This is a genomic window from Pseudomonas atagonensis (assembly GCF_011369485.1).
GTDB lineage: Bacteria > Pseudomonadota > Gammaproteobacteria > Pseudomonadales > Pseudomonadaceae > Aquipseudomonas > Aquipseudomonas atagonensis.
The window spans coordinates 1-111,023 of sequence record NZ_VXCA01000014.1 but is presented as its reverse complement, the minus strand read 5'-3'; the positions used below and the strand labels follow the sequence as shown (position 1 = coordinate 111,023).

The following is a 111,023-nucleotide window of genomic DNA, read 5'->3' as shown; positions in this document are numbered from 1 at the left end:
TCACCTTTTAGCGGCATGAGTTGTTGTTGAGTGCACATACGGGGCCGCGTGTGGGCGAACAGCTGGCCGTGCGAGTTTCCAGCCTGAGTCGCGGCGGATACCGCGGCATCGAGTGCGGCCAGCTGGGGCGGGAGAGGATGCGGGTGGCGCTGGATGAGCAGCACGGGGTCCGGATTGTCGAGTCTGATGGGGTGCTCAAGTTGGGAAAATACCCGCATGCCTCGGTGGCGCGGCGATTTAGCGAAACGTCCCACCGCGCCGTTGGAGTGGGTCGTTTCGCTAAATCCCCTCGCCACAAGGGTTACACACCAAAAAATTCATCACCCCGAATTCAGTGTGCACCGGTCAATCAAAGGAGCCTCACCATGAACACCCCATTCAACGCGCCAACCCCGAACACCAAAATCCCGGTGACCATCCTCACCGGCTTCCTCGGTGCCGGCAAAACCACCCTGCTCAACTACATCCTCAAGGAAAACCACGGCCGCAAAATCGCTGTGATCGAAAACGAGTTCGGCGAGGTCGGCATCGACGGCGATCTGGTGCTCAGTTCCGAGACCGAAGAGATCTACGAAATGGTCAACGGCTGCGTGTGCTGCACCGCCGAAGTTCGCGAGGATCTGGTGCGCATCGTTCGCGAGCTGGTGGCGCGGCCGGTGCGCCTCGATCACATCCTCATCGAGACCAGCGGTCTGGCCGATCCTTACCCGGTGGCGCAGAGCTTTTTCATCAATGACCCGATTGCCGAAGAGGTTGAACTCGACGCCATCGTCACCATGATCGACGCCAAGCACATCGCCCAGCATCTGGAAGACCTGCAACTGGACGGCGTCGACAATCAGGCCGTCGATCAAATCGTCTGCGCCGACCGCATTGTCATCAACAAGGTCGATCTGGTCAGCCCTGAAGAGGTGGAAACTCTGCGCGGCAAGATCCGTGGCTTGAACGCCACGGCGGATCTGGTGACCTCAACACATGCGCAAATCGACCTGACGAAAATCCTTGGCATCGGCGCGTTTGAAAGCACACAGAAGCTCATGGAAATCGGTGCGGATCAGCACGATCACGATCACCACGACCATGAGCATCACGCTGAGCACTCTATTGAAGAGCAGGATCACCAACACGATCCGAGCGTGTCCTCGGTGGGCATCGCCGTGGACGGCGCGGTCAACCTGATGGCGTTTCACCGCTGGATCAGCGAACTGCGTTCCTCCCAGGCCGACAACCTGTACCGCATGAAAGGCGTGCTGGCGGTGGCCAACGAAGACCAGCGCTACGTGCTGCAAGGCGTGCACAGCCTGGTGGAGTTTCGCGCCTCGACCGCGTGGGGCACGGAGCCTCGCTCAAGCAAGATCGTGTTCATCGGCCGCGACCTGGATCGCGCGGCCCTGAACCAGGGCTTCGCCGCCTGCCTTGCAGGCTGAAAAAGGCGTCGAAGCCGGTGGATGGCGGCTTCGCAGCACGAATGACTGATGTCACAACGAACCAGCAACTGTGGAGTGAACTCTGTGGCGAGGGGATTCAGCGAAACGTCGCACCGCCCCGTTGGGGTGCGAAGCGCCCCCAAAACCGGAACTCGCGGTCTACCAGACAAACCGCATTCGCTGGATTTGCGACTGCTGCGCAGCCGAACGGGGATCAATCCCCTCGCCACAAAAGCTCACTCCTACAGGGATCTGCAGGAGGCATCAGACGAATACCCCTCTCTACCGCATAAAAACAGCCAGAGGTGTTTCCCCATGTCGTCAGCCACATCCCCATCGCAAACCGCTTCCACCGTGCATCCCGTCGACCGCATTCTGCCGGTGCGACAGATGCTCACCCTCGGCCTGCAGCACATGGCCGTCTCGTACATCGGCGCCATCGCCGTACCGTTGATTGTCGCCAGTGCCCTGAAAATGTCCCACGCCGACACCGTGGTGCTGATCAGTACCACGCTGTTCTGCTCCGGCATCGCCACCCTTCTGCAAACCGTCGGCTTCTGGAAATTCGGCGTGCGCCTGCCGATTCTGCAAGGTGTGGCGTTCAGCAGCGTCGGCCCGGTGATCGCCATTGGCAGCAACCCCGACGTAGGCTTCGCCGGCGTCTGCGGAGCGGTGATCGGCGCCGGTATTTTCACCATGTTGATGGCGCCGTTCGTGGGTCGATTGCGGCGGTTTTTCCCGCCCGTGGTGACCGGTTGCATCGTCACCGTAATCGGTTTGCAACTGTTCCCGATTGCTTATGAATGGGTCGGTGGCGGGCGCAATGCGAGCAACTTCGGCGCGCCGGCGTTTCTCGGTGTGGCGGTGGTGGTGTTGCTGACCATTCTGCTGGTCAACCGCTACGGCAGTCCGCTGCTGCGCAACATGGCGGTGCTGATCGGCATGCTGATCGGCGCGGGTCTGGCTTACGGTCTGGGCATGGGCAGTTTTCACAGCGTCGAAGACGCGCCGTGGCTGACCGTGCCCTACCCGTTCTACTTCGGTTTGCCGACCTTCAGCCTGATCCCCATCGCGACCATGGTGGTGGTGATGATCGTGCAAATGGTCGAGTCGATGGGGCTGTTCGTGGCCATCGGCGACATCGTCGAAAAACCGGTGGAAGACAAACAGGTGATCAATGGCCTGCGCGCCAACGGCCTGGCCAGCACCATCGCCGGGATGTTCGCCGCGTTTCCCTTTATCGCCTTCATGGAAAACGTCGGCCTGGTGATTTTGACCGGCGTGCGCAGTCGCTGGGTGGTCGCGGTCAGCGGTTTGCTGATGTGCTCGATTGCCTTGGTGCCGAAGGCCGGAGCGATCATCGCCTCGATGCCGACTGCCGCGCTGGGTGGCGCCGGGATCGCCATGTTCGGCGTGGTCGCGGCGGCGGGGATTCAGACCCTCGCCAAAGTCGATTACGAGCGCAATCGCTACAACGTCTTGATCGTCGGTTTCACCATCGCCGCCGCGCTGGTGCCGGTGCTCGCGCCGACCCTGTTCAAACAATTACCCGAGTGGTCGCAGCCGTTCCTGCACAGCAGCGTGGTCATCGCCTGCCTGGTGTCGGTGTTGCTCAACGCCGCGCTGAATGGCGTCAGCGTGCCCGAAACCACCGCCAGCAAATCTGCCTCGCACACCCTTTAGTTTGGAGCTGCCCATGACTCAACTTCAGAACATCCTGATCAAACATCCGCTCGCGGTGATGACCGGCCTGCGCGGTCCTCGCGCACGGGCCGGCGCCGTGGACATCCGCGTGGTCGACGGTCGCATCGCCGAAATGGCCGCGAACCTTGAGGCACAGCCCGGTGAGCGGGTGATCGACGCGCGCCATTGCGTGGTCTACCCGGGCTGGATCAACACTCACCATCACCTGTTCCAGAACCTGCTCAAAGCCGTGCCCGAAGGATTGAATCAGGATCTGCAGGGCTGGCTGGCCAGCGTGCCCTACCCGCGCCTGAACCGCTTCACCCCGCAACTGGCGCGGATTGCCGCACGGCTGGGCATGGTCGAATTGCTGTTGTCCGGCGTGACCACATGCGCCGATCACCACTACCTCTACCACGCCCACGGCAGCACCGAGACCGGCGATCTGTTGTTCGACCTGGCCGATGACTTTGGCCTGCGTTTCGTCCTGTGCCGAGGTGGCGCACTGGAGTCAGCCAGCGCGCACCCGGGCTTTTCGAAAACCGCGCTGCAACCGGAAACCCTCGATCAGATGGTCGGCGATATCGAGCGCCTGAAATCGCTGTATCACCAGGACACTCCGGACGCGATGCGCCGCGTGGTCGTCGCGCCAACCACGCCGACCTTCTCGCTGCCGCCAACCCTGCTGCGCGAACTCGCCCACACCGCGCGCGGCCTCGGTTTGCGCTTGCACACCCATTTGTCGGAAACGCAGAACTACGTGAATTTCTGCCGCGACAAATACAACTGCCTGCCCGTGGAATTCGTCGCCGAACACGAATGGCTCGGCCCCGACGTCTGGTTCGCCCACGCCGTGCACCTGCAACCCGGCGAGATCCGTATGCTCGCGCAAACCGGCACCGGTATTTCGCACTGCCCGGTGAGCAACGCCCGGCTGGGCAGCGGCGTCGCCCCGGTGCCGCAAATGTACGAGGCCGGCGTGCCGGTTTCCCTTGGCGTTGACGGCGTAGCGTCCAACGAATCCGGGAGCATGGTCGGCGAAGCCAACACCGCCTGGCTGATCCACCGCGCCGAACAAGGCGCCTCGGCGACCACCGCCGAAGACGTCATCTACTGGGGCACGGCGGGTGGCGCGCAAGTGCTCGGGCTCGGCGCGGTCGGCACACTGGAAATCGGCCAGGCAGCGGATCTGGTGATCTACAGCCTCGACCATCCTCGCTTCTACGGCTTCCACGACAGCGCGGTTGCGCCGGTGGTGGCGGGTGAACCGATCACGGTGAAATACAGCCTGGTGGGTGGGCGAATCGTCGTCGATAACGGGGTGATTCCGGGACTGGATATCGAACGGATGCGGGCGGAGGCGTGGGAAGGTGTGCAGCAATTAATGAACGTTGACGACTAACCTGAACCCACCACAAAACCCATGTGGGAGCGGGCTTGCTCGCGAATGCGGTATGTCATTCAGCAATTGTGCCGACTGAACCACCGCTTTCGCGAGCGAGCCCGCTCCTACACAAAAGCCTGCCATTCGCGCGTCTCGGGTTTGTCGTCTAACGTTACTCCCTCATCGGATTGAGCCCCTGCCAGCTTCACCGGGCTCTTGATCAAGGAGAGACTGATGACGTCGCGTCGCAACATCGAACAGACCTATCGCACCTGGTCCAGCCCCATCCTGCTGGAGCTGAAAAAGCGCGAACACCAAATGGCGCCGGTCGAGCGTCAGGCGCTGGAGAATGTCTTGGTGGAAAGGCGATTGCTGGACATTGGCGGGCCGGAGGGCGTGGAGCGGCGCCAGTCCGCTGCGAGCAAGAATGAGCGTCCGGGCTGATCACAGCATCAGGGGGTGGGGTTCAATCCCAGCTTCAGCAGTTCCTTGCGCAGCATCGAGGGTTTCAGAACCGCCAGCTCTGCCTGCCACGCAAGTGGCAACAAACGATTCAACTTCTGCTGGCTGACCATCGGCTCAGCCAGCAAACAACTCAGGCGATCACGGATGCTGATGACATTCAGCAGCCAGTCTTCGCCCTGCCCGTTCATCCAGTGACTGATCGCTGCGCGGTGCGAGCGGATCAGTGCGACGGCGTCCCAAACGGTCAGTTGCGCGAAAACCTGCGGCAGATTGCTTTGCGGCTTCATGCGTTTCAGGTCGGCGGCCAGTGCTGCGGCGAGGTCGGCTTCGATGGCGGTCTGACATTCGCGAAAGTATTGCCCGGGCCAGTCCGCCGTCAGTTTTGCCTGCGATGCGAGCCGGGCGTAGGCGTCGATATCCGCCGTCGTGGTCATCTGCCCGATGAAATTCAGCGTGTTGTCCAGGATGGCCGTGGCCAGCAGCGCGGCGCTTTGCTCGCTGATGTTGTGCAGCAAACCTGCGGTATCCCAGCGCTGAAAAACCTGTGTCGCCGCCGCGCCGATCGGGCGAATGTCAGCGGCAGATCCGAGAGTCTGCGCCCAATGGCTTTCGAAACCGGGATGATGATCGATGACTTCCACCACCCGTTCGAGCACGACCAAAGGGTCGAAGTGGTGGTAATCAGAGACGTCGACCAACACGAACTCATCGTTGGAGGTCGGGCGGTAATCGTCCAGAACAGCGCCCCAACCGAGTACGGTTTTCGACACGCTGGCGTTGGTTTTTGCGCTGCTGACGGCACGGGCGGGAATGCCCTGAAGGTTGAGCAATTCGGCGTAGGCGATGCAGCAGGCGAAGGCGTCGATGTCCAGATAGGCCGAGCCTGAGGTGATCACTTTGATGGGCGACATTGCGCGTCCCTGGCTGCCATTTCAGGGGCGGCAACGTCGCATATCTTCATGAAGCATTGATGACCGTCAGGCCGCGCGCTGCCCGGCAGCCACCATCGCCGAAGCTGCGAGCATCGCCCGCAACAACACCGCACAGCCGGCCGCCAGATCATCGGGCGCGGCGTTTTCGATTTCGTTGTGGCTGATACCGCCTTCGCAGGGCACGAAGATCATCCCGGCCGGGCCGAGCTCGGCGAGGAAGATCGCGTCGTGGCCGGCGCCGCTGACGATGTCCATGTGCGACAGGCCCAGCCCTTTCGCGGCGTCGCGCACGGCTTCCACGCAGCCCTTCTCGAAGTACAGCGGTGGAAAATCGGCAGTCGGGGTCAGTTCATAGGTCAGACCGTGCTCTTCGCATGTAGCGTCGATGACTTGCTTCACCTCGGCGATCATCGAGTCCAGCCGCGCCGGTTCCAGATGCCGGAAGTCGAGGGTCATGCGCACTTCGCCCGGGATAACGTTGCGTGAACCGGGATAGGCTTGCAGGCAACCGACCGTGCCGCAGGCGTGGGGTTGGTGGCCGAGGGCGGCGCGGTTGACGGCGCCGACGACGATCGAGGCGCCGACCAGCGCATCCTTACGCAGGTGCATGGGAGTCGGGCCGGCATGCGCTTCGACGCCGCGCAGCTTCAGGTCGAACCATTTTTGCCCGAGTGCGCCGAGAACCACGCCGATGGTTTTCTGTTCGTCTTCGAGGATCGGGCCTTGTTCGATGTGCGCTTCGAAATAGGCGCCCACCTTGTGCCCGCTGACCTTGCGCGGGCCGGCGTAGCCAATCGCGTTGAGCGCTTCGCCAACGGTGACGCCGTCGGCATCGACTTTGGCGAGGGTTTCTTCGAGGGTGAATTTCTCGGCGAATACACCGGAGCCCATCATGCACGGGGCGAATCGCGAGCCTTCTTCGTTGGTCCAGACCACCACTTCCAGTGGCGCTTCGGTTTCCACGCCGAGGTCGTTGAGGGTGCGCAACACTTCGACGCCGGCGAGGACACCGAAGCAGCCGTCGAACTTGCCGCCGGTGGGCTGGGTGTCGATGTGGCTGCCGGTCATCACCGGAGGCAGGTTGGGGTTACGGCCGGCACGACGGGCGAAGATGTTGCCGACTTCATCGACCGTGACGCTGCATCCGGCGTCCTTGCACCATTGCACGAACAGGTCGCGGGCCTGACGGTCGAGGTCGGTCAGGGCCAGGCGACAGACCCCGCCCTTGACCGTGGCGCCGAGTTTGGCCAACTCCATGAGCGAGGCCCACAAGCGGTCGCGGTTGATGTGCTGATGGGTCGATTGCAGAACGTCTACGGCTGCGTTCATGGGGATCTCCTCAGGCTGCTAGTTCCCACGCTCTGCGTGGGAATTCATCCATGGACGCTCTGCGTCCGCTGTGGGGACGCGGAGCGTCCCGGGCTGCATTCCCACGCAGAGCGTGGGAACGATCATCTGCTACACCGGTGTTTTCACGACAGAAGGTTGTGCACGCATCGCGCACAACCCGTAATAGATCAACCCGCCCAGCGCCGAGCCGGTGAACCAGCCGTAGCTGTAAAACCAGCTGAACGCATCGCTGCCCAGCGACAGCAAGGTCAGCACCACCGGCACGCCGAACGCGAGAAATCCAGCCCGATTCCACGCAGGATAGACGTCATCGCGGTATAACCCGGCCAGGTCCAGTTGCTGCTTCTTGATCAGGAAATAGTCCACCACCATGATCCCGGCAATCGGCCCGAGCAGGCTCGAATAGCCCAGCAACCAGTTGGAATAGACGCTTTCCAGGCTGACATCGGAAACGATCCAGCCCAGCTTCTTCAGCAGTTCGTGAGCCATCAGCGCCAGGCCGACGAACCCGGTCAGCAACACCGCTTTGGTGCGGTTGATCACCTTGGGCGCGATGTTCTGGAAGTCATTGGTCGGCGAGACGATGTTGGCAGCGGTGTTTGTCGACAGCGTGGCGATGATGATCAGCGCCATCGCCACGGCCACCCACACCGGGCTCTGGATATGACCGATCAACGTGACCGGGTCAGACACCGTGACGCCAACCAGTTTCACCGACGCCGCTGTCATCACCACGCCGAGTGCCGCGAACAAAAACATGGTCAGGGGCAAACCGATGATCTGCCCGAGGATCTGATCCTTCTGGCTCTTGGCGTAACGGCTGAAATCGGGAATGTTCAGCGACAACGTCGCCCAGAATCCGACCATCGCCGTCAGCCCGGCAGCGAAGTAACCGACCACACTGGCGCCTTCCGGACGTTTGGCCGGGATCGCCATGAGTTCGGTCATCGACACGTTCGGCATCGCCCACACCAGCAGGCCGATCCCGACCGCCACCAGCAGCGGCGCCGATAGCGTTTCCAGCCACTTGATCGACTCGGCGCCACGGATCACCACCCAAAGGTTCAGCGCCCAGAACACCATGAAGCCAATCACCTCGCCCGTGCCACCGAGGGATTTCCAGCCGTCGAACACCGAGCCGAGAAACAGGTGAATCGCCAACCCGCCGAACATTGTCTGGATGCCGAACCAGCCACACGCCACCAGCGCACGAATCAGACACGGCACATTGGAACCTAGAATGCCGAACGATGAGCGCAGCAACACCGGAAACGGAATGCCGTACTTGGTGCCGGGAAACGCGTTAAGCGTGAGCGGTATCAGCACGATGATGTTGGCGAACAAAATCGCCAGCAGCGCCTCACCGACCGTCAGGCCGAAATAGGCGGTCAACACACCGCCGAGGGTGTACGTCGGCACGCAAATCGACATGCCGACCCACAACGCGGTGATGTGCCATTTGTTCCAGGTTCGTTCGCGCACCTTGGTCGGTGCCATGTCGTGGTTGTAACGGGGACTGTCGAGGACGTCGCTGCCGGCGTCGAGTTCGAACAAGCCGTCGCGCTCGGTCACTTGCGATCTGTTCTGTTGCATGGCCGCTCCACTGTTCTTCTGATTATTTTTTTCTCATCAGGCGGCTGCACCCACAGGTGCGAACCGGACGATGGCCGGAGGAACTGACAACTTTCATGCACCGGCCATGGTGTCAGCGGCGGCATCAATAAACGTGCCGGGTGCCCCGCTTGCGCATCGGGCGGTGTTTCAAACGCTTTGCAACTTTCTGATATTTATCAGTTTTAATAATTCACCGAGTGAGTCCGCGAATACTTGTCTGAACGCTCAGGCTAAACGTCCGGAAAGTTGTCCGAACTATCAGGACTCAAACTGGTGCACTGCATTTATTTTCATTGTGAGCGAGCAACCGCAGCTCAACTTCAAGCGGCTGATTTCACATAGGAAATCTTGCTCATATTTCCATCCTGTCAAGTGCGTCAAAATGGTGAACGGCCTCACCATTTTGGTGATTTTTAACTTTTATCGTTATTTTTCAATACCTTAAAACAGTCATAAGCTTATAAAAAATAATCTTGATCTATTGTAAAACTGCGACTAGCTTCTATTCCTGACAGCGCTGACAGGAATACGAGCTATCACGCTGCTTATCAATAAAACATCTAGAACCGACACAAGTCGGTCATGCCTGCGAGGAACTCGGAATGTCTCTGTTGATCCGTGGCGCCACCGTTGTTACCCATGATGAAAGTTATCGCGCCGACGTCTATTGCGCCGACGGCGTGATCAAAGCCATCGGTGAAAACCTTGATGTTCCCGCCGGCGCCGAAGTACTCGACGGCAGCGGCCAGTACCTGATGCCCGGTGGCATCGACCCGCACACTCACATGCAACTGCCGTTCATGGGCACCGTTGCCAGCGAAGACTTTTACAGCGGCACCGCTGCGGGTCTGGCCGGTGGTACCACGTCGATCATCGATTTCGTTATCCCCAATCCGCAGCAGTCTTTGATGGAAGCGTTTCATCAGTGGCGCGGCTGGGCCGAGAAGTCTGCGTCGGATTATGGTTTCCACGTGGCCATCACCTGGTGGAGCGAGCAGGTGCGCGAGGAAATGGCCGAACTGGTCAGCCATCACGGCATCAACAGCTTCAAGCATTTCATGGCGTACAAGAACGCGATCATGGCCGCCGACGACACACTGGTGGCGAGCTTCGAGCGCTGTCTGGAACTCGGTGCAGTACCCACCGTGCACGCGGAAAACGGTGAGTTGGTTTATCACCTGCAACGCAAATTGATGGCCCAGGGCATCACCGGGCCGGAAGCGCATCCTTTGTCGCGACCGTCGCAGGTTGAAGGTGAAGCGGCGAGCCGGGCGATTCGTATTGCCGAAACCATCGGCACGCCGTTGTATCTGGTGCACGTCTCGACCAAGGAAGCCCTCGACGAAATCACTTACGCCCGCAGCAAGGGTCAACCGGTTTACGGCGAAGTGCTGGCCGGGCATCTGCTGCTCGACGACAGCGTCTACCAACAGCCCGACTGGCAGACCGCCGCCGGTTACGTGATGAGCCCACCGTTCCGTCCGCGCGGGCATCAAGAGGCGCTGTGGCATGGCTTGCAAAACGGCAACCTGCACACCACCGCCACCGACCACTGTTGCTTCTGCGCCGAGCAAAAAGCCGCCGGGCGCGACGACTTCAGCAAGATCCCCAACGGCACCGCCGGCATCGAAGACCGCATGGCGGTGCTTTGGGATGAAGGCGTGAACAGCGGACGGTTGTCGATGCAGGACTTCGTCGCCCTCACCTCCACCAACACCGCGAAGATTTTCAATCTGTATCCGCGCAAGGGTGCAATTCGCGTCGGCGCCGATGCCGATCTGGTGCTGTGGGATCCACAAGGCACTCGCACCATTTCCGCCAAGACCCACCATCAGCAGGTGGACTTCAACATTTTCGAAGGCAAGACCGTGACCGGTGTGCCGAGCCATACCGTCAGCCAGGGCCGTCTGGTCTGGGCCGATGGCGACCTGCGTGCCGAACGTGGCGCCGGGCGGTATATCGAACGGCCGGCGTATCCGGCGGTGTTTGATTTGCTGAGCAAGCGGGCGGAGCAACATCGCCCGACGGCCGTGAAACGCTAAAGCGAGGCCTCCGGCCTCATTGATCGTTCCCACGCTCTGCGTGGGAATGCCTCAAGGGACGCTCTGCGTCCAGTGACGCGGAGCGTCACGGGCTGCATTCCCACGCGGAGCGTGGGAACGATCAATTTCAGGCAATACAAAAACCACTGCCCATCAGAGGCAGAGCACCTCAAATAACCGTGAGGCACAAAACCGTGATCGAGACCCTGAACCATCTCCCGCACCCGCACGAAAGTGCGGCTGCCCTCGCCGGCCATTTCACCGATCTGGCGCCACCGCTCAACGACCGCCAGGCGCATCTGGAAGCTTCGCGCTGCCTGTATTGCTACGACGCGCCCTGCGTGAATGCCTGCCCGAGCGAAATCGACATTCCGTCGTTCATCCGCAATATCCATCAGGACAACGTGCCCGGTGCCGCGCAGAAAATACTTTCGGCGAACATTCTCGGCGGCAGTTGCGCCCGGGTCTGTCCGACCGAAATCCTTTGCCAGCAAGCCTGCGTGCGCAACAACGCCCACGAGTGCGCGCCGGTGCTGATCGGTCTGCTGCAACGCTACGCCGTGGACAATGCGCATTTCAGCGAGCACCCGTTCCAGCGCGCCGCTGTCACGGGTAAACGTATCGCCGTCGTCGGTGCCGGGCCAGCGGGTTTGTCCTGCGCTCACCGCAGCGCCATGCATGGACATGACGTGGTGATTTTCGAGGCGCGGGAGAAGGCTGGCGGGCTCAACGAATACGGGATCGCCAAGTACAAACTGGTCGACGACTACGCGCAGAAGGAACTGGATTTCCTGCTGCAGATCGGCGGCATCGAAATCCGCCACGGACACAAACTCGGCGAAAATCTGACCCTCAGCGAATTGCATCAGCAGTTCGACGCGGTGTTCCTCGGCCTCGGTCTCAACGCCAGCAAACAGCTGGGCCTGCCCCACGAAGACGCTCCCGGCCTGCTCGCCGCCACCGATTACATCCGCGAACTGCGCCAGGCCGATGACCTCACACAACTGCCGCTGGCCGAGCGTTGTATCGTCCTCGGCGCCGGCAACACCGCCATCGACATGGCCGTGCAAATGGCTCGCCTCGGGGCCCGCGACGTCAATCTGGTCTATCGCCGAGGCGCCGCCGATATGGGCGCGACCGGCCATGAACAGGACATCGCCAAGGCCAATCAGGTACGGCTGCTGACCTGGGCGCAACCGGAAGAAGTGCTGCTCGACGATCAGGGTCACGTGCGCGGCATGCGTTTCGCCCGCACCGATCTGGTCGACGGTCGCCTGCAAACCACCGGCGAAACCTTCGAACTGGCCGCCGACGCGATCTTCAAAGCCATCGGCCAGGCCTTCGACGGCAGTGCCCTCGCCGACCCGCTGGCCCGTGAACTCAAGCGTCAGGGCGAGCGGATTCAGGTCGATGAAAACCTGCGCACCAGCATCCCCGGCGTGTATGCAGGGGGCGACTGCACCAGCCTCGATCAAGACCTCACCGTGCAAGCGGTACAACACGGCAAACGTGCCGCCGAAGCGATCAACGCGCAACTGATGCTCAACGTGGAGGCTGCGTAAATGGCCGATCTCTCGATAGTCTTCGCCGGCATCAAAGCGCCTAACCCTTTCTGGCTGGCGTCCGCGCCACCCACCGACAAGGCCTACAACGTGGTGCGCGCCTTTGAGGCGGGCTGGGGCGGCGTGGTCTGGAAAACCCTCGGGGAGGATCCGGCGGCGGTCAATGTCTCGTCGCGCTACTCGGCGCATTACGGCAACAATCGTGAAGTGCTCGGGATCAACAACATCGAACTGATCACCGACCGCTCGCTGGAAATCAACCTGCGCGAAATCACCCAGGTGAAAAAGGACTGGCCGGATCGTGCGCTGATTGTTTCGCTGATGGTGCCCTGCGTCGAGGAGTCCTGGAAACACATCCTGCCGCTGGTCGAAGCCACGGGCGCTGACGGTATCGAACTGAACTTCGGCTGCCCCCACGGTATGCCCGAACGCGGCATGGGCGCGGCGGTCGGTCAGGTGCCGGAGTACGTCGAACAGGTCACGCGCTGGTGCAAGACCTACTGCTCGCTGCCGGTGATCGTCAAACTGACGCCGAACATCACCGATATCCGTGTCGCCGCCCGAGCTGCGCATCGTGGCGGCGCCGATGCGGTGTCGCTGATCAATACGATCAACTCGATCACCAGCGTCGACCTCGAACACATGGTCGCCCTGCCCACCGTCGGCAGCAAAAGCACCCACGGCGGCTATTGCGGCTCGGCGGTCAAACCGATCGCGCTGAACATGGTCGCCGAGATTGCCCGTGATCCGCAGACCCAGGGTTTGCCGATCTGTGGGATTGGCGGCATCGGCAGCTGGCGCGATGCGGCGGAATTCATGGCGCTGGGCAGCGGCGCGGTGCAGGTGTGCACGGCGGCGATGCTGCACGGTTTCCGGATTGTCGAGGAGATGAAGGACGGGCTGTCGCGGTGGATGGACAGTCAGGGCTACGCCAGCATCGCCGAGTTTTCCGGGCGCGCGGTGGGCAACACCACGGACTGGAAGTACCTCGATATCAACTATCAGGTTATCGCTAAGATCGATCAGCAAGCGTGCATCGGTTGCGGGCGTTGCCACATTGCTTGCGAAGACACTTCACACCAGGCGATCAGCAGCGTGAAACAGGCTGACGGAACGCATAAATATGAAGTGATCGATGAGGAGTGTGTGGGCTGCAATCTGTGCCAGATCACCTGCCCGGTGGCGGACTGCATCGAGATGGTACCGATGGAAACGGGCAAACCGTTTCTGGACTGGAATCATGATCCGAGGAATCCGTATCACGTTGCTGTCTGAATCGTGGGCTGACCATGAAAGCCCCTCACCCTAACCCTCTCCCATAGGAGAGGGGACTAATTGGGGGATGCTGCGAAACTCCGCCGACCTGAAAGTGCTGTTGTGAATCCATAATCGACCCGGTCTTTCAGGTCGATGTAACTCGCAGGACACCTCGGTCGGCTCCCTCTCCCTCTGGGAGAGGGCTGGGGTGAGGGTTTGCTTTTAGGGCTCCAGGCCGATCCCGCGCAAGATCACACTGGTCACCGTCTGCACCGCCCGTTCGAACTGCATGTCCGACAGCGGCTGATGATCATTGAGAATATTCACCTGATGATCGAAGTCGGCGTAATGCTGGGTCGAGGCCCAGATCATGTACAGCAGGCTCGACGGCTCCACCGGCAGAATCCGTTTGTCTTCGACCCATTGGCGGATCTTCGCTTCCTTCATTTTCGCCCAGTCATACAGGCTGACATCCAGCGCTTCGCCTAGCGTCGGCGCGCCGTGGATGATTTCGTTGGCCCAGACTTTCGAGCCATAGGGCCGGCTGCGCGAGTGGTTCATCTTGGCGCGAATGTAGCTGCTGAGCACCACGCGCGGATCGTCGAACATCTCGAAGCACAGCGCGTCCTGTTTCCACACTTCCAGCAGATCGAACAACACGGCGCTGTACAGTTCGCTTTTGGTGCTGAAGTAGTAATGCAGGTTGGAACGCGGCAGTTGCACTTCGGCTGCGATGTCGGCCATGGCGGTGCTGCCGAAGCCTTTTTCGGCGAAGACTTTTTCCGCCGCCAGGAGAATTTTTTCGACGTTACTGCGGCGGATTTCGATCTTGTGATTGCCCATAAGGGCTCCCTGACAACAGCGATGCCCAAGACTAGCATCCGCTCTGGTGCGCGGGCGACCGCTGAAAACAAAACTTCGTACACGCGTGGCCGGATGGCTAAACTGACGGCTTCTTCGATTCTGCCTCAGAGGTACCCGCGATGCTGTTCAAGAACATCCTGACCACCACTGCCCTGCTCGCCTCGCTCTTCACCGCCTCCTCCGTATTCGCCCACGCCCACCTGAAAAACCAGACCCCGGCCGCCGACAGCACCGTCGCCGCCCCGGCCGATCTGCGCCTGACTTTTTCCGAAGGTGTTGAAGCCAGTTTCACCAAAGTCACTTTGACTAAGGATGGCGCGCCTGTCGCGGTCAAAGCGCTGACCACCGAAAACGACAAGAAAACCCTGATCGTCACGCCGGCCGCAGCGTTGACGGCGGGTGAGTACAAAGTCGAATGGCACGCCGTGTCCGTCGACACGCATAAAAGCGAAGGCGCCTATCAGTTCAAGGTTGGCCAGTAATTCATGAGTGAAGCGCTGGTGCTGTGTCGCTTTGTACATTTCACCGTGGTGTTGATGCTGTTCGGTGCCTGGCTGTTCAGGCCGTTGCTGCTCAAGGGTGACGCGCTGGCGGTGGATCGGCACCAGGCGCGGCTGGCGCGTTGGCTGACCGCCGTCGCGCTGGTCAGCGGTGTGGTCTGGGCGCTGTTGATCACGGCGAGCATGGCCGGCTCAGCGTCGGCCGCGTTTGATCCGGACACGCTGGCGCTGGTGCTGGGCAAAACGTTTTTTGGCCAGGTGTGGCGTTGGCACTTGCTGCTAAACGCTGTGTTGGTGGCAGTGCTGTTTACGCCGTGGCGGGCAAGCATGCCACTGCGGCTGGGCTTGAGCGGATTATTGCTGGCGACGCTGGCCCCGGTCGGGCATGGCGCGATGCTCGATGGGTTGAGCGGGCAACTGCTGATTCTCAACCAGATCATTCACCTGATCTGCGTGGCGGCTTGGCTGGGCGGGTTGTTGTTGCTCGTGATGATTTTGTTTCAGCCAAGTGAACCAATACCGGCGATTTTGCGGCGCTTCAGTGGTGTCGGTTATGCGTTGGTGGCCGGGCTGTTGATCACAGGTCTGATCAACGTGCGCGTACTGACCGGTCAGTGGTGGCCGGCGCCGTTGTTCACAGGATTCGCGCTGATTCTGCTGATCAAAGCGCTGATCGTGCTGGGGATGTTGGGGCTGGCGCTGTTCAACCGCCTGCGCATCGATGATTGCGAACAGCGCATGGGCGCACTCCGGCGCAGCGTGATGCTCGAGTGGTTGCTCGGCATTGGCGCCGTCGCCGCTGTCTCGCTGCTCGGCACCCTGCCACCGATGATCGCTGGATAAACGCAGGTCAACTGTTGATCGGAGTTGATCAGTGGGGCTGGGTATCGCCCGCGGCGGTGTCGATGCTCACCACCACCGACATCCCCGGACGCAAACGCTCTTCTTCCTGCTGATCCGGATCAATGGTGATCCGCACCGGCACGCGCTGAGCGATCTTGACGAAGTTGCCGGTGGCGTTGTCGGCCTGCAACAAGGCGAACTCCGAGCCCGTCCCCGGCGAGATGTGCTGCACATGCCCGGTAAATTTCTTGTGGTTCAACGCATCGACGGTGAACCGCACCGGTTGCCCGACCCGGACGTTATCCATCTGGGTTTCCTTCATATTGGCAATCACCCATTTCTGGTTCGGCACCAACGCCATCAACTGTGCGCCAGAGTTGACGTAGGCGCCCAGACGCACGCCGATCTGCCCGAGCTGGCCGTCGCGCGGGGCGACAATGCGCGTATTCGACAGATCGATCCGCGCCAGTTGCACCGCCGCTTCCGCGCTGGCCACTGCCGCTTCCTGCGAGCCGCGATTGACGATCACGGTTTGCAGATCCTGCCGGGCGATTTCCAGATTGGCCTTGGCCTGCGCCACCGCCGCGATGCCTTGCGCATTGGCCGCCAGCGCGACGTCCATCTCGCGTTTGGACACCGAGCCGTCGCTGACCAGCTCCTTGTTCCGGCGCAGATCCGCTTCACTTTTGCGCAACTGCGCTTCGCTGTCGGCCTGCACGGCCTGGCGCAGCTTGATCGTCGCTTCGGCGCTGTTGCGTTGCTGCACAACGTTGGCCAATGCCGCTTTCTGCACCGCCAGTTGCGCCAGCGACTGATCGAGGCGTTGCTGGTAAATGCGGTCATCCAGACGCACCAGCAAATCCCCAGCCTTCACGTACTGGAAATCCTGCACCGGCACCTCGTAGACATAACCGGCGAGCTGCGGGCCAATGATCGTCACCTGCCCGCGAATCAGCGCGTTTTCAGTGGTTTCAACCGCGCTGCTGAACGGCGGCAATTGCCAGGCATACAACACGATCAACACACCGACGATGGCAATCGCGGCGAAACCCAGCGAAGAGATGATCCGCACCCGCAACGAGCGTGGCTCGGTGTTCGGCGATGACGGTGGCGCGACACCTTCAGGCGTGGCGGCAATGGCGTTGGTGGTTGTGGTGGTCGGTTCGGTCATGAAGGAGTGGCACCGCTCGAAGGTACGGAAGGCGCTGGCTCGACGGCTTTGGTGGTGCTCATCAGCCACAGCGCCCGAATGGAAATCCAGATCATGGTCAGCACCGCAATCACGGCGATCAGCATGAAGACATCGTTATAGGCCAGCACGTTCGCTTCGCGGGTGGCAGCATTGGCGAGGCTGCGAATCCCGGCCAGATTGCGCAGGCTCGGATCGGCCAGTAACGAGCCGTACGCCGTGCCGCCGCTCGCCACCCGGGCGGCGACCAAGGGATCCGACATCACCAGTTGCTCGACGATGTGACTGGAATGGAATTTCTCCCGGACAATCTGAAAGGTGCCGAGCAACGCCGCACCGATCAACCCGCCGAGGTTATTGCAGATCCCGAACAGCACCGAAAAACTCACCAGATTGCGCGGATTGGTCAAAACGTTGCGGGTGCCAAGCACCATGGTCGGGCCAAGGAAAAACGTACTGCCGAAGGCCAACAGAAACTGACTGAAATACAGGTTCTCGGGACGGGTCAGGTTGTTCGAATAACTGTCCATCACCGAACCGGTCGCCATCAACGCCAGCGAGATAATCAGCGGCATGATCAGGTGTTTCGGGCTGATGGTCAGCGCACTGGTGGCCAGACCCGCCACGCTGCCGATCAGCATCACCACGTACAGACTGTGCAACTGCTGACTGCTCATGTTGAGGTTCTGCATGAAGCCGACGGCACCGGTGGATTGCTCGGAGGTGACCATGCGGATCAGGATCACCGCCAGTGCCAGCCGCACCATCGCCCCGCTGCCGAGCCAGCGGGTCATCAGCATCGGGTTACTGCGGTTGTGCTCGATGGCCAGGCCCATGACGATCAGCGCAATCGACGACGCCAGCGCCACACCAGTCCAGTCTGCCTCCAGCCACCAGTCAATGCGCCCCAGCGACAGCACCGCACACAACAACGCCACGCCCGTGGCGAGAATGGCGAAGGTCAGGAAGTCGAGTTTTTCGAAGGTTTTGAAGCGGTCACCCGGCGGCAGTTTGAGCAGCAACACGCAGCCCAGCGACAGCAGCGCCATACCCAGTTCGAACAGATACAAGCCGCGCCATTCAGCGATCTGCAGCAAATCCTCGGAGAACAATCGTGCCAGCGGCAACGCCAGTTGGGAGGTGCCCAGGCCGAGCACCAGCGCCTTCATCCGCCACTTCGCCGGGAACGCCTGAACCATGTAATACAGGCCCAGCGAACTCAGTGCGGCACCGACCATGCCGTGTGCCGCACGCACCGCCACCGCCGAATTCAAGTCATTGACGAACAAATGGCCGAACGTCACCAGCGCATACAGCACCAGAAACACCTCAGTGAACGCGCGCAAACCGAACTGCTGGCGAAACTTCACCAGCAGCAGGTTCATCGACACGTTGGTCATCACATACGCCGCCGGCAACCAGGCCATTTCCGCCGTGGTCGCGCCGAGCGCGCCTTGCAGATAAGGCAGGTTGGCAACCACCAGCGAATTGCCCAAACCACCGGTCAAAGCCACCAGCAAACCGACCAGCGCATAGGCCAGGCGCTTGGGATTGGAATGCAGCGGCGTCGACGGGGAACCGGGCAGACTGGGCTTCTCGTGAGGTTGCCAGTTGCGCGGGGCGTATTGATCCATTGAAAGGCCTTGTGCGGGAGGTGGATGAAGTTTGCCGCAATTTCACCGGCAACACACATTCCATGGACAACACAAATCCCTTAGCAGTCTCACGCCTGACAGGGATCTGCGTAATGACAGAAGGTCATCGTATAACTTCTGATTGACATTCCCGAAAAACCTAGGAAATATCCGCAACCATGTTGTACGACGACGTATAACAAATAATAAAAACAACAAACGAAACAGGGAGCGTCACAGTGAGCACACTCGTCCGCAATTCCGTCCGCCCTTCACGTTTTTTCCTCACCCACCCGCGTTCTACCCTCAGCCTGATCGGCTGCAGCAGCCTTGCCCTCGCACTGCCGATGAGCGCCAATGCCGAAGGTTTTCTGGAAGACAGCAAAGCCACGCTGAACCTGCGCAACGCCTACTTCAACCGCAACTTCGTCAACCCCGCTTACCCGCAGGGCAAGGCTGAAGAGTGGACGCAGAACTTCATCCTCGACGCCAAATCCGGCTTCACTCAAGGCACCGTCGGTTTCGGTCTGGACGTGCTCGGTATGTATTCGCAAAAGCTCGATGGCGGTAAAGGCACGGGCGGTACGCAGTTGCTGCCGATCCACGATGACGGGCGCCCGGCAGACAATTTCGGCCGGCTCGGCGTGGCGCTGAAAGCCAAGGTGTCGAAGACTGAACTGAAGGTCGGGGAATGGATGCCGGTGCTGCCGATCCTGCGTTCCGACGATGGCCGCTCCCTGCCCCAGACCTTTCGCGGCGGCCAGATCACATCCACCGAGATCAATGGCCTGACCGTCTACGGCGGCCAGTTCCGGGGCAACAGCCCGCGCAACGACGCGAGCATGGAGGACATGTCAATGAACGGCAAAGGCGCGTTCACCTCCGATCGCTTCAACTTCGGAGGCGGCGAATACACCTTCAACGACAAGCGCACGCTGGTTGGCGTGTGGTACGCCGAACTCACTGACATTTATCAGCAGCAGTATTTCAACCTCAGCCACAGCCAACCCGTCGGCGACTGGACGCTGGGTGCCAACCTCGGCTTCTTCACCGGCAAGGAAGACGGCAGTGCCCAGGCCGGCGACCTCGACAACAAGACCGCATTCGCCATGCTTTCGGCCAAATATGGCGGCAACACCTTCTATGTCGGTCTGCAGAAACTGACCGGCGACAGCGCCTGGATGCGCGTCAACGGCACCAGCGGCGGCACGCTCGCCAACGACAGCTACAACGCCAGTTATGACAACGCCAGGGAAAAGTCCTGGCAACTGCGCCACGACTACAACTTTGTCGCCCTCGGCATCCCCGGCCTGACCATGATGAACCGCTACATCAGCGGCGATAACGTGCATACCGGGGCGATCACCGATGGCAAGGAATGGGGCCGCGAGTCGGAACTGGCCTACACCGTGCAGAGCGGGCCGCTAAAAAATCTCAACGTGAAATGGCGTAACGCGACGATTCGCCGGGACTTCAGCACCAACGAATTTGACGAGAACCGGATCTTTATCAGCTACCCGATTTCGTTGTTGTGATCTGTGGCGAGGGGGATTTATCGAAACGTCGCACCGCCCCGTTCGGCTGCGCAGCAGTCGTCAGCGTTCGTCCTGATAAATGAAGGGGCTGCTGCGCAACCCGACGGGGATAAATCCCCTCGCCACAGGGTCTGCGCACGGAACTGGAATCGGAAGAGCCTTCCGTCATTTACACCCAAAGTCGCGTTGACAAGATCAAGAAACCGTACCGATACTTCAGAACAGTCATACGACAACCTACAACAAACCAATAACAATGTGTCCAGGGATTGCCATGACGACTACCTCTACCCCACGCGTTCCTTTCAACCGCCTGCTGCTCACCGGCGCCGCCGGTGGTCTGGGCAAAGTCCTGCGCGAACGCCTGCGCCCCTACGCCAATGTCCTGCGCCTCTCGGACATTGCCGCCCTCGCCCCGGCCACCGATGATCGCGAAGAAGTCGTGCTGTGTGATCTGGCCGACAAACACGCCGTTCACCAACTGGTCGAAGGCGTCGACGCGATCCTGCATTTCGGTGGTGTGTCCGTGGAACGGCCGTTCGAGGAGATCCTGGGTGCCAATATCTGCGGGGTCTTTCACATCTACGAAGCCGCGCGCCGGCATGGCGTGAAACGGGTGATTTTCGCCAGTTCCAACCATGTCATCGGCTTCTACCAACAGGACGAGCACCTCGACGCCAGCTCCGCCCGCCGCCCCGATGGTTACTACGGCTTGTCCAAGTCCTACGGCGAAGACATGGCCAGTTTCTACTTTGATCGCTACGGCATCGAAACCGTCAGCATCCGCATCGGCTCCTCATTCCCCGAACCGCAAAACCGCCGAATGATGCACACCTGGCTGAGCTTCGACGACCTCACGCACCTGCTCGAGCAGTCGTTGTATACGCCGAATGTCGGCCACACGGTTGTCTACGGGATGTCCGACAACAAAGACGTCTGGTGGGATAACCGCTTCGCCAGCCACCTCGGATTCAGCGCCAGGGACAGCTCCGAAGTGTTTCGCGAAAAAGTCGAGGCGCAGCCCATGCCGGCCGCCGATGACCCGGCACGGATCTATCAGGGTGGCGCCTTCGTGGCTGCCGGCCCGTTCGGCGACTGATCTGTCCGCTTGATCCCCCTCTCCAATAAAAACCAAGGGAATGAGTATGCAAGCCGAATTGATCGTCGACGCGCGCAACGCCGTGGGTGAAAGCCCGGTCTGGGTGCCGCAGGAAAATGCCTTGTACTGGGTCGACATTCCTAACGGCGGCCTGCAACGCTGGAGTGCCGACACCGGCCATGTCCACGCCTGGAAAGCCCCGGAAATGCTCGCCTGCATCGCCCGTCACAGCCGTGGCGGCTGGATCGCCGGCATGCAAAGCGGCTTTTTTCATCTGCATCCGCACAACGACGGCAGCCTCGACACTGAACGACTGGCCAGCGTTGAACACAGCCGCGAGGACATGCGCCTCAACGATGGTCGCTGCGACCGTCAGGGTCGTTTCTGGGCCGGCAGCATGGTCTTGAACATGGGCCTGAATGCGCCCGAGGGCAAACTCTATCGATACAGCGCCGGCCAGTCTGGCGTGATTGAAGCTCAACTGGATGGCTTCATCGTGCCCAACGGCCTCGGTTTCAGCCCGGACGGCAAGACAATGTATCTCTCCGACTCGCACCCTGATGTGCAATTGATCTGGGCCTTCGATTACGACACCGAAACCGGCACCCCGTCCAACCGCCGGGTGTTTGTCGACATGAACCACCACGCCGGCCGCCCGGACGGCGCCGCTGTCGACGCCGAGGGTTGCTACTGGATCTGCGCTAACGACGCCGGCCTCGTTCACCGCTTCACACCGGACGGACGCCTCGACTATTCGCTGTCGGTACCGGTGAAAAAACCGACCATGTGCGCCTTCGGTGGCAGCCGCATGGACACCTTGTTCGTCGCCTCGATTCGCCCCGGCGACGATCACGATCCGCAGTCCCTGGCTGGCGGGGTGTTTGCCCTGAAAACCAGCGTCAAAGGCCTGCCGGAACCCTTGTTCGACGATTTGCTGTAACCCGCCTCTGCTGCATCGCTGTGCCTTGAACACAAAAATAACAAGACTGGAGACACCCCCAATGGACTTCAAACGCACGTTGCTCGCCGCTGCACTTCCGCTGGCCTTCACCTTTGCCGGCGCCGCCCACGCGCTGGAAATCAAGTTCGCCGACATCCACCCCGCTGGCTACCCGACCGTAGTGGCTGAAGAACAACTGGGCAAAACCCTGGTCGCCGACAGCGACGGCAAACTGACCTTCAAGATGTTTGCGGGCGGCGTGCTCGGTTCGGAAAAGGAAGTGGTCGAACAGGCCCAGGTCGGCGCGATACAAATGGCCCGCGTCAGCCTCGGCATCGTCGGCCCGGTGGTGCCGGATGTGAACGTGTTCAACATGCCGTTCGTGTTCCGCGATCAGGCGCACATGCGCAAGATCATCGACGGTGAAATCGGCGACGAAATTCTCGACAAGATCACCAACTCCGAATTCAACCTCGTCGCCCTGGCGTGGATGGACGGCGGCACGCGCAACCTTTACACCAAGAAACCGGTGCGCAGCCTCGAAGACCTCAAGGGCATGAAAATCCGTGTGCAAGGCAACCCGATGTTCATCGAAACCATCAACGCCATGGGTGGCAACGGCATCGCAATGGACACCGGCGAAATCTTCAGTGCCCTGCAAACCGGCGTGATCGACGGCGCAGAAAACAACCCGCCGACCATGCTCGAACACAACCATTACCAGAACGCGAAGTTCTACAGCCTGACCGGGCACCTGATCCTGCCCGAACCCATCGTGATGTCGAAAATTACCTGGGACAAACTCACCCCGGATCAGCAGGCGCTGGTGAAGAAAGCCGCCAAGGCTGCGCAGGCCCAAGAGCGCACGCTGTGGGACGCCAAGTCGGCCAGCAGCGAAGAAAAACTCAAGGCGGCCGGCGTCGAATTCATCACCGTCGACAAAAAACCCTTCTACGAGGCCACCGCCTCGATCCGCGAAAAGTACGGTGCGCCTTACGCCGATCTGATCAAGCGCATCGAAGCCGTTCAGTAACCCTCCCTGCTCTCAACGAAAGGCCCGGCAGCGCCAACCTCGCCTGAGGTGCGCGCCTGCCCGGTTACGGTGGAACCCGATGAAGAATTTGCTGCTGAGCATCAATGACCGGATCTACATGGCCTGCATCTGGGTCGCCGGTCTCTCGGTGCTGTCGATTGCCCTGATCATCCCCTGGGGCGTGTTCGCCCGTTACGTCCTCGGCACCGGCTCAAGCTGGCCAGAGCCCACTGCCATCCTGCTGATGATGGTCTTCACCTTCATTGGTGCCGCCGCCAGTTACCGTGCCGGCGCGCACATGGCCGTGGCCATGGTCACCGACCGCTTGCAACCGGATCTGCGCCGTGCCATGAGCATCGTTTCGCAACTGCTGATGGGCACCATCTGCCTGTTCATGGCTATTTGGGGCACCAAGCTGTGCCTGTCGACGTGGAACCAGTTCATGAGCGCCCTGCCCACGTTACGCGTGGGCATCACCTACCTGCCGATCCCGATTGGCGGCGCGCTGACGCTGATTTTCGTGGTGGAAAAACTGCTGTTCGGTGATCAAAGCAATCGCCGCGTGGTGCGTTTCGATCTGGTCGAAGAAAACGAAGGGGCTGCCTGATGGACGCACTGATTCTGCTGGGCAGTTTTATTGTATTGATCCTGATCGGCATGCCGGTCGCGTATGCCCTCGGGTTGTCGGCGCTGATCGGCGCGTGGTGGATCGACATTCCCTTTCAGGCCCTGATGATTCAGGTCGCGGGCGGGGTGAACAAATTCTCGCTGCTGGCGATTCCGTTCTTCGTCCTCGCCGGGGCGATCATGGCCGAGGGTGGCATGTCGCGGCGCCTGGTGGCCTTCGCCGGTGTGCTGGTGGGTTTCGTGCGCGGCGGCCTGTCGCTGGTCAACATCATGGCCTCGACGTTTTTCGGTGCAATCTCTGGCTCGTCGGTGGCGGACACCGCGTCGGTCGGCTCGGTGCTGATTCCGGAAATGGAGCGCAAAGGCTATCCCCGCGAATTCTCCACGGCAGTGACCGTCAGCGGTTCGGTGCAGGCGTTGCTGACGCCGCCGAGCCATAATTCGGTGCTGTATTCGCTGGCGGCGGGCGGCACGGTTTCGATTGCTTCGCTGTTCATGGCGGGCGTCGTCCCGGGCCTGTTGATGAGCGCATGCCTGATGGTGCTGTGCCTGATCTTCGCGAAGAAACGCGACTACCCGAAAGGCGAAGTCATCCCGTTGCGTGAAGCCCTGAAGATCTGCGGCGAAGCGCTGTGGGGCATGATGGCGATGGTGATCATCCTCGGCGGCATCCTCTCGGGGATCTTCACCGCCACCGAGTCGGCGGCCATCGCCGTGCTCTGGGCGTTCTTCGTGACCATGTTCATCTACCGCGACTACAAATGGCGCGAACTGCCGAAACTGATGCACCGCACGGTGCGCACCATTTCGATTGTGATGATCCTGATCGGTTTCGCCGCCAGCTTCGGCTACATCATGACCCTGATGCAGATCCCGGCGAAGATCACCACGCTGTTCCTGACCCTGTCGGACAACCGCTACGTGATCCTGATGTGCATCAACGTCATGCTGCTGTTGCTCGGCACGGTGATGGACATGGCGCCGCTGATCCTGATTCTGACCCCGATCCTGATGCCGGTGATTCTCGGCATCGGCGTCGACCCGGTGCAGTTCGGCATGATCATGCTGGTCAATCTGGGGATAGGATTGATTACGCCGCCGGTGGGCGCGGTGCTGTTTGTCGGTTCTGCGGTGGGCAAGGTCAGTATCGAAAGCACAGTGAAGGCGCTGATGCCGTTTTACGCGGTGCTGTTTCTGGTGCTGATGCTGGTCACCTACATCCCGGCGATTTCGCTGTGGCTGCCGCACCTGGTGCTGTAAACCGTCGAAAAAAAATCGCAGCCCTCAAGGGCTGCGATTTCTTTTGAGTCTCAGGCGCGCAACAACATGTAGCCCGCCACCACCAGACACACACCGGCAAACCCCACCTGCAACGCCCGCGCCGGCACCCGTGCACAGAGCTTGCGACCGATGATCATGCCGACGACGCTGGCGACGATGAACGCGCCACCCTGGCCGTCGATGCGCACCCCGGCGTGGAACGAGCCGATCACGCCAATCGCGGAAATCAGGCTGATCACCATCAACGACGTGGCGACGATGCCGCGCATCTGTACGTCGGTCAGTTGCTTGAACGCCGGCACGATCAGGAAACCGCCACCAACACCGAGCAACCCGGACACCACGCCCGTAACCGCGCCCAACGCCGCAAGGGTCGCGGTGCATTTCGCCGTCCAGTCGAAACGCCCGGTCTGCTCATTGAGCATGCAGTTCTTCTGCCCCCAACTGGCATGCCCGTGGTCGCTCGGCCCTTCCTGCTGACGTTCGCGGCGCAACATGCGCCAGGCGACCATGACCATCAGCAGACTGAACAGAATCATCAGAATCTTTTCCGGCAACTGATGCGCGAAGTAAATTCCCAGCGGCGAAAACACCGCGCCCAATGCCGCAATCAGCAGCGCCGCACGGTAACGCACCAGACCATGACGCAAGCCGTCGATGGCCCCCACCGCTGCCGCACTGCCCACCGCAAACAATGCGACGGGCGCCGCTTGCGTCATCGTCCAGCCCAGCCCGAGCACCAGCGCCGGCACGGCGAGAATGCCGCCGCCCGCGCCGGTCAAGCCAAGGATCAACCCCATCACCACGCCAAACAGACTTGCCAGCAACATAGGTTTATCTCAGTCGACTCTGGACAGGCTGGTCAGCCACTCGCGGCCCTTGAGCATGCCGTTCCAGTAGAACCACGGCAGCAGCGTCGCTTTCAGCCACCACGCCGAACGGCGCGGCACGGTCGGATCCAGCGGGAAGGTCGGCAACAACTTCCCGGCATAACCGAACTCGGCGAGGATCACCTTGCCCTTCTCCACCGTCAGCGGGCACGAACCGTAGCCGTCGTACTTCAGCGGCAGCGGTTGTTGCTTGCGCAGCGCCAACAGGTTTTCCGCCACCACCACGACTTGCTTGCGCACCGCAGCAGCGGTTTTCGCATTGCTGGTGCCGCAGATGTCGCCAAGCGCAAACACCTCGGGATAACGCGGATGCTGCAGGCTGTGCGGGTTCACTTCGCACCAGCCGGCGGCGTCGGCCAGCGGACTTTGCACAATGAAGTCCGGCGCGACCTGCGGCGGCACGACGTGCAGCAGATCGAAGGTTTTCGACTCACGAACAACATTGCCGTCAGCGTCCTTGCGTTCGAACCAGGCGGTTTTCGCCGGCCCGTCGACCTTGACCAGATTGGAGTTGAACGCCAATTGCGCGTTGTATTTTTCGATGTACTTCATCAGGGGCGGGACGAACGTCGCCACGCCGAACAGCGCGGCACCGGCCAGATTGAACTCGACTTCGACCTTGTCCAGCACGGCAGTCTTGCGCCAATAATCGCACGACAGATAAAGCGCTTTTTGCGGCGCCCCGGCGCACTTGATCGGCATCGCCGGTTGGGTGAACAGCGCCTTGCCGCCGCGCATTTTCTGCACTTGATCCCAGGTGTATTGCGCGTGCTGGTAGCTGTAATTGGAGGTCACACCGTTCTGGCCAAGGCTGTCTTGCAGACCTTCGATTTTCTCCCAGGCCAGGCGCAGGCCGGGGCAGACGATGAGGTTCTGATAGCTGACCGTGCGTTGATCGTTGAGGGTGAGTTGACGTGTGTCCGGGTCGATGCCGGTCACCGCTGCCTGAATCCACATGGCCTGACGCGGCATCACCTTGGCCATCGGCCGTGCGGTGTCTTTGACGTCGTAGGCACCGCCGCCGACCAGCGTCCACGCCGGTTGGTAGTAATGGTGCGTGGCCGGTTCGATGACCGTGACCTTCAGGGTCGGATCACGCTTGAGCAGGCTGGCGACGAAGCCGATGCCGGCGGTACCGCCGCCGATGACCACGATGTCTGCACTGATGGATGGGCCCCAGTGTTGATCGTTCATTGCTTGTTCCTTATTGCTGCACGCAAGGATTTCTCAGCCTTCACCTAAAACCAGTGTGGGAGCGGGCTTGCTCGCGAAAACAGTAGATCATTCAACATTGATGTCGACTGATACGACGCCTTCGCGAGCAAGCCCGCTCGCACATTTTGATCCAGTGCTGGCCGGCATTTTTATGGATGACCCCAGCTTTTCAGCACCGCGCCGCAATACAGCCCGGACAGGGTTTTCATTACCTGAATCACTTCAGGACTGGCGAGACCGTAAAAGATGTACTTGCCTTCACGACGGGTCGCGACCAGTCCTTCATCGCGCAAGATGCCCAACTGCTGGGACAGCGTCGGCTGCCGCACGCCGGTCATTTTCTCCAGCTCGCCGACATTGCGTTCGCCTTGGGTCAGTTGGCACAGGATCAACAACCGATCCTCATTGGCCAGGGCCTTGAGCAACGAGCAGGCCTTGGAGGCCGAGGCGCGCAGTTGGGCGACTTCACATTCGGTCAGACTGGATTGCATTTGCAGGATGCCTTCAACGTCACTTAAGCTGCGAACATTATGTTTTTACATAAAGTGTTGCAACCCATGACTGACTTTTCCTCCTCTTGCACAGGTTCGTGTCCATGCCCGCGCTGATTGAAGCTTTTCTCGACCCCGCCTCCTCGACCTACAGCTACGTGGTCTACGAAGCCTGCGGCGGGCAGTGCGCAATCGTCGATCCGGTGCTCGATTACGACGGCGCCGCCGGGCGCACCTGCACCGCGCAGGCGGACAAGATCATTGCGTTCGTCCGCGCGCATGACCTGCAAGTGCAATGGTTGCTGGAGACTCACGCCCACGCCGATCACCTGTCCGCCGCGCCGTATCTGCGCCGTGAACTGGGCGGCAAAATCGCGATTGGCGAGTCGATCAGCAAGGTGCAGAACGTGTTCAAGGCGCTGTTCAATCTGGAGCCGGAGTTCTGCGTCGACGGCTCGCAGTTTGATCACCTGTTCGCGCCGAACGAATCGTTCCGGATCGGCAACCTCAAAGCCACGGCCCTGCACGTCCCCGGCCACACCCCGGCGGACATGGCCTACTTGATCGACGGCGAACAGATCCTGGTCGGCGACACGCTGTTCATGCCCGACGTCGGCACCGCCCGCTGCGATTTTCCCGGCGGCAACGCGCATCAGTTGTTCAACTCGATCCACAAGCTGCTGGCCTTCCCCGCCAGCGTGAAACTCTACGTCTGCCACGATTACCCGCCCGAGGGTCGGGAATCGCAGTGCCAGACGACTGTCGGCGAGCAGCGCAAAAACAATATTCATGTGCATGACGGCATCGACGAAGCGGCGTTTGTCGAGATGCGCACCAAGCGTGATGCCGGGCTGGGGATGCCGACGCTATTACTGCCGGCCATTCAGGTCAATGTGCGGGCGGGGGATCTGCCGCCGGCGGAGGACAATGGCGTGACTTACCTGAAGATCCCGATCAACAAACTTTAAGTGCCCAGCGTCAGACCATTCGCCGGCAGCGGCAACGCCGTTTTGTAGCGCACCTGCTTGAGCGCAAAGCTTGACCGGATATTCGCCACACCGGGGACTTTGGTCAGAAAGTCCATCATGAAGCGCTCCAGCGACTGAATGGTCGGCACCAGAACCCGGATCAGATAGTCCGGGTCGCCGGCCATCAGGTAGCACTCCATCACCTCGGGGCGATCCGAAATCGCTTCTTCGAAATGCTGCAATGCTTCCTCGACCTGCTTCTCCAGGCTGACGTGAATGAACACGTTGACGTGCAGCCCCAACAGGTCGGCATCGAGCAGCGTCACCTGCTCGCGAATCAGCCCTAATTCTTCCATTGCCTTGACCCGGTTGAAGCACGGCGTCGGTGACAGATTCACCGAGCGTGCAAGGTCGGCGTTGGTGATGCGCGCGTTCTCCTGAAGGCTGTTGAGAATGCCGATGTCGGTACGGTCCAGTTTGCGCATGAGACAAAACCACCTGTTTTTTATGTTTATGCAGAATTTCTATCTGCAAATGATCTTCAGCGCAACGAAACAGAGATAAATATTCTTCTTGCCCGAGCCTATGATTGTTGTAGGACAAGATTTCTTTCACCCAAGAATGATTGCCAGCTCACTACAAGAAATTCACAAGATCGAGCGTAGAAGCCATGACCCAAGCGTATGAACCGCTGCGTCTGCACGTCCCTGAACCCTCGGGCCGTCCAGGCTGCAAAACCGACTTCTCCTACCTGCATCTGACTGATGCCGGCACGGTGCGCAAACCTCCCATCGACGTAGAACCCGCCGACACCGCCGATCTGGCCCGTGGCCTGATTCGCGTGCTCGACGATCAGGGCAACGCCCTCGGCCCCTGGGCCGAAAACGTGCCAGTCGAGATCCTTCGCAAGGGCATGCGCGCCATGCTCAAGACGCGGATCTACGACAACCGCATGGTGGTCGCCCAGCGTCAGAAAAAAATGTCGTTCTACATGCAGAGCCTTGGCGAAGAAGCCATCGGCAGCGCTCAGGCCCTGGCCTTGAACATCGACGACATGTGCTTCCCGACCTACCGTCAACAAAGCATCCTGATGGCTCGCGATGTTCCGTTGGTCGATTTGATCTGCCAACTGCTGTCCAACGAGCGCGATCCGCTCAAGGGCCGGCAGTTGCCGATCATGTACTCGGTCAAGGACGCCGGTTTCTTCACCATTTCCGGCAACCTCGCGACCCAGTTCATTCAGGGCGTGGGCTGGGGCATGGCTTCAGCGATCAAGGGCGACACTAAAATCGCTTCGGCCTGGATCGGCGACGGCGCCACCGCCGAATCGGACTTCCACACCGCCCTGACCTTTGCTCACGTCTACCGTGCGCCAGTGATCCTCAACGTGGTCAACAACCAGTGGGCGATTTCGACCTTCCAGGCCATCGCCGGTGGTGAAGCCACCACCTTCGCCGGACGCGGCGTCGGTTGCGGCATTGCTTCGCTGCGGGTCGACGGCAACGACTTCTACGCAGTTTACGCCGCCTCCGCCTGGGCTGCAGAACGCGCCCGCCGTAACCTCGGCCCGACCATGATCGAATGGGTCACCTACCGCGCCGGCCCCCACTCGACCTCCGACGATCCTTCCAAATATCGTCCCGCCGACGACTGGAGCCACTTCCCGCTGGGCGACCCGATTGCCCGCCTCAAGCAGCACCTGATCAAAGTCGGTCACTGGTCGGAAGAAGAGCACGCCGCCGTCAGCGCCGAGCTTGAAGCCGAAGTGATTGCCGCGCAGAAACAGGCCGAACAGTACGGCACCCTCGCGGGCGGCCAGATTCCGAGCGCCGCGACCATGTTCGAAGACGTCTACAAAGAGATGCCGGAGCACTTGAAGCGCCAGCGTCAGCAGTTGGGGATCTGACATGAACGATCACAACAACAATATTCAGCTGGAAACCGCCATGACCACGACCACCATGACCATGATCCAGGCTCTGCGCTCGGCCATGGATGTGATGCTTGAGCGTGACGACAATGTGGTGGTATTCGGTCAGGACGTCGGCTACTTCGGCGGCGTGTTCCGTTGCACCGAAGGCTTGCAGACCAAGTACGGCACTTCCCGCGTATTCGACGCACCAATCTCGGAAAGCGGCATCGTCGGCGTCGCCGTCGGCATGGGTGCTTACGGTCTGCGTCCGGTCGCCGAAATTCAGTTCGCCGACTACGTCTACCCCGCTTCCGACCAGATCATTTCCGAAGCCGCCCGCCTGCGTTATCGCTCGGCAGGAGAATTCACCGCGCCGATGACCCTGCGCATGCCTTGCGGCGGCGGCATCTACGGCGGCCAGACCCACAGCCAGAGCATCGAGGCGATGTTCACGCAGGTCTGCGGTCTGCGCACCGTCATGCCCTCCAACCCGTATGACGCCAAAGGCCTGCTGATCGCCTCCATCGAAAACGATGACCCGGTGATCTTCCTCGAGCCAAAACGCCTGTACAACGGCCCGTTCGACGGCCACCACGACCGCCCGGTAACCCCGTGGTCGAAACACCCGCAAGCCCAGGTTCCGGACGGTTACTACACCGTGCCGCTGGACGTTGCCGCGATCACGCGTCCGGGCAAGGACGTGACCGTGCTGACCTACGGCACCACGGTTTATGTATCACAAGTCGCTGCCGAAGAGTCCGGCGTTGACGCTGAAGTCATCGACCTGCGCAGCCTGTGGCCGCTGGATCTGGAAACCATCGTCAAATCCGTGAAGAAAACCGGCCGTTGCGTGGTGGTTCACGAAGCCACCCGCACCTGCGGTTTCGGCGCTGAACTGGTGTCGCTGGTGCAAGAGCATTGTTTCCATCACCTGGAAGCGCCGATCGAACGCGTCACCGGTTGGGACACTCCCTACCCGCACGCACAGGAGTGGGCGTATTTCCCAGGGCCGTCCCGAGTGGGCGCGGCGTTGAAACGGGTCATGGAGGTCTGAATGGGCACGCACGTTATCAAGATGCCAGACATCGGCGAAGGCATCGCAGAAGTAGAACTGTCGCAGTGGCACGTCAAGGTTGGCGATCTGGTCGTAGAAGATCAGGTGCTGGCGGATGTAATGACCGACAAGGCGATGGTCGATATTCCGTCGCCGGTGCACGGCAAAGTGATTGCGCTCGGTGGTCAGCCGGGTGAGGTGATGGCGGTTGGCAGTGTGCTGATCAGCATCGAAGTGGAAGGCGCGGGCAATCTCAAAGAGTCCGACAAACCGGCTCCCCTTGCAGCGAAAGAAACACCGGTCGCAGCAAAAGTTGAAGCGGTCGTTGAAAGCAAACCCGCCGCGCCACGTACGGCGCCGGTTTGCCAAGGCCCGATGGTTGCCCGTGAAGCCGATGAGCGCCCGCTGGCCTCTCCGGCCGTGCGCAAACATGCGCTGGATCTGGGCATTCAATTGCGCCTGGTGCGTGGTTCTGGCCCGGCTGGTCGCGTGTTGCACGAAGACCTCGACGCCTATCTGGCTCAGGGTCAATCGAACGCATCGTCACCGGCAGCCACCGCTTACGCCCAGCGTAACGATGAAGAACAGATCCAGGTTATCGGGATGCGCCGCAAGATTGCCCAGCGCATGCAGGACGCCACTCAACGTGCTGCCCACTTCAGTTATGTCGAAGAAATTGACGTCACCGCGATCGAAGAACTGCGTGCACACCTGAATGAAAAACACGGCGCCAGCCGTGGCAAGTTGACCTTGCTGCCGTTCCTCGTGCGTGCATTGGTCGTTGCCCTGCGCGAATTTCCGCAGATGAACGCCCGTTATGACGACGAAGCGCAAGTCATCACCCGCCTCGGCGCCGTGCATGTCGGCGTCGCCACCCAAAGCGATGTCGGCCTGATGGTGCCGGTGGTGCGTCACGCCGAGGCTCGCAGCCTGTGGGACAGCGCCGCCGAGATTTCCCGTTTGGCCAACGCCGCCCGCAATGGCAAGGCGAGCCGCGATGAACTGTCCGGCTCGACTATCACCCTGACCAGCCTCGGCGCCTTGGGCGGCATTGTCAGCACGCCGGTGCTGAACCTGCCGGAAGTGGCCATTGTCGGCGTGAACAAAATCGTCGAACGCCCGATGGTCGTCAAAGGCCAGGTGGTGATCCGCAAGATGATGAACCTCTCCAGTTCCTTCGACCACCGCGTGGTCGATGGCATGGACGCGGCGCTCTTCATCCAGGCCATTCGTGGCTTGATCGAACAACCCGCGACCCTGTTTGTGGAGTGACGCAATGCAAACTCTGAACACCACGCTGCTGATCATCGGCGGCGGCCCCGGCGGTTACGTGACGGCCATTCGCGCCGGGCAACTGGGCATTTCGACGATTCTGGTCGAAGGCCAATCGCTGGGCGGCACCTGCCTGAACATCGGCTGCATTCCATCGAAAGCTCTCATTCATGTGGCCGAGCAGTTTCACCAGACTCAACATCACAACCAGCATTCGGCACTGGGCATCAGCGTTGCGGCGCCGACGCTCGACATCAGCAAAAGCGTCGAGTGGAAGGACGGCATCGTTGACCGCCTGACTACCGGCGTCGCCGCGTTGCTGAAGAAGAACAAGGTTCAGGTCATCAATGGCTGGGCCAAGGTTATCGACGGCAAAACCGTTGAAGTCGGCGACACCCGTATCCAGTGCGAACATCTGGTGCTGGCCACCGGTTCGACCAGCGTCAACTTGCCAATGCTGCCGATTGGCGGCCCGATCATCTCTTCCACCGAAGCATTGGCACCGAAGTCGGTACCGGAACGTCTGGTGGTGGTCGGCGGTGGTTACATCGGTCTGGAACTGGGCATTGCTTATCGCAAGCTTGGCGCCGAGGTCAGCGTGGTCGAGGCACAGGATCGTATCCTGCCGGCCTATGACGCGGAACTGACCCAACCGGTGCATGAAGCTCTGAAGCAACTGGGGGTGAAGCTGTACCTGAAGCACAGCGTGATGGGCTTCGACGGTACGTTGCAAGTGCGCGATCCGAACGGCGACACCCTGAATCTGGAAACCGATCAGGTGCTGGTGGCTGTGGGGCGCAAACCGAACACTCAGGGCTGGAATCTCGAAGCGTTGAATCTGGACATGAACGGCTCGGCAATCAAGATCGACAGCCGCTGCCAGACCAGCATGCGCAATGTCTACGCCATCGGCGACCTGAGCGGTGAGCCGATGCTCGCTCACCGCGCCATGGCTCAGGGCGAAATGGTTGCCGAGCTGATCAGCGGCAAGACCCGCGAATTCAACCCGACCGCCATTGCCGCCGTGTGCTTCACCGACCCGGAGCTGGTAGTGGTCGGCAAGACGCCGGATGAAGCCAAGGCTGCCGGACTGGACTGCATCGTGTCGAACTTCCCGTTCGCGGCCAACGGCCGGGCGATGACCCTGGAATCGAAAACCGGCTTCGTGCGAGTGGTCGCCCGTCGGGACAATCATGTGATTGTCGGCTGGCAGGCGGTGGGTGTCGGAGTCTCGGAGCTATCGACCGCGTTCGCGCAAAGCCTGGAAATGGGCGCGCGACTGGAAGACATCGGCGGCACCATCCACGCGCATCCGACCCTGGGTGAAGCGGTGCAGGAAGCGGCGTTGCGTGCATTGGGGCATGCGTTGCACCTGTAATAGAGGGTGGCTTTGATGGCCCCTTCGCGAGCAAGCCCGCTCCCACATTTGGAATGCATTCCCCTGTGGGAGCGGGCTTGCTCGCGAATTCTTGAGGTCAACACGAACTATCTGTCTGTCATCCGATAGTCCGGGCTGCGAAACCGCTCAAGAATGAAGTATTGTTGTGCCCATCCAAAAAACGTCAGAAGCCTTGAACCGTTTCGACGGTTGTTCAGTGATAGAGGGTGTCATGGGTAACGAAAGCATCAATTGGGACAAGCTGGGTTTTGACTACATCAAGACCGACAAACGCTATCTGTCGTACTTTCGCGATGGCGAGTGGGACAAAGGCACCCTGACCGAAGACAACGTGCTGCACATCAGCGAAGGCTCGACTGCCCTTCACTATGGCCAGCAGTGCTTCGAAGGCATGAAGGCCTATCGTTGCAAGGACGGCTCGATCAACCTGTTCCGCCCGGACCAGAACGCCCTGCGTATGCAACGCAGCTGCGCGCGTCTGCTGATGCCGACAGTCGACACCGAGCAGTTCATCGAGGCCTGTAAAGCCGTGGTTCGCGCCAACGAGCGCTTCATTCCGCCATACGGCACCGGCGGCGCGCTGTACCTGCGTCCGTTCGTGATCGGTGTGGGTGACAACATCGGCGTGCGCACCGCTCCCGAGTTCATCTTCTCGATCTTCTGCATCCCGGTCGGCGCCTACTTCAAGGGCGGCCTGACCCCGCACAACTTCCAGATCTCCAGCTACGACCGCGCTGCCCCACAAGGCACTGGCGCTGCCAAGGTCGGTGGCAACTACGCCGCGAGCCTGATGCCGGGTTCGAAAGCAAAGAAAGCAAACTTCGCCGATGCGATCTACCTGGACCCGATGACCCACACCAAGATCGAGGAAGTCGGCTCGGCCAACTTCTTCGGGATCACCCACGACAACAAGTTCGTCACCCCGAACTCGCCATCGGTACTGCCGGGCATCACCCGCCTGTCGCTGATCGAACTGGCCAAATCGCGTCTGGGCCTGGAAGTGGTTGAAGGTGACGTGCTGATCGACAAGCTGTCCGACTTCAAAGAAGCCGGCGCTTGCGGCACCGCTGCCGTGATCACCCCGATCGGTGGCATCAGCTACAACGACCACTTGCACGTGTTCCACAGCGAAACCGAAGTCGGCCCGGTTACCCAGAAGCTCTACAAAGAGCTGACTGGCGTGCAAACCGGCGACATCGAAGCGCCAGCGGGCTGGATCGTCAAGGTTTGATCTGACGGCCAGAACCACTAAAGAAGCCCCCATCGAGTGATCGATGGGGGCTTTTTTATCCGCTGCGTTCAACACCTTTCAGCGCAATCCGCTTGCCCGCGCGCGTAGAAATCCCGCTCGCCTGTCCATCCTGCTGTTTGCCCATGCGCGCCTGAGTGATCAGCTGCGGGATCAACTCGCCTTCCGGCAGATTCTTCCAGAACCGCACCGGCAGATGACCCTGCATCACTTTCGGGTTCAACCGCGCCGGGTTGAAGATATGGCTGTAATAGGTCAGCCACAGATCACCGTGCGGATCGTCGACGTTTTGCGCCAATTGTTGCCATTCGGGCGGGCATCGACGTTCGTGAATCAGTTGCTCGCCATCGTAGTAAACACCATCACGCGGCGTGGCGATCAGCCAGCGATGACGACCCATGCGCCCGATGAAGTGTTCGCTGGCGCTGTGCAGGATGTCGTGGGCCGGTTCGTGCCACGCCACGTATTGTGGGCCTGGCAAAGCTTTCGGTCGTTCAATGAATCGCACGAATGCATGCAAATGATGGGCTTCGCGACTCACTTGCTTGATCCGCCGTTGCAGCTCGCTACCCAGTTTGTCGCCAGCCATCATTGCCGTGCGGTCGCCGTGACTGACGCGCCACAACACCTCGTACAACAGGCTCCAGCGTTGATCGCCGCGATAGCGTGCGGCGTTTTCCAATGTGTCGAGCAATGCCCGTGGAATACGCGCCTGAAACGGCCCCTGCCCTTCAGGAACCGGGTGATCACTGGCGAACAGATCACCCACGCCTTCCGCCGCCCAGCTCACCAGACTCGGGTCGATTTCATGACTGAGCAACCAGCGCGCCTGCTGGCGCCAGGTGTCGAACAGATCGTCGCAATCGAGATTGATCACCCCCACAACCCCATCTGCTGCGGCGCTGGCCGGTCGCGCAATTGTTGATAAAGCAAATGGCTGGTCACTTCAGCTTGCTGCGGGTGGTAGTCGCTGGTGATGATGAACGGCTTGGCCTTTGCCAATACGCAACGCATGCGCGCCACGTCTTCGTAGCGGATACGCCGTTGCCGGCGCAATTCGACCAGCCGTTCAGTGGTGCGCAGGCCGATGCCGGGAATGCGCGCGATCAATGAAGCCTCGGCACGATTGAGGTCGAGCGGAAACACCTCACGATTCTGCAGTGCCCAGGCCAGTTTCGGATCGATGTCGAGCGCCAGATTGCCCGGCCCCTTGAGCAGTTCATCGGCGCTGTAGCCATAACGGCGCAGAAGAAAATCGGCCTGATACAAACGGTGTTCGCGCATCAGCGGCGGCGCAGCCAAAGGCACACTTTTCGGGCTGTCGGGAATCGGACTGAACGCCGAGTAGTAGACCCTGCGCAGACGGAAATTGCCGTAAAGAGCCTGGGCGCCGTGAAGGATCGTGCTGTCGTCCGTGTCATCGGCGCCGACAATCAACTGCGTGCTTTGGCCCGCCGGAGCAAATTTGGGGGCGCGAGGTTCGTTGAGTACGGTTTGCTCGCCGGTGTAAATGGTTTGCATGGCCTGCTTGATCGAGCCGATGTTCTTCTCCGGCGCCAGGGTTTGCAGGCTGGCATCGGTGGGCAGTTCGATATTGACACTCAGGCGGTCGGCGTAGCGCCCCGCTTCAGCGATCAAGGCAGGGTCGGCGTCGGGAATGGTTTTGAGGTGAATGTAGCCGCGAAATTCATGCTCTTTGCGCAACAGCTTCGCCACACGCACCAGTTGCTCCATGGTGTAGTCGGCGGAACGGATGATGCCGGAACTGAGGAACAATCCGCTGACGCAGTTGCGCCGGTAGAAATCGAGAGTCAGCGTGACCACTTCCTCGGGCGTGAAGCGTGCGCGCGGGACATCGCTGGAACGACGATTGACGCAGTATTGGCAGTCGTAGAGACAGAAATTGGTCAGCAAAATCTTCAGCAGCGAAACGCAGCGCCCGTCCGGCGTGTAGCTGTGGCAAATGCCCATGCCATCGGTCGAGCCGAGCCCGCTCTTGCCCTCGGAGCTACGCTTGGGCGCACCGCTACTAGCGCAGGACGCGTCGTACTTGGCGGCGTCGGCGAGAATGCTGAGCTTGTCGATGATTTGCATGGAGCGAGCCCTATACTGTTCGGATGTACAGTATAGGGCCGACTCGACCGATTCAAGCGCAAAGTCTGCCCTTCGTCGGTCAGCGCGAATTTTATTTAGCGCGCGCTGGCAGTGACGGACGTTGCCCCGGATCGATGTAGAGGCCCCGAGGCGTCGATTTCTGGCACTGTCAGACCAAAACGCGCAGTCATTTCCTTACGTCCAAGCGCCGTCAAGGCCAGTGCCCGACTGTCCAGATCCTGCGCCACCCATTTACGCTTCAACGCCGTTTGCAGAAACGCTGCCCCCAGCGATCCGCCGAGATGCGGTCGGCGCATGCTCCAGTCCAGGCACGGGCAGGCAAACTTGCGCCGCCGCGCATTCAAATCCTCCACCTCGATACCCAAGCCCTTGAACGCAGCTTCGCCGATGTCGCTCAAGCGATAGGCCTGCTCATCAGTCTCCACCAGCCATCCAGCCTCAAGCAGGCGGTCATGCAGCAACACCGCCAGTGTCCCGGCCATGTGGTCGTAACAGGTTCGGGCAAATTGCAGGCGATCCGGCGTGTGTGGCTTGTAAGTCGGTGTGGCGCTCTGGCCGATCACCATCAAGGCTTCCAGCGCCTGGGCCACGCGTTTATCGGCAAGGCTGTAATAACGATGACGGCCCTGAACGTGCAGACGCACCAGCGCCAGATCCTTGAGTTTGGCCAGGTGCGCGCTGGCGGTGGAGGCGCTGACTTCGGCGATGGCCGCCAACTCCGTGCTGGTGCGGGCGTGGCCGTCCATCAACGAGCAGAGGATTTTGGTACGTGCTGGCTCGGCGATGGCGGCGGCCACCTGCGAGACGCCAACGTCTTGATGTTCTGCGTGCATACTTCGCTCCCGGACGAATCATCGCCGCTGGGCAATGAAGATACTCGCATCACTTTCCCGACGACAAGGCTGCGAACCATGGACCCGATCATCGCTGCAACTCATGCCGATCCTTATCCTTATTACGCCGAACTGCGTGCTCAGGGCGGCTTGACCTTTCATCACGGCCTGAAACTGTGGGTCGCCAGCAGCGCCCGCGCGGTGTGCGCAGTGCTGGCGCATGCCGATTGCCGAGTGCGCCCGCTGCAGGAGCCTATACCGAAAACGATTGCTGACGGCATGGCCGGACAGGTATTCGGTCAGTTGATGCGGATGAACGACGGCGAGCGCCAGCGTTGCCCACGGTCAGCGATCGAGCCGTCCATTCAACTGATTGATCTCGACACCGTCCGGGCGCTGGTGAATACACGCCTGATCAGCCCGGACGCCGATGGCTTATACAAAGCAATGTTTCGGAGCCCGGTGTGCGTGGTGGCAGCACTGTTGGGATTCTCGCCAGCACAATGCCGGGCGATCAGTGAGCTGACTGCAGATTTCTCCGCTTGTCTGTCGCCGTTGAGCAATGAGCTGCAACGGGCGGCAGCGCACGTGGCGGCGGAGCAACTGCGCGGTTATTTCATCGAGTTGCTGGCCGAAACGCACGGCGATTTACTCAAAGCCATCGAACAACGGTTTGCAGGCAATGAAGAAACTCTCATCGCCAATCTCATCGGCCTCTGTTCGCAGACATTTGAAGCAACTGCCGGGCTGATCGGCAATGCCCTGATCGCGTTACAACGACAGCCGCAATGGCGCGACGTGCCGCTGGAGCGGGTGCTGGCAGAAGTGCAGCGCTTCGATCCGTCGGTGCAAAACACGCGACGGTTCGTGGCACAGACCTGTGAGATTGATGGCATGCGCGTCGAGGCCGGCGATGTGATTCTGGTGCTGCTGGCCTCGGCCAATCGCGATCCGCTGCTGAATGAAGCACCTGACACGTTTTTGCCTGATCGCCCGAATCGGCGCAGTTTCAGTTTCGGCAGCGGCGTTCATGAATGTCCGGGGCAGAGGCTGGCAATGGAAATTGCCGGGGCGACTGTCAGGGAAATCCTTGAACACGGTGTGAAGCTGGAGCAGTTGACCTGGCATTACCGCCCTTCTCTCAATGGACGGATTCCAATGTTCAGTTTCGTCGGTGCTTGATAGTCCGCCTTCGCGGGCAATCCCGGTTCCTACAGAAGTTTCACGCATATCCAGGGACACTGTATGAGCAAAGCTTGCTCGCGAAGAGGCCCGGAAAAATAACGCATCATTTCGGCATCATCCACGAGGCTACGTTGCCTTGCGCCTTTGCCTACAACTACGCCAGAATCCGCCGGCTTGTGCGGCTTGTGCGGCTTGGGGAGCGCCGGTAACTTGATTCGCGTCACTGAATGTTCAGTGATCGGGTTTAGTCGCTCGGTAATCTATTCAATCTGCACATATTCCAGACAGTTAGTATTTCGATACCTTGCTCAATGGTAGCTGTGCACAGGGCATCTGCGGGTGCGCCGGTTTGAGTGGGTTTCCGGTCGACTAACCTGTGCATAGCTGCCACCTTCTGGTTTAGTCGCGAGCTGGTGTCAGCATCACTTTGGAAACCTGCTCAATGTTCAAAGTAACGCCGAATCCACCTGAAACAGATGCCATACCCAATTCAGATCCAGCATCCCCGTACTGCGCTCTCGATCCGACAAAACTGAACGACACCGCCGAACGCGCCCTCGATCACTACCTCAAACCTCACGTCTCACCACAGCGAACCCCGAGCACCATGTTTGTCGTCGCGCCGAACACGGACACCGAATCCCTGCTGGCCCACGCCTGCGAATCCATGGCCTCCGCCAGCATCATGCTCAGCGACTTCGCCGGCCTGCTCGAAAAGCCCTACCGCAACACCCTGCTCGGCATCCAGCAAGTGGTGATGCTCGGCGAACTCGCCGTCAACCGCGCTCTCGACAACCTGGAGCCGCTACCCAGAAATTGAGATGCGTTCTTGTGGTGAGGGAGCTTATTCCCTCGCCACGGACAACCATTGAGAAAAAGCTCATTCTTGCGCACGTTTGCACTGTTGACTCAATGCTCTTCAAACAATGGAATCAACGTTAAGCACAGTACGCAGGCCCATTCGAATGAAGGAAAGTGGTCATCTAACCATGAAGGATCAATACTGCCAGTGCTTCTCAAATGTCTGGGATGCATTGGAAGATACGCCGCAGGACGCAGCCCATATGCGTCTGCGAACCGAATTGATGTATACACTCTGCAAGGCCATTCAGCTTTCAAACATTCCGCAACGGAAAGTGGCCTCACGACTTGGAATCACCGAGATTCAGCTAAACGATTTGCTCAAAGGCAAAATATACAATTTCACGCTGGATGCCCTGATCCATCTCGATGCCCGTGTTTCGCTTTTACACTTGTATTAAGAGCAAGTATTTATGTTTTTATGGATTAGCGGTTTTCTAAAAGATGACGCCGAAGACGACTCGCTAAAATATGAGCTGATAGTCAAACCTCAATTTGAGGCTGCCGTAATGGCTGTATTAGGCTGGAAAAACCTTGATGAAAGTCCCGATGGCGAATGGCTGCTTACAGAAACCCAAACGCTAGAAATCGCCAAAGAGCTAAACGAACAGATACCGACAGAACTCGACCTATTCATGGGCGTTAGGGGGTAACGTCCGCAGTGAGCCTAACTTTTCAAGATCCATCAGTCAGCCAGGATGAAGCCATAAAGCTCTTTGCCAGCGATTTGGACAAAAACGTCGTTTCCGCCTTGATATCCATCGGCCTGAATGAAATCGACAGAATCTGGGCTCAGGACACCTGCCTGAAATACCTCACCAGCGAAACCGAATCGATTGTGGTGTCTGCGATTACTGCCATTGGCCACATCGCGCGTCGACATGGCGAACTGGATTGCGAAACGGTCCTGCCAGCACTGGAATCCGTTAAGAGGAAGTTTCCTGCTCTTGAAGGCGTCATTGAGGACACGCTCGACGACATCGAAATATTCACCTGATGCGTCAAATATCCGAACTCCAAATATTTGGATGAGGAGTTATCGCTCCTCATCCACATCGGTTCAGCTCGCCAACCTCAATCCTCCCGCGTCAAAACCTCCAGCAATTCAATCTCGAACAGCAGATTCGAATTCGGCGGGATCTTGCCCATCGTCCGCTCGCCGTAGCCCAGATGCGCCGGCACCCGCAATTTGCGCTTGCCACCGACCTGCATCCCCATCAGCCCCTGATCCCAGCCCTTGATCACCCGGCCAGTGCCGATCACGCACTGAAAAGGTTTGCCACGGCTGTAGGAAGAATCGAACTCGGTGCCGTCTTCCAGCCATCCGGTGTATTGAGTGGTGATCAGCGCGCCTTTGACGGCGGCTTTGCCCTCGCCTACCTGAAGATCGATTACCTGCAGTTCATCATTCATAACATTCACTCTATTGTTCAGCTGGCCGCCGTTTTCCCAAAATTGCCGGTTATTGGCAACCCGCAAGCGAAGATCAATGCTGTATCCGAAGCGAGTGATGAACCATTAACATAGCCATCCGCCACTACTTCACGGATCGACTCGCCATGTGGGCAATCACTGAATGATTCAGCTCTGGATCAGCCTTGTCGTTGGCGCAGTCTTGCTGGTGGTGATTGCCCTGCTGGTTCGCCGCGAGCGCGGGTTGCGCAGGCAACTCGCCGAATACCGCGAGCTGCTGACGCGTGCCGCGCAAGGACAGAACATTCATCAGGACGGTGACGCCGAGCGTTTCAAACGCAGTCAGTATTTCGCACGCATCGGCACCTGGGACTGGGAAGTCGACAGCGATCGGCTGTACTGGTCGGACGCGATTTACGGCATGTTCGGATTCAAGATTGGCGAAGTCACACCGTCCTACGCGTTGTTTTGCTCCTGCGTACACCCGGATGACCGCGTCAGGGTGCGCGACGGTGAATTGCGCTGCCTGGAAACCGGCGAAAACCATGACGAGGAATACCGCGTGGTCTGGCCCGACGGTACGATCCGCTGGCTGCGGGAGACTGGCAATGTGGTGCGCAATGACCACGACACGGTCATCAAAATGATGGGCGTGGTGCGCGACATCACCGAAGAAAAAGCCTCGGCCAGCTACCTCAAACACCTCGCTCACTTCGACCCGCTGACCGGTTTGCCCAATCGTCTGGTGCTGGAGGAGCGACTGTCCGAAGCACTGGCCCAGGCACGCCAGAGCAACACGCGAGTCGCTTTGGTATTCGTCGATCTGAACGGTTTCAAATCGATCAACGACCACTACGGCCACGCCGCCGGCGACCGGGTTTTGACCACCACCGCCTCACGCCTTAAACGAATCCTGCGCGCCACCGACACCGTCGCCCGTATCGGCGGCGACGAATTCGTGGTCATCCTGCAAGGTCTCGCGCCGGGCCTGAATTTGCAGGACGAAGCCCGCAGCATCTGTCAGAAAATTTTCATTGAGCTGTCACCACCGATCAGCATCGGCAACGACCAGCGCCACATCGGCACCAGCCTGGGCGTCGCGGTGTATCCCGATCACGCGCCGACCATGGATCGCCTGCTGCACATTGCCGATCTGGCAATGTATGAGGCCAAGCGCAGCGGGAACAATCAGTATCGGTTGGGCGGGGAAAGCCCTGCACGGGTACATGCGCAGGGCCTTTGAATCCTGGATTTATCGCGGAACCGGTTTCATCTCGACAATCGTCCCGTTGGTAATCATCACCATGACGTACTGGTCATTGATCTGCACCCATTGCGCCTGTTCAACCGGCTTTTTCAGGCCTTTGGCTTTCCAGTCGATGGCTTTCTCGCTGCGTTGATAAATATCCGGAGCGCGGTCGTTGACCTTCAATTCGCGGTCGCTGACCGGCGATTGTACGGAGGGATCGCTTGAGGTTTGCGCCGCTTGAACAAGTGGACTGATCCCGGCGATGCCGGCGACGAGGGCCAGGCTGGCGATTAGGGTTTTGCTGTTCATCGGTGAACCTCCTTAGGTGTGTGATACCTGAACTCCGACTGCGAGGTTCGGGAATCATTCCGTGTTTTCGCTGGGTCTGGCCGGGAAAGTCTAGTCGCCGGTCAGGCCGTCATCGCTGGCAAGCCAGGCTCCCACAGGATTTTCATGTGACCGCAAATTTCACCCACGCAGCAAAACCTGTGGGAGCGGGCTTGCTCGCGAATACGGTCGCACCGGCAAAATATCTAGAGACTGACACACCGCCTTCGCGAGCATGCCCGCTCCCACAGGGTTATACGTTGCTACCAAGTGCATTGATCCGCTTTGCACATCAATCCATGCCAATAATGCAATTAACATCCTGTTACACCTGCGCCACCATCCGCCCCAATAACATCCGTGCGCTGACTCTCCGTGGCGCACGTCATAAAAGCGGTGGAGTACTTTTCTATGACAGCCTCAATCCCACACGGCGGCTCGCGGGCCGGCGCCATTTTCCGGGTGACCTCGGGTAACTTTCTCGAACAGTTCGACTTCTTTCTGTTCGGCTTCTACGCCACGCAAATCGCGGCGGTGTTCTTTCCGGCGAGCAGTGAGTTCGCCTCCCTGATGATGACCTTCGCGGTATTTGGCGCAGGCTTTTTGATGCGTCCGTTGGGGGCGATTGTGCTCGGTGCGTACATCGACGATGTCGGTCGGCGCAAGGGCTTGATCGTCACGCTGTCGATCATGGCCAGCGGCACGATATTGATTGTGTTGGTACCCGGTTACGAAAGCATCGGCCTGTTCGCGCCAGCACTGGTGTTGCTCGGACGCTTGCTGCAGGGCTTCTCTGCCGGTGCGGAACTGGGTGGAGTTTCGGTGTACTTGTCCGAGATCGCCACGCCGGGGCGCAAAGGTTTCTTCACTGCCTGGCAGTCGGCCAGCCAGCAAGTGGCGATCATTGTCGCGGCGGCGCTGGGCTACGCGCTGAATGCCTGGATGGCGCCGGACGTAATTGCCGATTGGGGCTGGCGCATTCCGTTTTTCGTCGGCTGCATGATCGTGCCGTTCATCTTTGTGCTGCGCCGCAATCTGGCGGAAACCGAAGAGTTCGCCGCGCGCAAACACCGTCCGAGCATGGGCGAAGTGTTCCGCACGTTGGGCCAGAACTGGATCGTGGTGCTCGGCGGAATGCTGATGGTCGCGCTGACGACGACGGCGTTTTACCTGATTACCGTCTACGCGCCGACCTTCGGCAAAACCGTGCTGCACCTGAGCACATCCGATGCGTTGCTGGTGACCTTGCTGGTGGGCGTTTCCAACTTCTTCTGGCTGCCGATTGGCGGCATGTTGTCCGACCGCATCGGTCGTCGTCCGGTGTTGATTGCCATGTCGCTGCTGGCGCTGGCCACCACCTATCCGGCGCTGTCGTACCTGGTGCAGGCACCGAGTTTCAGCCACATGTTGCTGTCGCTGTTGTGGCTGTCGTTCATCTACGGCATGTACAACGGCGCGATGATTCCGGCGCTGACCGAGATCATGCCAGTGGAAGTACGGGTCGCCGGTTTCTCGCTGGCCTACAGCCTGGCCACGGCGATTTTCGGCGGTTTCACCCCGGCAATGTCGACGTTCCTGATTCAGTACACCGGCGACAAGGCTGCGCCGGGTTACTGGATGAGTGTCGGCGCGCTGTGTGCCTTGTGCGCGACGCTGTACCTCTACCGCCGCGCGGGCGGCCGTCTGCAACCGGCGACAGTCTAAGGAGCGCCCGACATGAAAAAACTGTTCAATCTGACTGCCCTCGCCCTCCTCGCTTTCAGTGCCCTGGCGCACGCCGAGGAAGTACGCGTAATGACATCGGGTGGTTTCACCGCCGCCTACAAAATTCTCGGGCCGAAATTCGCTGCGGCCACCGGCAACACCCTCGACACCACCCTCGGCCCGTCGATGGGCAAGGCGCCGGAGGCAATCCCCAATCGCCTCGCCCGTGGTGAAAAGGCCGACGTGGTGATCATGGTCGGCTACGCCCTTGACGACTTGATCAAACAAGGCAAGGTCGACCCGGCCTCGCGGGTCGAACTGGCAGACTCGCGAATCGGTCTGGTGGTGCGTGAAGGCGCACCGAAACCGGACATCAGCAGCGTCGACGGTCTGAAGAAAACCCTGCTCGACGCGCAATCGGTGGCGTACTCCGACAGCGCCAGCGGCGTGTACATCGAGCAGCAACTGTTCAAGAAACTGGGGATTGAAGATCAGCTGAAACCGAAGGCGAAGATGATCGCAAAAATTCCGGTAGGCTCAGTGGTCGCTACCGGCGACTATCAACTGGGCTTTCAGCAGGTCAGCGAATTGTTGCCGGTGCCAGGGGTGAGTTTCGTGGCGAAGATTCCGGAGTCAGTGCAGTCGGTGACGCGATTTGCCGCTGGCATCCCGGTGGGCGCACAGCATCCGGCCGAGGCCAGAGCTTTACTCGCCTACCTCGCCGCCCCGGCCGCGCAGCATGATGTACAAGCCACGGGGCTGGATTCGGTCAAGCGCTGATCGTTGGCGGCAGGACTTTCATTTCCACCACCAGCCGCTCCAGTTCCAGTGCCGCCGGGGTCAACGTGCGATCCCGGCGCTTGATGATGCCGACACTGCGCATCACCTGCGGATCGGTCAGCGGCACCCGCGTCAGGATCGGATGATCCGCGCCCGGCATCGCCATCAAGGGCACCGCCGCCACTCCTAGCCCCGCCTCCACCAAGCCAATCATCGTCGTCACATGCCGCGTCTCGCAGATGCTCTGGCGTTGCGGCACCACGCGGCTTAGCGCCTGATCGAGCAAAAAGCGGTTGCCGGACGTCTTGTCCAGCGAGATGTAATCCTGCCGGTAAAACTCGTCCCAGGTCACACTGCTGCGCGTGGCCAACGGGTGATCGCGCCGACAGGCGACCACGTAGCACTCCTGCACAAGCGGTTCGAAATCGACTTTGGCATCCTGCGTGCCCATAAAACTCAAACCGAAATCCGCCTCGCCGTTGACCACTGCGCTCAGAACGTCGTGGGCGCTGGAATCGAGGACTTTGACTTTGATCCGTGGAAACTGCTGGTGATAACGCGCGACTACGCGCGGCATGAAGTAGTACGCGGCGGACGGCACACACGCGACGGTGACGTGGCCCAGACGGGTGGACGCGACTTCGCTGATGCCCAGCAGCGCCACGTCCAGATCATCCAGCAAACGTTCAACGCTAGGCATGAACCCGCGTCCGGCCTGGGTCAGGCTGACCTTGCGCGTGGTGCGTTCGAACAGCTTCACGCCGAGGGCCTCTTCAAGCTTCTCGATGCGCCGACTCAGAGCCGGTTGCGACAGCCGTACGGTGTCGGCGGCCTTGCGAAAACTGCCCTGCTCGACCACCGCGCGAAAGGCTTGCAGATCGTTGAGGTCGAAGTTGATGGCCATGGCGAGACTCGGGAGGATTGATACGCAGAGGTTATGAATGTAACCAATTGATGCAATATGTTACAGAGAGAATCGAATCCTCTGCAGGGATCTTCGGTGGATTGAAGATCTATGCAGCCTTTATCCTTGTCACCCCCGCCGTACCGCTGTCAGGAGTTTGATCCATGCCCCATGAAGGCAACCTATTACAAGCCGCCGTCGTGTTTCTGTTCGCGGCGGTGCTCACCGTGCCTTTGGCCAAACGCCTGCAATTGGGCGCGGTGCTCGGTTATCTGTTTGCCGGGGTGATCATCGGCCCTTCGGTGCTCGGCCTGATCGGCAACCCGCAAAGCGTTGCGCACATTTCCGAGCTAGGGGTGGTGCTGTTGTTGTTCATCATCGGCCTTGAGTTGTCGCCACGACGCTTGTGGGTGATGCGTAAATCGGTGTTCGGCGTGGGCCTGGCGCAGGTGTTGCTGACCGCGTCGGTGATTGGTGTACTGGCGCTGTCGGTTTTCGGCCAGCCGTTGAACAGCGCGATTGTGCTTGGCCTCGGTCTGGCGCTGTCGTCGACCGCCTTCGGCCTGCAAAGCCTCGCCGAGCGCAAAGAACTGACCAGCCCCCACGGCCGTCTGGCCTTCGCGATTCTGCTGTTCCAGGACATCGCCGCGATCCCGTTGATCGCGCTGGTGCCGATGCTCGCCGGCGGCAATCACACCAGCAGCACGGCCGAAGACCTCAATCATGGCTTGCAGGTACTTGGCGGCATCGCCGTGGTGGTGGTCGGCGGTCGGTATCTGTTGCGCCCGGTGTTTCGCATCGTGGCGAAAACCGGTCTGCCGGAAGTCTCCACCGCCACCGCGTTGCTGGTAGTGATTGGCACGGCATGGTTGATGGATCTGGTGGGCGTATCGATGGCACTGGGGGCGTTTCTCGCCGGTTTGCTGCTGGCGGATTCCGAATACCGGCATGAGCTGGAAGCGCAGATCGAACCGTTCAAAGGCTTGTTGCTCGGGCTGTTTTTCATCAGTGTCGGCATGGGCGCCAACCTCAGCCTGCTGCTCAGCGCGCCCATCACCGTGCTGGGCCTGACGCTGTTGCTGATCGGCCTGAAACTGCCGCTGCTGTTTGTGGTGGGACGTCTGGCCGGTGGCTTGAACAAAGTCAGTGCGATCCGCCTCGGCATCGTCCTCGCAGCGGGCGGTGAGTTTGCCTTTGTGGTGTTCAAGATCGGTCGCGATCAAGGCCTGTTCGAACCGCGCCTATACGACCTGCTGGTATTGACCATTACCCTGTCGATGGCGTTGACGCCGTTGCTGTTGTTGATTTGCGCACAACTGGTCAGCCCGAAAGTGCAGCCAGTGGAAGTGCCGGAGAAATTCCGCCAGATCGACACCGAAACACCACGGGTGGTGATTGCCGGCATGGGCCGGATGGGCCAGATCGTTGCGCGGATTCTGCGGGCGCAGAACATCAAGTTCGTGGCGCTGGACACCTCGGTGGAAACCATCGAACTGTCACGCAGCTTCGGCGGCGTGCCGGTGTTCTACGGCGACCCGATGCGCCCGGAAATCCTCAATGCGGCGAAGGTCGGCGAGGCCGAGTACTTCGTGATTGCCACCGATGACCCGGAGACCAACATCAAGACGGCCGAGGTGGTGCGCAAGCTCTATCCGCACATGAAAATCATCGCCCGCGCACGTAACCGTCAGCACGTGCACCGCTTGGTGGACGTAGGCGCCGAGCCGATTCGGGAGACGTATTACTCCAGTCTGGAAATGAGCCGTCGCACGCTGGTCGGCCTGGGACTGACCCAGGCGCAGGCCGATGCGCGGATCAAACGCTTCAAACACCACGACGAACAGGTGCTGGAAGCACAACACGCTGTCTACGACGACGCCGCCAAAGTCCTGCAGACCGCCCAGGAAGCCCGGGCGGAACTGGCCAGATTGTTCGAGTCGGATCAACTGGAAGAAGAATCGCGCAAATCCTGAGCCCCTCGCCTTTATCCAAAAAACGGGCTGGCCGGTCTGGCGCCTTCGCAGGCTTGCCCGCGAAGAGGCCAGCACGTCCACCCGCAATTTTTCTTGAGTCAGGCTGGCTCCAGCATGCGCTCCGCTTCGACTGGCGCGACCTCAAACCGATCCGCCAGAAACGGCGTGATGTCCAGCGGCAACGGTTCATCGTTGACCAGTTTGTCCAGCAACACACCGGTAATCGCCGAGGTCAGAATGCCGGTGCGGAAGTGTCCGCAAGCATTCAGATAACCCTCGACACCGCGCATCGGCCCAAGAATCGGCAACTCGTCCGGCGAACCCGGACGCAATCCCGCCCAGGTGCGTTTGAGGTTGACGTCTTTCAACTCAGGCAAACAGCGCACTGCGCCCTGCACCAGCCCGGCGATTTCCGGGTAGGTGGTGGTGACGTCGAAGCCTTTGTCTTCGGTGGTGCTGCCGATCAGGATTTCGCCGTTGTCCTTCTGCGCCACGTAGCAGTCGCTGGTGGTCAGGCAGCCATTGAGGATTTTCGGCATGCGCTCGGTCAGAAGAATCTGGCCCTTGACCGGTTTCACCGGAATACGGATACCGGTCGCCCACTCACTCAGATCCGCTGCCCAAGCGCCGCTGGCATTGATCAATGTCTTGCAGTGGAACACGCCCTGCTCGGCCGTCTGCACGCCAGTCACCCGCGAGCCGTGGTGCAACACACCGGTCACGTTGGTGTTGACATAGAAGTCAACGCCATTTTGCCGGGCACCTTCGGCATAGGCGTCGGCAAGGCGGAACGGGCTGACCTGATGGTCGCAGAGGAATTCCAGCGCCCCGCGAGCTTCATGGCTGACGCTGGGTTCCGACTCGCGCAACTCGGCCTGATCGAGCCAGCGCACCTGATCGGCCAAGTGCGGAATGCAACTGACGATGTGCTCGGCGTAGAGGCGGTCTTCGTCGTCATAAATCACGAATTTCAGGCCGGTCTTTTCGAACTTGAAATCCATACCGTGGTTGTCCTTCAGCTCACGGTGCAACGCCGGGTACAGCGCATTGGACTGCAAGGCAAAATCGAAGAACGACTCCGGCAGGATGTGCGGCGTGCTGGCATCCACCGCCACGGCTGCACCCTGGGTTTCGCGTTTGCGGCTGGCCGACATCATGCGGAAGAAAATCACCCCGCAACCGAGCCCGACCGACTCGCCGATGGCCCACAGGCCGCCGGCCGAAGCACGAGTCGCGTTGCCCGGACGCTTGGCGTCGATCACTGCAACCTTGAGGTCTTTGCGTTTGGACAGTTGATAGGCGCAGGACGCCCCGATCACACCGCCGCCGGCGATGATCACGTCATAGAACTTACTCATGGGAAGCGGCCTCCGTGCCGACGGACTGAAACGCGGAAAAGGGAATCGGATCAATCGGGAAGCGCGGACGCAACCAGCCCACATCCTTGCGCCCGGTGGCTTGACGCAAGCGGTCGCTGCAATAGCCGACGCACATCCGGCCCTGACAGTCGCCCATGCTCACGCGGGTGCGCATTTTCAGGCTGGCGATGTCTTCCACCCCCTGCGCCAGCGCCAGATCGATGTCGGCGCGGGTCGCGTGTTCGCAGCGGCAAATCACCGTGTCGGCGGCGGGCAAAGCGGTCTGGCCGACACCACGTTCGGTGTAGCGATCCACCGCGGCACGGAAGCGTACGATGGTTTTCAGTTTGCTCAGGTAGCGGTCGCGGCGTACGCGGGCCAGTTCCTCTTCCAGTACACCACGCTGTACCAGGATCGACGTCGCGGCGATCTTGCCGGCGAACATCGCCGCTTCGCCGCCCCGAATACCGCCCATGTCGCCAGCCATGTGCACGTGCGGTTCATTGCTTTGCTGCCAGAGGTTGGCGTTGGCGCGCAGGTAGCCGTCGTCGCTGAAACCGTGGTCTAGGCCCATCTGCTGACTCAGTTGCGTGCGCGGTATGAAGCCGTAACCGACCGCCAGCGTCTTTGCCTCAAAACGCTCGACGCGGGACAAATCCGGCTCCCAAGTGGATGAATACGGCGCGACGCTGACGCTTTTCAACTCGCCCTCGCCGTGGGCTTCGACCACGCCCCAGCCGTAGTTCATCGGGATACCATGCAGTTTCAGGTAGGCGAGCATGCTCAAGCCATCGAGAAACAGCTGCGGCTTGTTCAGCAGCGCCAGGCTTTCGCGGGCGATCTTGCCGAAGGCGCAGGCCTCGTAAACGCCCGCGACACAGACCCCGGAGGCATGCAATTGAGTCGCCACCAGCGGCAGCAACGGCCCGGTGCCGGCGATGATGACCGGGCCTTGCGGCTTGACCACGCCGCTTTTGATTTGCAACTGCAGACCGCCCAGCATGATCACGCCCGGCAACGTCCAGCCGGGAAACGGTACGCTGCGCTCGTGGCAACCTGCCGCGAGCAGCAGTTGCGAATATTCGATCTCGTGCAGTTGCTCGTCGCCGTCCAGTACCACCAGCGCGCGGGTGCCTTCAGCACCGACCACACGATGGTTCAAGCGCACGTCGATCAGGCCGGCTTGCTCCTGAAAATCGCCGTGCAGTTTGCCCAGCGCCTCGGCGTAACGTGGCCCCAGGTAATCCAGTTGCACGCCGTCGCGCAGCGGCCCGCGATAGACCACACCGCCGAGGCGCGACGCCTCTTCAAGCAAAGTGCAACGCACGCCATGGCGGGCCAGTTCAATGGCCGCCGCCATTCCCGCCGGGCCACCGCCGACGATCACCGGTTGCAGGCTCATACGACCTCCTGCGCGGTAATGCGGTTGACTTGGGTTTCGATCTGCATGCCGTCCCGCACGACGGTCTGGCAAGCGCGGCGCTTGTGCCGGCCGTTGATTTTCACCAGACAGCACTGGCACACGCCCATGCCGCAGTAGGCACCGCTGATCTGGTTGTGATCATTGCGGGCGATCTGACGTACGCCGAGTGACTGAATCACACTGAGGACAGTTTCGCCGATGGCGGCGGTGACCGCCTGGCCGTTGATGTGGACGGTCATATCCGCCTGCGCCAAGGGCTGGATATCGAAGGATCGTTCTAGGCAGTGCATTGCGATGTTCATCCGTGAAGGTTCGGTTGAGGTTGTGTCAGCTCCTTGCTGCACTACTCCTCGTCGACGCATTGATTGCTTTGATTGTGGACGTCGACGCGGTTACTTCGTCAGCGCAACAAGGGCGCGGGAAGCACTGTAGCTCATACCTCAGCAAAGGCCTGGATCAATTACGTTAGGGGATATTCCAAGGGGAAATATTGATCCAGGCCAGTGAATCGGTCGGATTGTCCAACGATCAGTTGGAGAACACGAATTGCCCTTTGATTTTCTTCGGCCCGACGAAGCCGAGATCAGGAAACAGCAGGTTTTTCAGCCAGGCAACAAAGAACACCATGGCCAGGGTAATCGCCACGCCAATCAACGTGCCCGTCGGATCCTCGGCGTAATCCTTGAACATGCGCGGCACCTGGCTGATCGACAGGATCACGTACGCGGTGTAAGCCTGCGCCGCATTGCGGTAGAACCCCCAGGCGAACAGCAAAGGCACGACCCCGGCGAACAGGCCCAGGCCAATGGCGAAGCCGGGGCTGATGGTCAGGCCGAGAAAATACCCCGCCACCAGACCGATCAAGGCTTGAACGTAAGTCAAACCCAGCAACACTTTGATCTTGCCGGCGTGTCGCTCCAGCAACGCCGGATCGGGGCGTGAGCCGATCAGGTACGCCAGCACCCTGTCCTTCAACGCACCACCGGACAGTGCCTGGAACGTCTCGGTTTTCGAGCGGCCGGCTGCCAGCATTTCAGCCACCTGGCGTTTGATTTCCTTCTTGTCCAACGTTGTCATCCTTAATCAGCGGGAAACCCGAATTGAAGCACAGCATCTGCTTGAGGCGCGGATTCTCGCTTTATCGGGGGGCAGAAAGCAAAAAGCCGCTTCTACCCGAGGGCAGAAGCGGCCGAGGCATAAGCCTCAATGAATCAATGCACGAACAGTGCGATCAGGATGATGATCGGGATCGGCACGCCGAGGAAAAACAGCAGTAATGAGCGCATGGTGATTCTCCCTTTTAACGGACTGGAGGCAGCGTGGAGGTGGTGGTGTAAGTGTCGACTTCGACGTACTCGACAGCATCCCGGCGACGACCGCCGAAGGTGGCTGCCAGACTGGCGAAGAACGCACCGGCCAACAGGGCAATGAACATCCACAGCGAAGTCCAGGCAGCGACTTTGGCAGCCGTGTCAGCGGCTTGCTGGGCTTTGAGTTTCGCGTCGGCGATGGCTTTTTGCGTGCGGGCATAAATCTCATCAACACGACGTTCGGCGTCGGCCTGAGTCAGGTTGGTCCGCTGTGCCACCAGTTGCGCGAGGTAGGTGCGGTCTTCGGCACTGAGCTGACCGTTGGCCAGGCTTTGCGCGAAGATCCGGGTCACGGCACCGTGGGCGGCGTCATCGCTGACGGCGGCAGGACGGTCATCGCGGAACAGGCTGTCAACGAAGTAACCGTACTGATTGCTGTCGGTATTGGCCGCTGCTGTGCCTGCCGCTTGGGTCATGGCTGATGCAGCGCCGCCGGCCACACTGGCCCCGGCCTGAACGCCACCGCTGATCACGCTGCTGACCGAGCCCACGACGAGGATCGCGGTCACCAGTGTCGCGACGCACCAGGCGAGAAAGCCGTGGGCGGTGTCGCGGAAATACACTTCATCACCGTGCATGTTCGCCCACTTCACCCGCAGGCGTCCGGCGATATAACCACCCAGACCGGAAGCAATGATCTGCGTCGCCGCCAGCCATACAATCGTTGAAATGCCCAGGCCTTTGGCACTGATGCCCTCCCCGGCCCACGGTGAAACGGCAGAGAATCCCAGACCGAAGCCGAGCAATACGAGGATCATCGACAGGGCAGCGGCAGCCGCGGCACCGGCGAAAATCGCGCCCCAGGACACCCCCGAGACGTCGCTCGACTCTCCTTCATAGGCAGGATAAAACCCTTCAGAGGATCTATTCATTGTTGTAGTGCTCCAGGCATGAAAAATGGTGTTACAACTCGTCACGAGATGAATTGCAGCGACCGTGCCAAGCACTAAAAATAAATAAATTCTTATATTTCAAAAAGATAGAAATACTGAACTTCCTCAGACCATGCAATTTGCAAAAAGGCGCGTATAACAGCGGGTTTTATGCATTGGCAACTAAGCGGCAACGGCAACGAAATATCCGTTGGTGGCCCGGCAACATGAAAGTTAATTTAAAGCGTCACGGAAAATTCTTGGCAAAATGCAGCCATTCCGTTTGAACCGATCAGCAGGCCTGCCTATGACTCGTATCTTGACCATCGAAGACGACGCCGTGACCGCCCGGGAAATCGTCGCCGAATTGAGCAGCCACGGGCTGGACGTCGATTGGGTCGACAACGGCCGCGAAGGCCTAGACCGCGCCGTCAGCGGCAACTACGACTTGATCACCCTCGACCGCATGTTGCCCGAGCTCGATGGTCTGGCCATCGTCACTACCCTGCGCACCATGGGCGTGGCCACGCCGATCCTGATGATCAGCGCCCTTTCCGATGTCGATGAGCGCGTGCGCGGTTTGCGCGCCGGTGGCGATGATTACCTGACCAAACCGTTCGCCACCGATGAAATGGCCGCGCGAGTTGAAGTGTTGTTGCGCCGGCAGAACAGCGTCGCCACCCAGGCCACCACATTGCAGGTGGCCGACCTCGAACTGGATTTGATCAGCCACGAGGCACGCCGCGCCGAGCAGGTGCTGACGCTGCTGCCGACCGAATACAAACTGCTCGAATTCCTCATGCGCAACAGCGGCCAGATCCTCTCGCGGATGATGATTTTCGAAGAAGTCTGGGGTTATCACTTCGACCCCGGCACCAACCTGATCGATGTGCACATCGGTCGTCTGCGCAAGAAGATCGACGCCGCGGGCAATGTCCCGCTGATCCGCACGGTACGGGGCTCGGGTTATGTCATTGCCGAACCCGTCTGACGGTTGGCGCTCCTCCAGCAGCCGCTTGCTGGCGCTTTACAGTTCGCTGTTCGTGGCGTGGAGCGCGATCCTCATGGGGGTCATGTATTACGAGGTGTCCGGTTACCTCGATAACCTCGCCAAGCATTCGCTGATGCAACGTCAACATCTGTTTTCGCACTTTCGCGGCGAGCAACTGGAAGAAGCCCTCGCCGCCAGCATGACCTTCGACATTCGCGGCATCGACGCCTATGGCCTGTTCGACGCCCAAGGCGTCTACCTCGGCGGCGCGCTCCAGCAGATCCCCGAAGGCCTGCCGCTGGACGGCAAGATCCACATGCTCGCCGACTGCGCCAACTCCGACGACCCAACCCTGCCCAATGACAGCTGCGACGCCGTCGCCACGCAAACGCGTGACGGTCGCTGGCTGGTGTTGCTTCGCGATAACGGCTCGCTGTTCGCGGTGACGCGGATCATTTTGCATGCGTTGTTCTGGGGCGTGTCGTTGACGATTCTGCCGGGGATTGCCGGTTGGCATTTGCTGCGGCGCCGGCCGCTGCGCCGGATCCGCGCGATCCAGGCGAGTGCGCAGTCGATTGTTGCCGGTGACTTGACTCACCGTTTGCCGCTGTCCAATCGCCGCGATGAACTGGACATGCTGGCGGCCATCGTCAACGCCATGCTCGAACGCATCGAGCGTTTGATGAATGAAGTCAAAGGCGTTTGCGACAACATCGCCCATGACTTGCGCACGCCACTGACGCGCCTGCGCGCGCAGTTGTATCGCATGCAGCAACAGGCGGGCGAAGGCTCGCAGGAAGCGGCGCAACTGGATCTGGTGCTGGCCGAAGCCGATACGCTGATGGCGCGGTTTCGTGGCTTGTTGCGGATTTCCGAACTGGAGGATCGCCAGCGCCGCTCGGGTTTCGTCGAGCTCGATCCGGTGTTGCTGCTGCAGGAATTGCACGAGTTTTACCTGCCACTGGCCGAAGAAGGCGAGTTGCGTTTCGAGCTGAACATGCCGGAAACCTTGCCGCCCTTGAACGGCGACCGGGCGTTGCTGTTTGAAGCGTTGGCCAACCTGCTGAGCAACTCGATCAAGTTCACCCCTCCCGGCGGCACGGTGATGTTGCGCGGGGTGAATGCCGGTGGGCAAACGCGGATTGAAGTGCACGACTCCGGGCCGGGCATTCCCGAATCCGAGCGCGAGGCAGTGTTTCAGCGTTTCTATCGCGCCGAAGGTGGGCAGCCGCAGAGCGGCTTTGGTTTGGGACTGTCGATTGTCGCGGCGATTGTCAGCCTGCATGGCTTCAGTCTTGAAGTCGGCAGCAGTGATCTGGGAGGGGCGAAACTGGTCCTGGATTGCCAGCAGCGTTTGATCTCCCAATCCTGAAGATTGAAAGATCGCAGCCTACGGCAGCGCCTACAGGTTTTCACGCTGCTGACGGGCTCAGTGAGCACTGAAAATCCTGTGGGAGGGGGCTTGCTCCCCAAGGCAGTGGAACAGACAACATCAATGTTGAATGTCCCGCCCCCTTCGTGAGCAAGCCCACTCCCACAATCAGAATGTGGACAAAGCCCAGTCCTCCGTCCCCCACTGCTCCCACATTCAGTTTTTTGCAGGATCAGGCGGGGTAGTTGGCGCGCAGCGCTTCGAGGCCGCCCTGGTAGATGCCGCTGAACAACGCCACCACTTCCTCCTCGCTTACGCCTTTGGCCGTGAAGCGTCCCGACCACGTCACCCGAGCGCCCTGCCCCTGGGCTTCGACCTTGATTGTCGCCAGATAATCAGTGGCCGGGAACGGTGCCTGTTCGATCGAGTAGCTGTAGCTCTTCGCCGCGTTATCGAACGCTTGCAGGCGTTCGATAACCACGCCGCCATCGGCGGTTTGCAAAGTGCGCACACGGCCGCCGTCGCTCAGTTCGCTGTTGGGAATGAACGGCAGCCAGTCCGGCAGCGTGTTGAAACCGCCGATCAATTGCCAGACCTGATCGGCCGAAGCCGGGATGTCGATTGTTGCAGATGCAGTTGCCATAAAAATCTCTCTTCAAATACTCAAATGGTCAGGCTGTCGACGACGCCGCCATCAACGCGCAAAGCGGCGCCAGTGGTGGCCGAGGACAGCGGCGAAGCAATGTAGGTCACCAGGTGCGCAACCTCTTCGACATCGGCCACGCGCTGGATGATCGAGGTCGGCCGCGCGCGGCGCACGAACGCGTCAGCTTCGTCGCGCAGGCTACGGCCAGACTCGGCGGCGGCGTCTTTGAGCATCGCCTCGACACCGTCGGTGTAGGTCGGCCCCGGCAGGATCGAATTGACCGTGACCCCGGTGCCCGCCAGACGTTTGGCCAGACCGTGGGACACCGCCAGATTGGCGCTTTTGGTCACACCGTAGTTGATCATGTCGGCGGGCGTCGCCACGCCGGATTCCGAGGACAGGAAGATCACCCGCCCCCAACCCTGCTCGACCATCCCCGGCACGTAATGCCGAGACAAACGCACGCCGGAGATCACGTTGACTTCATAGAAGCGCGTCCATTCATCGTCGGGGGCGTCGAAGAAATCCACGTTGTTATAGATCCCGAGGTTGTTTACCAAAATGTCTGCACGCGGTTCGGCGTCGAACAGCTTCTGCGCACCTTCGGCGGTGCCAAGATCGGCAGTCAGACCGCGCAATTGCGCGCCCGGCACTTTCTCGCGAATGCTCGCCAGGGCCTGCTCGACCTTGGCCGTGTCGCGACCGATGACCACCACGGTGGCGCCGGACTCGGCCAGCGACTGGCTGATGCCCAGACCGATACCGGCCGTGCTGCCGCTGACGATGGCCAGTTTTCCACTCAGATCAATCTTCATGCTTTCACCTCATCGATAGGTAATGGTGCACGTTCGGACACCAGATTTGCATCACGCATGGCCTGCCAGAAACCGGCGGGAATAGTCGCCGACAGCGCAGCGACGTCTTCGGCGATGCGCCCCGGTTTGCTGGCGCCGGGGATTACGGCGGCGACCGCTGGGTTGGCCAGGGAGAATTGCAGGGCAGCGGCTTTTACATCGACGTTAAAAGTAGCGGCGATACGCTGGATCTGCCCGACTTTGGCAATAATTTCCGGGCTGGCCTTCTGATACTCGAAGTGCACGCCACCGGCCAGAATCCCCGAGCTGTAAGGGCCACCGACAACGATTTCGACGTTTTGCACCCGCGCCGACTCCATCAGGCGTTGCAACGGGCGTTCGTGGTCGAGCAGCGTGTAGCGCCCGGCAAGCAAGAAACCATCGGGTTGCGCTTCAGTCAGGTCGAGGGTCAGTTCACACGGCTCGACCTTGTTGACACCCAGCCCCCACCCCTTGATCACGCCCTCTTCGCGCAGCCGCGTGAGCACTTTGAACGCGCCAGTGCGGGCCTGATTGAAGTACTCCAGCCACTGATCGCCGTAGAAGTCCTGAGCGATGTCGTGCACCCAGACGATGTCGAGGCGATCGGTTTGCAGACGCTTGAGGCTGTCTTCAATCGAGCGCAGGGTCGCATCGGCGCTGTAGTCGTTGATGATTTTATTAGGGCGGCCGTGCTCGAACACACCGCTTTTTTCGCCCAGATCCCGGGCAGCCGCGTCTTCGACTTCGTCGAGAATCACCCGGCCGACTTTGCTGCTCAAAACGTAGTCATTACGGTTGTACTGCTTGAGCGCTTCACCCAGGCGAATCTCCGACAGACCCGAGCCGTAGAACGGCGCGGTGTCGAAATACCGCACGCCGGCAGCCCATGCGGCATGCACGGTGGCCTGCGCTTCATCTTCGGGAATGGCGCGAAACATGTTGCCCAGTGGTGCGGTGCCGAAGCCCAGTTGGCCGGGCAGTTTGTCCTTCAAACTCATTGGATTGTCCTCATTCGTTGCGGGTCTGCGTGACCGTTGAGCAGATCCTAGATTGCGACGCCTAGACCGTCCAAGACATAATGCGCAGAACTTGAGTCCTCAGAGGTCTGACATGATCGACATCCGCCAATTGCGCTACTTCGTCGCCGTCGCCGAGGAGGAACACGTCGGCCGCGCGGCCGAACGCCTGCATATTTCCCAATCGCCGCTGAGCCGGCAGATCGCTCAGCTTGAAGAACGCCTGGGCCTCACGCTGTTCGAGCGCAGCCAGCAACGCATTCGCCTGACCCGCGACGGCCAGACTTTCCTCGCGGAAACCCGTGCCCTGCTAACCCACGCCAATCGCCTGGAATCCCTCGGCAAACGGCTGGGCCGGGGCGAAGAAGGCGGGTTGTGCATCGGCTACATCGAGAACGCGATGCACGCCGGCGTCCTGCCCAATGCCTTGCGCGTGTTGCGGGTGGATCGCCCGAATGTGCATGTCGCGCTGTACAACCTGAGTTCGGCGGAGCAACTGGAAGGCCTGCGTCAGCGTAGTCTCGATATCGCGCTGGTGAGCGAACCGCCGACCGATGACGACCCGGATCTGTTGGGGTTTCAGGTGCTGGATGATCCGATGTTACTGGCATTGCCGGAACAGCATCCGTTGGCCGCGAAAGTGGTATTGAGTCCGCAGGATCTGGCCGATCAGGAATGGATTGGCGTACAGCCCCGGCAGGATGCCGGCGACGCGTTCGTCAGCGCCTGCATTCGCGCAGGCTTCACCCCGGATGTACGCATGCAGGCGAGCGAGCCGTTTACCGCGCTGGGCCTGGTGGCGTCTGGGCTGGGCATTGCGATGATTCAGAAAGGTTTGAGCCGTAACGCCCCGCCGGGCGTGGTGTTGCGCGAAGTGCCATGGCTGGCGTTTACCACGCCGTTGTGGGCCGCCTGGCATCGAATCAATTTGCGGCCGCTGGTCGAAACCTTCAGAAAAGTCCTCACCGACCCCGTCCCCCGTGGGAGCGGGCTTGCTCGCGAAGGCAATTCCATATCCAGTATCGCCGTCGATTGACCTGCCGCATTCGGGAGCAAGCCCCCTCCCACAAACGGATTTGCGGCCGCACGCCAATCCTTGTGGGAGCAAACCCCTTCCACAAGGGGCGGCGCCTGATGGTCGGTCTCGCACTACACTGCAAGGAACAGCCTCGTCGATGAGCTGATCATGAAAATGTCTGCGCAAATGACCGTCGTCGCAATACTCGCCACCCTCGCCTATCTCGGCCTGGCGGTGTGGGGTATCGGCGGCGTGGCGATATTCTTCTCCCACGGTTCGCTGGTGGTGGTTGCACTGGCGACGGTGGCGATGGTGGTGGCCTCGTTGTTTACCGAGGTCAACCTGAGTTCCGGCGAGCGTGAGGACCGGGCCAATCGCTGGGTGATTCCGGCGTTCGGGGTGATTGGTCTTGTCAGTGGTTTCCTGCCGGCGTATTGCGATCGGGTGAATGTCTGGACGTTTGGCGGCGAGGGGGTGCGCTGGCTCGGCGCGTTGCTGTTTATCATCGGCGGGGCGTTGCGCTTGTGGCCAGTGTTCGTGCTGGGGCGACGGTTCAGTGGGCTGGTGGCGATTCAACCGGGCCATCGGCTGGTCACTGACGGCATCTACCGGCGGCTGCGCAACCCGAGTTATCTGGGACTTGTGGTCAATGCCGTGGGCTGGGCGCTGGCGTTTCGGTCGGTGGCGGGGTTGTTGCTGGCGGCGTTGACGCTGATCCCGCTGATCGCGCGGATTCATTCCGAAGAAACACTGCTGCGCGGCCAGTTTGGCGCCGAATACGACGCCTACTGCGCCCGAAGCTGGCGGCTTCTACCAGGCATTTACTGACTGAAGATCACAGCAGATTCCTGTGGGAGCGGGCTTGCTCGCGAAAGCGGTGTGTCAGCGACAACTGTTTCACTGACAAGCAGCCTTCGCGAGCAAGCCCGCTCCCACAAAACCAGCGTGGCTTCAGGTCTTTTGCAGGTAGAGCCTGCCTTCGCTGTCAATTTTGACGCTGACCGCTTCGTAACTGGCCAGTGTTGCATGGGCGGTTTCCAGCGGATGCTGATGCGTCGTGGTGATGATTATCAGCGGCGCACCGGCGGCTTCAGCGGCCTGAATGCCGACCGTGGCGTCTTCGAAGATCAGGCAGTCGCCAGGTTCAAGTCCCAGACGCTTTGCCGCCAATCTATAACCGGCCGGGTCAGGCTTGCCGGCCTGCACGTCCTCGGCCGTCACCATCACCGCAGGCTGTGGAATCCCCGCCGCCGCCATGCGCCGCAACGCCAGATCCCGTGGCGCCGAAGTGACCATGGCCCAGCGATCCGCCGGCAACGTTTTGAGAAACGCCGCCGCGCCGGGAATCTCGACAATACCTTCAACATCGTCAATTTCCGCTACGGTAATGAACGCGGCTTGCGCCTCGGCATCGACCCCGGGCAGGTTCAGGCGCTTGATGGTGTCGATGGCCCGCACGCCGTGAATGGTCGGCAGAAACGCCGCGACATCCACGCCATGACGCACGGCCCAGGCCGACCAGATCCGCTCGGCAGCGGCGATGGAGTTGAGGACGGTGCCGTCCATGTCGAACAGAAACGCGCCGAACGCGCGGTCAAAAACACAATCGTGAGCAGACAAGGGCTCGCATCCTCAGGCATGGGGGGTCGGGCAATGTAGCATTTGCCCAACCGTTTCACCCAACGTCTCAGTGCAGGCGTGGCGCCTTGGATTTGAAGGCGCTGTCCACGCAGTCGAGCAACTGACCGATGGCCCAGGGCTTCTTGATAAACGCGACGGGATGCTTGACCCCCGAGGTTTCCGGCGTCTCATAACCGGACATGACCATGACCGGTTTGTCTGGCCAGCGGTCACCGACCAGATTGGCCAGATCCGCACCATTGAGCAGGCCGGGCATGGTGATGTCGGTCAATAACAACCCCACTTCCGGCGCATGCTCTTCCAGATAAACCGACGCCGCGTCAGCGCTGGTCTGTGGCTCGACCGTGAAACCTTCCTCCTGAAGAATTTCGCAGAGAAACTCCAGAATCAACGGATCATCCTCTACCACCAGAATCAACCCGCCAGGAAGGTGCGCGTTCGCCGTTGGTGTTGGGCACATGAACTTGCACTCCCGCTTTTGCATTAACGATTTAGCGGCTTGAATCCGCTGCTTATCTGGTATGAGCGACGGGTTCTGCAGAAATTCATTTTTGATACAGGACTTTTCAACAAGCCCTGCGCGGCGACCCGGCACTCGCCGGTATTTGTGGTTAAAATGCCCGCCCTTTTGCTGGCCGATCCCCCTCGATGAACCCTCAAGCCCTCGCCCTCCTCCAAGCCCACCTGCTCACCGCGCTGACCTCGGCGCCAGCGGAGACACGCCGACTGTTTCATGGCCGTGGGCGCTGCTGGCCCGGGCTGGAGCAATTGACCGTGGACTGGCTGCAAGGCGTGGTGCTGGTGTCGCTGTTCAAGGAACCGGCAGCGGATCAGCTCGAAGACCTCAAGCGCCTGCTGCTGGCGATCACCGGTTCGGCCCAATGGCAGCAATCCGCCGCGCACACGTTGCTGATCCAGCATCGCTACCTGCCGCAAAGCACCGCCGAATGGCTGCTGGGGAACGAAATTGATGAAATGACTATCATCGAGGGCGGCTTGCAGTATCGGGTCGATCTGGGCCGCAAACAGAATGCCGGACTGTTTCTCGACATGCGCTACGGGCGCAACTGGGTACGCGAACAGGCCGGCGGTCAGCGTGTTCTGAACCTGTTCGCTTACACCTGCGGTTTTTCCGTGGCAGCCATCGAGGGTGGCGCCAGCCATGTGGTCAACCTCGACATGTCGCGCGCAGCATTGAGCCGTGGTCGCGACAATCACCGCTTGAACGGCCATGACCTGAGCAAAGTCAGTTTCCTCGGCCACGACCTGTTCAAGTCCTGGGGCAAGGTGATCAACAGCGGCCCGTACGATCTGGTGATCATCGACCCGCCGTCGTTCCAGAAAGGCAGCTTCCTGTTGACCAAGGATTACCAGCGCGTACTGCGCCGCTTGCCGGAACTGCTGACGGCAAACGGCACGGTGCTGGCGTGCATGAACGATCCGTCGTTTGGCCCGGACTTTTTGATTGAGGGCGTTACGCAGGAAGCGCCGGGGCTGCGCTTCGAGCAGCGACTGGAAAATCCGCCGGAGTTTCCGGATGTTGATCCGCAAAGTGGCTTGAAGGCTTTGATCTTCAAACGCAACATCTGACACGCCTCAGCCCAATGTGGGAGCGGGCTTGCTCGCGAAAGCATCCTGTCAGGTAACACATACTGGTTTGACCGACGCCTTCGCGAGCAAGCCCGCTCCCACAGGGTTTGGTGGTGTATCAGGCAGTGAGTGGCCGCAACACCAGCGCGAACAGCTCGCCATGCCCGTTGACGTTGAGTTTTTGGTACAGGTTGCGCCGGTGCACCTTCACGGTCTCCGGCGAAATCCCCATCTGCTGGGCCATCGCCTTGCTGGAGAACCCTTGCAGAATCAGCCGTGCGGTGTCGATTTCACGCGCGGTCAGGCGGGCGTCGAAGCGATCGAGCAGAGTCGCCAGATCACCGACCACTGTTTCAACGCCGCTACCTTGTGGCGGTAGCAGTTGCACGTGGCGACGCATCGCCGCCAGCACCCAGTCACGCACGCACAGCAGCCTGCCCTGCTCCGCCAGATCAAATGCCTGTAAGCGCCCCAGCGACAATCCCAGCACACCGCCCTCGACGTTAATCATGAACTGCAACTCGTCCTCGCCGACCACCGAGCGAAAGTAGCTCTGGTAATACTCGCTGTGCAGAAACTGGTCCGGCGCGACGCTGGCGAGGCTGTGCAAACCATCGGCAATGCCGGTCGCGGCGGCTTGATAAAACGGATCGAGCAGGTACATACCCGCGCAGTAACCGGCCAGTTCCTTCTGCTCGTCGGCGCCACCCTTGCTGTCGAAGTCGATCAGCAACTGCGGCGTCTGCCCTGCGCTCATCAAGGCGACCAACGCGTTATCCAGCGGCACCAGCAGGCGCAAGGTGTCCACCAGCGCTCGCCAGAAAGTGTCCTGACCGATGCTTGCAAATACCCGCGCCAGACTTTGATGCACCGGCAATTCCTGCAACAACGCGTCCACGCACTACCCCTTTTGAGTAACCCATGATGGGAATGGGTCAGGCGCGATCACGCCTATAGGCTGACCACTCCTGTTCCTCACCGGCCTGCACAGGCCAGGAGTGCCGCATCATGCGTCGACACCGTGGGTATATCAACTCAAGCATCAAGTTCGGCCTGCTGGCCTGGCTGGGCATCGTTTCAACGGCCGGCGCCAGCGAGGCGCCGACTGTGCATGTCTACAACTGGTACGACTACATCGGCCCGAACACCCTGCACGATTTCCAGCGCGACAGCGGTATTCAACCGGTGTACGACACCTTCGACAGCGCCGAAGTGCTTGAAGGCAAATTGATGACCAGCCGCAGCGGTTACGACGTGGTGGTGGCGAGCAACTTCAGCCTGCCGACGCTGATCAAGGCCGGCGCCCTCGCGCCGTTACCCCGCGATCAATTGCCGGGCTGGAAGAACCTCGATAACGATCTGTTGAGCAAACTGGCCAACAACGATCCCGGCAACCAGTACGCCGTGCCTTATCTGTGGGGCACCAACGGCATCGGCTACAACGTCGACAAGGTGCGCGCCGCGCTCGGCGACAAGGCACCGGTGGACTCCTGGGATCTGGTGTTCAACGAAGACAACCTCGCCAGACTCGGCCAGTGCGGTGTAGCGATGCTGGATTCGCCGTCGGAAATGCTCCCCGTGGTCTTGCATTATCTGGGGCTGCCACCCAACAGCACCGACCCTGAAGACTATAAAAAAGCCGAAGCGCTGCTGCTGAAACTGCGCCCGCACATCGCCTATTTCAATTCGTCGAAGTTCATCAGCGATCTGTCCAACGGCAATATTTGCGTGGCGGTGGGCTGGTCTGGCGCGATGCTGGAAGCCAAGACCAACGCCGAACAGGCCAACAACGGCGTGAAGATCGCGTACAGCCTGCCCAAGGAAGGCGCGCCTGTGTGGTTCGACACCCTGGTGCTGCTCAAGGATGCGCCGAATCGCCCTCAGGGTCTGGCGTTTATCGACTACCTGCTGCGTCCCGAGGTCATCGCCCCGGTCAGCAATCATTTGTCCTACCCGAACGGCAATCGTGCGGCCACGCCGCTAGTCGCCGAAGCGACTCGTGACAACCCGGCGGTTTATCCGTCCGCCACCGCGATGGCCACGCTGTACACCCTCGAACCGCTGCCAAAAGCCATCGAGCGGGTACGCACGCGGGTGTGGAGCAAGGTCAAAAACGGCCAGTAACCCGCCCGTCATAAAACACAAAATCTGTGGGAGGGGGCTTGTTCCCGAAGGCGGTGGCTCAGTCACCCTCGACGTCAACTGACAGTCCTCATTCGGGAGCAAGCCCCCTCCCACAGAGTTAGTGCTCAACCAATCATTTTTACAGTGAGACCGAAATCCATGAAACCCCGTGCCCGCGATCTCGATATCCATATCGGCCAACTGCCAACCGGCCCGCTCAACGCCATCACCGACGTGCCGGGCGTGCGCGTCGGCCACAGCAATGTGCGAGGCCTGAGCAGTGCCGGCCGCGACATTTGCACCGGCGTCACTCTGATCGAACCACGTTTTGGCTCGACCAATCAGCAACCGTGTTTTGCCGGGGTCCACGTGCTCAACGGCAACGGCGACGCCACGGGGCTTGAGTGGATTCGCGAGGCCGGCCTGCTGACCAGCCCGATTGCTTTCACCAACACTCACAGCCTCGGCGTGGTGCGTGATGCGCTGATCACACTGGATCGCCAACAACAACCGGACGACGGCCGGCTCTACTGGAACATGCCGGTGGTACTGGAGACTTTCGACGGCCTGCTCAACGACATCAATGGTTTCCATGTCCGCCCCGAGCATGTCGCCGAAGCCATGGGCAACGCAGTCGGCGGCGCAGTCGTTGAGGGTGCGGTGGGCGGAGGCAGCGGCATGATCTGTCATGAATTCAAGGGCGGCATCGGCACCGCGTCGCGGCGCTTGAGCAAGGCTCTGGGCGGCTGGACCGTTGGCGCGATCGTCCAGGCCAACCACGGGATTCGCAGCGAACTGCGCGTCGACGGCTACCCGGTCGGGCGTTACATGGAACAGAAGGATTCACCGTTCCTGCGCGCCTCGTTGCCGCATCCGGGCATGGGTTCGATTGTGGTGTGTCTGGCCACCGACGCGCCGTTGCTGCCGCATCAGTGCACGCGTCTGGCGCAACGGGCCAGCCTCGGCCTGGCCCGTACCGGCGGCGGCAATGAAGACCACAGCGGCGACATCTTCATCGCGTTCGCCACGGGCAACGAACACGTTCCGCCCGCCGCCTACGAAGGCAAAGGTGCGCCCACCTGCGATGGCTTGCGGATGGTCAACAACGATCACATCAGCGAGCTGTTTCTGGCGGCCACCGAGGCGGTTGAAGAAGCCATCATCAACGCCTTGCTTGCCAGTGACAGTACCGAAGGCAACGGACACTCGGTGCCGGGACTGGACGCCGAGACCTTGCTCGCGGCGCTCGACAAAGCCGGTTGGCCGGGATCGAAATAAAACCCGCAGGGTTCAGGTGAGCATTTGAGCACCCAGCTCCCGGGCGACGCGCAACTGTTGCCCGGGATCGCGCAATTCCGATTCCGCCAGCAACGTCGAACTGAGCACCGTCGCCCCGCTGTAATCGAAAATCCCGTGCTCGATCTGTGCCTTCATCGCCGCGCCATACCCGTGTCGCTCATAGGTGCGCGCATCCGCACCGGCGAGCTGAACCAAATGCACGCGCAGACGCTGCAGCAGCTTCACATGCTTGAGGTCGCCGCTGAAATCAAACGCCCAGCCATTGCTGAACACCCGGTCGATCCAGCCCTTGAGCAGCGCCGGCATCGACCACCAATACACCGGATAAACCAGCACCAACGCATCGGCGCGGTCGATTCGCGCCTGCTCGGCCAACACATCTGCCGGCGGTGCAGCCTCACGATGATGCACGGCGAAGTCCGCGGCGCCGAAACGCGGCTCGAAGCCTTCGGCATACAGATCGGCAATCTCGAACGTGTGTGCCGCATCGGCCTGGTTCAGGCCTTCGGCAATCTGCTTCGCCACACTGTGAGTCAACGAGCGGGGATCGTGATGAGCAATAACGATCAAGGTGTGCATGAGAACTCTCCTGTTGGTGATTGCTGACCAAGGCTTATATACTCTTGGCAAGTTACGATGAGTAGGTTACCAACAGTAAGTTACGTTTGGTATATAAGCGATGTCAACCACTGAAATCTCCGAACAGGATTCCCCGGCGCAACCGCGCAAACGTCTGTCGCGTGAAGACCGCCAGCGCCAGTTGCTCGATGTCGCCTGGCAAATGATTCGCGCCGAAGGTACCGATGCCCTGACCCTTGGCTACCTCGCTGAACAGGCGGGCGTGACCAAACCGGTGGTGTACGATCACTTCACCACGCGCGCCGGATTGCTCGCCGCGCTTTACCGGGATTTCGATGCACGCCAGACCGTGGTCATGGACGCCGCCGTCGCCCATTGCGAGCCAACGTTGGTCGGCACCGCTTCAGTGATCGCCAAGGCGTACGTCGATTGCGTGTTGCTGCAAGGCAGCGAGATTCCCGGAGTCATCGCCGCGCTGGCGAGCACTCCGGAACTGGAAAAGATCAAGCGCGAGTACGAGGCAATCTTCCTCGAAAAATGCCGCAAGGATCTGGCGCCCTATGCCAATGGCGGGCAGATCACGCAAGCGGCTTTGCGTGCAATGCTGGGCGCTGCGGAAGCCTTGTCCCACGCCGCAGCCAACGACGAAATCAGTGCCGAACAGGCCAGCGACGAGTTGTATGAAACCATCATGGGGATTGTCGAGAGAGCCGCTGCCCGCGCGACTGGCGGTACTTGAGAGCCCCCCGTCACACTCCTAGGATGGACTGACGCAGCGACTCGAATCATCGAGCGTTGCGTAGGCGCGGGTGCTCTGAACCCCAATCAAGCCCGCGCCTTGCATCATGCGCATCTTGAGCCTCACGGGCTCTACTTCCTCCCCATCAAAGAGCTTTGAGGCTCTTTTTTGTCTGCACAAAACGCTCAGTGCAGAGTCATTCGCTGGCGGACAAACGCTTCGGTGTGACGAGTGGTCTGGTCGAGATGGCGGTCGCGCTGTTTCTCGGCGTCGAGCATGGCGCGCTTGCCGTTTTTCTGCAGCAGGTACGTGTGGATCTGCTGCACTTCCAGCGAGCGGTAGATCGGCGTGGTGTCGATAAAGCCACGCAAACCGTTGCTGCGATAATGGCGGGTGCTCATCAGCACCTGGGTCTCGCGCTGACCGATCACCTCGAAACGCAGCGCTTCGAAATACGGGACTTTGCCAACCGTGCACGCCAGTTCGACGTGGGGATAGCGCCCGACCATTTCGCCTATCAGCGCCCGCGCCACGCCTTGACGCCGATGCCCTTCATGCACCGCCATGTAGGCGACGCTGCACGCTTCCCAATCGCCTTGCACCGGCAAGTACAGCAAGAAACCGATCACTTGCTCGGGATCGTTTTCGGCGGTGGCGACAAGCAACTCCACCTCGGTGCCCTTTTCCCCGTTCAATGCCTCCAGATACAGATGCACCTCATAGCCGACCGCGTACTGATAGACGTTGTACAGCAGGTTGCTCGGGCCGAGGCCGACGGCGCTGATGTCAGTCAGGTAATCGACGACCATCTGCAGAATCTGGCTGTTGACGCCTTCAGGGCATGGGGTTTTGTAATGGGTGATGCGGGGCATGGCAGGCGAACTCCGGCGGAAAACCGCGACATCATACCTTGTAGGCCGGATCCGCCTGTATCTGTGCTGACTGAACAATCGACAGTGTCCGTCGCAGCGAGATGCGAAGGCCGGATTCCTGACAAAAATTTCATCCGCCGCCGCCAGGATCTTTCGCCGTTTCAGCGTCCAAGTCTTCAGCTGCGTTCATTTTTCGACGCAGGCCTTGAGGAGTTGTCATGAGCGTTTTGCGTTCCCTGTCCAGATGGCGGAAAACCTTGTTGCTGGTGCCGTTGACACTGGCCACGCTGGCCAGCGCGCCAGTGTTTGCTCAACAGGTGGTGATCGTCCAGCAAGCCCCACCGCCAATGCGCATGGAAGTGATGCCGGGACCGCGCCCCGGCTATGTCTGGGACCAGGGCCATTGGCGCTGGGAAGGTCGCGGTTACGTGTGGATGCCCGGCCACTGGCAACAGGTGAGACACGGCGCTCGCTGGAAACCGGGGCACTGGCAGGCACGCGGGCCGAACTGGTTCTGGGTTGAAGGGCACTGGGTGCGCTAATTGAGCCCCCGCCTGCACACATTACTTTGCGGGAACATCACCATGTCGAAAACCGTTAAATCGCTGCTCGCCGCCACACTGGTGGCCATTACCCTGAGCGGTTGCGTCGTCGCCCCGGCTCGCCCGCACCGCCCTCCGCCGCCGGTGGAAGTGGTGCCGGTGATGCCGGCGCCGGGGTATCACTGGATCGCCGGTCACTATCGCTGGGGCGGCAATCAATGGCGCTGGGTGCCGGGTCACTGGCGCGCTTATTGAATGACCCGGGCGTGTGGCGTCACTGCTGTGGCGCCACCACCTTGAACTTGATGGTGATCTCTTTGGACACCACGGTGTCCGCCCACTCCCCCGCGCCGAGGCCGAACGCGTCACGCTTGAGCAGCAGTTCACCGTCGAAAATGCCGATGGCGCTGCCCGGTTTCAACTCGACCGGCACCTGCACCTCGCGGGTGATGCCCTTGAGCGAGAGCTGCCCGGCGATCAGGAAGTGATTTTCAGACACTTGGGTAAACCGGCTCGATTCAAATACCGCCACCGGATATTTTCCCGTGTCGAACCACGCCGGTTTCACCAGTTCAGTGTTGGCGTCCTCACTGCCGGCATCAATGCTGGTGAGGTCGATGTGCAAGGTCGTGCGGGCGTTCGCGAGATTGTCGGTATCGAAGTTCAATGTCGCGTCAAACTTGCCGAAAGTGCCGTACATCCGTGAGCCCATCTGACTGTAGGTAAAGCTGATCTGGCTGGCGGTGGTGTTGACGTGGTCGTACTCGACCGCCTGCACAGTGGCGATGGCGCACAGGGAACACGCGGCGGCCAGCAGCATTCGGATCGACATCGGATTCTCCGGGCAGCGCTCGCCGTCGAGGGGTCTCGATTGACTTAAGCAAACAACCGGCGGTTACGCCACCACTACACCAGTCGTTCGATCTTCTGATGCTGCCAGACCAGTTTGTAATACAGCGTCTGCAACACCAGCATGCCCAGATACGCCACCGGAAACGCCATCCACACACCTTGCAATCCGTACTGGCCGTCGAGCCAGTACGCCGCCGGCAACTGCACGCCGACCACGCAGATGATCGCAATCGCCACCGGCACCAGCACCGTGCCGCTGGCACGCATGATCCCGCCGATGATCGCCTGAAAGCCGAACACCAAAAGGCTCCACAGCATGATATGCAGCAGGTGCTCGGCCATCGCCCGGGTCGAATCCTCCGTCAGGAACAGCCCCAGCAACCAGTGCGACAACAGGTAGCCCAGCACGATCAGGCCTCCAGTGAGGCAGACGTTGATCAGCAACCCGGTACGCAGAATCGGCCCCATGCGTTCCAGCCTTCCCGCGCCGATCGCCTGGGCGCCGAGAATCGATGCCGTGATCGCAATCGACAGAGCCGGAAACTGCACGTAGTTGACGATCTGCGTCACCGCACCGTAGGCCGCCGTCGCCTGCGACCCGTGCTGGTTGACCAGCGCCAGAATCACCAGCTCCGACAACGACAGCACGATCATTTGTACGCCGGTCGGCAGACCGATGCGCAACACCTTGCCGAGGATCGCGCCGTTCAGACGCAGCGCCCTGAAAAACTCACGGTCGGGCGCCAGCGGATGCTGTTTGCGAATCAGCCGCCACGCCAGCCACGCCATCGCCGCCAGGTTACCGGCCAGCCCGGCAAACGCCGCACTTTGAATCCCCAGTTGCGGCAGACCGAACCAGCCGCGAATCAGCGCCGGTGTCAGCGCCAGCCCCACGCACGTCGACACCACCAGCGCGAGCAACGGGGACAGCGTGTCACTGACCCCGCGCAACAACTGCGTGAACAACACGAACACCAGCATCGACGGCAAAATCCACATCATCACGTGCGCGTACGCCACCGCATCGTCGAGCACATCGGCCGGCGTACCCAACCCGCTCAACGCCTGCCGCGCAAAAACACTGCCGAGCACCGCCGCGACCAGACCGATCAACACCCCCAGCAACAACGTCGCCCCGGCGATGGCCTTGACCATGTGCGCCTCACGCGCGCCCCACGCCTGACCGATCAACACCCCTGCCCCGGCGCCCAAGCCGATGACCAGAGCAATAAAGAAAAACACGATGGGGAACATGCCCGACACGGCCGCCAACGCTTGCGTGCCCAGCATCTGGCCGATGTAGATGCTGTTGACCGTGCCTGACATCGATTGCAGGAAGTTGGACAACACCATCGGCGCAAGGAACAGCAAATAGGTTTGCCAGAGGGGTTTGATGGCGGCGGGGGTTTGCATTGAATAGAGGTCCATCTCGACGGCAGGGAGACTAATGGAGGATAGCTTCGGCGAGATGGGTGCGAGGTGCAATTAACATTTCAGCTGTGAGTTGATATTTCCCTGACGCACGAAGATGCGCACGCGGTTGATGCCGTCGCCTGCTCAACCGTGATACACAACGCATCCTGCTGCTGCCACCGAGGTACCCCGCTCATGCTCCATTCGTCACGCCTGCTGACCTGCACCCTTCTGGCTCTGTTTGCCAGCGCCGCTCACGCCGCTACGCCCTCCCCGGCACCGCCAACCTTGAAGCCGTTGCTGGCGACACTCAACGAACGCCTGAACATCGGCGACCTCGTTGCCTTGACCAAATGGGACAGCGGCAAGCCGATTCAGGACAGCCCGCGCGAGGCGCAGGTGATTGCCAATGCCCGTAAGCTGGCCAGCGAGCGCAAGCTCGATCCGGAGGATGTCGCACAGTTGATCGCGGCTCAAATGGAGGCCAATAAACTGGTGCAATACGGTTTGCTCGCGCAGTGGCAAGCGGCCGGCGCGGCGCCGGACACGAAGCGCCCGGATCTGGCTAAACAGATTCGCCCGCTCCTGGATCAACTGCAAAGCCGCCTGTTGCAGCAATACGCTGATTTCGCACCCTATCGACATGACCCGAAATGCCCGGTCTGGCTGGCCGCTGCGCGCAGCGATCTGAACCGTGATCCGCTGCATGACCTGGCCCTGACACGGGCTACCGGCGAGTTATGTGTTCGCCCGACAACGCCATAACAGCGGCTACGGAAAAGCCCGGCCTGATCAGCCGGGCTTTTTCATGCATGCGCTCCTCGCATGGATTACAAACCCCGGTGCGGCGTCCGACAAAGTCCGGCGGAATCGGCCGACTGGCCACCCACCGACCATTACGCATACCATGCGGCCACAACTCCAAAACAGACATTGCCTGCCCATGCTCAAAGCCAGTTTGCGTAGCCATCTCACCCTTTGGTTTGCCGGTTTGTCCCTGCTGACGTTATTAAGCGTCGGGTTCTACGTCGGCCATATCGCCACCGAACAGATGAAACAGGCCAGCGGCAATGCCCTGCTGAACACCGCACGTTCGGCGGCGACCTTGCTGGGAGAGCAGTTGCGCGAGCGGCAACTGGAGGTTTACCTGCTCAGCCGCGCACCGCATCTGGAGCGCGGCGATCTGGACAACCCGGCGATTCTGAAATCCATGCAACTGCGCACTCAGGCCCGCGCCGAGTATGCGTGGATGGGCGTAACCGATGCCGAAGGCAAGGTGCATCAGGCGGTCAATGGTTTGCTGGTCGGTCAGTCGGTGCAGGCACGTCCGTGGTTTCAGGCCGGAGTGCGCGGCGAATACACCGGCGATCCGCACGAAGCGGTGTTGCTGGCCAAATTGCTCCCGGGCTTGCCCAACGGTGAACCGTTGCGCTTTATCGATTTCGCCGCGCCGATCCATAACGCCGAAGGTCAGGTCATTGGCGTACTGGGCGCCCACGCTCACTGGAGTTGGGTGACACGAATCGTCGAGTCGGCGACGTTCTCGCACAAGAACACCTCGCCGGATATCGAAGCCCTGATCATCGATCACGACGGCAAAGTGCTGTACCCGGAAGCGCTGATGGGCCAGCAACTGGCCACGAACGGTTCAACGTCGCCAGGCTGGTCGGTGGGCAACGGATATCTGACCAGCATGGTCACAGTGCCAACGCCTTCGAGTACCGCGTTGTCGTGGTCGATTGCCGTTCGACAACCATTGGAAACCGCGCTGCAACCAGCGCGTCTGCTGCTATATAAATTGCTGTTGCTGGGTGTCTTCGCTGCGTTGGTGTTCGGCCTCGTCGCGTATTATCTGGCGCTGTACCTGAGCCGTCCGATCGAACAACTGGCGCATTCCGCCAAACAGGTGCAGGACAACCAGCCCGGCGCGCACTTCCCGCTGCACCATCCGGTACGGGAAATCGCCCAGCTCGGCCAGTCGATTGATGCAATGACTCAATCGTTGCTCGGCAAGGAGCACGAGTTGCAGGAGGCCAATGCCTCACTGGAAGCCACGGTGGCGCAACGCACCGCCGATCTTGTGCGGGCCAACGCCGAATTGCTCAGCCTGGCGACTCACGATGCCTTGACCGGCGTTTACAACCGTCGTCGCTTCGACGAAAAAATCACTGAATACAGTTTGCTGTCCCGACGCACGGGACGGCCGTTCGCCTTGCTGTTGATCGACGCCGACCACTTCAAACGCATCAATGACAGCCATGGTCACGCCGTGGGCGATGAGGTGTTGCAGCAATTGGCGCAATTGATTGAGGCCAGTCTGCGCACCACGGATTTCGTCGCGCGTTATGGCGGCGAGGAATTCGCCGTGCTGCTGCCGGAAATCGCCCAGCCTGACACCCCGGAGGTCGTCGCCGAGAAGATTCGCTCGGCGGTCGCCAACGCCCTATTCCCTGCGGCCGGCAATGTCACGGTGAGCATCGGCGTCGGGCTGGCGGATCCGGCGGACAACAACCAAATGGCGCTGATCAAGCGTGCCGACCAGCAGCTCTATCAGGCTAAAGCAGCGGGACGTAATCAGGTGGCCTGATCAGCCCTTCTTCAGGTCGCAAATCCCGTTGGCCCTGTTCTTCCCGGTGTACGACACCGCCGGCGAACCATCGGGATTGATGCTCAGGGAAATCGTCACGCCTGCACCCTTGGCCTCGAAGTAGTTCTCGTTGAATTTCTTCAACTTGCCTTCCTTGCCATTGATGTAAATCGGCCCGCCGTCATCGGCATGCACTTCGATGTTGCCCGGGCACGTGGCGTTGAACATCGGAATGCCGGCGTGAGCCAGGCCGGCGGCGAGCATCAAGGGTGTTGCCAACAATATTGATTTCATCACGGACTTCCTGATCTGGACGCAATAACCAGTCTTCAGTAATAGCCCAGAATGGCTCGAGAGCCCTTATTGAGCGGCACTGAACGTCGCAAGATACGCCAGCAGATTTTCGACCTTTTCCTCGTCACTCAGTCCCCAGAAGATCATCCGCGTGCCCGGCACCACGCCCTTCGGATCCTTGAGGTACGCGATCAGGGTTTCTCGGTTCCAGGTCAGTCCGGAGTTCTTCATCGCATCGGAATAGACATAGTTCGCCGAAGTCCCGGCTGGCCGACCGATGATGCCGTTGAGTTGTGGGCCGAACCCTGGTCGGGCGGATTCGCCGACCTGATGGCAGCCGCCACACAGGCGCGGGAAGATCTTTGCACCGGCCTCGGGGTCGCCGGCTGCGTGAGCGGTTGTGCTGAAAAGGCCAGCGGTGAAGATCAGGGCGAGGGACAGTGAAGCGTTTATTTTCATCTGACGATCCAGAGCGGTGTATTGCAATGGGGGGCAAGGCTAACACCCTGTAGTTTTTACAGGTAAGCGCCGACGACTTTTCTGACGGTAATCAATGCCTCACGCAACACCGCCATGTCCACCGACCCCAGCGCCAGACGTATCGCGTGCGGCACATGTGCCGATACCGAGAACGGCTCGGCGGTGGTGACCGAAATCTGTTGGTGCATCAGTTCCACGACAATCTGATCGGCACGCACATCTTCCGGCAGCGGCAGCCACAAAAAATAGGAAGACGGATGACCGATGCAGGTCAGCCCTTTCAGCAGCTCGCCAGCCAGAGCCTGACGAGCCTTGGCGTCGTTGCGTTTTTGCGCCTCAAGCACGCTGACGGTGCCATCATCGAGCCAGCCGCAGGCAATCGCTGTCATCACGCCGGGAGTGTTCCAGGTGGTTGCGCGAATTACCCGTTCCAGTGCAGGCACGGTGTCTAGCGGCGCGGCGATGAAGCCGACGCGCAGGCCGGTGGCGATATTTTTCGACAGGCCCGAGACATACACCGTGCGCTCCGAGGCCATGTCGACCAGCGTGCGCGGAGGATCTTCCACCAGAAAGGCGTAGGCCGCGTCTTCGATGAGGGTCAGATCATGCCGCCGGGCAATCGTCACCAACTGCTCGCGCTGTGCCAGTGGCATCACCCAGCCCAGCGGATTGTGCAGGGTCGGCATGCAGTACACGGCTCGCACCGACCGGCTGCGACAGAGCTTGTCCAACGCTGCGAGGTCTGGCCCGTTTTCACTGCTCGCAATGGCGACGATCTCCAGATGCAACGCCTCGGCCAGCACCTTGAAACCGGAATACGTCAGCGCGTCCGCTGCAATCACATCGCCCGGTTTGAGCAGCGCCATCAGCGCCACCGCCAACCCTTGCTGCGCGCCGTTGACGATCAGCACTTGTCCGGCGTCGACCGTCACGCCACGGCTCAACAAATGCCGCGCCACCGAGGCACGTTCATGGGCGCGACCGGCGTGAGGCTGGTAACGCAGCAACGATTCCAGATCCCCAGACAACGCCAACTGACGCAGCGCCGTGCGCAACAGTTCGGTTTGGCCGGGCAGCGACGGGTAGTTGAAATTCAGATCGATCATACCGACCGCCACGTCCTTCTGATCTATGCCCTGCCCCGGCAACAGAGAGGTTTCCCGGACGAACGTGCCACGCCCGGTTTCGCCGCTGACCAGACCCATCGCCTCAAGCTCGGCGTACACCCGTGACGCAGTGACCAGCGCCAGACCCTGATCAGCAGCCAATTCTCGATGAGTCGGCAGTCGCGTGCCCGGCGCCAGACGGCCCGAGCGAATGTCCGCAGCGTAAGCATCAACCAGTGTCTTGTAACGGGCGCGCGGCATGTCGAGATGTATCCATGACAATTTTTTGATTGTGCTGATTCTCAACCCTAGGATTTAGCCAACGCAACCCCACTTTTTCTGAGCGCGACCTCGTATGGAACGAATCTCGAACCTGCACAACCCGGCGCTGGAAAAAACCAGCGGCTGGATCAACGGCTTTATCGGCGTGGTGATTTTCAGCGGTTCATTGCCCGCCACGCGTCTGGCAGTGCTGGAGTTCGACCCGGTGTTCCTCACCGTTATCCGCGCTGCCATCGCCGGGGTACTGGCGGTGGCGCTGTTGTGGCTGTTTCGCCAACGGCGCCCGGCGCGCAGTCAGTGGCTGTCGTTGTTGATCGTCGCACTGGGCGTGGTGCTCGGTTTTCCCTTGCTCACGGCATTGGCGCTGCAGCACGTGACGTCGGCACATTCGATTGTGTTTGTCGGATTACTGCCGCTGGCAACGGCGATTTTCGGCGTGCTGCGCGGCGGCGAACGACCACGCCCGGTGTTCTGGGTATTTTCGTTGCTCGGCAGTGCCCTGGTGGTGGGCTACGCGCTGGCGCAAGGCCTGACCGCCTCGCCCACCGGCGACCTGCTGATGCTCGCGGCGATTCTGGCCTGCGGCCTCGGTTATGCCGAAGGCGCGAAACTGTCGCGCAGCCTCGGCGGCTGGCAGGTGATTTGCTGGGCGCTGGTTTTGTCGTTGCCGCTCATGGCGGTATTGAGTCTGTGGCTGGCGCCCGCCTCCTTCAGCCACATCAGCCTGTCGGCATGGCTGTGTCTGGCTTACGTGTCGCTGTTCAGCATGTTGATCGGCTTTGTGTTCTGGTATCGCGGGCTGGCTCAGGGCGGGATCGCGGCAGTTGGCCAATTGCAGTTGCTGCAACCGTTTTTTGGCCTTGCACTGGCGGCGACCTTGCTGCATGAGCAGGTCAGCGCCGGCATGCTCGCGGTGACGCTGGGGGTGATTCTGTGCGTGGCCGGGGCGAAGAAATTTGCCCGATAAGCTTCAGGCGCCAGCCTTCCATTCGCGCGGGCTGAGCCCGGTCTTGCGGCGAAACGCCCGGGCCAGCGCCGAAGGACTTTCATAACCGACTTCATCGGCAATCAGCGCAATCGCCTTGCCTTCGCGCAGACGCTTCTGCGCCAGACTGACTCGCCAGCTCAGCAGATAATCCGCCGGCGTTTGCCCGACGACACGGCGAAACTGTTCGGCAAACCCGGCGCGAGACAGGTTCGCGGCGCTGGCCAGATCCGCCACGCTCCAAGGTTTCGCCGGTTGCTCGTGGATCAGATTCAAGGCTCGTGAAAGACGCGGATCAGCCAGCCCGGCCATCATCCCCGGTTGCTGAACACGGTTGCTGATGAGGTGCCGCAACAACAGAATCACCAGCAATTCGAACAAGCGATCCATCACAGCCATACGCCCGCAATGGCCTTCGAACGCTTCCTTGAACAACCATTCCAGCGTGCTGCCCAACTCCGCAATGTCAGTCAGTTTGAGCACCAGATAATCCGGCAATGCTGCCGCCAAAGCATTGCCCGAGCCACCGTCGAACGTCAGCGTCGCGCACACCAGTTTCGTCTCCATGGCCTCATCGGCCGACATGCGGTGGGCAAACGGGCGGGGAAAGAAAATCAGCGAAGGCTCGGCGATGCGAAGTTCACGTTCATTTCCAGGTTTGAGCAGCAGCTCACCCGCCTGCAACAGGTGCACATGCCCACTCGGCTCGCCCTCGTGCACGCTGATACCGCAGAACTCGCCGCTGTGGAAGGTGCCGGCATTGACGCCGAAATGACTGAGCAGTGTAGACAGGCGATCCATGGCGACTCCCGACGGCAATTCTGGACGATCTGTCGCATATCCTCGACGATTTGCCGCCAAAGCACCAGTCACCCTCCCTAACATGAACTCCATCGCCGGCGCACTTCGCACCGGACTTTCGGAGAGTCATCATGAGCCGCATCAACGCTATCAGCCTCGACACCGCCACCGACGCCAGCCGCCCGGTACTGGAAGGCGTGAAGAAAAAAATCGGTTTTCTGCCGAACCTGTTCGCTACCCTTGCCAAGGCACCGGTGGCCCTCGATACCTACGTGCAAGCCTCGTCGCTGCTCGGTAAATCCTCGCTGAGCGCCAAAGAGAAAGAAGCGGTTTACCTCGCCACGTCACAGGTCAACGGTTGCGATTATTGCCTGGCGGCGCACACTTTGTTTGCCAGTAAATCCGGGCTGTCGGCGCAGGACATCGTCGCGGCGCGTCAAGGCGAACTCAACGCTTACGCCGCCCTCGCCCATCAACTGACGCAAACCCGTGGCCACTTGAGCGACGAGCAAATCGCCGCCGCCCGCGCCGCCGGGATCGACGACAGCAAGATCATTGAAGTGATTGCGCTGGTGGCCGTGCAGACCCTGACGAACTACCTGAACAACACGGCGCTGACCGAAATCGATTTCCCGGCGATCGACTGATCGCTACGCCGCAGATCGACTGTGGGAGGGGGCTTGCTCCCGAAGACAGTGTGTCAGCCAGCAGTGATGTCGGCTGATCCAGCGTCTTCGGGAGCAAGCCCCCTCCCACATTTTGCCCGCCCCCATAGCGGTCAGTCGTGGTCGACGCCCGCGCGCTTGAGCAGTTTCTTGCAGCGTTCGGACAGATGAAACACCTGCACCTGCTTGCCCGCCTTCTCATAGCGTTCGCGCAGGGTTTTCAGCGCGGCGATGGCCGAATAGTCAACGAAGCTCAAGTGCCGGCAGTCCAGCGTGACCCGTTGCGGATCATTGGCCGGATCAAACTGGTTGAGAAACGGCGTGGTCGAGGCGAAGAACAGCGTGCCGTGCAGGCGATAGAGTTTGCTGCCATCCGCTTCCAGATGTTCATCGGCGTACAGTTCGCGTGCTTGCTGCCAGGCGAAATTCAGCGCGGCGATGATGATCCCGCACAGCACGGCAGTGGCCAGGTCAGTGAACACGGTGATGGTGGTCACGGCGATGATCACCAGCACGTCGTTCAGCGGCACCTTGTTGATCACCCGCAGCGAGGCCCAGGCGAAGGTCTGTTGCGACACCACAAACATCACCCCGACCAGCGCTGCCAGCGGAATGCGCTCGATCAGCGGCGACAGAAAAAGAATGAACAGCAGAATCAGCACGCCAGCCACCACGCCGGACAGACGCCCGCGTCCGCCGGAACTGAGGTTGATCACGGTCTGACCGATCATTGCGCAGCCGCCCATGCCGCCAAACGCACCGGAAACCATATTCGCCGCGCCCAGCGCCACACACTCGCGATCCGGGTAGCCACGGCTTTCGGTAATTTCGTCGGTGAGGTTGAGTGTCAGCAGGGTTTCCAGCAGGCCGACCAGCGCCATCAGGATCGCGTACGGCGCGATGATGCGCAGGGTCTCCAGCGTCCAGGGGATGTCCGGCAACGCCAAGGTCGGCAAGCCGCCAGCAATGTGCGCCATGTCGCCGAGGGTTCGGGTCGGCAGGCCGAACAAGTAAACCAGCAGGCCGACGCCGAGGATCGCCACCAGTGCCGGCGGCACCGCACGGGTCAGGCGCGGCAGGACATAAACGATGGCCATGGTCAGCAACACCAGCCCGGTCATCAGGTACAACGGCGTGCCGCTGAGCCAGTGTTCGCCGCTCTTGAAGTGCTCCAGTTGCGCCAGGGCAATGATGATCGCCAAGCCATTGACGAAGCCGAGCATCACCGGATGCGGCACCATGCGCACCAGTTTGCCCAGCCGCAATAAACCAAACGCCATCATGATCAGACCGCCCAGCAACACGGTCGCCAGCAAATACTGCACGCCGTGTTGCACCACCAGTGCCACGATCACCACCGCCATCGAACCCGCTGCGCCGGAGACCATTCCCGGCCGACCGCCGAACAACGCCGTCAACGTACAAATGATGAAGGCGCCATACAGGCCCATCAGCGGATTGAGGTGCGCGACCAGCGCAAACGCAATGCACTCGGGCAACAGTGCGAACGAAGTGGTGAGTCCGGCGAGGACATCGGCGCGCAGACGAATCGGTTTCATGGCTTACCTGGATTGAGCGGTCGACAGCAGCGACCGTGACGGTGATCTGAAAAAGTGCGGTAGAAAAAGCGGGAGGCGGATGTTACGGAATTGTCCGGGATCGGGCCAGCGATCGCTGACACTTGTCGCGTCACGCCTTATGCTGGCGCGCTTCTTCTTTATCGAGTCTGAACATGTCGTCTTTTCTGACCGCCCGCGAAGTGTGCCAGCGACTGCGTGAAGCGGCGCTCGGGGTGCTTGCGTTCGAGGTGTGCGAGACGTCGGCCGAGGCCGGGCTGGTTGCAGTCAATATCGAAGGCTGGCACCTGTTGCTGGGTTTTGAAGGTCAACGGTTGCATCACTGTGAATGTGCACGTGACGGCGATGGCCGTGAAGGTGCGCTGCAGACCTGGCAGCGTTACGGCACTGATCCGGTGAGTTTGCTCAGCACTTGGGAGCTGGCGCAGATCGAAAAATTGCTGGGTGAGCGCGGCTGATCGCTGTCCTTCAATAAATGTTGCCTGCGCGAGAGTAAACACGGTTGCTCGATGGTGGCACTCTGCCCATAATTCGCGCCCTCTCTATTCCCACGCAAGGAACTGCCGTGAAGAAGTCTCTGTTGTTGATCCCGATGTTGGCGGTGTTGCTGCAAGGTTGTGGCATGACCATGACCCGCTACGAGCCGAGCTACGAAAACGTCCAGAAGCTCAAGCAGACCCCGCCGTTGCACGCGATCAGCAATCCTCAGGTCACTGCCGAAAGCGGCGAAGGTTCGCTGGTGGTTCGGGCCAACCCGGTGCGCTCGCCGTCCGGCAGCATCCCGGCGCACATTCAGGACGCCATCACCGAAGAGCTGCGCAAGGCCGGTTTGCTGGATCCACAAGCCCAGCGTCAGCTGAAAGTGCTGGTGGTGAAAAACGAACTGTCGGCCGGCATGGGTACAGGCGATGGCCAACTCGCGGCACGTTTCACCCTGCTCAACGGCCAGAACGTTGTCTACGACGCGACCAAGAATGTCAGCAGCCAGTGGAGCAGCAGCTTCTTCGGTTTCATTGCGATTCCGAATGCGGTCAACGCCTACAACCCGATGCTGCGCGATTTGCTGAAAGAGTTGTACAGCGATCCTCAGTTCATCCAGGCCCTGAAGTAAGGGCGAAAAAAAGAGCCGCAATTTGCGGCTCTTTTTTTTGGCATCACGCCCGTGGAGTGCGGGTGTCGAGTGCCGAGTACTTCAGGTTGTTGTTGTCGATCATTTGCTTGAGCAGCGCGTTGACCTGACGGGCGAACGTGTCGCTGACGGCCGCCTTCGGGGTGTTGCCCATCAACGGAATGAACCAGATACCGACCCAGGTACCAACCGCATCGTGGTTGCTCGCGGTGGTCAGGGCCTGGCCCTTGCCGTCCACGGCTTCCAGGCTCATGGTGTATTGATCGGTGCCGTACGCCGGGATCACCCCCAGGCTGAAACCACTGATGAAGCCCAGCACCATCGAACCGGCATTCGGCGGATGGTTGTACATTTTCAGACGCAGGCTGTAGTCGCCCGGTTGCTTCTGGAACTCGTCCAGCGTGACACGGCCGAACAGGCCGGAATCAGTCAGAATCTTTTGCAGCTCAGGCTTGAGCTGGTCACGTGCCTGCGGCACCTCTACGGCCGAAGCGCTTTTCGGCTCGCCCTGATAGAAGTCGAAATCGACGTAGACGTTCGGCTTGTTGGCGTAGCTGGCCATCGACGGCATCGTCACCGGCGCCACTTCGTCTTTGGTGAAGCTGGCACAACCGCCCAGCGTAAGTACCAGGCCCAGCGCCAGGATTTTCCCGAATTGCATGATGTCCGTCCCTATTTGAACAACGCCAGATGATGGCAATGCGCCTCCACTGCGGAAGCCGGGCGGATTCTAGAGACAGTGCTCGCCTTGGGAAAGGCCGATTCGGGAAAAACCGGAAAAAAATTGCTCAGCCCTGACTCAAGTCGAGCAGGTAGGTGTAGTACCCCGTGTCTCGTATATATCCCAACGATTCGTACAAACGCTGCGCGGTGAAGTTGTCGGTTGCCGTTTCGAGGACCAGGCCTTTGGCGCCTGTTTCCAGGGCGAAGTCGCGCGCGGCGTTCATTAACAGGCGCCCGACGCCACGACCACGAGCCTGGGGCGTAGTGAACAGATCGCTGAGCAGCCAGGTGCGGTGGGCATCGATCGACGAGAACGTCGGGTACAACTGCACGAATCCCAGCGCACTGCCCTGCTCATCCTCAGCGAGAAAAATCGCCGATTCGTCGCGTTCGATGCGCTCGGCGATGAAGGCTCGCGATTGCTCAAAGTTCGACGGCTGCTTGTAGAACTGTCGGTAGGCATCGAACAGCGGCGCGACCGCGTCCACTTGTTCCATGCGCGCCCGCCGCGCCTGAATCGTCATATTTGCTCTCCGTTTCAGATCAAGGATGCAAGCAGCATAGCGCTGTCCGTCGAACAGACTGGATTCACCGCTATATAGTTTTGTATATTGCGAAACCGAAATTGTCAGAACCTTTCCATGCCGTCCAGCCATTCCGTGTTTCCATGAGCGCCATCCGCGTCCGCAATGAGCAGTTGATCCTCGCCGCTGCCAGCGAAGAATTCGCCGCCAACGGCTTCGATGCCACCCAGACCCGCGACATCGCCGCCCGCGCCGGGGTGCCCAAGGCAAATCTGTATTACTACTTCCAGACCAAGGAAAACCTCTACGGCAAGGTGCTGCTGGGTTTTGTCGAACCGCTGCTGGAAGCTTCGGCGGTGCTGCGCGAAAGCGATGATCCGCTGATTGGCTTGCGTGCCTATGTCGCGGCGCGGATTCGCATCGCCCGCGAGCATCCAGCGATTGCCAAGGTGTTCAGTGGCGAGCTGCTGCTCGGCGGACGGCAGTTGCCCGACGAGTGCCGCGACCTGTTGCACGCCGAAGCGCGGCGTAACGTCGACTGCCTGCGCAGCTGGATCGAGCGGGGTTTGCTGGCGCCAGTGGACCCGGAGCATTTGATGCTGTTCATTTGGTCGGCGACGCGCACCTACACCAATATCGGCTGGCAGATGGGCCGGATCATGGAACGCGAGATTCCGCTGGATGAGGATTATCAGACTGCGGCGCAGACGATTACGCGAATGGTGCTGGAGGGTGTGGTGATGGCGCCACGGGCCGGGGAAATCCGTGGGATTCTGTTTGCGACTTGAGGGATCTGGGGGCTGCCGGTCAGCCCATCGGGGCGATGCGACGCTTCGCTGAATCACCTCGCCGCAGCGTCAGGGGATGTGGTCCAACGCTATCGCGCGATTGCCATTGATGCGTTGGTACCAGGCTTGCAAAACGTCGGGTAAACGTCCCTTCCACTGCGCAGCGTTGGTGTAATAGCGCATTCGCTCCTGACCGTGCGCATCGTAAGTCAGCAAGATGACCCAGAAGTGCTGGTCGGCAGTGCTCATCAGGATGCCGGTGCCCCCCAGGCCACGCATCCACATCTCCACGACCTGACTATCGGGAACGTCGCTTGAAGGGTCACCGATCTGCAAGTTGCCGGAGAGCTGTACCAGCTTCTGATAATCGTCCTTGAGCAATGCCTTCAGGGTTTGATTTTCTTCAGGGGTTCGCGCCAGCCCCAGGCTGAGCATGTCGTAATCCAGCGTCAGCGGTTGCTCCGAAGCGACATAGGTGCCGCCGTAATACACGCCCATTCCGGCACTGCAATCGGCATCCGCACCGGCTTGCGAGAGATTCAACACGCCGTTGAGCGGGGTGAAACTCAACGCGCACTCCCCGGACACGTAATGCGCTTCGCCGTTCTTGAGTTTGGCGACACCATCAAGCTCTCCAGAGTTGGCCCCCTCTGCCGCCGTGATATCGAACGTGATGTGCGTAGCATCGCGGCGATGGGTGGTTACGGTGGCGGCCGTCGATGTCCCGGGAGGAATAAGCTGCCAGGTCGCATCCCAACTGAATGGCTGAGTGGCGTGTTCCAGTTCGGCCAGACGCATCAGATACTCGCGGCGCAAACAGGCCGTCAGCGCGCCACACGCGTTACGCGCTTTCAGCCATTGTCGCTGATCGGTTTTGAGCGCCTTTGGTTCGGGAACATTGGCCAGCGTCGAACGCCAACGCTCGGCGAGTTGCACATCGAGTTGCGACAGATACGGATCGGCACAAATGGCTTTTTCGGTTTTGCTCGAGGCACTGGCGCAATCGAAACTGCTGGCGTGGGTGAGCGATGTGAACACGAGAGATGCCAACAACACAGCGTGGCAGGATCTGAAAGACAACATCGAGAGATTCCATTCTTCGGGCGGCGCGCAGTATGCCAGCGCCACCGTCAGAAATCCTCGATGAACTCAGCTTTTAGCCACGCCACCTGGCACTGTGGGAAATCGGGGTCAGAACTCAATCTCTGTGGCAGGTTTGACATCGATCCGCGCCACCGAACCGGTCAGGTGCGCCAGATCCTTGTTGTGTTCGGCGATGATGTCTTCGGCGCTCATGTTGCCGTTGTCGACGGTGGAGTGTGCGTCGGCCGCCAGTTGCACGTCGTAACCGAGTTGATGAGCCTGGCGCACGGTGGCGTTGACGCAGTAATCGGTTTGCAGGCCGCAGATCACCAGACGGTCGAAGTCTTCGCTCGGCAGCAATTTGCGCAAGTCAGTCTGGTAGAAAGAATCCGGGGTGGTTTTGCGCACGCGTAAATCTTGCGGGGAGGTTTCAAGTCCCTCGGCCAGTTGCCAGCCATCGGCACCATGGGCCAGCGGACTGTCCATTTCTTCATGCTGAATCAGCACCACCGGCACCCCGGCCTTGCGTGCGCGGGAACTGAGGTTGTTGATGGTGTCGATCACATGATGGATGTCGTGGCACTGGTATTCGCCTGAGCACAGAGCGCGCTGGACGTCGATGATCAGTAATGCGGTGGTCATGATGAGCCTTCCTTGATCAATACTTGAGACAGGGGCGGACGCTAGCCCGCCCCTTTTTTACGCTGCTCAGTAACCCAATGACAACCCGGTGTTGCGCCGTGGATCGTTGGCCCCGTAGAAGCGGTTTTTGCCGACCGGTTTCCCGCCCAGCGACGGTGCGCCAACCAGGATCGCGGCAATATGGTTAGGGTCCTGTGGCCCGGCGAACTTGTGGCCCCAGCTCTCGAGGATTTTCTTCGTGTCGGGACTGGCGGCGAAGTCTTCGAGGTTGGTTTCCTCCGGCATCCACTGTTGGTGGAAGCGCGGTGCGTCGACCGCTTCCTGCAAGCCCATGCCGTAGTCAATGACATTGAGCATGGTCAGCAAGGTTGCGGTGATGATTCGGCTGCCGCCCGGCGTGCCGACCACCATCACCACTTTGCCGTCCTTGGTGACAATGGTCGGGCTCATCGACGACAGCGGCGCCTTGCCCGGGGCGATGGCGTTGGCTTCGCCCTGCACCAGACCGTACATGTTCGGCACGCCGACCTTGGAGGTGAAGTCGTCCATTTCATCGTTGAGAATCACCCCGGTCTTGCTCGCCATCACACCCGCGCCGAACCAGTCATTGAGGGTGTAGGTGACCGAGACCGCGTTGCCCCACTTGTCGACGATCGAATAGTGCGTGGTGTTGCTACCTTCATGGGGCGCCACGCCGGGTTTCAACTCGGCAGACACACCGGCCTTCTGCGGCTGGATGGCATTACGCAGTTTGGTCGCGTAGTCCTTGTCCAGCAGGTGCTCAATGGGGTTTTTGACGAAATCCGGATCGCCGAGATAGCTGTTTCGATCCACGTAGGCGTGGCGCATCGCTTCGATCTGGTAGTGCATGCCCTGAGCCGAATGGAAGCCCAGATCCTTCATCGGATAGCCTTCGAGGATGTTCATGATCTGGCAGATCACCACCCCGCCCGAGCTTGGCGGTGGCGCCGAGACCACGTGGTAGCCACGATAGTCGCACTCCACCGGGGCCAGTTCGCGAGTCTTGTATTTGTCGAGATCGGCTTGGGTAATGATGCCCTTGTTGGCCTGACTGGAGGTGACAATGGCGTCGGCGACCCAACCTTTATAGAAGCCGTCGGCACCTTTCTCGGAAATGGTTCGCAGGGTTTTGCCCAGGTCTTTCTGCACCAGTTTCTGCCCGACCTGCATCGGTTCGCCGTTGTGGAGGAAGATCGAGCCGGAATCCTTGATGTCCTTCTTGAACACGTCGGTGGCGTATTCCAGCAGTTCGACATCGCCCTGCTGTAGTTCAAAACCGTCTTCCGCCAGTTTGATCGCCGGAGCGATCATGTCCTTGCGCGGTTTGGTGCCGTACTTGCTCAGCGCCAGCTCCATGCCGGACACGGTGCCCGGAACGCCAACCGCGAGGTGCCCGCGCGTACTCAGGTCGGGAATGACATTGCCTTCCTTGTCGAGGTACATGTTGGCCGTTGCGGCCAGCGGCGCTTTTTCACGGAAGTCGAGGAACGTCTTACGCCCGTCGGCCAGTTGAATGGTCATGAAACCGCCACCGCCCAGGTTGCCCGCCGCGGGATAAACCACCGCCAGCGCGTAACCAACCGCGACCGCCGCATCCACCGCGTTGCCACCGTTTTTCAACACATCGACGCCCACGTGCGTGGCCAGATGCTGGGCGGTGACGACCATGCCGTTTTCGGCGGCAACCGGGGCCACCGAAGCCGCGTGAGCCATGAGACAGCTGAGTGCCAGTGAGGTCGCTATCAGCGATTTGGCCAAAGGTTCGTACTTCATGAGTCGGTCTCTTCTTTTTATAAGGTAGGAAAGCGCTTCAAGAGCATCAGCCAGTATGGTCGCGATTGCGGTTTGCGCCTCCCCGATCCGGCAGTATGCTGGCCGCTGTTGCCGACCCGATCCGGAGTTTTCCCCATGGCCTACACGTTCATCACCTTGCCCTCGCCCGTCGGCGAGTTGAAGCTGGTCGCGAACGTTTCACGACTCGTCGCCATCCTCTGGGAAAACGACAAACCGAACCGGGTGCGCCTCGGGCCCATGACCGAAGCACCGGACAACCCGGTGTTAATGAAAACCGCGCGACAACTGGAAGAATATTTTGCCGGAACGCGAAGTGCGTTCGATCTGGAGCTGGACTTCGCCGGCACCGAGTTCCAGAAAAAGGTCTGGACCGCATTGCTGACCATCCCGTTTGGCGAAACCCGCACCTACAGCCAGATTGCGCAGCAGATCGGTCACCCCAGCGCCGTACGTGCCGTCGGCGCGGCGAACGGAAGAAACCCGATTTCGATCATCGCGCCCTGTCACCGGGTGATCGGTGCCTCGGGAAAACTGACCGGGTTTGCCGGAGGCCTGGAGGCGAAAGAGCGGTTGCTGGCTCTGGAAGGTGGGCAGTGGTCAGGCATCGGCAAAACCGGTGATCTGTTTTAAGCGCCGAAGAAGTTATTCATCGCCGCATATTGCAACAGCATGATGGTCTTGGCATCGCAGATTTCACCTCGCTGGAACGCTGCCATTGCCTCGTCGAAAGGCCACTCCAGCACTTCAAGCTCTTCGGTTTCCTCCTCAAGGCCACCACCGTCGCTGACCTTCGAAGTCGCGTCGTACTCGGCGACAAAGAAGTGCAGTTTCTCGGTGACCGACCCCGGGCTCATGTACGCCTCGAAGACTTTTTTCACGTCATGTACGCGATAACCGGTTTCCTCCTCCGCCTCATCGCGGATGCGTTGCTCTGGCGCTGCACCTTCCAGCAACCCGGCGGCAACCTCGATCAGCAACCCGTCGTGACCGTTGACGAACACCGGCAGACGGAACTGGCGAGTCAATACTACTGTGCGTTTTTCGCGGTTGAACAACAGAATTGCCGCACCATTGCCACGGTCGTAAACCTCGCGGGTCTGGCGTTGCCATTCACCGTTGTTACGCAGGTAGTCGAAGGTGATTTTCTTCAGCAGATACCAGTCGTGGGACAACACTTGAGTGTCGACGATGTTGATCCGCTCAGCGGTGTTGGGCATGACGCTTGAACCTCATTGGAAATCGGAAAGCCCCATGTTAGGCGAAAAAAAGCCCGGCAGCGCTACCGGGCTTTTTCATGCGTTTACTGCTGACGGGCCATGTCGGCCATTGCGACATCAGGCTCCTGCGGAGCCGCCAAGCCATTGATCAACGCCCCATAACGCCGACTGAACTCCCAGTTGTAGGGCACACGATCCTTGCTGGTGCCGTTGTCCCAGTTTACCGACCAGGTCATCAGCCCCTTGATCGGGTGACCTTTGACCGCCAGGCGTTTCATTGCATTGCCGACCACGTTTTTGTCAATTACATAACCGGTGGCCGCCGCTTCGACGTTGGCTGGAAGGCCGATGACGAACTTGTCCGCAGGGATCTTCGTGAACCCGCGAGTACCGGTCACCAGACTTTCAGTCAGGTAATAGAGGAAGTCCTCTTTCAGCGTGTCATTGTTCTGCGCGATCCACGCACCGGCGCCATTGTTGGCCTCGGGCACCCAGACGCCGTCACCACCCTGGTTGTAGAACTGCGGCGCGATGAAGTCGTAGTAGCCTTCCAGTGCCTGCAGGTAACCAACGTATTTGCCGTTGGTGGTCAGGTAGGGAAACTCCGGGGCCATGCTGATGATGAAATGCTTGCCCTGGCCTGCGTAGTGATCCTTGACCAGTTTCAGTGCGGCCGGCAGGACGGTCTTGTTGGCAGCGAAATCAATCGCGCTCTGTTCAAGGTCGATATCCAGTCCATCGAAGCCGTAGGTTTCCACCAGCCGGATGATTTCATTGGCCAGCGCTTGTTCCTGACCGGCGCGCAACTCGATGTGCGCATCGGCGCCACCCAGGGAAATCAGCACCGCCCGCCCCTGACTGTTGAGCACGCCGACCTGACGACGGAACTCGGCGTCAGAGACGTTGTACGGTTTGAAGGTCGGAATCCCGCTGCCCTTCATGAAGGCCACCGCGACCACGTTGTAATCCTTGGGCACCTCTTCCAGCGAAAGGCTGGCAAAACGACCCTGACGATAACCGTCACTCGGTCCCGCCGGCCAGTTGTGCCAGAAGCCCATGAGGATCTTCTTGCCGGCGATACTCGGCATCAAAGATGCCGCATCGCTGACCGGGTTTTGCATCAATGAAAAGTCGATATTTGACATGTTCTAATCCTTCAGAACCTGTGGGTTTGACGACGTTGCGCCGTTATTTGAAGTCGACATCGAATGCCTGATAGAAGGCGTTGCCGGTATTGGCGACGATCCACATCAGCACAATGACGTGTTGCCCGTGCTTGTTGGCCGGCAATTTCACCGCGTGGTTGACCTTGGCTTTCAGCTCATTGGGATGGCTGTAGTAAGGCACCTGCGTGTAGAAATCCTCGGAAAACGGCACAGCCTCCAGTTGCGCGCGGCTGATGCGTTGTTTCGGGTCCCAGCCATCCTTGGTGATCAGCCAGCGGTAACCGCGGGTGGTGTGTGGCGCGGTGTATTCCCATTTAATTTCCAGGGTCTGCCCCGGGGTGACGTTGAGCAACGGCCAGCTGAACGGGCGGCCGAGTTTTTTGCTCATTTCATCGTTGGTGAAGTTCACACAGTCACGGGCATCCGTCTTGCCGCCGCTGAGGATGAATCCGTCGGCCGGTGGCGTGACGCTGTCAGAGTCAGTGCCATAAGGCGCAGGGAAAGGCCCGGCAGTCAGCGCCGGGAAGTTCTTGCCCCCTTCCATTTCATTGACCTGCCAGGCACCGAGCAATCCTTGCTCGATGGCCACTGCACCGCGGCTGGCCGGGGAGACAACGCGACCGTGTCGCAGTTGGGTTTGAGCTTGTGGTTGATTCATGTTTTTCACTCCGTTGATTTAAGAACTCTCCTGTCCGAGGAGAGGCCTTCAAGCTAACGGAGCGCGATTTTTTGTCCATCGGCGCTTTTGTCGCAGCTTTCACGGCAGTGATCGGCAAAACAGCGAAAATACTGGATATAAACACAGTGCATTGTGATGAGTCGTACCTGACGTGTAGCCAAATTCGTACACGTCAATGTTACGAACACCTGCATTCAGGCATCAGGGCAACTGTGCCTTGAACTCCTTTTCATACTCCCCGGCGAGCTGCTCTTTCTGCTTTTCATTGAGCAATTTGCCGGCCATCTGGAAGAACTTCTGTTCTTCCTCCTTGAGGTGGTGATGCACCTTTTCCGAGAGTTTTTTCGCGGTCGCCAGCCACGCCGGACTGGACATCTCGGTCTCGTCCAGTTCCTCCATCATCTCGTCCATTTCATGGTGCTCGGAGATCGCGTGCCGGCTCAGGTCGACGCCGTTGTCGAACTCCATCAGCGGAATATAGAAGTGCCGTTCTTCGGCGGTTTCATGGGCCTGCAGTTCGGCTTTCAGCTGTTTATAGGCCTCAACCCGTTCCGGCGTGTCACCGCTGGTTTCGATCAGGCTTTTGGCATAGCTACGCTGACGGTCGTGGCTTTCGCGAAGGGCTTCGAAAATGTTCATGGGCTGTCCTCATCAACCACGCTCTGAAATGGCGCTGTAAAGGCTAGACCGTGGCGAGGGAGCGGCAGTTCCAACGGCTTTTCGGGTGAGGGTTGGAACAAAGGTGCCAGCGCGATAGGCTGTCCGTTCATTGCCAACAAGGAGGTCAACATGGCCCTGCGCATCGAGCTGTCGCCAAACCCCACGGAAGAACAACGCATGGCCATTGTGGCGCCGCTGCGGGCCTACAACAGAGCCCACGGTGGACCCTCGTCTATGGAGCCATTCGCCCTGCTGATTCAAGACGACGAGGACGCGATCCTCGGCGGCCTGTATGGCCACACGTTTTACCGCTGGATGTTCGTTGATTTGCTGGCGGTACCGGAACAGGGTCGTGGTCAAGGCATCGGCCGGGATTTGATGGAGAAGGCCGAGGCGATGGCCCGGGAAAAGGATTGCGTCGGCATCTGGCTCGACACGTTTTCCTTCCAGGCGCCGGAGTTCTACAAAAAACTCGGTTTCACCGAGTGCGGAATGATTGAGGATTATCCGCTGGGCCACAAACGGCATTTCTTCCAGAAACGCCTGCTGGAATGCCTGACAGATTGATCCTCAGGGTTTGCGCAATAGATAAGTGTCCATGATCCAGCCGTGCTCACGCCGGGCAGCTTTGCGCACGCGTTCAATCTCATCGGCCACGTCCTTGAGTTTGCCGCTGAGCAGTATCTCGTCCGGCGTGCCGAGGTACGCCCCCCAGTAAATCCGTGTCTCCGGATCTGCCACATGGTGGTAGGAATCTTCGGCATCGAGCATCACCACCAGGCTGTCGGTATCGCTGACCTGTCCCGCCGCCAGCCGTCGACCCGTGGTGATTTCGATTGACCGGCCGATGGTGTTCAACGGCACCTTATGTTGCGCCGCCAGGGCTTGAACACTGGTAATGCCGGGGATCACTTCAAACTCGAAAGCACACAGCCCTGCCGCCAGAATCTCCTGCAAAATACGCACGGTGCTGTCGTACAACGCCGGATCGCCCCAGACCAGAAAACCGCCGCATTGCCCGTCAGCCAATTCGTCATTGATCAGCCTGACGAAGGTCTGCTTCTTGGCGCGGTTCAGATCACCGACGCTGGCGAGGTAATCCACATCGCCCCGATCGCGCTCCGGGCTGTGAGCTTCGGCAAAACGATACGAAGGATCGGTGATGTAGCGTTCGCAGATTTCCCGGCGCAGATCGATCAGTTTGTCCTTGCTCTGGCCCTTATCCATCAGGAAGAACACATCGACCTGATTCAGCGCCTTGACCGCTTGCATCGTGATGTAGTCCGGGTTGCCGGCGCCAATGCCGATGACCAGCAATCGTTTCATCTAAGAACTCCTTGAGGATCGATGCCGGGCAAGCGCAGCCGCCAGACACCGTTGAAGCATAATTCGAGCGTCGCCAGCGGCTCGATGTCGATGACATTGAAACCGGCGCCTTGCACCACATGCATCAGCGCGGCGCGGATGACAAACGGATGGGTGACGGCCACAACATGCCCCGGCGTAGCTTGTAAACCGTAGAGCCATGCCGCGACTCGAGCAGTTAATTGACTGACTGATTCGCCACCGTGCGGGGCAGCTTGCGGATCCTTCAACCAGGCTTGCAGGGCTTCGGCATCCGTTTGTTGCAGCGCCTTGATCGACTTTCCGTGCCACTGCCCCCAGTCACAATCGCGCAATGCCAAATCAACCTGTGCATCGGTCCCCAACCACTCGGCCGTCTGCCGTGTGCGCAATTCGGGGCCGCAAAGCAGACGGCGTTCGGCGTTGAATCGAACAATCGGTCTGTCAGACGCCAAACTGCTCTCTTCAACAGGCTCATCTGTAGGAAAGCACGCCAATTTTTGTGCGACGGTTCGAGCATGGCAAAACAATGTCAATCGGGTGGTTTGCACAGGCATTCACTTTTTCTAATCGGATTTAACGGGGCATGGGTTTCCAGTCATTGTGCCGTAAAACGGGCGTTTCAAGGCAGCAGCGAGCACTACCCCGCACTGCCGAATGTAGGACAAAACGGCGATATCTGACACGCTTGCAGGCAATGGACTACAAGCTCACTCGCCGCGCGTATAGCCCTTGTTACACGGGTGTTCTGCGCCATTTTGGGGCTTTCCCGGCACTCACAAAAATTCACTAGACATGTAGCGTCAGTTACATAAATACTGTTTTAACGGATTGTGAAGCGAATTCGACACCCCCATCCAGCAGGAGCCCGGATGCCCCCTCTCAGAGACCTGATCACCGATCCCGGCCTGGATCTTACGCCGTCGGAGCGCAAAGTCGTTCGCGCCTTGCTTGATCAGTACCCGCGTAACGGGCTGGGACCGATGGCGCGTCTGGCCGAACATGCTGGGGTCAGCGACCCGACCATCGTGCGGCTGGTGAAGAAACTCGGATTCGGCGGCTATGCCGAATTCCAGGACGCCCTCCTCAGTGACATGGATCATCGCCTGCGCTCGCCGCGCACGCTGTTACAACCCCGCGCACAACAAAACAAGGACGACGCCTGGAGCCATTATCTGGGCGACAGCCATCGCCTGCTGGTCGAAACCCAATCACTGACGCAACCGGAAGACGTGCGCATCCTCGCGGACTGGCTGCTGGATGGACGCCATCAGGTGTATTGCTTCGGCGGCCGGTTCAGCAGTCTGCTGTCGACCTACTTGCTCAATCACCTGCGCCTGTTGCGCCCCGGTTGCTTTGCCCTGGAAGACAACGCGCAGTTGCCGGATCGCCTGTTCGACCTGCAACGTCAGGATGTGGTGCTGGTGTTTGATTACCGGCGCTACCAGACCCAGGCCCTGCGCGTCGCCACGGCAGCGAAGAACCACAATGCGCGGGTGGTGCTGTTTACCGACATCTATGCCTCGCCGCTGCGTGAGCTGGCCGACGTGATCATCAGCTCACCGGTGGAATCAGCCTCGCCCTTCGACACCATGGTGCCGGCGCTCGCGCAAGTCGAAGCGCTGATCGCCTGCCTGACCCTGCGCACTGAAGATCTGGCCGATCGCCTGGAAGGCATCGACGCCCTGCGCAACGAGTTCAATACTCATCTACTGGAGGAAAAATAAGGATGTTCAGCCTTCCCCACCGCTCACCACGGGATTTGCCGTTTGTCACCGATCACACCGCATTGTTGCTGGTGGACATGCAGTGCGCCTGGCTCGACCCGCAGTTCGACCCGCACCTCACAGGCCCGGACGCCACCTACTTTCTGAATCGCGTGCGCTCGCAGGTGGTGCCCAACCAGCAGCGGTTGCTCAGTGCCTTTCGCGAAGCACGGCAGAACGTGCTGCACACCCACATCGAAAGCCTGACCGCCGACGGTCGCGACCGTTCGCTGGATCACAAGCTGTCGGACATGCACCTGCCCAAAGGCAGTCCGCAGGCGCAAATCATTCCTGAGCTGACCCCGACCGAGAACGAAATCGTTTTGCCGAAGACCTCGTCCGGGGTCTTCAACTCAACCAACATCGACTACGTGCTGCGCAATCTGCAAACCCGTCACCTGATCATCGCCGGCATCGTCACCGACCAGTGCGTTGACATGGCCGTACGCGATGCCGCCGACCGCGGCTATCTGGTGACACTGGTGGAAGACGCCTGCGCCACCCACACCGCCGAACGTCATCAAGCCTGCCTCAATGCGATCAAGGGTTACTGCTGGATCACCGACACCGACACCGTGCTCGGCCGCTTGCAGGAGATGCAGCCATGAGCGCACGCCTGACGCCGCTGCCGATGACCACCGTGGTCACTACCGACCTGACCGGCATCACCCGGGGCCGTTCGTTTCCCACCGATGAACTCGAGCATTATCAGGCTGCCGGCATCGGCTGGGTGCCGGCCAACAGCGCCCTGACCCCACAAGACTCCATCGCCTCGACCAGCCCGTGGGGCGCCTATGGTGACTTGCGTCTGATCCCCGATCTGAGCAGCCGCGTCACCGTCGCCAACGGCCCGGACGCCGATGCGCCGCCGCTGGATTTCATCCACGGCGACTTGCGCGAAACCGATGGTCGCCCGTTCGGCGCCTGCCCCCGCACGCTGCTGCGCGATGAAGTCGAACGTTATCGAGATGAATTGGGGCTGCAGGTCAACGCGGCGTTCGAACACGAATTCAATCTGCACGCCGACGCCGCCGAACCGCCGGCGTTCTCCCTCGAAGCCCAGCGTCAGGGTGCAGGTTTCGGTGGCTGGCTGCTCAGCGCCTTGCGCGCCGGCGGCGTCGAACCGGAAATGTTCCTGCCCGAATACGGCAAGCATCAATACGAAATCACCTGTCGCCCGGCCTTGGGTGTCGCGGCGGCGGATCGTGCGGTCAACGTGCGCGAGATCGCCCGTGAAATCGCCCGGCAAATGGGCCTGGATCTAAGCTTTTCGCCAAAATCCGCTGCCGACGCGATGTGCAACGGCGTCCACCTGCACGTCAGCCTGCTCGACCTTGCCGGCCAGCCGATGCTCTACGACGCCGGCACCAGCAACGGTTTGTCCAGCCTTGGCCAGCATTGGGCCGCCGGCATCCTGCATAACTTGCCGGCACTGTGCGCGATCACCGCGCCGACACCGTTGTCGTACGAGCGCCTGCAGCCACACCACTGGAGCGCGTCCTACGCGTGTCTGGGGCAGCAGAACCGTGAAGCGGCGCTGCGAATCTGCCCGACCGTGACGCTGGGCAGCAAACCCGTGGCCGCACAGTACAACCTGGAATTCCGCGCCATGGACGCCACCGCTTCGCCGCATCTGGCAATGGCGGCACTGCTGATTGCCGGACGTCTGGGCATCGAGCAGCGTCTGGCGCTGAACGCCATCACCAATGAAATTCCCGATTCACTTAACGACGAGCAACGCAAGGCACGGGGCATCGTTGCCCTGCCCGGCTCACTGGCACAGGCACTGGATTGCCTGCGTGACAGTGGCGCCCTCAACGAATGGCTGCCCAAGCCGTTGCTCGACAGTTATTTCGCCCTTAAAACCGAGGAACTGGCGCTGACGGAACAGCACTCGATCGCTGACCTGTGTGAGCACTATGCACGCGTGTACTGAATCTGCCGAGCTTGGGTTGTACACCCGACCGGTCTACAACTTGAGTCGCGAAGATTCGAACCATCCGTTGATCCTGGTGTGCGAACACGCCAGCCGCTACATCCCAGAGGCCCTGAACAATCTGGGCCTGGACGATGTCGCGGCCGGCGAGCACATCGCCTGGGACATCGGTGCGCTGGAACTGGCCGAGCAATTGTCGCAAACACTGGGCGCCACACTATTGAGCGCCAACTATTCGCGACTGCTGATCGACCTCAATCGACCACGCCATGCGCCGGACAGCATCCCGGCGCAGAGCGAGATTTATCAAGTGCCGGGCAATCGCGAGCTGGACGAAGCCACCCGTGAGTACCGGCGCCAGACACTGTTCAAACCGTTTCATGCGCGCTTGCAGACGTTGATCGACGAACGCATCGCCAAGGGCCAGCCGGTACGGGTGGTCGGGATTCACAGTTTTACCCCGGTGTATTACGGCCAGCCGCGTGCGGTGGAAGTCGGCGTGTTGTTCGGTCAGGCCAAAGCTTACGCGCAACGACTGCTCGCAGGCCTGGAGCAACATCCACTGAAAGTGGCGGGCAACCAGCCCTACAAGATTGACCCGCTGGGCGACATGACCGTGCCGGTGCACGGCGATGCCCGCGGCCTGGACTCGGTGCTGATCGAGGTGCGAAACGACCTGCTGCGCAGCCCCGAAGCCGTAACGCGCTGGGCCGGATACCTCGCGCCATTGCTGTAAGAACGACTGCTGATGCTGTAAACGACGGACCGATATAACAACTAAAACGACTGATTGGCTGACAAGGAGTTGCGCTTCATGGAAATAGAAGAATTCGGCTACAAGCAGGAGCTTAAACGCAGCCTGACGCTGACCGATCTGGTGATCTACGGGATGATTTTCATGATCCCCATCGCCCCGTTCGGCGTGTATGGCTACGTCAACGCCGAAGCACCGGGGATGGTGCCGCTGGCCTACATCATCGGCATGGTGGCGATGGTCTTTACGGCCCTGAGTTACGGCAGCATGGCCCGCGCCTTTCCGGTGGCCGGCTCGGTGTATTCCTACGCGCAACGCGGCCTCAATCAACACGTCGGTTTCATCGCCGGCTGGCTGATGCTGCTCGACTATCTGCTGATTCCGCCGCTGCTCTACGTGTACGCGGCCATGGCGCTGAACCATTTGTACCCGGACATTCCAAAGGTCGGCTTCATTCTGGCCTTCCTGGTCAGTGCGACCTTCGTCAACCTGCGCGGCATCACCTTCACCGCACGGATGAACATCATCTTCCTGCTGGCACAGCTGGTGGTACTGGGTATCTTCCTGTTCTACGCCTGGAACGCCCTGCACAACGGTGCAGGTAACGGCGGCCTGACGCTGGCGCCGCTTTATCACCCGGAAACCTTTAACTTCGCCCTGCTGATGCAAGCGGTGTCGATCGCAGTGCTGTCGTTCCTCGGTTTCGATGCAATTTCCACCCTCGCCGAAGAGATCAAGGGCGACCCGGGCCGCAGCGTCGGCAAGGCAGCGTTGATTACGCTGGTGGTGATGGGCGCGATCTTCGTTGTGCAAACCTGGATTGCCACCGATCTGGCGGCAGGCCTGGGCTTCAAATCGGCCGACACCGCGTTTTACGAAATTGCCGAACTCGCGGCCGGCAGCTGGCTCGCCACCCTGACCGCAATCACCACCGCATTGTCCTGGGGCATCGCCGTGGCCGTGACTTCGCAATCGGCGGTGTCGCGCCTGCTGTTCGGCATGGCCCGCGACGGCAAATTGCCGAAAATCCTCGCCAGGGTGCACCCGAAACACAACACGCCGTACATGAGCATTTATCTGGTGGCGGTGCTGTCGCTGGTGATCTGCTACCTGTTCATCAACTCGGTCGACACCTTGACCTCGCTGGTCAACTTCGGCGCCCTCAGTGGGTTCATGCTGCTGCACCTGACAGTGATCAACTACTACTGGCGTCGGCAGAAGTCCGGTCAGGTGGTGCGCCATCTGATCTGCCCGGTGATCGGCTTCATCATCGTCGCGGCCATCATGTACAACATGGGCGTTGCTGCTCAGAAGCTCGGCCTGATCTGGATCGGTCTGGGCGTGGTCTATCTGTTGTGCCTCAACAAGCTCGGCAGCCGTGCCGCGTTGCCCGACCCGAGCAACGGCTGACAAGAAAAAGAGCGGCGTCTGACAACAAATCAGGCGACCGCCGATTTAACGCGTGGAAACCGACAGTGATAGTCAGGTTCGGCAAATGCGCCGAACCCTTTGATACAGGAGTGCATCCATGCTGGTCTTACGCCCAGTCGAGCCAACCGACCTGCCGCAGTTGCAACAACTGGCCCGCGACAGTCTGGTGGGTGTGACGTCTTTGCCCGACGACAGCGAACGGCTGCGCGAGAAAATCGCCGCTTCCTGCGCCTCCTTTGATAGCGATGCCGCAGCGCCTGGCCCGGAAAACTATTTCTTCGTAATGGAAGATCTAGACAATCAACGTTTGCTCGGCTGCTCGGAGATTCTGGCCACTGCCGGGTTCAATGAGCCGTTCTACAGCCTGCGCAATCGCCACTACACCAGCGCTTCTCGAGAGCTGAACATCGAACATGGCGTGCCGGCGTTGTCACTGTGCCACGACCTCAACGATCACACGCTGCTACGCGGCTTCCACATCGACTCAGCATTGGTGCGCACGCCTTCTTCCGAATTGCTGTCACGGGCACGGCTGTTGTTCATTGCCGCCCACAAGCAGCGCTTTGCCGACGCGGTAATTACCGAAATCGTCGGCTACAGCGACGAGAACGGCCACTCACCGTTCTGGGATGCGCTGGGCAAGCACTTCTTCGACCTGCCCTACGTTGAGGCGGAACGGCTGTGTGGCCTGCAAAGCCGCAGTTTTCTCGCCGAACTGATGCCGCAATACCCGATTTACGTGCCGATGCTGCCGCCAGCGGCGCAGGAATGCATCGGGCGCATTCACCCGGACGGCCAGGAAGCGTTCGACATTCTTGAGCGTGAAGGTTTTGAAACCAACAGCTACATCGATCTGTTCGATGCCGGCCCGACCTTGTATGCCCGCACAGCAAACATCCGCTCGATTGCGCGCAGCGCGTCGCTGCCTGTCGAGCAACAGCCGCAGATCGACGCCCGTGGCCGATATCTGCTGAGCAACGATGCCCTGCACGGCTTCCGCGCCGTTGTTGCCGAACTCGACTATCTGCCGGATCAACCGCTGGCCCTCACCCCTGCCCTCTGCGCGGCACTGCAGGTGAGCGATGGCGCCAGCGTCCGGCTGATCGCCCTGTGAATCGCCGCCAACGACAGCGCCGCTGCCTGTGCACCGAAGGAGTTACCGCATGATTGTCCGTCCGGTCAAAGTCAACGACCTGCCAGCACTGATGGCGCTGGTGCAACAGGCCGGCCCGGGGTTCACTACCCTGCCGGCCAACGAAGATCGTCTGGCCCACCGGGTGCGCTGGGCGCAACGTGCGTTCGCCGAACAGGTGGAGCGTGCCGACGCCGACTATCTGTTCGTGCTCGAAGACGATGACCTGCGCGTCGTGGGTGTCAGCGCAATGTCCGGGGCGGTGGGCCTGCGTGAACCCTGGTACAACTATCGGGTCGGGCTGACCGTCAGTTCGGCGCCTGATCTGGGGATTCAACGGCAGATTCCGACGCTGTTCCTCAACAACGAACTGACCGGTCAATCGGAGCTGTGCTCACTGTTTCTCGGCCATGACCAGCGTCACGGCAGCAATGGCCGCCTGCTCTCGCTGGGGCGTTTGTTGTTCGTGGCCGAGTTTCCGCACCTGTTTGGCGAGAAGATGATCGCCGAGTTGCGTGGCAGTGCCGATGAACAGGGCCGCTCGCCGTTCTGGGACAGTTTGGGCCGACACTTCTTCCAGATGGACTTCACCCACGCCGATCACTTGTCGGGGCTGGGCAACAAATCCTTCATCGCCGAACTGATGCCGCGCCAACCGCTGTATACCTGCCTGCTCACTGAACAGGCGCAAGCGGCGATCGGCCAGCCACACCCCAACACTGAAGCGGCCCTGAAGATTCTTCAGGCCGAAGGATTTGCGCATAAAGGCTACATCGACATTTTCGACGGTGGCCCGGTGATCGAAGCGCCGATCCGCAGCATTCGCACCGTGCGCGACAGCCTGGAACTGGCCCTGAGCATCGGCACCCCGGACGAACAGGCACCGCTGTGGCTGATCCACAACCGGCGCCTGGAAAACTGCCGCATCACCGTCGCCCGAGCACGTCGGGTCGGCAGCAGCCTGGTCATCGACCGGCAGACGGCGAAACGCCTGCAACTGCAACCGGGCAACTCGGTACGTGCGGTGATGTTGCCCAATCAACAGCAGCAAGCAGCCGCCGCATGACGGGGAGCTACTGTGGCGAGGGGATTTATCCACTCACCACAGCAAGCATCCTCGGTAGAAAGAAATTATTCAGGCCAATGCTGAATCCTTTCATCTAAAACATCCCTTCTCGGCGCAATACTCCGCGTCAGCTCGCAAATTCGTCATGATCCTTGACCCATTCGCGTGATAGCCTTTTCATCCTTCGGCGTTGACACATTTGCTCAAGCCTTTCCATTCCTTTGTATTGGTGGAACTCGTATGTCCAGGCTTTCTCATCAAGATTTGCGCCGTAACTTCCGTCAGTTGCTGGCTTCCGACACCTGCTATCACACCGCCTCGGTGTTTGACCCGATGTCCGCCAGAATCGCCGCTGACCTGGGTTTTGAAGTGGGGATTCTCGGGGGTTCGGTGGCATCGTTGCAGGTATTGGGCGCTCCGGACTTTGCTTTGATCACCCTCAGCGAGTTCGCCGAACAGGCCACCCGCATCGGCCGTGTCGCGCAACTGCCGGTGATCGCCGACGCCGACCACGGCTACGGCAACGCCCTCAACGTGATGCGCACCATCGTCGAGCTGGAACGCGCCGGCGTCGCCGCCCTGACCATCGAAGATACCTTGCTGCCCGCGCAATTCGGCCGCAAGTCCACCGACCTGATCTCCGTCGCCGAAGGTGTCGGCAAGATCCGTGCGGCGCTGGAAGCCCGGGTCGACTCGGAAATGGCAATCATCGCCCGCACCAACGCCGGCATTCTGCCCAATCAGGAAATCATCAGCCGCACTCGCCAGTACCAGGCTGCCGGCGCCGATGGCATCTGCATGGTCGGCGTGCAGGACTTCGATCAGCTCGAGCAGATTGCCGAGCACCTGACCGTGCCGCTGATGCTCGTCACCTACGGCAACCCGGCGCTGCGCGATGACAAACGTCTGGCCGAACTGGGCGTGCGCGTGACCATCGACGGCCACGGCGCTTACTTTGCGGCGATCAAGGCCACTTACGACAGCCTGCGCGAACAGCGGCAGATCTTCACCCAGGCATCCGACCTGAGCGCGACCGAACTGACGCACACCTATACCCAACCTGAGGAATACATTCTCTGGGCCAAGGAATACATGAGCGTCAAGGAATAAAGAGTGGATCGAGCAGTTCATGCCTCGGCGTGTTATCGCAATTGCAGATGACCCGATTGCGTCCGCCGGCCTTGGCTTCATACAGCGCCTGATCGGCATCGTTGAGCCAGCGCGTCGCATCGGCGTGAGCAGGGTCGTAGGCCGCCAGCCCGATACTCAGGCTGACTTTCAGCGCCGGATTCTGCTCATAACCCAGCGTGGCGAAACGCTCGCGCAAGGCTTCCATGGCCTGGGCGGCGTTGAACAGCGGCAGCTCCGGCAGAATCACGCAGAACTCATCGCCACCGTAGCGCCCGGCGACATCGGTGGCGCGCAGGTTCTGTTTGAGCATTTTGCTCAACTGCCGCAGCACGATATCACCGGCCACATGGCCGTACGTGTCGTTGATCGCCTTGAAATGATCGATGTCGATCAGTGCAATGGCCGCGCCCTGCTTCTGCCGTTTGCAGCGCTGGAAGGCGATTTCCAGTTGATCCTTCCAGGCACCGTGGTTGAGCAGCCCGGTGAGGCTGTCAGTGCGGCTCAACGCCAGCAGCTCACGCTTGTGCTGACCGAGGGTGTAAGCCTGGCGGAAACAGATCCAGCCCAGCGCCAGCGGATAAAGCATCAGCAGCGGCAGGCAGGCATATAGTTGCAACGGCGAAGTGGCCGGGATGAATGCCGGGGCAAAAACCACCAGCCCCACGCCAACACCGAGCAATTGCGCGGCCAGACCTGCCAATAGAAAGCGCACCCCGCCAATGGCCACGTTGTTCATCGCCATCATCGAAATGGTCGTGGCGCTGGGCAGCGGATTGAACTGCATGGCGCTGACCCAGAGGCCACCGAGAAAGGCGTCGATCAGCAGATTCCGGTGTTCGGCGTGATAAGGCACACTCGAACGACGCGCCCATTGAAAGGCCAGATGCGGCCAGACCAGGCCATTGAACAACATCAGCGCCCAGACCCACAGCGGTGGATCGAGCGGGTACATCGCGGCACTCACGCACAAAAGCCCGAGCAACAGCCCGAGGGTTCGCGATGTATAAAGCCTCCTGGCCAATGAAAGTCCCTTTCCTCCCGTGTTTCCCATAAGGGCCTCGATCACTCGACGGACGTGCGCGCACCGCAGGACGGATGTGCTGGGAGTCTATCAGGGCGACGTTAAATAGCCATCACCGGCCAGCGGGCTGAATAGCGCCCCACAGTGCGAATATTTGGCTATACATGAAAGGAGCAAAACGGAAAAACAACTATAAGAAGGAGGCCCATGCAGACTTATCGAGTGTTGATCATCGGCAGCGGGTTTGGCGGCCAATGTGCGGCCGTCAACTTGCTCAAGGCCGGGATTGACGATTTTCGCTTGCTCGAACGGCGGGACTTCTTCGGCGGCACCTGGTGCCAGAACACCTATCCCGGCGCCGCGGTGGACGTGCCGTCGCCGCTGTATTCGCTGTCGTTCGCGCCGTACCGCTGGTCACAGATGTTCGCAGGACAAGCTGAACTGCATCGCTACACCGAACATGTGATTGAGCGATTCGGCCTGCGCGAGCGTGTCGAACTGCAGGCCAATGTCGAGCGCATCGAGTGGGATGACACGCAAAAGCGCTGGGCCGTTCACACCGCCGCCAAGGGCACTTTTTATGCGCAGTTCCTGATCAATGCCACCGGCCCGCTGAGCCAACCGGTGATTCCGCATTTCCCCGGTCAGGAACGCTTTCAGGGCAAGAGCTTTCACACCAACAACTGGGATCACAGCTACGACTATCGCGGTAAGCGCGTGGCCATCGTCGGCAGCGGAGCCAGCGCTGCGCAGGTGATTCCTGCGATTGCCGCGCAGGTGGAGCATCTGCACGTTTTTCAGCGCACGCCGCATTGGGTGCTGCCCCGCGCCGACCGTGTTTTCGGGCCCTTTCAGCGCTGGCTGCTCGGGCGCAAACCGGCCTATAAACTGCTGCGCTGGTTGATCTACTGGCAGTTCGAAACCCGGGTCATCGCCTTCAAATACTCGAAACCGGCGATTCATCTGGTGCAGCAACAAGCCCTGCGTTTTCTCAAACGTCAGGTGCCTGATCCGGTCCTGCAGAAAAAACTCATCCCCGACTTCACCATCGGCTGCAAACGGGTACTGGTCTCCAGCACTTATTACCCGGCGCTCAGGCGGCCCAACGTCACGCTGCACAGTCGCGAGCAAGGCATTGCTTCACTCGATGAGGGTGGAATCAACACGAAGGACGGTCAGCGCATCGATGTCGATCTGATTGTCTGGTCGACCGGCTACGACGCCACCGACGGGGTGATTTCCTACCCTGTCTACGGAAAAAACGCCGTACAGCTCAGGGATGTCTGGGCGCAATACCCGCGTGCGTACCTGGGCACCAGCCTGCCGGACTTTCCCAACCTGTTTATCGTCACCGGCCCCAATACCGGCATTGGCCACACTTCGGCGCTGTTCATCATCGAATCGCAGATGAACTACATCCTCGACTGTATCCGCACCGTGCAGGCCAAGGGTCTGCGCAGCATCGAAGTGCGCCCCGAAGCGGAACGTACCTACACTGAGATGATTCACCGGGAGATGGAACGCACGGTCTGGAAGTCCGGCGGCTGCCACAGTTGGTATCAAAGCAAGAGCGGTCATGTGATCGCAATGTTTCCGGGCTTCAGTTTCAGCTATCACCGGTTGACCCGGGCGCTGAAACCGGCTGACCACATTCTGTCCTGAACACGTAAAAGGAAGACGTCGATGCTTGTGCTGTTTGTCGCCCTCGCGGTTTTCGTGGCCTGGAGCTGGTTGAGTTACCCGGCGGTCGGCCATTGGCTGTATGACCTGAACATGGCCATCGAAGCCAAGTTGTACAAGTTGCACAAAATCGAAGTGCCCATCGCCGAAATGACCGTGTCGACCTGGCAGGGCGGGCCTTATGAGGCATCGAGCGCGATATTGATGCTGCATGGTTACAGCGCCGAGAAGAATCTGTGGCTGCGATTCTCCCGGCATTTTGTCCGGCAGTATCGGGTGATCATCCCGGATCTGGCCGGTCATGGCGAAACCGGCTTCAAGGCCGGCGGCGGCTACGACATCCCGCTGCAGGCCAAGCGCATGATTCAGTTGCTCGACGTCTGCGGCGTGGAGAAAGTCCACGTGATCGGCAATTCGATGGGCGGCTACATCGCCGCGTGGCTGGCCGCGACGTATCCCGAGCGGATCGCCTCGGTGGCGTTGATCGACCCGGCGGGCGTCACCGCGCCGGAGGCCAGCGACATGGAACGGCACCTGGCGCGCGGGCACAACCCGTTTCTGATCAATTCCCGGGAGGAATTCCGCCGCTTTTACGCCATGACCATGGCTTCGCCGCCGTGGGTGCCGGGGCTGGTGCTCGACGCCATCGCCCAGCGCTACGAACAGCAACGCGATGAGCTGGAAGAAATCTTCCGCGACTTCCGCGCCAGCCCGCCGATGGAGCCGAAACTGCCCGACATCAAATGCCCGGCGTTGCTGCTCTGGGGGCGCAAGGATCGGTTGATCGACGTCAGCAGTGTTCCGGTCTGGAGCAAGGGCATCGCCAATCTGCAGGTCGATGTGTGGGACGGGGTCGGGCACATGCCGATGGTCGAGCAGCCGGGGAATACTGCGCGGTTGTATCGCGAGTTTTTGGGTAATCAACGCGCATGAATGTAATCAACACATTCCCAGTGATGAGGGGAAAGTGTTCATCCAGGGAGCTGGGTGTGAGATGAACATCCTTTATGACGAACACTTGGACGGCCCTTTGCCGGATGTGAACAAGGCCGGACTGCTCAAGGCCTTGCAGCACGCGGTGCCCGATCTCGATCTGCTTTGGCGCGAAGAAGAACTGAAACCCTACGAATGCGATGGTTTGTCGGCCTATCGCACCACGCCGATGCTGGTCGCCCTGCCCCATCGGCTCGATCAGGTGCAAACCCTGCTCAAACTCTGCCATCAGCAGAACGTACCGGTGGTCGCACGCGGCGCCGGCACCGGATTGTCCGGCGGCGCGTTACCGCTGGAAAAAGGCCTGCTGCTGGTGATGGCGCGATTCAACAAGATTCTGCACATCGACCCGGCAGCGCGCACCGCGCGGGTTCAGCCGGGCGTGCGCAATCTGGCGATCTCCCAGGCTGCCGCGCCATTCGGCCTGTATTACGCGCCGGACCCGTCGTCGCAGATCGCCTGTTCAATCGGCGGCAATGTCGCCGAAAACGCCGGCGGTGTGCATTGCCTCAAGTACGGATTGACCGTGCACAACCTGCTGAACATCGAAGTGCTGACCATCGAAGGCGAACGCCTGACTCTGGGCTGCGATGCCCTCGACTCGGCGGGTTTCGATTTGCTCGCGCTGTTCACCGGTTCCGAAGGATTGCTGGGGATCATCACCGAAGTCACGGTCAAACTGCTGCCCAAACCCCAGGTCGCCAAAGTGCTGCTGGCGAGTTTCGATTCGGTGGAAAAGGCCGGGCGTGCGGTCGCCGATATTATTGCCGCGGGGATCATTCCCGGCGGCCTGGAGATGATGGATAACCTCGCCATCCGCGCGGCCGAAGATTTCATCCACGCCGGCTACCCGGTCGACGCCGAAGCCATTCTGTTGTGCGAACTCGATGGTGTCGAAGCCGACGTCCACGATGATTGCCTGCGCGTGCGTGAGGTCATGACGGCGGCGGGCGCGACCGAAGTGCGTCAGGCGCGGGACGAAGCCGAACGCGTGCGGTTCTGGGCCGGTCGCAAGAATGCGTTTCCTGCCATTGGCCGGCTGTCGCCCGACTATTACTGCATGGACGGCACGATTCCGCGCCGCGAATTGCCCGGTGTGTTGCAAGGCATCGCCCGGCTTGGCGAAGAGTTCGGCTTGCGCGTGGCCAACGTGTTCCATGCCGGCGACGGCAACATGCATCCGCTGATTCTGTTCGATGCCAATCAGCCCGGCGAACTGCACCGCGCCGAAGCGCTGGGCGGCAAAATTCTCGAACTGTGCGTGCAGGTCGGCGGCAGTATCACCGGCGAACACGGTGTCGGCCGGGAAAAAATCAATCAGATGTGCGCGCAGTTCAACAGCGCCGAACTGAGCCTGTTCCATGCGGTGAAAGCGGCGTTCGACCCGCAGGGTCTGCTCAACCCCGGCAAGAACATTCCGACCCTGCGTCGCTGCGCCGAATTCGGCGCGATGCATATTCATGGCGGACAACTGCCGTTTCCCGAACTGGAGCGTTTCTGATGGCGGATTTCGATGGCGCCGACGCCCTGCTCGATCAGGTCAACGCGGCACGCGCCAATGCCACGCCACTGAAAATCCAGGGCGGCAACAGCAAGGCTTTTCTCGGTCGCGAGGTGGCCGGTGAAGTGCTCGATACCCGCAACCATCGCGGCATCGTCCGTTACGAGCCGACCGAACTGGTAGTCAGCGTGCGCGCCGGCACACCGCTTGGCGAACTGCTGGCGGCACTGGACGCCGCCGGGCAGATGCTGCCGTGTGAGCCCGCGGCGTTCGGCGAAAGTGCAACGGTGGGCGGCATGATTGCCTGCGGACTGTCCGGGCCACGGCGCCCATGGTCGGGTTCGGTACGCGATTTCGTTCTCGGTACTCGGGTGATCACCGGGCTTGGTCAGCACTTGCGTTTCGGCGGCGAAGTGATGAAAAACGTCGCCGGTTACGACCTGTCGCGGCTGATGGCCGGCAGTTACGGCTGCCTTGGGGTGCTCACCGAAGTGTCGCTGAAAGTCCTGCCCAAACCCCGTCAATGCCTGAGCATCCGCCTCGATATCGATTGCACACGCGCATTGGCCAACCTCGCCGAATGGGGCCAGCAACCGTTGCCGATCAGCGCCGCGTGCCATGACGGCGAGAGTCTGTACCTGCGCCTTGAGGGCGGCGAAGGCTCGGTCACCGCCGCGCATCAGCGACTCGGCGGTGAGCCGCTGGACTCGCTGTTCTGGCGCGACCTGAACGAACAACGCCTAAGTTTTTTCGACGAGGGTTTGCCGCTGTGGCGCCTGTCGCTGCCGAACAATCTCGGCGTACAGTCCCTGCCCGGCGCACAGCTGATCGACTGGGCCGGAGCGCAACGCTGGTTGAAGTCTGACGCAAAAGACATTCAGTCCATTGCCGGTGAACTGGGCGGCCACGCCACGTGCTTCAGCCATGGCGCCAGCGACACGCCTTTTCAGCCACTGGCCCCGACACTGCTGCGCTATCACCGGCAACTCAAGGCGCAACTCGACCCGCAAGGGCTGTTCAACCCCGGCCGGATGTACGCGGAGTTCTAGGCATGCAGACCACCCTCAGCGAGCAATCCCGACAATTGCCCCGTGCCGCCGAAGCGGAAAAGATCCTGCGTACCTGCGTGCATTGCGGATTCTGCAACGCTACGTGCCCGACCTATCAACTACTCGGCGACGAACTCGACGGCCCGCGCGGGCGCATCTACCTGATCAAGCAAGTGCTTGAAGGCGCGCCGGCCACCGCGCAGACGCAACTGCATCTGGATCGCTGCCTGTCGTGCCGCAACTGCGAGACCACCTGCCCTTCCGGCGTGGATTATCACAATCTGCTCGACATTGGCCGCGCCGTGGTCGATCAGGCCGTACCGCGCCCGGCGGCGCAGCGCCTGTTACGCGAGGGATTGAGGGCATTGGCGCCCAATCCCGGGCTGTTCAAAGGCCTGCTGCGCGTCGGCAGCACGTTCCGCCCATTGTTGCCGCGGATGTTTGAAAGCAAGCTGCCGCAACAGCTGCCGACGTCAGGTTCACGCCCATTGCCACGCCACTCGCGCCGCGTATTGCTGCTTGAAGGTTGCGTGCAACCGGGGCTTTCACCCAACACCAATGACGCAACGGCGCGAGTGCTGGATCGACTGAGTATCAGCGTCACTCCGGTGGCTGGAGCCGGTTGCTGCGGTGCGCTGGACTATCACCTCGACGCCCAGGCCAAAGGCCTCGACCGCGCCCGGCAGAACATCGACGCCTGGTGGCCGCATCTGCAAAACGGCGCCAAAGCCATCGTGCAGACCGCCAGCGGTTGCGGCGCGTTCATCAAGGATTACGGGCATTTGCTGGAGGCTGATCCGGCGTATGCCGACAAGGCACGGCGAGTCAGCGAGATGACGGTGGATCTGGTGCAGATCCTCGCGCAGGAACCCCTTGAGCAAATCTGCGCGGCCGCCGAGCGGCGGATCGCCGTGCATTGCCCCTGCACCTTGCAACACGCGCTCAAACTCGGCGGCGCGGTGGAAGCGCTGTTGACGCGCCTCGGTTTCAACCTCACTGCCGTGCCCGACGGCCATTTGTGCTGCGGCTCGGCAGGCACTTACTCACTGACGCAACCGGCGCTCGCCCGACAGTTGCGCGACAACCGCCTCAATGCCCTGGAGAGCGGTCGCCCGGAACTGATCGTGACCTCGAATGTGGGTTGCCAGAGCCACCTCGCCAGTGCCGGACGCACGCCGGTTGCGCACTGGATCGAACTGGTCGATCAGTCGTTGGCAGAATGAAGTTCGTAGGATTCTTCGTTTGCCCGCGCGCGCAAAGGCTGCGATCTTTTCTGCCATCCATTCCGTGACCGTGGCAGGAATTTTTTTCATGACCGTGCAGCCTTTCGTCAGCCCCGACCTGATCCGCCAACGCTTCTCCAAAGCGATGTCCGACATGTACCGCGAAGAAGTGCCGTTGTACGGCGCGCTGATGGAACTGGTGGAACAGACCAATCGCGAGGTGCTTTCCCGGCAGCCCGAGATCGCCCGACAACTTGCCAGCACCGGCGAAATCCAGCGCCTGGACATGGAGCGCCATGGTGCCATCCGCGTCGGCACTGCGACCGAACTGGCCACCCTCGCCCGCCTGTTCGCGGTAATGGGCATGCAGCCCGTGGGCTATTACGACCTGACACCGGCGGGCGTACCGGTGCACTCAACGGCTTTTCGCGCGGTGCACGAAGAAGCGCTGCAAGTCAGCCCGTTTCGGGTGTTTACCTCGTTGCTGCGCCTGGAACTGATTGAAGACCCCGAGCTGCGGGCATTTGCCGAATCGGTGCTGGCCAAACGCTCGATCTTTGCCCCTGAGGCACTGCGCCTGATCGCACAAGCGGAAAACGCTGGCGGATTGAATGAGAGCGACGCGCAGACATTTGTTTTGCAGGCGCTGGAAACCTTTCGCTGGCACCACAGCGCTACCGTCAGCGCCGCGCAGTATCAGACGCTCAGCGCCCAACATCGTCTGATTGCCGACGTGGTGGCGTTCAAAGGCCCGCACATCAATCACCTGACCCCACGCACGCTGGACATCGACACCGTGCAGGAAGAGATGCCCGCCCACGGCATCACGCCCAAAGCAGTGATCGAGGGACCGCCCCGCCGGCAATGTCCGATCCTGCTGCGCCAGACCAGTTTCAAGGCACTGGACGAGCCCATCGCCTTCACCGATCAAAGCGAAACCCGTGGCAGCCACAGCGCGCGATTCGGCGAAATCGAACAGCGCGGCGCTGCGCTGACGCCCAAGGGCCGTGCGCTGTATGACCGCTTGCTGAATGCCGCGCGGGATGAGTTGGGCGACTTTCCCAACGAAGGCAACGCCGCACGCTACAACGCGCTGATGACGCAGCACTTTGGCGAATTTCCTGACAGCCTCGAGGGCATGCGCGAACAGGGGCTGGCGTACTTTCGCTATGTCGTCACGGACAAGGGACTGGCGGCGGGTAGTCCTAGTGACGCGTCGCTGGAGGATCTGCTGCGCGACGGCTGTGTGAAAGCCGAACCGCTGGTGTACGAAGATTTCCTACCAGTGAGTGCCGCCGGGATCTTTCAGTCAAACCTCGGCGACGCCGCGCAGGCTCATTATGGCGAGCGCTCCAACCGACAGGCGTTTGAACAGGCGCTGGGGCGTTCGACCATTGATGAGTTGGGGCTGTATGCCGAGACGCAGCAGCGTTCGATCGAGGCGTGCCTGGCGCGGCTATCGCGCTGAAGGATTAAAAGATCGCAGTCGGCGGCAGCGTCACAGGGAGAGGTATTTTCCTGCGAAAACCGCCACTGATAGCTCTTAGCCTTAGTGCGCAAGAAGTTGCGCACATGCTCGTAATATTTTGCCCTCAACTTCTCTGAAGACCACGCCGCACAAGGCCTGCAGCCAAGTGCGCAAGAAGTTGCGCAGTACTGCGCAACTTCTTGCGCACTTTCACCCTGAATCAGCCGCCGAAACTGTCGGAAATCTGCGCTCAGCGTGGTTTCACCCCCGGCTCCCGGCGACGTCACAAAAGCTGGCACGCTCCTTGATAACCGTCAGGCACCCACCGGGCGATTTCGCCTCCCGGGCACCCTAAATTTATCCGCAAGGAGAGCACCCCATGGCAACACCAGCGTACATGTCGGTTACCGGCGAAAAACAAGGCCTGATCACTGCAGGCGCTTTCACCGCTGACTCCGTCGGCAACACCTATCAGGAAGGCCACGAAGACCAGGTGATGGTTCAGGCTTTCACCCACGACGTGATCATCCCGCGTGACCCGCAATCCGGTCAGCCAACCGGTCAGCGCGTGCACAAGCCAGTTGTGATCACCAAGGTCTACGACAAGGCTTCGCCACTGCTGCAAGCAGCCCTGACTTCCGGCGAGGGGATGAGCGAAGTCGTTATCCAGTGGCACCGCACTTCGGCTCTAGGTACCCAAGAGCACTCCTACACCAC

General features: G+C 60.3%; 111 protein-coding genes and 1 pseudogene. 64 read left to right on the top strand and 48 right to left on the bottom strand.

What is annotated here, in order from left to right; genetic code table 11:
• Positions 1-365 precede the first annotated feature (365 nt).
• The 4 genes from F2P67_RS10925 to F2P67_RS10910 all read left to right on the top strand — a co-directional run bounded on the left by F2P67_RS10925 (position 366) and on the right by F2P67_RS10910 (position 4,938).
• Positions 366-1,427, top strand: coding sequence for a CobW family GTP-binding protein (locus F2P67_RS10925; protein ID WP_166220211.1), 1,062 nt, complete (start codon positions 366-368; stop codon positions 1,425-1,427).
• 315 nt (positions 1,428-1,742) lie between these two features.
• Positions 1,743-3,110, top strand: coding sequence for a nucleobase:cation symporter-2 family protein (locus F2P67_RS10920; RefSeq protein ID WP_166220209.1), 1,368 nt, complete (start codon positions 1,743-1,745; stop codon positions 3,108-3,110).
• A 13-nt stretch (positions 3,111-3,123) separates the two neighbouring features.
• Positions 3,124-4,512, top strand: a complete 1,389-nt coding sequence (locus F2P67_RS10915; RefSeq protein WP_166220207.1) for an amidohydrolase family protein — start codon at positions 3,124-3,126, stop codon at positions 4,510-4,512.
• 216 nt (positions 4,513-4,728) lie between these two features.
• Positions 4,729-4,938 carry a hypothetical protein gene (locus tag F2P67_RS10910; protein ID WP_166220205.1) on the top strand — a complete coding sequence of 70 codons (210 nt, stop codon included), beginning with the start codon at positions 4,729-4,731 and terminating at the stop codon, positions 4,936-4,938.
• A gap of 8 nt (positions 4,939-4,946) precedes the next feature.
• Here the strand turns inward: F2P67_RS10910 and F2P67_RS10905 are convergent, their stop codons facing one another.
• The 3 genes from F2P67_RS10905 to F2P67_RS10895 all read right to left on the bottom strand — a co-directional run bounded on the left by F2P67_RS10905 (position 4,947) and on the right by F2P67_RS10895 (position 8,834).
• The gene (locus F2P67_RS10905) at positions 4,947-5,861 is read right to left on the bottom strand and encodes a DHH family phosphoesterase (protein ID WP_178120919.1); all 915 of its coding nucleotides are present in this window, start codon (positions 5,859-5,861) and stop codon (positions 4,947-4,949) included.
• Positions 5,862-5,936: 75 nt separating this feature from the next.
• Positions 5,937-7,220, bottom strand: a complete 1,284-nt coding sequence (locus F2P67_RS10900; RefSeq protein WP_166220201.1) for a Zn-dependent hydrolase — start codon at positions 7,218-7,220, stop codon at positions 5,937-5,939.
• A gap of 129 nt (positions 7,221-7,349) precedes the next feature.
• A complete protein-coding gene (locus F2P67_RS10895) occupies positions 7,350-8,834 on the bottom strand; it encodes an NCS1 family nucleobase:cation symporter-1 (RefSeq protein ID WP_166220199.1) in 1,485 nt (494 codons plus the stop codon).
• 623 nt (positions 8,835-9,457) lie between these two features.
• Here F2P67_RS10895 and hydA point away from each other — a divergent pair.
• The 3 genes from hydA (at position 9,458) to preA (ending at position 13,734) form a co-directional block, all read left to right on the top strand.
• The gene (gene hydA, locus F2P67_RS10890) at positions 9,458-10,897 is read left to right on the top strand and encodes a dihydropyrimidinase (protein ID WP_166220197.1); all 1,440 of its coding nucleotides are present in this window, start codon (positions 9,458-9,460) and stop codon (positions 10,895-10,897) included.
• Positions 10,898-11,091: 194 nt separating this feature from the next.
• Positions 11,092-12,459: an FAD-dependent oxidoreductase gene (locus F2P67_RS10885; protein WP_166220195.1), complete on the top strand. Its 1,368-nt coding sequence runs from the start codon at positions 11,092-11,094 to the stop codon at positions 12,457-12,459.
• Complete coding sequence (gene preA, locus F2P67_RS10880; protein ID WP_166220192.1) at positions 12,460-13,734, top strand: NAD-dependent dihydropyrimidine dehydrogenase subunit PreA; 1,275 nt, start codon at positions 12,460-12,462, stop codon at positions 13,732-13,734.
• Between the two features lie 204 nt (positions 13,735-13,938).
• Here preA and F2P67_RS10875 read toward each other — a convergent pair whose 3' ends face one another.
• The gene (locus F2P67_RS10875; protein ID WP_095190174.1) at positions 13,939-14,559 is read right to left on the bottom strand and encodes a TetR/AcrR family transcriptional regulator; all 621 of its coding nucleotides are present in this window, start codon (positions 14,557-14,559) and stop codon (positions 13,939-13,941) included.
• Between the two features lie 140 nt (positions 14,560-14,699).
• On the opposite strand from F2P67_RS10875, the gene copC reads away from it, so the two are divergent.
• Together copC and copD are read left to right on the top strand one after the other, a co-directional pair.
• Positions 14,700-15,062, top strand: a complete 363-nt coding sequence (copC, locus tag F2P67_RS10870) for a copper homeostasis periplasmic binding protein CopC (protein ID WP_166220190.1) — start codon at positions 14,700-14,702, stop codon at positions 15,060-15,062.
• Between the two features lie 3 nt (positions 15,063-15,065).
• Positions 15,066-15,923, top strand: a complete 858-nt coding sequence (copD, locus tag F2P67_RS10865; RefSeq protein ID WP_166220188.1) for a copper homeostasis membrane protein CopD — start codon at positions 15,066-15,068, stop codon at positions 15,921-15,923.
• A 28-nt stretch (positions 15,924-15,951) separates the two neighbouring features.
• Here the strand turns inward: copD and F2P67_RS10860 are convergent, their stop codons facing one another.
• Positions 15,952-17,094 (bottom strand): HlyD family secretion protein, encoded by a 1,143-nt coding sequence (locus F2P67_RS10860; protein WP_166220186.1) that lies wholly within the window; start codon positions 17,092-17,094, stop codon positions 15,952-15,954.
• The gene (locus F2P67_RS10855) at positions 17,091-18,746 is read right to left on the bottom strand and encodes an MFS transporter (RefSeq protein WP_166220184.1); all 1,656 of its coding nucleotides are present in this window, start codon (positions 18,744-18,746) and stop codon (positions 17,091-17,093) included. Before F2P67_RS10855 ends, F2P67_RS10860 begins: the two co-directional genes overlap by 4 nt.
• Before the next feature lie 239 nt (positions 18,747-18,985).
• Here F2P67_RS10855 and F2P67_RS10850 point away from each other — a divergent pair, with 239 nt between their 5' ends.
• The 6 genes from F2P67_RS10850 to F2P67_RS10825 all read left to right on the top strand — a co-directional run bounded on the left by F2P67_RS10850 (position 18,986) and on the right by F2P67_RS10825 (position 25,240).
• Positions 18,986-20,281 (top strand): OprD family outer membrane porin, encoded by a 1,296-nt coding sequence (locus tag F2P67_RS10850; protein ID WP_166220182.1) that lies wholly within the window; start codon positions 18,986-18,988, stop codon positions 20,279-20,281.
• A 274-nt stretch (positions 20,282-20,555) separates the two neighbouring features.
• Positions 20,556-21,380 carry an NAD-dependent epimerase/dehydratase family protein gene (locus F2P67_RS10845; protein ID WP_166220180.1) on the top strand — a complete coding sequence of 275 codons (825 nt, stop codon included), beginning with the start codon at positions 20,556-20,558 and terminating at the stop codon, positions 21,378-21,380.
• Between the two features lie 46 nt (positions 21,381-21,426).
• Positions 21,427-22,320 carry an SMP-30/gluconolactonase/LRE family protein gene (locus F2P67_RS10840; protein ID WP_166220178.1) on the top strand — a complete coding sequence of 298 codons (894 nt, stop codon included), beginning with the start codon at positions 21,427-21,429 and terminating at the stop codon, positions 22,318-22,320.
• Between the two features lie 61 nt (positions 22,321-22,381).
• On the top strand, positions 22,382-23,353 hold the full coding sequence (locus tag F2P67_RS10835; protein WP_166220176.1) for a TRAP transporter substrate-binding protein: 972 nt from the start codon (positions 22,382-22,384) through the stop codon (positions 23,351-23,353).
• 79 nt (positions 23,354-23,432) lie between these two features.
• Complete coding sequence (locus F2P67_RS10830; protein WP_166220174.1) at positions 23,433-23,960, top strand: TRAP transporter small permease; 528 nt, start codon at positions 23,433-23,435, stop codon at positions 23,958-23,960.
• Positions 23,960-25,240, top strand: coding sequence for a TRAP transporter large permease (locus F2P67_RS10825; protein ID WP_166220172.1), 1,281 nt, complete (start codon positions 23,960-23,962; stop codon positions 25,238-25,240). Before F2P67_RS10830 ends, F2P67_RS10825 begins: the two co-directional genes overlap by 1 nt.
• Before the next feature lie 50 nt (positions 25,241-25,290).
• Here F2P67_RS10825 and F2P67_RS10820 read toward each other — a convergent pair whose 3' ends face one another.
• The 3 genes from F2P67_RS10820 to F2P67_RS10810 all read right to left on the bottom strand — a co-directional run bounded on the left by F2P67_RS10820 (position 25,291) and on the right by F2P67_RS10810 (position 27,857).
• Positions 25,291-26,091, bottom strand: coding sequence for a sulfite exporter TauE/SafE family protein (locus F2P67_RS10820; RefSeq protein WP_166220170.1), 801 nt, complete (start codon positions 26,089-26,091; stop codon positions 25,291-25,293).
• 9 nt (positions 26,092-26,100) lie between these two features.
• Positions 26,101-27,345, bottom strand: a complete 1,245-nt coding sequence (locus F2P67_RS10815) for an NAD(P)/FAD-dependent oxidoreductase (protein WP_166220168.1) — start codon at positions 27,343-27,345, stop codon at positions 26,101-26,103.
• A gap of 170 nt (positions 27,346-27,515) precedes the next feature.
• Positions 27,516-27,857 (bottom strand): ArsR/SmtB family transcription factor, encoded by a 342-nt coding sequence (locus tag F2P67_RS10810; protein WP_166220166.1) that lies wholly within the window; start codon positions 27,855-27,857, stop codon positions 27,516-27,518.
• A 104-nt stretch (positions 27,858-27,961) separates the two neighbouring features.
• Here F2P67_RS10810 and F2P67_RS10805 point away from each other — a divergent pair, with 104 nt between their 5' ends.
• Positions 27,962-28,825: an MBL fold metallo-hydrolase gene (locus tag F2P67_RS10805; RefSeq protein WP_166220164.1), complete on the top strand. Its 864-nt coding sequence runs from the start codon at positions 27,962-27,964 to the stop codon at positions 28,823-28,825.
• On the opposite strand, the gene bkdR is transcribed toward F2P67_RS10805, so the two are convergent.
• Complete coding sequence (gene bkdR / locus F2P67_RS10800) at positions 28,822-29,310, bottom strand: Bkd operon transcriptional regulator BkdR (RefSeq protein ID WP_008059350.1); 489 nt, start codon at positions 29,308-29,310, stop codon at positions 28,822-28,824. The two genes, F2P67_RS10805 and bkdR, sit on opposite strands and share 4 nt — an antisense overlap.
• Before the next feature lie 185 nt (positions 29,311-29,495).
• Here bkdR and F2P67_RS10795 point away from each other — a divergent pair, with 185 nt between their 5' ends.
• The 5 genes from F2P67_RS10795 (at position 29,496) to F2P67_RS10775 (ending at position 35,693) form a co-directional block, all read left to right on the top strand.
• Positions 29,496-30,731 (top strand): 3-methyl-2-oxobutanoate dehydrogenase (2-methylpropanoyl-transferring) subunit alpha, encoded by a 1,236-nt coding sequence (locus tag F2P67_RS10795; RefSeq protein ID WP_090282825.1) that lies wholly within the window; start codon positions 29,496-29,498, stop codon positions 30,729-30,731.
• A gap of 1 nt (position 30,732) precedes the next feature.
• Positions 30,733-31,791: an alpha-ketoacid dehydrogenase subunit beta gene (locus F2P67_RS10790; RefSeq protein WP_003224000.1), complete on the top strand. Its 1,059-nt coding sequence runs from the start codon at positions 30,733-30,735 to the stop codon at positions 31,789-31,791.
• Positions 31,792-33,063 carry a dihydrolipoamide acetyltransferase family protein gene (locus F2P67_RS10785; RefSeq protein WP_166220162.1) on the top strand — a complete coding sequence of 424 codons (1,272 nt, stop codon included), beginning with the start codon at positions 31,792-31,794 and terminating at the stop codon, positions 33,061-33,063.
• 4 nt (positions 33,064-33,067) lie between these two features.
• The gene (gene lpdA, locus F2P67_RS10780; protein WP_166220160.1) at positions 33,068-34,441 is read left to right on the top strand and encodes a dihydrolipoyl dehydrogenase; all 1,374 of its coding nucleotides are present in this window, start codon (positions 33,068-33,070) and stop codon (positions 34,439-34,441) included.
• 232 nt (positions 34,442-34,673) lie between these two features.
• Positions 34,674-35,693 (top strand): branched-chain amino acid aminotransferase, encoded by a 1,020-nt coding sequence (locus F2P67_RS10775; RefSeq protein ID WP_024013350.1) that lies wholly within the window; start codon positions 34,674-34,676, stop codon positions 35,691-35,693.
• A gap of 55 nt (positions 35,694-35,748) precedes the next feature.
• On the opposite strand, the gene F2P67_RS10770 is transcribed toward F2P67_RS10775, so the two are convergent.
• The 3 genes from F2P67_RS10770 to F2P67_RS10760 form a co-directional block, all read right to left on the bottom strand.
• A complete protein-coding gene (locus F2P67_RS10770) occupies positions 35,749-36,588 on the bottom strand; it encodes a TIGR03915 family putative DNA repair protein (RefSeq protein WP_166220158.1) in 840 nt (279 codons plus the stop codon).
• Complete coding sequence (locus tag F2P67_RS10765) at positions 36,585-37,805, bottom strand: putative DNA modification/repair radical SAM protein (protein WP_166220156.1); 1,221 nt, start codon at positions 37,803-37,805, stop codon at positions 36,585-36,587. The genes F2P67_RS10770 and F2P67_RS10765 overlap by 4 nt, the downstream gene beginning before the upstream one ends.
• Positions 37,806-37,900: 95 nt before the next feature.
• Positions 37,901-38,659 carry an ArsR/SmtB family transcription factor gene (locus F2P67_RS10760; protein ID WP_166220154.1) on the bottom strand — a complete coding sequence of 253 codons (759 nt, stop codon included), beginning with the start codon at positions 38,657-38,659 and terminating at the stop codon, positions 37,901-37,903.
• Between the two features lie 78 nt (positions 38,660-38,737).
• On the opposite strand from F2P67_RS10760, the gene F2P67_RS10755 reads away from it, so the two are divergent.
• The 5 genes from F2P67_RS10755 (at position 38,738) to F2P67_RS10735 (ending at position 41,702) form a co-directional block, all read left to right on the top strand.
• On the top strand, positions 38,738-39,841 hold the full coding sequence (locus F2P67_RS10755; RefSeq protein ID WP_166220152.1) for a cytochrome P450: 1,104 nt from the start codon (positions 38,738-38,740) through the stop codon (positions 39,839-39,841).
• A 445-nt stretch (positions 39,842-40,286) separates the two neighbouring features.
• Positions 40,287-40,664 carry a DUF6124 family protein gene (locus tag F2P67_RS10750; protein ID WP_166220150.1) on the top strand — a complete coding sequence of 126 codons (378 nt, stop codon included), beginning with the start codon at positions 40,287-40,289 and terminating at the stop codon, positions 40,662-40,664.
• A 169-nt stretch (positions 40,665-40,833) separates the two neighbouring features.
• Complete coding sequence (locus F2P67_RS10745) at positions 40,834-41,106, top strand: helix-turn-helix domain-containing protein (protein WP_166220148.1); 273 nt, start codon at positions 40,834-40,836, stop codon at positions 41,104-41,106.
• A 12-nt stretch (positions 41,107-41,118) separates the two neighbouring features.
• Positions 41,119-41,358 carry a pyocin S6 family toxin immunity protein gene (locus F2P67_RS10740; protein ID WP_166220146.1) on the top strand — a complete coding sequence of 80 codons (240 nt, stop codon included), beginning with the start codon at positions 41,119-41,121 and terminating at the stop codon, positions 41,356-41,358.
• An 8-nt stretch (positions 41,359-41,366) separates the two neighbouring features.
• Positions 41,367-41,702, top strand: a complete 336-nt coding sequence (locus F2P67_RS10735) for a hypothetical protein (RefSeq protein WP_166220144.1) — start codon at positions 41,367-41,369, stop codon at positions 41,700-41,702.
• 77 nt (positions 41,703-41,779) lie between these two features.
• Here the strand turns inward: F2P67_RS10735 and F2P67_RS10730 are convergent, their stop codons facing one another.
• On the bottom strand, positions 41,780-42,118 hold the full coding sequence (locus tag F2P67_RS10730) for an FKBP-type peptidyl-prolyl cis-trans isomerase (protein ID WP_166220142.1): 339 nt from the start codon (positions 42,116-42,118) through the stop codon (positions 41,780-41,782).
• A 163-nt stretch (positions 42,119-42,281) separates the two neighbouring features.
• On the opposite strand from F2P67_RS10730, the gene F2P67_RS10725 reads away from it, so the two are divergent.
• On the top strand, positions 42,282-43,361 hold the full coding sequence (locus F2P67_RS10725) for a sensor domain-containing diguanylate cyclase (protein WP_166220140.1): 1,080 nt from the start codon (positions 42,282-42,284) through the stop codon (positions 43,359-43,361).
• Positions 43,362-43,370: 9 nt separating this feature from the next.
• Here F2P67_RS10725 and F2P67_RS10720 read toward each other — a convergent pair whose 3' ends face one another.
• Complete coding sequence (locus F2P67_RS10720; protein WP_053121466.1) at positions 43,371-43,676, bottom strand: RcnB family protein; 306 nt, start codon at positions 43,674-43,676, stop codon at positions 43,371-43,373.
• A 429-nt stretch (positions 43,677-44,105) separates the two neighbouring features.
• On the opposite strand from F2P67_RS10720, the gene tcuC reads away from it, so the two are divergent.
• Entirely contained in the window at positions 44,106-45,398 is a 1,293-nt protein-coding gene (gene tcuC, locus F2P67_RS10715; protein WP_166220138.1) for an MFS transporter, read from the top strand.
• Positions 45,399-45,410: 12 nt separating this feature from the next.
• Positions 45,411-46,178: a substrate-binding domain-containing protein gene (locus F2P67_RS10710; protein WP_166220137.1), complete on the top strand. Its 768-nt coding sequence runs from the start codon at positions 45,411-45,413 to the stop codon at positions 46,176-46,178.
• Here the strand turns inward: F2P67_RS10710 and F2P67_RS10705 are convergent.
• Entirely contained in the window at positions 46,168-47,082 is a 915-nt protein-coding gene (locus tag F2P67_RS10705) for a LysR family transcriptional regulator (protein ID WP_166220135.1), read from the bottom strand. The two genes, F2P67_RS10710 and F2P67_RS10705, sit on opposite strands and share 11 nt — an antisense overlap.
• Positions 47,083-47,246: 164 nt before the next feature.
• On the opposite strand from F2P67_RS10705, the gene F2P67_RS10700 reads away from it, so the two are divergent.
• Entirely contained in the window at positions 47,247-49,055 is a 1,809-nt protein-coding gene (locus F2P67_RS10700) for a monovalent cation:proton antiporter-2 (CPA2) family protein (RefSeq protein WP_166220133.1), read from the top strand.
• 98 nt (positions 49,056-49,153) lie between these two features.
• On the opposite strand, the gene hcnC is transcribed toward F2P67_RS10700, so the two are convergent.
• The 5 genes from hcnC to F2P67_RS10675 form a co-directional block, all read right to left on the bottom strand.
• Positions 49,154-50,413 carry a cyanide-forming glycine dehydrogenase subunit HcnC gene (hcnC, locus tag F2P67_RS10695; protein WP_166220131.1) on the bottom strand — a complete coding sequence of 420 codons (1,260 nt, stop codon included), beginning with the start codon at positions 50,411-50,413 and terminating at the stop codon, positions 49,154-49,156.
• On the bottom strand, positions 50,406-51,815 hold the full coding sequence (hcnB, locus tag F2P67_RS10690) for a cyanide-forming glycine dehydrogenase subunit HcnB (RefSeq protein WP_166220129.1): 1,410 nt from the start codon (positions 51,813-51,815) through the stop codon (positions 50,406-50,408). Before hcnB ends, hcnC begins: the two co-directional genes overlap by 8 nt.
• A complete protein-coding gene (locus F2P67_RS10685; RefSeq protein ID WP_166220127.1) occupies positions 51,812-52,126 on the bottom strand; it encodes a (2Fe-2S)-binding protein in 315 nt (104 codons plus the stop codon). Before F2P67_RS10685 ends, hcnB begins: the two co-directional genes overlap by 4 nt.
• Positions 52,127-52,364: 238 nt before the next feature.
• A complete protein-coding gene (locus F2P67_RS10680) occupies positions 52,365-52,904 on the bottom strand; it encodes a hypothetical protein (RefSeq protein ID WP_166220125.1) in 540 nt (179 codons plus the stop codon).
• A gap of 232 nt (positions 52,905-53,136) precedes the next feature.
• Complete coding sequence (locus tag F2P67_RS10675; RefSeq protein ID WP_166220123.1) at positions 53,137-54,078, bottom strand: hypothetical protein; 942 nt, start codon at positions 54,076-54,078, stop codon at positions 53,137-53,139.
• A gap of 307 nt (positions 54,079-54,385) precedes the next feature.
• Between F2P67_RS10675 and F2P67_RS10670 the strand changes: the two genes are divergently transcribed.
• Positions 54,386-55,069 (top strand): response regulator transcription factor, encoded by a 684-nt coding sequence (locus F2P67_RS10670; protein ID WP_166220121.1) that lies wholly within the window; start codon positions 54,386-54,388, stop codon positions 55,067-55,069.
• Complete coding sequence (locus F2P67_RS10665; protein WP_166220118.1) at positions 55,047-56,441, top strand: sensor histidine kinase; 1,395 nt, start codon at positions 55,047-55,049, stop codon at positions 56,439-56,441. Before F2P67_RS10670 ends, F2P67_RS10665 begins: the two co-directional genes overlap by 23 nt.
• A 232-nt stretch (positions 56,442-56,673) precedes the next feature.
• Here F2P67_RS10665 and F2P67_RS10660 read toward each other — a convergent pair whose 3' ends face one another.
• Genes F2P67_RS10660 through F2P67_RS10650 form a run of 3 tightly spaced genes read right to left on the bottom strand, consistent with a single transcriptional unit; the run spans position 56,674 to position 58,921 of the window.
• Complete coding sequence (locus F2P67_RS10660) at positions 56,674-57,084, bottom strand: SRPBCC family protein (protein ID WP_166220116.1); 411 nt, start codon at positions 57,082-57,084, stop codon at positions 56,674-56,676.
• A gap of 20 nt (positions 57,085-57,104) precedes the next feature.
• Entirely contained in the window at positions 57,105-57,902 is a 798-nt protein-coding gene (locus tag F2P67_RS10655; protein ID WP_166220114.1) for an SDR family NAD(P)-dependent oxidoreductase, read from the bottom strand.
• Positions 57,899-58,921 (bottom strand): aldo/keto reductase, encoded by a 1,023-nt coding sequence (locus tag F2P67_RS10650; protein ID WP_166220112.1) that lies wholly within the window; start codon positions 58,919-58,921, stop codon positions 57,899-57,901. The genes F2P67_RS10655 and F2P67_RS10650 overlap by 4 nt, the downstream gene beginning before the upstream one ends.
• A 112-nt stretch (positions 58,922-59,033) precedes the next feature.
• On the opposite strand from F2P67_RS10650, the gene F2P67_RS10645 reads away from it, so the two are divergent.
• A complete protein-coding gene (locus F2P67_RS10645; protein ID WP_166220110.1) occupies positions 59,034-59,975 on the top strand; it encodes a LysR substrate-binding domain-containing protein in 942 nt (313 codons plus the stop codon).
• Between the two features lie 150 nt (positions 59,976-60,125).
• Positions 60,126-60,785 carry a methyltransferase family protein gene (locus F2P67_RS10640; RefSeq protein WP_166220108.1) on the top strand — a complete coding sequence of 220 codons (660 nt, stop codon included), beginning with the start codon at positions 60,126-60,128 and terminating at the stop codon, positions 60,783-60,785.
• 123 nt (positions 60,786-60,908) lie between these two features.
• Here the strand turns inward: F2P67_RS10640 and F2P67_RS10635 are convergent, their stop codons facing one another.
• Positions 60,909-61,577: an HAD family hydrolase gene (locus F2P67_RS10635; RefSeq protein WP_166220106.1), complete on the bottom strand. Its 669-nt coding sequence runs from the start codon at positions 61,575-61,577 to the stop codon at positions 60,909-60,911.
• Positions 61,578-61,644: 67 nt separating this feature from the next.
• Positions 61,645-62,058, bottom strand: a complete 414-nt coding sequence (locus F2P67_RS10630) for a response regulator (protein WP_166220104.1) — start codon at positions 62,056-62,058, stop codon at positions 61,645-61,647.
• Positions 62,059-62,246: 188 nt separating this feature from the next.
• On the opposite strand from F2P67_RS10630, the gene F2P67_RS10625 reads away from it, so the two are divergent.
• Positions 62,247-63,188 carry a class I SAM-dependent methyltransferase gene (locus tag F2P67_RS10625; RefSeq protein WP_166220102.1) on the top strand — a complete coding sequence of 314 codons (942 nt, stop codon included), beginning with the start codon at positions 62,247-62,249 and terminating at the stop codon, positions 63,186-63,188.
• Positions 63,189-63,306: 118 nt separating this feature from the next.
• Here the strand turns inward: F2P67_RS10625 and F2P67_RS10620 are convergent, their stop codons facing one another.
• Complete coding sequence (locus F2P67_RS10620; RefSeq protein WP_166220100.1) at positions 63,307-64,086, bottom strand: LuxR C-terminal-related transcriptional regulator; 780 nt, start codon at positions 64,084-64,086, stop codon at positions 63,307-63,309.
• A gap of 110 nt (positions 64,087-64,196) precedes the next feature.
• Here F2P67_RS10620 and F2P67_RS10615 point away from each other — a divergent pair, with 110 nt between their 5' ends.
• Together F2P67_RS10615 and F2P67_RS10610 are read left to right on the top strand one after the other, a co-directional pair.
• Positions 64,197-65,312, top strand: a complete 1,116-nt coding sequence (locus F2P67_RS10615) for an extracellular solute-binding protein (protein WP_166220098.1) — start codon at positions 64,197-64,199, stop codon at positions 65,310-65,312.
• A gap of 159 nt (positions 65,313-65,471) precedes the next feature.
• Positions 65,472-66,590, top strand: a complete 1,119-nt coding sequence (locus tag F2P67_RS10610; RefSeq protein ID WP_166220096.1) for a DmpA family aminopeptidase — start codon at positions 65,472-65,474, stop codon at positions 66,588-66,590.
• 12 nt (positions 66,591-66,602) lie between these two features.
• Here F2P67_RS10610 and F2P67_RS10605 read toward each other — a convergent pair whose 3' ends face one another.
• Entirely contained in the window at positions 66,603-67,190 is a 588-nt protein-coding gene (locus F2P67_RS10605; protein ID WP_166220093.1) for an NAD(P)H-dependent oxidoreductase, read from the bottom strand.
• A 100-nt stretch (positions 67,191-67,290) separates the two neighbouring features.
• Here F2P67_RS10605 and F2P67_RS10600 point away from each other — a divergent pair, with 100 nt between their 5' ends.
• A complete protein-coding gene (locus F2P67_RS10600; RefSeq protein WP_166220091.1) occupies positions 67,291-67,929 on the top strand; it encodes a TetR/AcrR family transcriptional regulator in 639 nt (212 codons plus the stop codon).
• Between the two features lie 185 nt (positions 67,930-68,114).
• Here the strand turns inward: F2P67_RS10600 and F2P67_RS10595 are convergent, their stop codons facing one another.
• Positions 68,115-68,801, bottom strand: a complete 687-nt coding sequence (locus F2P67_RS10595; RefSeq protein WP_166220089.1) for a GNAT family N-acetyltransferase — start codon at positions 68,799-68,801, stop codon at positions 68,115-68,117.
• Between the two features lie 218 nt (positions 68,802-69,019).
• On the opposite strand from F2P67_RS10595, the gene F2P67_RS10590 reads away from it, so the two are divergent.
• Both F2P67_RS10590 and F2P67_RS10585 read left to right on the top strand, forming a co-directional pair.
• Positions 69,020-69,343, top strand: coding sequence for a YXWGXW repeat-containing protein (locus tag F2P67_RS10590; RefSeq protein ID WP_166220087.1), 324 nt, complete (start codon positions 69,020-69,022; stop codon positions 69,341-69,343).
• A 42-nt stretch (positions 69,344-69,385) separates the two neighbouring features.
• Positions 69,386-69,598, top strand: coding sequence for a YXWGXW repeat-containing protein (locus F2P67_RS10585; protein ID WP_166220085.1), 213 nt, complete (start codon positions 69,386-69,388; stop codon positions 69,596-69,598).
• Positions 69,599-69,617: 19 nt separating this feature from the next.
• Here the strand turns inward: F2P67_RS10585 and F2P67_RS10580 are convergent, their stop codons facing one another.
• On the bottom strand, positions 69,618-70,175 hold the full coding sequence (locus F2P67_RS10580) for a YceI family protein (protein WP_166220083.1): 558 nt from the start codon (positions 70,173-70,175) through the stop codon (positions 69,618-69,620).
• 74 nt (positions 70,176-70,249) lie between these two features.
• Positions 70,250-71,608: an MATE family efflux transporter gene (locus F2P67_RS10575; protein ID WP_166220082.1), complete on the bottom strand. Its 1,359-nt coding sequence runs from the start codon at positions 71,606-71,608 to the stop codon at positions 70,250-70,252.
• Between the two features lie 195 nt (positions 71,609-71,803).
• On the opposite strand from F2P67_RS10575, the gene F2P67_RS10570 reads away from it, so the two are divergent.
• Positions 71,804-72,373, top strand: coding sequence for a chorismate mutase (locus F2P67_RS10570; protein WP_166220081.1), 570 nt, complete (start codon positions 71,804-71,806; stop codon positions 72,371-72,373).
• A 178-nt stretch (positions 72,374-72,551) separates the two neighbouring features.
• Positions 72,552-74,195 carry a sensor domain-containing diguanylate cyclase gene (locus tag F2P67_RS10565; protein WP_166220080.1) on the top strand — a complete coding sequence of 548 codons (1,644 nt, stop codon included), beginning with the start codon at positions 72,552-72,554 and terminating at the stop codon, positions 74,193-74,195.
• Here F2P67_RS10565 and F2P67_RS10560 read toward each other — a convergent pair whose 3' ends face one another.
• The 3 genes from F2P67_RS10560 to F2P67_RS10550 all read right to left on the bottom strand — a co-directional run bounded on the left by F2P67_RS10560 (position 74,196) and on the right by F2P67_RS10550 (position 76,336).
• Positions 74,196-74,489, bottom strand: a complete 294-nt coding sequence (locus F2P67_RS10560; RefSeq protein ID WP_166220079.1) for a hypothetical protein — start codon at positions 74,487-74,489, stop codon at positions 74,196-74,198. It lies immediately after the preceding gene.
• Between the two features lie 66 nt (positions 74,490-74,555).
• Positions 74,556-74,948: a c-type cytochrome gene (locus F2P67_RS10555; RefSeq protein WP_166220078.1), complete on the bottom strand. Its 393-nt coding sequence runs from the start codon at positions 74,946-74,948 to the stop codon at positions 74,556-74,558.
• Positions 74,949-75,004: 56 nt separating this feature from the next.
• Entirely contained in the window at positions 75,005-76,336 is a 1,332-nt protein-coding gene (locus tag F2P67_RS10550) for an aminotransferase-like domain-containing protein (protein WP_166220077.1), read from the bottom strand.
• Between the two features lie 94 nt (positions 76,337-76,430).
• Between F2P67_RS10550 and F2P67_RS10545 the strand changes: the two genes are divergently transcribed.
• Positions 76,431-77,324, top strand: coding sequence for a DMT family transporter (locus F2P67_RS10545; RefSeq protein WP_166220075.1), 894 nt, complete (start codon positions 76,431-76,433; stop codon positions 77,322-77,324).
• Positions 77,325-77,327: 3 nt separating this feature from the next.
• Here the strand turns inward: F2P67_RS10545 and F2P67_RS10540 are convergent, their stop codons facing one another.
• Positions 77,328-78,143, bottom strand: coding sequence for an AraC family transcriptional regulator (locus tag F2P67_RS10540; RefSeq protein ID WP_166220073.1), 816 nt, complete (start codon positions 78,141-78,143; stop codon positions 77,328-77,330).
• Positions 78,144-78,274: 131 nt separating this feature from the next.
• Here F2P67_RS10540 and F2P67_RS10535 point away from each other — a divergent pair, with 131 nt between their 5' ends.
• Positions 78,275-78,790 carry a carboxymuconolactone decarboxylase family protein gene (locus F2P67_RS10535; protein ID WP_166220071.1) on the top strand — a complete coding sequence of 172 codons (516 nt, stop codon included), beginning with the start codon at positions 78,275-78,277 and terminating at the stop codon, positions 78,788-78,790.
• Positions 78,791-78,921: 131 nt separating this feature from the next.
• On the opposite strand, the gene F2P67_RS10530 is transcribed toward F2P67_RS10535, so the two are convergent.
• A complete protein-coding gene (locus F2P67_RS10530) occupies positions 78,922-80,367 on the bottom strand; it encodes a SulP family inorganic anion transporter (RefSeq protein ID WP_166220069.1) in 1,446 nt (481 codons plus the stop codon).
• A 173-nt stretch (positions 80,368-80,540) separates the two neighbouring features.
• Here F2P67_RS10530 and F2P67_RS10525 point away from each other — a divergent pair, with 173 nt between their 5' ends.
• Together F2P67_RS10525 and F2P67_RS10520 are read left to right on the top strand one after the other, a co-directional pair.
• On the top strand, positions 80,541-80,843 hold the full coding sequence (locus F2P67_RS10525; protein WP_166220067.1) for a DUF7693 family protein: 303 nt from the start codon (positions 80,541-80,543) through the stop codon (positions 80,841-80,843).
• A gap of 107 nt (positions 80,844-80,950) precedes the next feature.
• Positions 80,951-81,496 carry a hypothetical protein gene (locus F2P67_RS10520; protein WP_166220065.1) on the top strand — a complete coding sequence of 182 codons (546 nt, stop codon included), beginning with the start codon at positions 80,951-80,953 and terminating at the stop codon, positions 81,494-81,496.
• A 43-nt stretch (positions 81,497-81,539) separates the two neighbouring features.
• Here the strand turns inward: F2P67_RS10520 and F2P67_RS10515 are convergent, their stop codons facing one another.
• On the bottom strand, positions 81,540-82,175 hold the full coding sequence (locus F2P67_RS10515) for a hypothetical protein (RefSeq protein WP_166220063.1): 636 nt from the start codon (positions 82,173-82,175) through the stop codon (positions 81,540-81,542).
• Positions 82,176-82,302: 127 nt separating this feature from the next.
• Positions 82,303-82,761 (bottom strand): GNAT family N-acetyltransferase, encoded by a 459-nt coding sequence (locus tag F2P67_RS10510; RefSeq protein WP_166220061.1) that lies wholly within the window; start codon positions 82,759-82,761, stop codon positions 82,303-82,305.
• Positions 82,762-82,904: 143 nt separating this feature from the next.
• On the opposite strand from F2P67_RS10510, the gene F2P67_RS10505 reads away from it, so the two are divergent.
• Positions 82,905-83,549 carry a TetR/AcrR family transcriptional regulator gene (locus F2P67_RS10505; RefSeq protein WP_166220059.1) on the top strand — a complete coding sequence of 215 codons (645 nt, stop codon included), beginning with the start codon at positions 82,905-82,907 and terminating at the stop codon, positions 83,547-83,549.
• 69 nt (positions 83,550-83,618) lie between these two features.
• Here F2P67_RS10505 and F2P67_RS10500 read toward each other — a convergent pair whose 3' ends face one another.
• The 3 genes from F2P67_RS10500 to ggt all read right to left on the bottom strand — a co-directional run bounded on the left by F2P67_RS10500 (position 83,619) and on the right by ggt (position 87,068).
• Positions 83,619-84,632, bottom strand: coding sequence for a lysozyme inhibitor LprI family protein (locus F2P67_RS10500; protein ID WP_166220057.1), 1,014 nt, complete (start codon positions 84,630-84,632; stop codon positions 83,619-83,621).
• Between the two features lie 108 nt (positions 84,633-84,740).
• The gene (locus F2P67_RS10495; protein ID WP_166220055.1) at positions 84,741-85,274 is read right to left on the bottom strand and encodes a cysteine hydrolase family protein; all 534 of its coding nucleotides are present in this window, start codon (positions 85,272-85,274) and stop codon (positions 84,741-84,743) included.
• A 66-nt stretch (positions 85,275-85,340) separates the two neighbouring features.
• Positions 85,341-87,068, bottom strand: coding sequence for a gamma-glutamyltransferase (gene ggt / locus F2P67_RS10490; protein WP_166220053.1), 1,728 nt, complete (start codon positions 87,066-87,068; stop codon positions 85,341-85,343).
• Between the two features lie 135 nt (positions 87,069-87,203).
• Between ggt and F2P67_RS10485 the strand changes: the two genes are divergently transcribed.
• The gene (locus tag F2P67_RS10485) at positions 87,204-87,719 is read left to right on the top strand and encodes a methylated-DNA--[protein]-cysteine S-methyltransferase (protein WP_166220050.1); all 516 of its coding nucleotides are present in this window, start codon (positions 87,204-87,206) and stop codon (positions 87,717-87,719) included.
• Here the strand turns inward: F2P67_RS10485 and F2P67_RS10480 are convergent.
• The 4 genes and pseudogenes from F2P67_RS10480 to F2P67_RS10465 all read right to left on the bottom strand — a co-directional run bounded on the left by F2P67_RS10480 (position 87,716) and on the right by F2P67_RS10465 (position 90,790).
• Positions 87,716-88,306: an NUDIX domain-containing protein gene (locus F2P67_RS10480; RefSeq protein ID WP_166220048.1), complete on the bottom strand. Its 591-nt coding sequence runs from the start codon at positions 88,304-88,306 to the stop codon at positions 87,716-87,718. The two genes, F2P67_RS10485 and F2P67_RS10480, sit on opposite strands and share 4 nt — an antisense overlap.
• A 119-nt stretch (positions 88,307-88,425) precedes the next feature.
• Positions 88,426-89,451: pseudogene (locus tag F2P67_RS10475) on the bottom strand (chitinase); the annotation flags it as partial.
• A gap of 43 nt (positions 89,452-89,494) precedes the next feature.
• On the bottom strand, positions 89,495-90,130 hold the full coding sequence (locus F2P67_RS10470) for a lytic polysaccharide monooxygenase auxiliary activity family 9 protein (protein ID WP_166220044.1): 636 nt from the start codon (positions 90,128-90,130) through the stop codon (positions 89,495-89,497).
• A 222-nt stretch (positions 90,131-90,352) separates the two neighbouring features.
• Complete coding sequence (locus tag F2P67_RS10465) at positions 90,353-90,790, bottom strand: hemerythrin domain-containing protein (RefSeq protein ID WP_166220042.1); 438 nt, start codon at positions 90,788-90,790, stop codon at positions 90,353-90,355.
• A 150-nt stretch (positions 90,791-90,940) separates the two neighbouring features.
• Here F2P67_RS10465 and F2P67_RS10460 point away from each other — a divergent pair, with 150 nt between their 5' ends.
• On the top strand, positions 90,941-91,378 hold the full coding sequence (locus tag F2P67_RS10460) for a GNAT family N-acetyltransferase (RefSeq protein WP_166220040.1): 438 nt from the start codon (positions 90,941-90,943) through the stop codon (positions 91,376-91,378).
• Positions 91,379-91,381: 3 nt separating this feature from the next.
• On the opposite strand, the gene cobF is transcribed toward F2P67_RS10460, so the two are convergent.
• Together cobF and F2P67_RS10450 are read right to left on the bottom strand one after the other, a co-directional pair.
• The gene (gene cobF / locus F2P67_RS10455; RefSeq protein WP_166220038.1) at positions 91,382-92,137 is read right to left on the bottom strand and encodes a precorrin-6A synthase (deacetylating); all 756 of its coding nucleotides are present in this window, start codon (positions 92,135-92,137) and stop codon (positions 91,382-91,384) included.
• Entirely contained in the window at positions 92,134-92,706 is a 573-nt protein-coding gene (locus tag F2P67_RS10450) for a histidine phosphatase family protein (RefSeq protein WP_166220213.1), read from the bottom strand. Before F2P67_RS10450 ends, cobF begins: the two co-directional genes overlap by 4 nt.
• Before the next feature lie 321 nt (positions 92,707-93,027).
• Here F2P67_RS10450 and F2P67_RS10445 point away from each other — a divergent pair, with 321 nt between their 5' ends.
• The 8 genes from F2P67_RS10445 to F2P67_RS10410 all read left to right on the top strand — a co-directional run bounded on the left by F2P67_RS10445 (position 93,028) and on the right by F2P67_RS10410 (position 101,350).
• Positions 93,028-93,882, top strand: coding sequence for a MurR/RpiR family transcriptional regulator (locus F2P67_RS10445; RefSeq protein ID WP_166220036.1), 855 nt, complete (start codon positions 93,028-93,030; stop codon positions 93,880-93,882).
• A gap of 2 nt (positions 93,883-93,884) precedes the next feature.
• A complete protein-coding gene (locus F2P67_RS10440; protein ID WP_166220034.1) occupies positions 93,885-94,529 on the top strand; it encodes a cysteine hydrolase family protein in 645 nt (214 codons plus the stop codon).
• Complete coding sequence (locus F2P67_RS10435) at positions 94,526-95,857, top strand: glutamine synthetase (protein ID WP_166220032.1); 1,332 nt, start codon at positions 94,526-94,528, stop codon at positions 95,855-95,857. The genes F2P67_RS10440 and F2P67_RS10435 overlap by 4 nt, the downstream gene beginning before the upstream one ends.
• Positions 95,841-96,593 (top strand): N-formylglutamate amidohydrolase, encoded by a 753-nt coding sequence (locus F2P67_RS10430; RefSeq protein WP_166220030.1) that lies wholly within the window; start codon positions 95,841-95,843, stop codon positions 96,591-96,593. Before F2P67_RS10435 ends, F2P67_RS10430 begins: the two co-directional genes overlap by 17 nt.
• A 78-nt stretch (positions 96,594-96,671) precedes the next feature.
• Positions 96,672-98,021, top strand: a complete 1,350-nt coding sequence (locus F2P67_RS10425) for an APC family permease (protein ID WP_166220029.1) — start codon at positions 96,672-96,674, stop codon at positions 98,019-98,021.
• A gap of 118 nt (positions 98,022-98,139) precedes the next feature.
• On the top strand, positions 98,140-99,156 hold the full coding sequence (locus F2P67_RS10420) for an arginine N-succinyltransferase (protein ID WP_166220028.1): 1,017 nt from the start codon (positions 98,140-98,142) through the stop codon (positions 99,154-99,156).
• Between the two features lie 49 nt (positions 99,157-99,205).
• Positions 99,206-100,240 carry an arginine N-succinyltransferase gene (gene astA, locus F2P67_RS10415; protein ID WP_166220027.1) on the top strand — a complete coding sequence of 345 codons (1,035 nt, stop codon included), beginning with the start codon at positions 99,206-99,208 and terminating at the stop codon, positions 100,238-100,240.
• Positions 100,241-100,480: 240 nt separating this feature from the next.
• Positions 100,481-101,350: an isocitrate lyase/PEP mutase family protein gene (locus F2P67_RS10410; protein WP_166220026.1), complete on the top strand. Its 870-nt coding sequence runs from the start codon at positions 100,481-100,483 to the stop codon at positions 101,348-101,350.
• On the opposite strand, the gene F2P67_RS10405 is transcribed toward F2P67_RS10410, so the two are convergent.
• Positions 101,340-102,422 carry a diguanylate cyclase gene (locus tag F2P67_RS10405; RefSeq protein WP_166220025.1) on the bottom strand — a complete coding sequence of 361 codons (1,083 nt, stop codon included), beginning with the start codon at positions 102,420-102,422 and terminating at the stop codon, positions 101,340-101,342. The two genes, F2P67_RS10410 and F2P67_RS10405, sit on opposite strands and share 11 nt — an antisense overlap.
• Before the next feature lie 177 nt (positions 102,423-102,599).
• Between F2P67_RS10405 and F2P67_RS10400 the strand changes: the two genes are divergently transcribed.
• The 7 genes from F2P67_RS10400 to F2P67_RS10370 form a co-directional block, all read left to right on the top strand.
• Positions 102,600-104,054, top strand: coding sequence for a flavin-containing monooxygenase (locus F2P67_RS10400; RefSeq protein ID WP_166220024.1), 1,455 nt, complete (start codon positions 102,600-102,602; stop codon positions 104,052-104,054).
• A gap of 21 nt (positions 104,055-104,075) precedes the next feature.
• Positions 104,076-105,005, top strand: a complete 930-nt coding sequence (locus tag F2P67_RS10395; RefSeq protein ID WP_166220023.1) for an alpha/beta fold hydrolase — start codon at positions 104,076-104,078, stop codon at positions 105,003-105,005.
• A 61-nt stretch (positions 105,006-105,066) separates the two neighbouring features.
• The gene (gene glcD, locus F2P67_RS10390; RefSeq protein WP_166220021.1) at positions 105,067-106,566 is read left to right on the top strand and encodes a glycolate oxidase subunit GlcD; all 1,500 of its coding nucleotides are present in this window, start codon (positions 105,067-105,069) and stop codon (positions 106,564-106,566) included.
• On the top strand, positions 106,566-107,615 hold the full coding sequence (glcE, locus tag F2P67_RS10385) for a glycolate oxidase subunit GlcE (protein WP_166220019.1): 1,050 nt from the start codon (positions 106,566-106,568) through the stop codon (positions 107,613-107,615). The genes glcD and glcE overlap by 1 nt, the downstream gene beginning before the upstream one ends.
• 2 nt (positions 107,616-107,617) lie before the next feature.
• Positions 107,618-108,838 (top strand): glycolate oxidase subunit GlcF, encoded by a 1,221-nt coding sequence (glcF, locus tag F2P67_RS10380; RefSeq protein WP_166220017.1) that lies wholly within the window; start codon positions 107,618-107,620, stop codon positions 108,836-108,838.
• A gap of 88 nt (positions 108,839-108,926) precedes the next feature.
• Positions 108,927-110,306 carry a 2-oxoadipate dioxygenase/decarboxylase HglS gene (hglS, locus tag F2P67_RS10375; protein ID WP_166220015.1) on the top strand — a complete coding sequence of 460 codons (1,380 nt, stop codon included), beginning with the start codon at positions 108,927-108,929 and terminating at the stop codon, positions 110,304-110,306.
• A gap of 379 nt (positions 110,307-110,685) precedes the next feature.
• Positions 110,686-111,023: Hcp family type VI secretion system effector (locus F2P67_RS10370; RefSeq protein WP_166220013.1), on the top strand; the 338-nt coding region annotated here is incomplete at its 3' end.

What these genes read in the sequence shown, in the direction of transcription:
- F2P67_RS10440 (WP_166220034.1), top strand. Translation starts at nt 93,885, where the DNA reads ATGTTCAGCCTTCCCCACCGCTCACCACGGGATTTGCCGTTTGTCACC.
- F2P67_RS10820 (WP_166220170.1), bottom strand. Translation starts at nt 26,091, where the DNA reads ATGTTGCTGGCAAGTCTGTTTGGCGTGGTGATGGGGTTGATCCTTGGC.
- F2P67_RS10795 (WP_090282825.1), top strand. Translation starts at nt 29,496, where the DNA reads ATGACCCAAGCGTATGAACCGCTGCGTCTGCACGTCCCTGAACCCTCG.
- F2P67_RS10540 (WP_166220073.1), bottom strand. Translation starts at nt 78,143, where the DNA reads ATGGATCGCCTGTCTACACTGCTCAGTCATTTCGGCGTCAATGCCGGC.
- F2P67_RS10810 (WP_166220166.1), bottom strand. Translation starts at nt 27,857, where the DNA reads ATGCAATCCAGTCTGACCGAATGTGAAGTCGCCCAACTGCGCGCCTCG.
- F2P67_RS10675 (WP_166220123.1), bottom strand. Translation starts at nt 54,078, where the DNA reads ATGAATAGATCCTCTGAAGGGTTTTATCCTGCCTATGAAGGAGAGTCG.
- F2P67_RS10550 (WP_166220077.1), bottom strand. Translation starts at nt 76,336, where the DNA reads ATGCCGCGCGCCCGTTACAAGACACTGGTTGATGCTTACGCTGCGGAC.
- F2P67_RS10585 (WP_166220085.1), top strand. Translation starts at nt 69,386, where the DNA reads ATGTCGAAAACCGTTAAATCGCTGCTCGCCGCCACACTGGTGGCCATT.
- F2P67_RS10605 (WP_166220093.1), bottom strand. Translation starts at nt 67,190, where the DNA reads ATGCACACCTTGATCGTTATTGCTCATCACGATCCCCGCTCGTTGACT.
- F2P67_RS10830 (WP_166220174.1), top strand. Translation starts at nt 23,433, where the DNA reads ATGAAGAATTTGCTGCTGAGCATCAATGACCGGATCTACATGGCCTGC.
- F2P67_RS10485 (WP_166220050.1), top strand. Translation starts at nt 87,204, where the DNA reads ATGGCCTACACGTTCATCACCTTGCCCTCGCCCGTCGGCGAGTTGAAG.
- F2P67_RS10570 (WP_166220081.1), top strand. Translation starts at nt 71,804, where the DNA reads ATGCTCCATTCGTCACGCCTGCTGACCTGCACCCTTCTGGCTCTGTTT.
- F2P67_RS10790 (WP_003224000.1), top strand. Translation starts at nt 30,733, where the DNA reads ATGAACGATCACAACAACAATATTCAGCTGGAAACCGCCATGACCACG.
- F2P67_RS10525 (WP_166220067.1), top strand. Translation starts at nt 80,541, where the DNA reads ATGTCGTCTTTTCTGACCGCCCGCGAAGTGTGCCAGCGACTGCGTGAA.
- F2P67_RS10765 (WP_166220156.1), bottom strand. Translation starts at nt 37,805, where the DNA reads ATGCAAATCATCGACAAGCTCAGCATTCTCGCCGACGCCGCCAAGTAC.
- glcE (WP_166220019.1), top strand. Translation starts at nt 106,566, where the DNA reads ATGGCGGATTTCGATGGCGCCGACGCCCTGCTCGATCAGGTCAACGCG.
- F2P67_RS10580 (WP_166220083.1), bottom strand. Translation starts at nt 70,175, where the DNA reads ATGTCGATCCGAATGCTGCTGGCCGCCGCGTGTTCCCTGTGCGCCATC.
- F2P67_RS10425 (WP_166220029.1), top strand. Translation starts at nt 96,672, where the DNA reads ATGGAAATAGAAGAATTCGGCTACAAGCAGGAGCTTAAACGCAGCCTG.
- F2P67_RS10705 (WP_166220135.1), bottom strand. Translation starts at nt 47,082, where the DNA reads ATGGCCATCAACTTCGACCTCAACGATCTGCAAGCCTTTCGCGCGGTG.
- F2P67_RS10785 (WP_166220162.1), top strand. Translation starts at nt 31,792, where the DNA reads ATGGGCACGCACGTTATCAAGATGCCAGACATCGGCGAAGGCATCGCA.
- F2P67_RS10460 (WP_166220040.1), top strand. Translation starts at nt 90,941, where the DNA reads ATGGCCCTGCGCATCGAGCTGTCGCCAAACCCCACGGAAGAACAACGC.
- hydA (WP_166220197.1), top strand. Translation starts at nt 9,458, where the DNA reads ATGTCTCTGTTGATCCGTGGCGCCACCGTTGTTACCCATGATGAAAGT.
- ggt (WP_166220053.1), bottom strand. Translation starts at nt 87,068, where the DNA reads ATGAAGTACGAACCTTTGGCCAAATCGCTGATAGCGACCTCACTGGCA.
- F2P67_RS10660 (WP_166220116.1), bottom strand. Translation starts at nt 57,084, where the DNA reads ATGGCAACTGCATCTGCAACAATCGACATCCCGGCTTCGGCCGATCAG.
- cobF (WP_166220038.1), bottom strand. Translation starts at nt 92,137, where the DNA reads ATGAAACGATTGCTGGTCATCGGCATTGGCGCCGGCAACCCGGACTAC.
- bkdR (WP_008059350.1), bottom strand. Translation starts at nt 29,310, where the DNA reads ATGCGCAAACTGGACCGTACCGACATCGGCATTCTCAACAGCCTTCAG.
- glcD (WP_166220021.1), top strand. Translation starts at nt 105,067, where the DNA reads ATGAACATCCTTTATGACGAACACTTGGACGGCCCTTTGCCGGATGTG.
- F2P67_RS10430 (WP_166220030.1), top strand. Translation starts at nt 95,841, where the DNA reads ATGCACGCGTGTACTGAATCTGCCGAGCTTGGGTTGTACACCCGACCG.
- F2P67_RS10855 (WP_166220184.1), bottom strand. Translation starts at nt 18,746, where the DNA reads ATGGATCAATACGCCCCGCGCAACTGGCAACCTCACGAGAAGCCCAGT.
- F2P67_RS10925 (WP_166220211.1), top strand. Translation starts at nt 366, where the DNA reads ATGAACACCCCATTCAACGCGCCAACCCCGAACACCAAAATCCCGGTG.
- F2P67_RS10595 (WP_166220089.1), bottom strand. Translation starts at nt 68,801, where the DNA reads ATGCCCCGCATCACCCATTACAAAACCCCATGCCCTGAAGGCGTCAAC.
- F2P67_RS10745 (WP_166220148.1), top strand. Translation starts at nt 40,834, where the DNA reads ATGAAGGATCAATACTGCCAGTGCTTCTCAAATGTCTGGGATGCATTG.
- tcuC (WP_166220138.1), top strand. Translation starts at nt 44,106, where the DNA reads ATGACAGCCTCAATCCCACACGGCGGCTCGCGGGCCGGCGCCATTTTC.
- F2P67_RS10530 (WP_166220069.1), bottom strand. Translation starts at nt 80,367, where the DNA reads ATGAAACCGATTCGTCTGCGCGCCGATGTCCTCGCCGGACTCACCACT.
- F2P67_RS10410 (WP_166220026.1), top strand. Translation starts at nt 100,481, where the DNA reads ATGTCCAGGCTTTCTCATCAAGATTTGCGCCGTAACTTCCGTCAGTTG.
- F2P67_RS10555 (WP_166220078.1), bottom strand. Translation starts at nt 74,948, where the DNA reads ATGAAAATAAACGCTTCACTGTCCCTCGCCCTGATCTTCACCGCTGGC.
- F2P67_RS10535 (WP_166220071.1), top strand. Translation starts at nt 78,275, where the DNA reads ATGAGCCGCATCAACGCTATCAGCCTCGACACCGCCACCGACGCCAGC.
- F2P67_RS10640 (WP_166220108.1), top strand. Translation starts at nt 60,126, where the DNA reads ATGAAAATGTCTGCGCAAATGACCGTCGTCGCAATACTCGCCACCCTC.
- F2P67_RS10495 (WP_166220055.1), bottom strand. Translation starts at nt 85,274, where the DNA reads ATGACCACCGCATTACTGATCATCGACGTCCAGCGCGCTCTGTGCTCA.
- F2P67_RS10515 (WP_166220063.1), bottom strand. Translation starts at nt 82,175, where the DNA reads ATGCAATTCGGGAAAATCCTGGCGCTGGGCCTGGTACTTACGCTGGGC.
- F2P67_RS10740 (WP_166220146.1), top strand. Translation starts at nt 41,119, where the DNA reads ATGTTTTTATGGATTAGCGGTTTTCTAAAAGATGACGCCGAAGACGAC.
- F2P67_RS10435 (WP_166220032.1), top strand. Translation starts at nt 94,526, where the DNA reads ATGAGCGCACGCCTGACGCCGCTGCCGATGACCACCGTGGTCACTACC.
- F2P67_RS10685 (WP_166220127.1), bottom strand. Translation starts at nt 52,126, where the DNA reads ATGCACTGCCTAGAACGATCCTTCGATATCCAGCCCTTGGCGCAGGCG.
- F2P67_RS10720 (WP_053121466.1), bottom strand. Translation starts at nt 43,676, where the DNA reads ATGAACAGCAAAACCCTAATCGCCAGCCTGGCCCTCGTCGCCGGCATC.
- F2P67_RS10465 (WP_166220042.1), bottom strand. Translation starts at nt 90,790, where the DNA reads ATGAACATTTTCGAAGCCCTTCGCGAAAGCCACGACCGTCAGCGTAGC.
- F2P67_RS10505 (WP_166220059.1), top strand. Translation starts at nt 82,905, where the DNA reads ATGAGCGCCATCCGCGTCCGCAATGAGCAGTTGATCCTCGCCGCTGCC.
- F2P67_RS10500 (WP_166220057.1), bottom strand. Translation starts at nt 84,632, where the DNA reads ATGTTGTCTTTCAGATCCTGCCACGCTGTGTTGTTGGCATCTCTCGTG.
- F2P67_RS10755 (WP_166220152.1), top strand. Translation starts at nt 38,738, where the DNA reads ATGGACCCGATCATCGCTGCAACTCATGCCGATCCTTATCCTTATTAC.
- F2P67_RS10760 (WP_166220154.1), bottom strand. Translation starts at nt 38,659, where the DNA reads ATGCACGCAGAACATCAAGACGTTGGCGTCTCGCAGGTGGCCGCCGCC.
- F2P67_RS10775 (WP_024013350.1), top strand. Translation starts at nt 34,674, where the DNA reads ATGGGTAACGAAAGCATCAATTGGGACAAGCTGGGTTTTGACTACATC.
- F2P67_RS10610 (WP_166220096.1), top strand. Translation starts at nt 65,472, where the DNA reads ATGAAACCCCGTGCCCGCGATCTCGATATCCATATCGGCCAACTGCCA.
- F2P67_RS10650 (WP_166220112.1), bottom strand. Translation starts at nt 58,921, where the DNA reads ATGAGTTTGAAGGACAAACTGCCCGGCCAACTGGGCTTCGGCACCGCA.
- copD (WP_166220188.1), top strand. Translation starts at nt 15,066, where the DNA reads ATGAGTGAAGCGCTGGTGCTGTGTCGCTTTGTACATTTCACCGTGGTG.
- F2P67_RS10815 (WP_166220168.1), bottom strand. Translation starts at nt 27,345, where the DNA reads ATGAACGATCAACACTGGGGCCCATCCATCAGTGCAGACATCGTGGTC.
- F2P67_RS10575 (WP_166220082.1), bottom strand. Translation starts at nt 71,608, where the DNA reads ATGCAAACCCCCGCCGCCATCAAACCCCTCTGGCAAACCTATTTGCTG.
- F2P67_RS10645 (WP_166220110.1), top strand. Translation starts at nt 59,034, where the DNA reads ATGATCGACATCCGCCAATTGCGCTACTTCGTCGCCGTCGCCGAGGAG.
- F2P67_RS10600 (WP_166220091.1), top strand. Translation starts at nt 67,291, where the DNA reads ATGTCAACCACTGAAATCTCCGAACAGGATTCCCCGGCGCAACCGCGC.
- F2P67_RS10900 (WP_166220201.1), bottom strand. Translation starts at nt 7,220, where the DNA reads ATGAACGCAGCCGTAGACGTTCTGCAATCGACCCATCAGCACATCAAC.
- F2P67_RS10875 (WP_095190174.1), bottom strand. Translation starts at nt 14,559, where the DNA reads ATGGGCAATCACAAGATCGAAATCCGCCGCAGTAACGTCGAAAAAATT.
- F2P67_RS10700 (WP_166220133.1), top strand. Translation starts at nt 47,247, where the DNA reads ATGCCCCATGAAGGCAACCTATTACAAGCCGCCGTCGTGTTTCTGTTC.
- F2P67_RS10470 (WP_166220044.1), bottom strand. Translation starts at nt 90,130, where the DNA reads ATGAATCAACCACAAGCTCAAACCCAACTGCGACACGGTCGCGTTGTC.
- F2P67_RS10710 (WP_166220137.1), top strand. Translation starts at nt 45,411, where the DNA reads ATGAAAAAACTGTTCAATCTGACTGCCCTCGCCCTCCTCGCTTTCAGT.
- F2P67_RS10920 (WP_166220209.1), top strand. Translation starts at nt 1,743, where the DNA reads ATGTCGTCAGCCACATCCCCATCGCAAACCGCTTCCACCGTGCATCCC.
- hcnC (WP_166220131.1), bottom strand. Translation starts at nt 50,413, where the DNA reads ATGAGTAAGTTCTATGACGTGATCATCGCCGGCGGCGGTGTGATCGGG.
- astA (WP_166220027.1), top strand. Translation starts at nt 99,206, where the DNA reads ATGATTGTCCGTCCGGTCAAAGTCAACGACCTGCCAGCACTGATGGCG.
- F2P67_RS10445 (WP_166220036.1), top strand. Translation starts at nt 93,028, where the DNA reads ATGCCCCCTCTCAGAGACCTGATCACCGATCCCGGCCTGGATCTTACG.
- F2P67_RS10565 (WP_166220080.1), top strand. Translation starts at nt 72,552, where the DNA reads ATGCTCAAAGCCAGTTTGCGTAGCCATCTCACCCTTTGGTTTGCCGGT.
- glcF (WP_166220017.1), top strand. Translation starts at nt 107,618, where the DNA reads ATGCAGACCACCCTCAGCGAGCAATCCCGACAATTGCCCCGTGCCGCC.
- F2P67_RS10665 (WP_166220118.1), top strand. Translation starts at nt 55,047, where the DNA reads ATGTCATTGCCGAACCCGTCTGACGGTTGGCGCTCCTCCAGCAGCCGC.
- preA (WP_166220192.1), top strand. Translation starts at nt 12,460, where the DNA reads ATGGCCGATCTCTCGATAGTCTTCGCCGGCATCAAAGCGCCTAACCCT.
- F2P67_RS10840 (WP_166220178.1), top strand. Translation starts at nt 21,427, where the DNA reads ATGCAAGCCGAATTGATCGTCGACGCGCGCAACGCCGTGGGTGAAAGC.
- F2P67_RS10915 (WP_166220207.1), top strand. Translation starts at nt 3,124, where the DNA reads ATGACTCAACTTCAGAACATCCTGATCAAACATCCGCTCGCGGTGATG.
- F2P67_RS10725 (WP_166220140.1), top strand. Translation starts at nt 42,282, where the DNA reads ATGATTCAGCTCTGGATCAGCCTTGTCGTTGGCGCAGTCTTGCTGGTG.
- copC (WP_166220190.1), top strand. Translation starts at nt 14,700, where the DNA reads ATGCTGTTCAAGAACATCCTGACCACCACTGCCCTGCTCGCCTCGCTC.
- F2P67_RS10655 (WP_166220114.1), bottom strand. Translation starts at nt 57,902, where the DNA reads ATGAAGATTGATCTGAGTGGAAAACTGGCCATCGTCAGCGGCAGCACG.
- F2P67_RS10895 (WP_166220199.1), bottom strand. Translation starts at nt 8,834, where the DNA reads ATGCAACAGAACAGATCGCAAGTGACCGAGCGCGACGGCTTGTTCGAA.
- F2P67_RS10750 (WP_166220150.1), top strand. Translation starts at nt 40,287, where the DNA reads ATGTTCAAAGTAACGCCGAATCCACCTGAAACAGATGCCATACCCAAT.
- lpdA (WP_166220160.1), top strand. Translation starts at nt 33,068, where the DNA reads ATGCAAACTCTGAACACCACGCTGCTGATCATCGGCGGCGGCCCCGGC.
- F2P67_RS10560 (WP_166220079.1), bottom strand. Translation starts at nt 74,489, where the DNA reads ATGAAATCAATATTGTTGGCAACACCCTTGATGCTCGCCGCCGGCCTG.
- F2P67_RS10420 (WP_166220028.1), top strand. Translation starts at nt 98,140, where the DNA reads ATGCTGGTCTTACGCCCAGTCGAGCCAACCGACCTGCCGCAGTTGCAA.
- F2P67_RS10400 (WP_166220024.1), top strand. Translation starts at nt 102,600, where the DNA reads ATGCAGACTTATCGAGTGTTGATCATCGGCAGCGGGTTTGGCGGCCAA.
- F2P67_RS10625 (WP_166220102.1), top strand. Translation starts at nt 62,247, where the DNA reads ATGAACCCTCAAGCCCTCGCCCTCCTCCAAGCCCACCTGCTCACCGCG.
- F2P67_RS10510 (WP_166220061.1), bottom strand. Translation starts at nt 82,761, where the DNA reads ATGACGATTCAGGCGCGGCGGGCGCGCATGGAACAAGTGGACGCGGTC.
- F2P67_RS10670 (WP_166220121.1), top strand. Translation starts at nt 54,386, where the DNA reads ATGACTCGTATCTTGACCATCGAAGACGACGCCGTGACCGCCCGGGAA.
- hglS (WP_166220015.1), top strand. Translation starts at nt 108,927, where the DNA reads ATGACCGTGCAGCCTTTCGTCAGCCCCGACCTGATCCGCCAACGCTTC.
- F2P67_RS10395 (WP_166220023.1), top strand. Translation starts at nt 104,076, where the DNA reads ATGCTTGTGCTGTTTGTCGCCCTCGCGGTTTTCGTGGCCTGGAGCTGG.
- F2P67_RS10805 (WP_166220164.1), top strand. Translation starts at nt 27,962, where the DNA reads ATGCCCGCGCTGATTGAAGCTTTTCTCGACCCCGCCTCCTCGACCTAC.
- F2P67_RS10405 (WP_166220025.1), bottom strand. Translation starts at nt 102,422, where the DNA reads ATGGGAAACACGGGAGGAAAGGGACTTTCATTGGCCAGGAGGCTTTAT.
- F2P67_RS10835 (WP_166220176.1), top strand. Translation starts at nt 22,382, where the DNA reads ATGGACTTCAAACGCACGTTGCTCGCCGCTGCACTTCCGCTGGCCTTC.
- F2P67_RS10630 (WP_166220104.1), bottom strand. Translation starts at nt 62,058, where the DNA reads ATGTGCCCAACACCAACGGCGAACGCGCACCTTCCTGGCGGGTTGATT.
- F2P67_RS10545 (WP_166220075.1), top strand. Translation starts at nt 76,431, where the DNA reads ATGGAACGAATCTCGAACCTGCACAACCCGGCGCTGGAAAAAACCAGC.
- F2P67_RS10615 (WP_166220098.1), top strand. Translation starts at nt 64,197, where the DNA reads ATGCGTCGACACCGTGGGTATATCAACTCAAGCATCAAGTTCGGCCTG.
- F2P67_RS10730 (WP_166220142.1), bottom strand. Translation starts at nt 42,118, where the DNA reads ATGAATGATGAACTGCAGGTAATCGATCTTCAGGTAGGCGAGGGCAAA.
- F2P67_RS10480 (WP_166220048.1), bottom strand. Translation starts at nt 88,306, where the DNA reads ATGCCCAACACCGCTGAGCGGATCAACATCGTCGACACTCAAGTGTTG.
- F2P67_RS10860 (WP_166220186.1), bottom strand. Translation starts at nt 17,094, where the DNA reads ATGACCGAACCGACCACCACAACCACCAACGCCATTGCCGCCACGCCT.
- F2P67_RS10845 (WP_166220180.1), top strand. Translation starts at nt 20,556, where the DNA reads ATGACGACTACCTCTACCCCACGCGTTCCTTTCAACCGCCTGCTGCTC.
- F2P67_RS10910 (WP_166220205.1), top strand. Translation starts at nt 4,729, where the DNA reads ATGACGTCGCGTCGCAACATCGAACAGACCTATCGCACCTGGTCCAGC.
- F2P67_RS10590 (WP_166220087.1), top strand. Translation starts at nt 69,020, where the DNA reads ATGAGCGTTTTGCGTTCCCTGTCCAGATGGCGGAAAACCTTGTTGCTG.
- hcnB (WP_166220129.1), bottom strand. Translation starts at nt 51,815, where the DNA reads ATGAGCCTGCAACCGGTGATCGTCGGCGGTGGCCCGGCGGGAATGGCG.
- F2P67_RS10825 (WP_166220172.1), top strand. Translation starts at nt 23,960, where the DNA reads ATGGACGCACTGATTCTGCTGGGCAGTTTTATTGTATTGATCCTGATC.